The 115,343-nt window shown below is 36.4% G+C and carries 110 protein-coding genes, 3 tRNA genes, 5 rRNA genes, 2 pseudogenes, 1 riboswitch and 1 other annotated feature (2 of these 122 running past the window's edge); of the genes and pseudogenes, 36 read left to right on the top strand and 84 right to left on the bottom strand.

Going from position 1 to position 115,343, the window contains the following annotated elements; genetic code table 11:
* The 7 genes from MHB61_RS10020 to rpsB form a co-directional block, all read right to left on the bottom strand.
* Positions 1 to 356 (bottom strand): 23S ribosomal RNA (locus tag MHB61_RS10020) (it extends 2,545 nt beyond the left edge of the window).
* A 138-nt stretch (positions 357 to 494) separates the two neighbouring features.
* Positions 495 to 567: transfer RNA gene (locus MHB61_RS10015), tRNA-Ala, on the bottom strand.
* Positions 568 to 660: 93 nt separating this feature from the next.
* Positions 661 to 2,207 (bottom strand): 16S ribosomal RNA (locus MHB61_RS10010).
* Together the 16S and 23S rRNA genes with 1 tRNA gene alongside form the textbook arrangement of a ribosomal RNA operon.
* Before the next feature lie 366 nt (positions 2,208 to 2,573).
* Entirely contained in the window at positions 2,574 to 3,065 is a 492-nt protein-coding gene (locus MHB61_RS10005) for a hypothetical protein (protein WP_014570828.1), read from the bottom strand.
* Between the two features lie 255 nt (positions 3,066 to 3,320).
* Complete coding sequence (ezrA, locus tag MHB61_RS10000) at positions 3,321 to 5,051, bottom strand: septation ring formation regulator EzrA (RefSeq protein ID WP_003132670.1); 1,731 nt, start codon at positions 5,049 to 5,051, stop codon at positions 3,321 to 3,323.
* 204 nt (positions 5,052 to 5,255) lie between these two features.
* Complete coding sequence (tsf, locus tag MHB61_RS09995; RefSeq protein WP_003132668.1) at positions 5,256 to 6,284, bottom strand: translation elongation factor Ts; 1,029 nt, start codon at positions 6,282 to 6,284, stop codon at positions 5,256 to 5,258.
* Positions 6,285 to 6,404: 120 nt separating this feature from the next.
* Positions 6,405 to 7,172, bottom strand: coding sequence for a 30S ribosomal protein S2 (rpsB, locus tag MHB61_RS09990; protein ID WP_011836067.1), 768 nt, complete (start codon positions 7,170 to 7,172; stop codon positions 6,405 to 6,407).
* Positions 7,173 to 7,530: 358 nt separating this feature from the next.
* Between rpsB and MHB61_RS09985 the strand changes: the two genes are divergently transcribed.
* Both MHB61_RS09985 and adhE read left to right on the top strand, forming a co-directional pair.
* On the top strand, positions 7,531 to 8,556 hold the full coding sequence (locus tag MHB61_RS09985; RefSeq protein WP_003132665.1) for a lactonase family protein: 1,026 nt from the start codon (positions 7,531 to 7,533) through the stop codon (positions 8,554 to 8,556).
* 231 nt (positions 8,557 to 8,787) lie between these two features.
* On the top strand, positions 8,788 to 11,499 hold the full coding sequence (gene adhE / locus MHB61_RS09980; protein ID WP_003132664.1) for a bifunctional acetaldehyde-CoA/alcohol dehydrogenase: 2,712 nt from the start codon (positions 8,788 to 8,790) through the stop codon (positions 11,497 to 11,499).
* Between the two features lie 337 nt (positions 11,500 to 11,836).
* Here the strand turns inward: adhE and MHB61_RS09975 are convergent, their stop codons facing one another.
* From MHB61_RS09975 to lmrP, 10 genes and pseudogenes are all read right to left on the bottom strand, one after another.
* Positions 11,837 to 12,334, bottom strand: a complete 498-nt coding sequence (locus tag MHB61_RS09975) for a nitroreductase family protein (RefSeq protein WP_003132662.1) — start codon at positions 12,332 to 12,334, stop codon at positions 11,837 to 11,839.
* Positions 12,321 to 12,530 (bottom strand): hypothetical protein, encoded by a 210-nt coding sequence (locus MHB61_RS09970; RefSeq protein ID WP_003132661.1) that lies wholly within the window; start codon positions 12,528 to 12,530, stop codon positions 12,321 to 12,323. Before MHB61_RS09970 ends, MHB61_RS09975 begins: the two co-directional genes overlap by 14 nt.
* Positions 12,527 to 13,354, bottom strand: coding sequence for a radical SAM protein (locus MHB61_RS09965; protein WP_137016648.1), 828 nt, complete (start codon positions 13,352 to 13,354; stop codon positions 12,527 to 12,529). Before MHB61_RS09965 ends, MHB61_RS09970 begins: the two co-directional genes overlap by 4 nt.
* Positions 13,347 to 15,431, bottom strand: a complete 2,085-nt coding sequence (locus MHB61_RS09960) for a radical SAM protein (protein ID WP_310916008.1) — start codon at positions 15,429 to 15,431, stop codon at positions 13,347 to 13,349. Before MHB61_RS09960 ends, MHB61_RS09965 begins: the two co-directional genes overlap by 8 nt.
* 141 nt (positions 15,432 to 15,572) lie before the next feature.
* Positions 15,573 to 16,430 carry an Rgg/GadR/MutR family transcriptional regulator gene (locus MHB61_RS09955; protein ID WP_003132658.1) on the bottom strand — a complete coding sequence of 286 codons (858 nt, stop codon included), beginning with the start codon at positions 16,428 to 16,430 and terminating at the stop codon, positions 15,573 to 15,575.
* Positions 16,431 to 16,550: 120 nt separating this feature from the next.
* Positions 16,551 to 17,579: a SepM family pheromone-processing serine protease gene (locus tag MHB61_RS09950; RefSeq protein ID WP_003132657.1), complete on the bottom strand. Its 1,029-nt coding sequence runs from the start codon at positions 17,577 to 17,579 to the stop codon at positions 16,551 to 16,553.
* A complete protein-coding gene (gene coaD / locus MHB61_RS09945; protein WP_010906348.1) occupies positions 17,566 to 18,063 on the bottom strand; it encodes a pantetheine-phosphate adenylyltransferase in 498 nt (165 codons plus the stop codon). Before coaD ends, MHB61_RS09950 begins: the two co-directional genes overlap by 14 nt.
* A 47-nt stretch (positions 18,064 to 18,110) precedes the next feature.
* Positions 18,111 to 18,650 carry a 16S rRNA (guanine(966)-N(2))-methyltransferase RsmD gene (rsmD, locus tag MHB61_RS09940; RefSeq protein ID WP_003132655.1) on the bottom strand — a complete coding sequence of 180 codons (540 nt, stop codon included), beginning with the start codon at positions 18,648 to 18,650 and terminating at the stop codon, positions 18,111 to 18,113.
* 170 nt (positions 18,651 to 18,820) lie between these two features.
* A complete protein-coding gene (locus tag MHB61_RS09935) occupies positions 18,821 to 20,041 on the bottom strand; it encodes an MDR family MFS transporter (RefSeq protein WP_003132654.1) in 1,221 nt (406 codons plus the stop codon).
* An 83-nt stretch (positions 20,042 to 20,124) separates the two neighbouring features.
* Positions 20,125 to 21,348: pseudogene (gene lmrP, locus MHB61_RS09930) on the bottom strand (multidrug efflux MFS transporter LmrP).
* Positions 21,349 to 21,535: 187 nt separating this feature from the next.
* On the opposite strand from lmrP, the gene MHB61_RS09925 reads away from it, so the two are divergent.
* Positions 21,536 to 22,030 (top strand): RNA polymerase sigma factor, encoded by a 495-nt coding sequence (locus MHB61_RS09925; RefSeq protein WP_012898649.1) that lies wholly within the window; start codon positions 21,536 to 21,538, stop codon positions 22,028 to 22,030.
* Between the two features lie 23 nt (positions 22,031 to 22,053).
* Entirely contained in the window at positions 22,054 to 23,160 is a 1,107-nt protein-coding gene (locus tag MHB61_RS09920; RefSeq protein WP_003132648.1) for an anti-sigma factor, read from the top strand.
* Between the two features lie 95 nt (positions 23,161 to 23,255).
* Here the strand turns inward: MHB61_RS09920 and MHB61_RS09915 are convergent, their stop codons facing one another.
* Entirely contained in the window at positions 23,256 to 24,602 is a 1,347-nt protein-coding gene (locus tag MHB61_RS09915) for a glucose-6-phosphate isomerase (RefSeq protein WP_010906353.1), read from the bottom strand.
* A gap of 343 nt (positions 24,603 to 24,945) precedes the next feature.
* On the opposite strand from MHB61_RS09915, the gene MHB61_RS09910 reads away from it, so the two are divergent.
* Positions 24,946 to 25,452: a YkgJ family cysteine cluster protein gene (locus tag MHB61_RS09910; RefSeq protein ID WP_003132645.1), complete on the top strand. Its 507-nt coding sequence runs from the start codon at positions 24,946 to 24,948 to the stop codon at positions 25,450 to 25,452.
* A 33-nt stretch (positions 25,453 to 25,485) separates the two neighbouring features.
* Here the strand turns inward: MHB61_RS09910 and MHB61_RS09905 are convergent, their stop codons facing one another.
* Entirely contained in the window at positions 25,486 to 26,331 is an 846-nt protein-coding gene (locus tag MHB61_RS09905; protein ID WP_003132644.1) for an NAD(P)H-binding protein, read from the bottom strand.
* A 172-nt stretch (positions 26,332 to 26,503) separates the two neighbouring features.
* Here MHB61_RS09905 and MHB61_RS09900 point away from each other — a divergent pair, with 172 nt between their 5' ends.
* Together MHB61_RS09900 and MHB61_RS09895 are read left to right on the top strand one after the other, a co-directional pair.
* Positions 26,504 to 26,836, top strand: a complete 333-nt coding sequence (locus tag MHB61_RS09900; protein WP_003132643.1) for a winged helix-turn-helix transcriptional regulator — start codon at positions 26,504 to 26,506, stop codon at positions 26,834 to 26,836.
* Between the two features lie 45 nt (positions 26,837 to 26,881).
* Complete coding sequence (locus MHB61_RS09895) at positions 26,882 to 27,196, top strand: hypothetical protein (RefSeq protein ID WP_032398518.1); 315 nt, start codon at positions 26,882 to 26,884, stop codon at positions 27,194 to 27,196.
* Between the two features lie 43 nt (positions 27,197 to 27,239).
* Here the strand turns inward: MHB61_RS09895 and MHB61_RS09890 are convergent, their stop codons facing one another.
* The 8 genes and pseudogenes from MHB61_RS09890 to ywfG all read right to left on the bottom strand — a co-directional run bounded on the left by MHB61_RS09890 (position 27,240) and on the right by ywfG (position 37,973).
* Positions 27,240 to 29,882, bottom strand: a complete 2,643-nt coding sequence (locus MHB61_RS09890; protein WP_003132641.1) for a valine--tRNA ligase — start codon at positions 29,880 to 29,882, stop codon at positions 27,240 to 27,242.
* 41 nt (positions 29,883 to 29,923) lie between these two features.
* Positions 29,924 to 30,090: a binding site (T-box leader), on the bottom strand.
* 47 nt (positions 30,091 to 30,137) lie between these two features.
* Complete coding sequence (locus MHB61_RS09885) at positions 30,138 to 30,794, bottom strand: FusB/FusC family EF-G-binding protein (RefSeq protein ID WP_003132640.1); 657 nt, start codon at positions 30,792 to 30,794, stop codon at positions 30,138 to 30,140.
* Positions 30,795 to 31,070: 276 nt separating this feature from the next.
* Complete coding sequence (locus MHB61_RS09880) at positions 31,071 to 31,319, bottom strand: DUF1912 family protein (RefSeq protein ID WP_003132639.1); 249 nt, start codon at positions 31,317 to 31,319, stop codon at positions 31,071 to 31,073.
* Between the two features lie 38 nt (positions 31,320 to 31,357).
* Entirely contained in the window at positions 31,358 to 31,702 is a 345-nt protein-coding gene (locus MHB61_RS09875; RefSeq protein ID WP_003132638.1) for an MmcQ/YjbR family DNA-binding protein, read from the bottom strand.
* Entirely contained in the window at positions 31,703 to 32,212 is a 510-nt protein-coding gene (locus tag MHB61_RS09870; protein WP_003132637.1) for a GNAT family N-acetyltransferase, read from the bottom strand. It lies immediately after the preceding gene.
* A gap of 154 nt (positions 32,213 to 32,366) precedes the next feature.
* Positions 32,367 to 33,074, bottom strand: coding sequence for a B3/B4 domain-containing protein (locus MHB61_RS09865; protein ID WP_058221360.1), 708 nt, complete (start codon positions 33,072 to 33,074; stop codon positions 32,367 to 32,369).
* A gap of 331 nt (positions 33,075 to 33,405) precedes the next feature.
* The gene (rlmD, locus tag MHB61_RS09860; protein WP_137016652.1) at positions 33,406 to 34,947 is read right to left on the bottom strand and encodes a 23S rRNA (uracil(1939)-C(5))-methyltransferase RlmD; all 1,542 of its coding nucleotides are present in this window, start codon (positions 34,945 to 34,947) and stop codon (positions 33,406 to 33,408) included.
* A gap of 225 nt (positions 34,948 to 35,172) precedes the next feature.
* Positions 35,173 to 37,973 (bottom strand): annotated as a pseudogene (ywfG, locus tag MHB61_RS13835) (LPXTG-anchored alpha-1,2-linked mannose-binding protein YwfG).
* A gap of 285 nt (positions 37,974 to 38,258) precedes the next feature.
* Between ywfG and recX the strand changes: the two are divergent.
* Positions 38,259 to 39,071, top strand: a complete 813-nt coding sequence (gene recX / locus MHB61_RS09845) for a recombination regulator RecX (RefSeq protein ID WP_014570832.1) — start codon at positions 38,259 to 38,261, stop codon at positions 39,069 to 39,071.
* Positions 39,072 to 39,174: 103 nt separating this feature from the next.
* On the opposite strand, the gene rrf is transcribed toward recX, so the two are convergent.
* The 7 genes from rrf to gnd all read right to left on the bottom strand — a co-directional run bounded on the left by rrf (position 39,175) and on the right by gnd (position 48,528).
* A 5S ribosomal RNA gene (rrf, locus tag MHB61_RS09840) occupies positions 39,175 to 39,290 on the bottom strand.
* An 83-nt stretch (positions 39,291 to 39,373) separates the two neighbouring features.
* A 23S ribosomal RNA gene (locus MHB61_RS09835) occupies positions 39,374 to 42,274 on the bottom strand.
* 138 nt (positions 42,275 to 42,412) lie between these two features.
* A tRNA-Ala gene (locus MHB61_RS09830) sits at positions 42,413 to 42,485 on the bottom strand.
* A gap of 93 nt (positions 42,486 to 42,578) precedes the next feature.
* A 16S ribosomal RNA gene (locus MHB61_RS09825) occupies positions 42,579 to 44,125 on the bottom strand.
* A 316-nt stretch (positions 44,126 to 44,441) separates the two neighbouring features.
* Entirely contained in the window at positions 44,442 to 45,857 is a 1,416-nt protein-coding gene (locus MHB61_RS09820) for a gluconate:H+ symporter (RefSeq protein WP_003131773.1), read from the bottom strand.
* A gap of 133 nt (positions 45,858 to 45,990) precedes the next feature.
* Positions 45,991 to 47,502, bottom strand: coding sequence for a gluconokinase (gene gntK, locus MHB61_RS09815; RefSeq protein ID WP_003131772.1), 1,512 nt, complete (start codon positions 47,500 to 47,502; stop codon positions 45,991 to 45,993).
* 120 nt (positions 47,503 to 47,622) lie between these two features.
* The gene (gnd, locus tag MHB61_RS09810) at positions 47,623 to 48,528 is read right to left on the bottom strand and encodes a phosphogluconate dehydrogenase (NAD(+)-dependent, decarboxylating) (RefSeq protein ID WP_032398514.1); all 906 of its coding nucleotides are present in this window, start codon (positions 48,526 to 48,528) and stop codon (positions 47,623 to 47,625) included.
* Between the two features lie 363 nt (positions 48,529 to 48,891).
* Here gnd and MHB61_RS09805 point away from each other — a divergent pair, with 363 nt between their 5' ends.
* Both MHB61_RS09805 and MHB61_RS09800 read left to right on the top strand, forming a co-directional pair.
* Entirely contained in the window at positions 48,892 to 49,740 is an 849-nt protein-coding gene (locus MHB61_RS09805; protein ID WP_003131770.1) for a MurR/RpiR family transcriptional regulator, read from the top strand.
* Positions 49,741 to 49,777: 37 nt separating this feature from the next.
* Entirely contained in the window at positions 49,778 to 50,086 is a 309-nt protein-coding gene (locus tag MHB61_RS09800; protein WP_014570833.1) for a DUF960 domain-containing protein, read from the top strand.
* 81 nt (positions 50,087 to 50,167) lie between these two features.
* On the opposite strand, the gene MHB61_RS09795 is transcribed toward MHB61_RS09800, so the two are convergent.
* From MHB61_RS09795 to MHB61_RS09775, 5 genes are all read right to left on the bottom strand, one after another.
* Positions 50,168 to 50,941 carry a metallophosphoesterase gene (locus MHB61_RS09795; protein ID WP_003131951.1) on the bottom strand — a complete coding sequence of 258 codons (774 nt, stop codon included), beginning with the start codon at positions 50,939 to 50,941 and terminating at the stop codon, positions 50,168 to 50,170.
* 199 nt (positions 50,942 to 51,140) lie between these two features.
* Positions 51,141 to 51,386 (bottom strand): 30S ribosomal protein S18, encoded by a 246-nt coding sequence (rpsR, locus tag MHB61_RS09790; RefSeq protein ID WP_003131952.1) that lies wholly within the window; start codon positions 51,384 to 51,386, stop codon positions 51,141 to 51,143.
* A gap of 172 nt (positions 51,387 to 51,558) precedes the next feature.
* Positions 51,559 to 52,059 (bottom strand): single-stranded DNA-binding protein, encoded by a 501-nt coding sequence (locus MHB61_RS09785; RefSeq protein ID WP_003131953.1) that lies wholly within the window; start codon positions 52,057 to 52,059, stop codon positions 51,559 to 51,561.
* Between the two features lie 29 nt (positions 52,060 to 52,088).
* On the bottom strand, positions 52,089 to 52,382 hold the full coding sequence (gene rpsF / locus MHB61_RS09780) for a 30S ribosomal protein S6 (protein ID WP_003131954.1): 294 nt from the start codon (positions 52,380 to 52,382) through the stop codon (positions 52,089 to 52,091).
* Positions 52,383 to 52,573: 191 nt separating this feature from the next.
* Complete coding sequence (locus MHB61_RS09775; protein WP_058221735.1) at positions 52,574 to 53,428, bottom strand: undecaprenyl-diphosphate phosphatase; 855 nt, start codon at positions 53,426 to 53,428, stop codon at positions 52,574 to 52,576.
* Between the two features lie 182 nt (positions 53,429 to 53,610).
* A riboswitch (Lysine riboswitch) is annotated at positions 53,611 to 53,793 on the top strand.
* Positions 53,794 to 53,950: 157 nt separating this feature from the next.
* Between MHB61_RS09775 and MHB61_RS09770 the strand changes: the two genes are divergently transcribed.
* A complete protein-coding gene (locus MHB61_RS09770) occupies positions 53,951 to 55,417 on the top strand; it encodes an amino acid permease (RefSeq protein ID WP_003131956.1) in 1,467 nt (488 codons plus the stop codon).
* 34 nt (positions 55,418 to 55,451) lie between these two features.
* Here the strand turns inward: MHB61_RS09770 and dnaX are convergent, their stop codons facing one another.
* From dnaX to MHB61_RS09755, 3 genes are read right to left on the bottom strand one after another with little or no spacing between them, the layout of a single operon-like run.
* Positions 55,452 to 57,110: a DNA polymerase III subunit gamma/tau gene (gene dnaX, locus MHB61_RS09765; RefSeq protein WP_137016462.1), complete on the bottom strand. Its 1,659-nt coding sequence runs from the start codon at positions 57,108 to 57,110 to the stop codon at positions 55,452 to 55,454.
* A 48-nt stretch (positions 57,111 to 57,158) separates the two neighbouring features.
* Positions 57,159 to 57,800, bottom strand: coding sequence for a phosphotransferase (locus MHB61_RS09760; protein WP_003131958.1), 642 nt, complete (start codon positions 57,798 to 57,800; stop codon positions 57,159 to 57,161).
* 30 nt (positions 57,801 to 57,830) lie between these two features.
* The gene (locus tag MHB61_RS09755; RefSeq protein ID WP_003131959.1) at positions 57,831 to 58,319 is read right to left on the bottom strand and encodes a GAF domain-containing protein; all 489 of its coding nucleotides are present in this window, start codon (positions 58,317 to 58,319) and stop codon (positions 57,831 to 57,833) included.
* Positions 58,320 to 58,402: 83 nt separating this feature from the next.
* Between MHB61_RS09755 and MHB61_RS09750 the strand changes: the two genes are divergently transcribed.
* Entirely contained in the window at positions 58,403 to 58,675 is a 273-nt protein-coding gene (locus MHB61_RS09750; RefSeq protein ID WP_003131960.1) for a chorismate mutase, read from the top strand.
* Between the two features lie 87 nt (positions 58,676 to 58,762).
* Here MHB61_RS09750 and MHB61_RS09745 read toward each other — a convergent pair whose 3' ends face one another.
* The 6 genes from MHB61_RS09745 to MHB61_RS09720 form a co-directional block, all read right to left on the bottom strand.
* A complete protein-coding gene (locus MHB61_RS09745) occupies positions 58,763 to 59,209 on the bottom strand; it encodes a hypothetical protein (protein WP_137016464.1) in 447 nt (148 codons plus the stop codon).
* 289 nt (positions 59,210 to 59,498) lie between these two features.
* A complete protein-coding gene (locus tag MHB61_RS09740; RefSeq protein ID WP_046125099.1) occupies positions 59,499 to 60,683 on the bottom strand; it encodes a tyrosine-type recombinase/integrase in 1,185 nt (394 codons plus the stop codon).
* A 537-nt stretch (positions 60,684 to 61,220) separates the two neighbouring features.
* Complete coding sequence (locus tag MHB61_RS09735) at positions 61,221 to 61,415, bottom strand: hypothetical protein (RefSeq protein WP_003131963.1); 195 nt, start codon at positions 61,413 to 61,415, stop codon at positions 61,221 to 61,223.
* Positions 61,416 to 63,350: 1,935 nt separating this feature from the next.
* A complete protein-coding gene (locus MHB61_RS09730) occupies positions 63,351 to 63,608 on the bottom strand; it encodes a hypothetical protein (RefSeq protein WP_137016466.1) in 258 nt (85 codons plus the stop codon).
* Positions 63,609 to 63,895: 287 nt separating this feature from the next.
* Positions 63,896 to 64,090: a hypothetical protein gene (locus tag MHB61_RS09725; protein ID WP_137016468.1), complete on the bottom strand. Its 195-nt coding sequence runs from the start codon at positions 64,088 to 64,090 to the stop codon at positions 63,896 to 63,898.
* Positions 64,091 to 64,204: 114 nt separating this feature from the next.
* Positions 64,205 to 64,801 carry a helix-turn-helix domain-containing protein gene (locus tag MHB61_RS09720; RefSeq protein WP_021212117.1) on the bottom strand — a complete coding sequence of 199 codons (597 nt, stop codon included), beginning with the start codon at positions 64,799 to 64,801 and terminating at the stop codon, positions 64,205 to 64,207.
* A 525-nt stretch (positions 64,802 to 65,326) separates the two neighbouring features.
* Between MHB61_RS09720 and MHB61_RS09715 the strand changes: the two genes are divergently transcribed.
* The 19 genes from MHB61_RS09715 to MHB61_RS09625 all read left to right on the top strand — a co-directional run bounded on the left by MHB61_RS09715 (position 65,327) and on the right by MHB61_RS09625 (position 75,152).
* Positions 65,327 to 66,046: a Rha family transcriptional regulator gene (locus MHB61_RS09715; protein WP_170959160.1), complete on the top strand. Its 720-nt coding sequence runs from the start codon at positions 65,327 to 65,329 to the stop codon at positions 66,044 to 66,046.
* A gap of 273 nt (positions 66,047 to 66,319) precedes the next feature.
* Positions 66,320 to 66,496: a CopG family transcriptional regulator gene (locus tag MHB61_RS09710; protein WP_098404898.1), complete on the top strand. Its 177-nt coding sequence runs from the start codon at positions 66,320 to 66,322 to the stop codon at positions 66,494 to 66,496.
* A gap of 212 nt (positions 66,497 to 66,708) precedes the next feature.
* Positions 66,709 to 66,930: a hypothetical protein gene (locus MHB61_RS09705; RefSeq protein WP_137016470.1), complete on the top strand. Its 222-nt coding sequence runs from the start codon at positions 66,709 to 66,711 to the stop codon at positions 66,928 to 66,930.
* Between the two features lie 14 nt (positions 66,931 to 66,944).
* Positions 66,945 to 67,139, top strand: a complete 195-nt coding sequence (locus MHB61_RS09700) for a DUF1655 domain-containing protein (protein WP_137016472.1) — start codon at positions 66,945 to 66,947, stop codon at positions 67,137 to 67,139.
* Between the two features lie 3 nt (positions 67,140 to 67,142).
* A complete protein-coding gene (locus MHB61_RS09695; RefSeq protein WP_137016474.1) occupies positions 67,143 to 67,661 on the top strand; it encodes a hypothetical protein in 519 nt (172 codons plus the stop codon).
* Positions 67,658 to 67,882, top strand: coding sequence for a hypothetical protein (locus MHB61_RS09690; RefSeq protein WP_137016476.1), 225 nt, complete (start codon positions 67,658 to 67,660; stop codon positions 67,880 to 67,882). Before MHB61_RS09695 ends, MHB61_RS09690 begins: the two co-directional genes overlap by 4 nt.
* Positions 67,875 to 68,156, top strand: a complete 282-nt coding sequence (locus MHB61_RS09685; RefSeq protein WP_011836149.1) for a hypothetical protein — start codon at positions 67,875 to 67,877, stop codon at positions 68,154 to 68,156. Before MHB61_RS09690 ends, MHB61_RS09685 begins: the two co-directional genes overlap by 8 nt.
* A gap of 42 nt (positions 68,157 to 68,198) precedes the next feature.
* Entirely contained in the window at positions 68,199 to 68,438 is a 240-nt protein-coding gene (locus MHB61_RS09680; protein WP_137016478.1) for a hypothetical protein, read from the top strand.
* Positions 68,435 to 68,689: a hypothetical protein gene (locus tag MHB61_RS09675; protein ID WP_137016480.1), complete on the top strand. Its 255-nt coding sequence runs from the start codon at positions 68,435 to 68,437 to the stop codon at positions 68,687 to 68,689. The genes MHB61_RS09680 and MHB61_RS09675 overlap by 4 nt, the downstream gene beginning before the upstream one ends.
* The gene (locus MHB61_RS09670) at positions 68,686 to 68,880 is read left to right on the top strand and encodes a hypothetical protein (RefSeq protein ID WP_025017252.1); all 195 of its coding nucleotides are present in this window, start codon (positions 68,686 to 68,688) and stop codon (positions 68,878 to 68,880) included. The genes MHB61_RS09675 and MHB61_RS09670 overlap by 4 nt, the downstream gene beginning before the upstream one ends.
* The gene (locus MHB61_RS09665; protein WP_032951164.1) at positions 68,867 to 69,202 is read left to right on the top strand and encodes a hypothetical protein; all 336 of its coding nucleotides are present in this window, start codon (positions 68,867 to 68,869) and stop codon (positions 69,200 to 69,202) included. Before MHB61_RS09670 ends, MHB61_RS09665 begins: the two co-directional genes overlap by 14 nt.
* A complete protein-coding gene (locus MHB61_RS09660; protein WP_262652043.1) occupies positions 69,199 to 69,993 on the top strand; it encodes a bifunctional DNA primase/polymerase in 795 nt (264 codons plus the stop codon). The genes MHB61_RS09665 and MHB61_RS09660 overlap by 4 nt, the downstream gene beginning before the upstream one ends.
* A gap of 10 nt (positions 69,994 to 70,003) precedes the next feature.
* The gene (locus tag MHB61_RS09655) at positions 70,004 to 71,638 is read left to right on the top strand and encodes a DNA primase family protein (RefSeq protein WP_137016482.1); all 1,635 of its coding nucleotides are present in this window, start codon (positions 70,004 to 70,006) and stop codon (positions 71,636 to 71,638) included.
* 212 nt (positions 71,639 to 71,850) lie between these two features.
* On the top strand, positions 71,851 to 72,033 hold the full coding sequence (locus tag MHB61_RS09650; protein ID WP_003131978.1) for a hypothetical protein: 183 nt from the start codon (positions 71,851 to 71,853) through the stop codon (positions 72,031 to 72,033).
* A gap of 26 nt (positions 72,034 to 72,059) precedes the next feature.
* Positions 72,060 to 72,668 (top strand): hypothetical protein, encoded by a 609-nt coding sequence (locus MHB61_RS09645; RefSeq protein WP_137016484.1) that lies wholly within the window; start codon positions 72,060 to 72,062, stop codon positions 72,666 to 72,668.
* An 8-nt stretch (positions 72,669 to 72,676) separates the two neighbouring features.
* Positions 72,677 to 73,267 (top strand): HK97 family phage prohead protease, encoded by a 591-nt coding sequence (locus MHB61_RS09640; protein ID WP_137016486.1) that lies wholly within the window; start codon positions 72,677 to 72,679, stop codon positions 73,265 to 73,267.
* Between the two features lie 213 nt (positions 73,268 to 73,480).
* Complete coding sequence (locus MHB61_RS09635; protein WP_003131981.1) at positions 73,481 to 73,810, top strand: hypothetical protein; 330 nt, start codon at positions 73,481 to 73,483, stop codon at positions 73,808 to 73,810.
* Positions 73,811 to 73,912: 102 nt separating this feature from the next.
* Positions 73,913 to 74,233 (top strand): sigma factor-like helix-turn-helix DNA-binding protein, encoded by a 321-nt coding sequence (locus tag MHB61_RS09630; protein WP_262652046.1) that lies wholly within the window; start codon positions 73,913 to 73,915, stop codon positions 74,231 to 74,233.
* Between the two features lie 718 nt (positions 74,234 to 74,951).
* Positions 74,952 to 75,152 carry a hypothetical protein gene (locus MHB61_RS09625; protein ID WP_003131983.1) on the top strand — a complete coding sequence of 67 codons (201 nt, stop codon included), beginning with the start codon at positions 74,952 to 74,954 and terminating at the stop codon, positions 75,150 to 75,152.
* Positions 75,153 to 75,210: 58 nt separating this feature from the next.
* Here MHB61_RS09625 and glnA read toward each other — a convergent pair whose 3' ends face one another.
* The 19 genes from glnA to MHB61_RS09530 form a co-directional block, all read right to left on the bottom strand.
* Positions 75,211 to 76,551, bottom strand: a complete 1,341-nt coding sequence (gene glnA / locus MHB61_RS09620) for a type I glutamate--ammonia ligase (protein ID WP_137015732.1) — start codon at positions 76,549 to 76,551, stop codon at positions 75,211 to 75,213.
* 61 nt (positions 76,552 to 76,612) lie between these two features.
* A complete protein-coding gene (locus tag MHB61_RS09615; RefSeq protein WP_003131985.1) occupies positions 76,613 to 76,978 on the bottom strand; it encodes a MerR family transcriptional regulator in 366 nt (121 codons plus the stop codon).
* A gap of 100 nt (positions 76,979 to 77,078) precedes the next feature.
* Positions 77,079 to 77,516, bottom strand: coding sequence for a low molecular weight protein-tyrosine-phosphatase (locus tag MHB61_RS09610; protein ID WP_003131986.1), 438 nt, complete (start codon positions 77,514 to 77,516; stop codon positions 77,079 to 77,081).
* A 143-nt stretch (positions 77,517 to 77,659) separates the two neighbouring features.
* Positions 77,660 to 77,824, bottom strand: coding sequence for a hypothetical protein (locus MHB61_RS09605; protein ID WP_003131988.1), 165 nt, complete (start codon positions 77,822 to 77,824; stop codon positions 77,660 to 77,662).
* Positions 77,825 to 77,928: 104 nt separating this feature from the next.
* Positions 77,929 to 78,546 (bottom strand): AAA family ATPase, encoded by a 618-nt coding sequence (locus MHB61_RS09600; RefSeq protein ID WP_003131990.1) that lies wholly within the window; start codon positions 78,544 to 78,546, stop codon positions 77,929 to 77,931.
* Positions 78,543 to 79,727 (bottom strand): ABC transporter permease, encoded by a 1,185-nt coding sequence (locus MHB61_RS09595; RefSeq protein WP_014570851.1) that lies wholly within the window; start codon positions 79,725 to 79,727, stop codon positions 78,543 to 78,545. The genes MHB61_RS09600 and MHB61_RS09595 overlap by 4 nt, the downstream gene beginning before the upstream one ends.
* Positions 79,728 to 79,793: 66 nt before the next feature.
* Positions 79,794 to 80,084 carry a hypothetical protein gene (locus MHB61_RS09590; RefSeq protein ID WP_003131992.1) on the bottom strand — a complete coding sequence of 97 codons (291 nt, stop codon included), beginning with the start codon at positions 80,082 to 80,084 and terminating at the stop codon, positions 79,794 to 79,796.
* Between the two features lie 219 nt (positions 80,085 to 80,303).
* Positions 80,304 to 81,188 carry an XRE/MutR family transcriptional regulator gene (locus tag MHB61_RS09585; protein ID WP_003131993.1) on the bottom strand — a complete coding sequence of 295 codons (885 nt, stop codon included), beginning with the start codon at positions 81,186 to 81,188 and terminating at the stop codon, positions 80,304 to 80,306.
* Between the two features lie 137 nt (positions 81,189 to 81,325).
* The gene (gene ruvB, locus MHB61_RS09580) at positions 81,326 to 82,327 is read right to left on the bottom strand and encodes a Holliday junction branch migration DNA helicase RuvB (protein WP_003131994.1); all 1,002 of its coding nucleotides are present in this window, start codon (positions 82,325 to 82,327) and stop codon (positions 81,326 to 81,328) included.
* Positions 82,328 to 82,453: 126 nt separating this feature from the next.
* Positions 82,454 to 83,047, bottom strand: coding sequence for a Holliday junction branch migration protein RuvA (gene ruvA / locus MHB61_RS09575; protein ID WP_003131995.1), 594 nt, complete (start codon positions 83,045 to 83,047; stop codon positions 82,454 to 82,456).
* Positions 83,048 to 83,159: 112 nt separating this feature from the next.
* Positions 83,160 to 85,130, bottom strand: a complete 1,971-nt coding sequence (gene mutL / locus MHB61_RS09570; protein ID WP_014570854.1) for a DNA mismatch repair endonuclease MutL — start codon at positions 85,128 to 85,130, stop codon at positions 83,160 to 83,162.
* Positions 85,131 to 85,258: 128 nt separating this feature from the next.
* Positions 85,259 to 85,954, bottom strand: coding sequence for a hypothetical protein (locus MHB61_RS09565; protein WP_003131997.1), 696 nt, complete (start codon positions 85,952 to 85,954; stop codon positions 85,259 to 85,261).
* Between the two features lie 114 nt (positions 85,955 to 86,068).
* On the bottom strand, positions 86,069 to 88,591 hold the full coding sequence (gene mutS, locus MHB61_RS09560; protein WP_003131999.1) for a DNA mismatch repair protein MutS: 2,523 nt from the start codon (positions 88,589 to 88,591) through the stop codon (positions 86,069 to 86,071).
* A gap of 193 nt (positions 88,592 to 88,784) precedes the next feature.
* Positions 88,785 to 89,132, bottom strand: a complete 348-nt coding sequence (locus MHB61_RS09555) for a RicAFT regulatory complex protein RicA family protein (RefSeq protein WP_012898702.1) — start codon at positions 89,130 to 89,132, stop codon at positions 88,785 to 88,787.
* A 215-nt stretch (positions 89,133 to 89,347) separates the two neighbouring features.
* Entirely contained in the window at positions 89,348 to 90,229 is an 882-nt protein-coding gene (locus MHB61_RS09550) for an NAD(P)-dependent oxidoreductase (protein WP_003132001.1), read from the bottom strand.
* Positions 90,230 to 90,270: 41 nt separating this feature from the next.
* Complete coding sequence (locus tag MHB61_RS09545; protein ID WP_003132002.1) at positions 90,271 to 90,477, bottom strand: hypothetical protein; 207 nt, start codon at positions 90,475 to 90,477, stop codon at positions 90,271 to 90,273.
* 71 nt (positions 90,478 to 90,548) lie between these two features.
* A tRNA-Leu gene (locus tag MHB61_RS09540) sits at positions 90,549 to 90,631 on the bottom strand.
* A 140-nt stretch (positions 90,632 to 90,771) separates the two neighbouring features.
* Positions 90,772 to 91,149 carry a DUF1634 domain-containing protein gene (locus MHB61_RS09535; RefSeq protein WP_003132003.1) on the bottom strand — a complete coding sequence of 126 codons (378 nt, stop codon included), beginning with the start codon at positions 91,147 to 91,149 and terminating at the stop codon, positions 90,772 to 90,774.
* Complete coding sequence (locus MHB61_RS09530) at positions 91,149 to 92,000, bottom strand: sulfite exporter TauE/SafE family protein (RefSeq protein ID WP_010906392.1); 852 nt, start codon at positions 91,998 to 92,000, stop codon at positions 91,149 to 91,151. The genes MHB61_RS09535 and MHB61_RS09530 overlap by 1 nt, the downstream gene beginning before the upstream one ends.
* A gap of 185 nt (positions 92,001 to 92,185) precedes the next feature.
* On the opposite strand from MHB61_RS09530, the gene MHB61_RS09525 reads away from it, so the two are divergent.
* Together MHB61_RS09525 and zwf are read left to right on the top strand one after the other, a co-directional pair.
* Positions 92,186 to 92,365, top strand: coding sequence for a hypothetical protein (locus MHB61_RS09525; protein WP_003132007.1), 180 nt, complete (start codon positions 92,186 to 92,188; stop codon positions 92,363 to 92,365).
* 70 nt (positions 92,366 to 92,435) lie between these two features.
* Positions 92,436 to 93,947 carry a glucose-6-phosphate dehydrogenase gene (zwf, locus tag MHB61_RS09520; RefSeq protein WP_012898704.1) on the top strand — a complete coding sequence of 504 codons (1,512 nt, stop codon included), beginning with the start codon at positions 92,436 to 92,438 and terminating at the stop codon, positions 93,945 to 93,947.
* Between the two features lie 191 nt (positions 93,948 to 94,138).
* On the opposite strand, the gene MHB61_RS09515 is transcribed toward zwf, so the two are convergent.
* The 9 genes from MHB61_RS09515 to mreC all read right to left on the bottom strand — a co-directional run bounded on the left by MHB61_RS09515 (position 94,139) and on the right by mreC (position 103,731).
* A complete protein-coding gene (locus MHB61_RS09515; protein WP_003132009.1) occupies positions 94,139 to 94,666 on the bottom strand; it encodes a YqeG family HAD IIIA-type phosphatase in 528 nt (175 codons plus the stop codon).
* Between the two features lie 138 nt (positions 94,667 to 94,804).
* On the bottom strand, positions 94,805 to 95,944 hold the full coding sequence (gene dnaJ, locus MHB61_RS09510) for a molecular chaperone DnaJ (protein WP_014570855.1): 1,140 nt from the start codon (positions 95,942 to 95,944) through the stop codon (positions 94,805 to 94,807).
* Positions 95,945 to 96,057: 113 nt separating this feature from the next.
* Positions 96,058 to 96,801 carry a C39 family peptidase gene (locus MHB61_RS09505; protein WP_003132011.1) on the bottom strand — a complete coding sequence of 248 codons (744 nt, stop codon included), beginning with the start codon at positions 96,799 to 96,801 and terminating at the stop codon, positions 96,058 to 96,060.
* Positions 96,791 to 97,513: an aspartate/glutamate racemase family protein gene (locus MHB61_RS09500; RefSeq protein ID WP_003132012.1), complete on the bottom strand. Its 723-nt coding sequence runs from the start codon at positions 97,511 to 97,513 to the stop codon at positions 96,791 to 96,793. The genes MHB61_RS09505 and MHB61_RS09500 overlap by 11 nt, the downstream gene beginning before the upstream one ends.
* Positions 97,514 to 97,544: 31 nt before the next feature.
* Positions 97,545 to 98,771, bottom strand: a complete 1,227-nt coding sequence (locus MHB61_RS09495) for a carboxylate--amine ligase (protein ID WP_003132013.1) — start codon at positions 98,769 to 98,771, stop codon at positions 97,545 to 97,547.
* A gap of 11 nt (positions 98,772 to 98,782) precedes the next feature.
* Entirely contained in the window at positions 98,783 to 100,660 is a 1,878-nt protein-coding gene (gene asnB, locus MHB61_RS09490) for an asparagine synthase (glutamine-hydrolyzing) (protein ID WP_003132014.1), read from the bottom strand.
* 122 nt (positions 100,661 to 100,782) lie between these two features.
* Positions 100,783 to 102,135, bottom strand: coding sequence for a CHAP domain-containing protein (locus tag MHB61_RS09485; protein WP_003132015.1), 1,353 nt, complete (start codon positions 102,133 to 102,135; stop codon positions 100,783 to 100,785).
* A gap of 103 nt (positions 102,136 to 102,238) precedes the next feature.
* Positions 102,239 to 102,766, bottom strand: coding sequence for a rod shape-determining protein MreD (gene mreD / locus MHB61_RS09480; RefSeq protein WP_014570856.1), 528 nt, complete (start codon positions 102,764 to 102,766; stop codon positions 102,239 to 102,241).
* An 89-nt stretch (positions 102,767 to 102,855) separates the two neighbouring features.
* On the bottom strand, positions 102,856 to 103,731 hold the full coding sequence (gene mreC, locus MHB61_RS09475; protein WP_003132018.1) for a rod shape-determining protein MreC: 876 nt from the start codon (positions 103,729 to 103,731) through the stop codon (positions 102,856 to 102,858).
* Positions 103,732 to 104,023: 292 nt separating this feature from the next.
* On the opposite strand from mreC, the gene MHB61_RS09470 reads away from it, so the two are divergent.
* Positions 104,024 to 104,464, top strand: coding sequence for an NUDIX hydrolase (locus MHB61_RS09470; protein ID WP_003132021.1), 441 nt, complete (start codon positions 104,024 to 104,026; stop codon positions 104,462 to 104,464).
* Between the two features lie 27 nt (positions 104,465 to 104,491).
* Here MHB61_RS09470 and rpiA read toward each other — a convergent pair whose 3' ends face one another.
* From rpiA to MHB61_RS09440, 6 genes are all read right to left on the bottom strand, one after another.
* On the bottom strand, positions 104,492 to 105,166 hold the full coding sequence (rpiA, locus tag MHB61_RS09465) for a ribose-5-phosphate isomerase RpiA (protein WP_003132023.1): 675 nt from the start codon (positions 105,164 to 105,166) through the stop codon (positions 104,492 to 104,494).
* A gap of 83 nt (positions 105,167 to 105,249) precedes the next feature.
* On the bottom strand, positions 105,250 to 105,936 hold the full coding sequence (locus tag MHB61_RS09460) for a Crp/Fnr family transcriptional regulator (protein WP_012898712.1): 687 nt from the start codon (positions 105,934 to 105,936) through the stop codon (positions 105,250 to 105,252).
* Between the two features lie 82 nt (positions 105,937 to 106,018).
* Positions 106,019 to 107,239 (bottom strand): MFS transporter, encoded by a 1,221-nt coding sequence (locus MHB61_RS09455; RefSeq protein WP_010906404.1) that lies wholly within the window; start codon positions 107,237 to 107,239, stop codon positions 106,019 to 106,021.
* Positions 107,240 to 107,301: 62 nt separating this feature from the next.
* Complete coding sequence (locus tag MHB61_RS09450) at positions 107,302 to 107,739, bottom strand: universal stress protein (RefSeq protein ID WP_003132028.1); 438 nt, start codon at positions 107,737 to 107,739, stop codon at positions 107,302 to 107,304.
* 19 nt (positions 107,740 to 107,758) lie between these two features.
* Positions 107,759 to 107,962 (bottom strand): hypothetical protein, encoded by a 204-nt coding sequence (locus tag MHB61_RS09445; RefSeq protein ID WP_003132029.1) that lies wholly within the window; start codon positions 107,960 to 107,962, stop codon positions 107,759 to 107,761.
* A 246-nt stretch (positions 107,963 to 108,208) separates the two neighbouring features.
* Positions 108,209 to 112,510, bottom strand: a complete 4,302-nt coding sequence (locus MHB61_RS09440; protein ID WP_170959127.1) for a 2-hydroxyacyl-CoA dehydratase — start codon at positions 112,508 to 112,510, stop codon at positions 108,209 to 108,211.
* Between the two features lie 417 nt (positions 112,511 to 112,927).
* On the opposite strand from MHB61_RS09440, the gene MHB61_RS09435 reads away from it, so the two are divergent.
* Positions 112,928 to 113,542 carry a TetR/AcrR family transcriptional regulator gene (locus tag MHB61_RS09435; RefSeq protein ID WP_003132032.1) on the top strand — a complete coding sequence of 205 codons (615 nt, stop codon included), beginning with the start codon at positions 112,928 to 112,930 and terminating at the stop codon, positions 113,540 to 113,542.
* A gap of 78 nt (positions 113,543 to 113,620) precedes the next feature.
* Here the strand turns inward: MHB61_RS09435 and MHB61_RS09430 are convergent, their stop codons facing one another.
* Both MHB61_RS09430 and MHB61_RS09425 read right to left on the bottom strand, forming a co-directional pair.
* Positions 113,621 to 114,349: a pseudouridine synthase gene (locus MHB61_RS09430; RefSeq protein WP_032398516.1), complete on the bottom strand. Its 729-nt coding sequence runs from the start codon at positions 114,347 to 114,349 to the stop codon at positions 113,621 to 113,623.
* A 95-nt stretch (positions 114,350 to 114,444) separates the two neighbouring features.
* On the bottom strand, positions 114,445 to 115,080 hold the full coding sequence (locus tag MHB61_RS09425; RefSeq protein ID WP_003132036.1) for a hypothetical protein: 636 nt from the start codon (positions 115,078 to 115,080) through the stop codon (positions 114,445 to 114,447).
* A 259-nt stretch (positions 115,081 to 115,339) separates the two neighbouring features.
* Here MHB61_RS09425 and MHB61_RS09420 point away from each other — a divergent pair, with 259 nt between their 5' ends.
* Positions 115,340 to 115,343 carry the 5' portion of an IS30 family transposase gene (locus tag MHB61_RS09420; RefSeq protein ID WP_262651913.1) on the top strand. It continues 932 nt past the right edge of the window, so 4 of the gene's 936 nt are visible here — the first part of the coding sequence; its start codon is at positions 115,340 to 115,342; its stop codon lies beyond the right edge, outside the window.

Here is a 115,343-nt window from a genome sequence, read left to right as displayed (position 1 = left end):
TCTTTGATTAACCTTCCCAGGTTATTCGACTATAATGCTTAAGTCCACGTTGCAGTCCTACAACCCCAAGAAGCAAGCTTCTTGGTTTGCCCTTCTTCGCGTTCGCTCGCCGCTACTTACGAAATCGTTTTTACTTTCTCTTCCTGCAGGTACTTAGATGTTTCAGTTCTCTGCGTTACCTTTACATGAGCTATGTATTCACTCATGAATAACTGCTAGTAGCAGCTGGGTTTCCCCATTCGGAGACCTAGGGATCAATGCGTACTTACTGCTCCCCCTAGAATATCGTCGTTAGTCACGTCCTTCATCGGCTCTTAGTGCCAAGGCATCCACCGTGCGCCCTTATTAACTTTGCCATGATGATTTATAATCATCGTTTTTCAAGTATAAGTTTGTAAATTCTTTAAAATTCACAGCTTTTGGTTTATTTATCGTTATTAGATATTGTTATTTAGTTTTCAATGTTCAAGTGATTTTAACGTCTTGTCTGACAATGGAGCCTAGCGGGATCGAACCGCTGACCTCCTGCGTGCAAAGCAGGCGCTCTCCCAGCTGAGCTAAGGCCCCACAATCAAGAATTTGATTCTTGCTTAGGTTTATCACTAAACCCCTCAAAACTGAATAAAGTTGAATGCTCATGTCTTTGTATATATTCCTTAGAAAGGAGGTGATCCAGCCGCACCTTCCGATACGGCTACCTTGTTACGACTTCACCCCAGTCATCGGTCTTACCTTAGGAAGCGCCCTCCTTGCGGTTAGGCAACCTACTTCGGGTACTCCCAACTCCCGTGGTGTGACGGGCGGTGTGTACAAGGCCCGGGAACGTATTCACCGCGGCGTGCTGATCCGCGATTACTAGCGATTCCGACTTCATGTAGGCGAGTTGCAGCCTACAATCCGAACTGAGAATGGTTTTAAGAGATTAGCTAAACATCACTGTCTCGCGACTCGTTGTACCATCCATTGTAGCACGTGTGTAGCCCAGGTCATAAGGGGCATGATGATTTGACGTCATCCCCACCTTCCTCCGGTTTATCACCGGCAGTCTCGTTAGAGTGCCCAACTTAATGATGGCAACTAACAATAGGGGTTGCGCTCGTTGCGGGACTTAACCCAACATCTCACGACACGAGCTGACGACAACCATGCACCACCTGTATCCCGTGTCCCGAAGGAACTTCCTATCTCTAGGAATAGCACGAGTATGTCAAGACCTGGTAAGGTTCTTCGCGTTGCTTCGAATTAAACCACATGCTCCACCGCTTGTGCGGGCCCCCGTCAATTCCTTTGAGTTTCAACCTTGCGGTCGTACTCCCCAGGCGGAGTGCTTATTGCGTTAGCTGCGATACAGAGAACTTATAGCTCCCTACATCTAGCACTCATCGTTTACGGCGTGGACTACCAGGGTATCTAATCCTGTTTGCTCCCCACGCTTTCGAGCCTCAGTGTCAGTTACAGGCCAGAGAGCCGCTTTCGCCACCGGTGTTCCTCCATATATCTACGCATTTCACCGCTACACATGGAATTCCACTCTCCTCTCCTGCACTCAAGTCTACCAGTTTCCAATGCATACAATGGTTGAGCCACTGCCTTTTACACCAGACTTAATAAACCACCTGCGCTCGCTTTACGCCCAATAAATCCGGACAACGCTCGGGACCTACGTATTACCGCGGCTGCTGGCACGTAGTTAGCCGTCCCTTTCTGGGTAGTTACCGTCACTTGATGAGCTTTCCACTCTCACCAACGTTCTTCTCTACCAACAGAGTTTTACGATCCGAAAACCTTCTTCACTCACGCGGCGTTGCTCGGTCAGACTTTCGTCCATTGCCGAAGATTCCCTACTGCTGCCTCCCGTAGGAGTTTGGGCCGTGTCTCAGTCCCAATGTGGCCGATCACCCTCTCAGGTCGGCTATGTATCATCGCCTTGGTGAGCCTTTACCTCACCAACTAGCTAATACAACGCGGGATCATCTTTGAGTGATGCAATTGCATCTTTCAAACTTAAAACTTGTGTTTAAAGTTTTTATGCGGTATTAGCATTCGTTTCCAAATGTTGTCCCCCGCTCAAAGGCAGATTCCCCACGCGTTACTCACCCGTTCGCTGCTCATCCAGTTGGTACAAGTACCAACCTTCAGCGCTCAACTTGCATGTATTAGGCACGCCGCCAGCGTTCGTCCTGAGCCAGGATCAAACTCTCAAATAAAGTATTTAAGTCACCTTAGTGACTGGCTTGTCTTTCATTATTGATTGACAGATTTTTGATGTATCTTACTACATCACATGAGTCATTCTTCTTTATTCAGTTTTCAATGGTCTAGCTTATCGCTTCAAGACTCTCGTCTCTTGCGACAACTATTATATTCTATCAAACCTAACTAAACTTGTCAAGAATTAACTGTGACTTTTATACCTTTTTTTATCTTACGTTCGCTTTTTCCCTCTCCTGTATTCGCTTTATTTCATACCACCACTAGCTTTGACAAATTAAAAAAAATAAGTCTTTTTTAACTTGCTTTTTTCTTCTCTTATCAAAAAACTCCCTATTTTTACTAAAATAGGGAATTCCTCTTCACTCTTCGTCTTCTGAAAATAAAATAGCCTTTATTTTTTCACGAAGGCGATACCGTTCCATGCGAGTTAGTTCTTCTCCTCGCATTTGTCGAAGTAGTAAGTCTTGATAATGTGCGCTCAAACCTTCATATACTTCTGCCAGCAAATGATTGAAGACCACTTCATTATCTGGACTAGTATCACCTGAATTTATCCAGTCTGAGCATTCATAAACATCTAAACCTATAAAATGGTCATGGCTTCGTTTCTTTGCATAACTTCGCCTTAATTCATCTATTAATCTTTGATGATACTTTACCTTAAATTTTGTATGCAGCTTTTGACCATCGCTCTGCTCTTCTAATAGAAGATGTAAAATAATCATCCCCTCTTGAAGATAATCCTCTATTTTCCATGTTCTAATGCGAATTTGTTTCATTAATTTCATGACTATAGGTTTCATTTCTGAAAACAGAATTTCAAAACCCTCTTCTTCCAAGTAATATGTCATTGGAAAGTTCTCCTTTTATATTATCTTTATTTGATTTATTAGTAAGAAGATAGGGGTGGAGAATGTATATCTAATAAACAGTCAGGGAGCATCTTATTATAATGAGCTATTTTCATATCTATCCTTCCAAGACATTTTTATGGCTTTTATTACATTATAATAATTTTTACGTGTTTTACCTAACGATATTATGCGAATATTCAGAATTTATAACCCAATAAATAAAAGCAAGGCTATTTACCTTGCTTTTTTATTTTATAAGTAATCAGGAGTAGGTTTATTTTTAAAATAAACTCCTGAAATTCTAGAAGCTGCACCTGGTTCTACAAGTTCTAGCGTTTTTGAAATTTCATCAAATGAACCATCATAGTCACGGCTGTTTTCAAATAATTGAAGCGCTCTTGAGATCCCTTGTGCTACTTGTTCATTTGCAGCTTTATACCGATTAGCATATTGAATCAATTGTTCAGCTAATACCGCATGGTCAGTCAAATTAGTCGTTGCTTCTTTTAAAACGTGCATATCTTCAGTGCTTACGTCAACAAGATGATTAATTGTATCAATGTTGATTCTAACTCGTCCTAATTCTTTGAAAAGATTTTGTACTCGATCTCCTGTTGTGAAGAACAAGTCGAGATAATCTTTAGGAAGACCAGGGAGATTACATTTTTCAACATAACGTTTTATTGTACGGAGTTCAGAATCAAAGCGTTCTGCAATTTCTTGAGCTGCTCTTTCTTCATCTCTGAGTCCTGTAAGGGTATCACTAATCTTAATTTGGTTCTTCTCAATATCTTCAAGCGCATTGACTACTGAATTTACTCTACGAGAAAGAATTGAGTAAGGCATTGTTTTAGCTTGAATATTTCCTAGAATTTCATCAACATCTGAGTCAAGAGATTCTAAATGTTCTTGATAACCTCTAACATATCCTTTTTCGTTTCCAGAAAGGATATAGGCTTGTGTAACATGGTCAATTTCAAGGAGAAGATTTTTATTATTTGCTCTGATATGTTCAATATATTCTTTGAGAACTGATGAACGTTTTTCAACATTTCGACGTGCGCTATATTCTCTTTCAAAAATAGCATAAAGTTCTTCAACTTTTTCTTGAATTAAACCAAGTTCAGCTTCTACTCGATCTAGTTCAAATTGTTCTAATAATGAACTACTTTCAACGAGATGATCATGTAAATCATCCATTCTTTCTTTAATGTTGACATTATCGGGAAGAATGTATTCTTCTGCAACGAATTTATCACTCGCTTCTTGCAATTCTTCAAGTCGTTTAGGAACATCTTTTTCAATTGTTTTAATAAATGATGGAATTTGCTCTGTAATTGCACGTAAAGCAATCGTATGTTCTTCAGCAGTCTCCAAAACTTCAGCCGCTTCAATCGGATCTCCTGTTGAGTTTAGCGTTACAAACTGAGAAAATTCTGTTTCGATATTGGCTAAATGTTTTTCAAGTTCAGTAATAACTGTTCCATACAAATCTGCATTGTCAGCAATATCGCTACGTAAGTTATCATATAAATCAAGGGATTCTTGAATTTTATTTGAATTACGCTTTTCTTGTTCAACAAGTTGAGCAACACCTTGACGAATTCCTTCGACATCACCTTCCATTAATTCAATTTGTGCCTCACTATCCGCTACAGATTCACGAGCACGGAAAAAATGAAATGAATCGTTTAATTGTTCAGCTTCAAAAATATGTTCTTCCAAATCAGCAAAAGAATTTGATGATAAGTCAAGCCATTTTTGGTTCCATTCACGGAAAATTGTTTGCGATTGTCCGACGAGATGCATTTTTTTAACAGAATCAATTTCTTCTTGAACAGGCAAATCGAAAAGCGATTCCTTTCGCTCTTCTAAGGCTAGTATGCGGTCTTCTGTTTTCTTTCGCATTAATATTGCAAAAGCATAAAAGGCTACGAGAATAACTAATAAGACAACAATGAGGATAATGACAGTACTTGACATGCTTTACTCCATAAAATGATTTAATTACTTAAAAATAGTTTAATTACTTAGGTTAGATAGATTTTAAATAGATAGAAAATCTCAAATATAATTATAGCATATTGCTTCAAAGAAATACACTATTTTCTTAGTTTTCTAACCGAAAAGCCGTTTTTTATTTTCAAAATAAAAAAAGCAACCTCTAGAGGCTGCTTTTTAATTAAATTAAAGTCCTGCTTTTGCTGCTTCAACTTCTGCTGCGAAGTCTGTTTCAGCTTTTTCAATTCCTTCACCAACTTCAAAACGTGTGAATGCAATTGCTTTAGCTCCTTTTGATTCAAGGAAAGCTTCGACAGTTTTGCTGTCATCCATGATGTAAAGTTGTGCAAGAAGAGCAAATTGTTGGTCAACTTTTGTATTGTCAACGATGAATTTAGCCATTTTACCTGGAAGAATTTTGTCCCAGATTTTTTCTGGTTTTCCTTCAGCTTTGAGTTCTTCTTCAAATGAAGCTTTCGCTGCTGCAAGAACTTCTTCTGTCAATTGGCTCTTAGAACCAAATTCATGGTGTGGAAGTTCTGGTTTGTTAACAAGTACACGGCTAGCGTTGTCTTCATCAATCTTGTGGTTCATTTGTGCTAATTCAGCTTTAACAAATTCTGAATCAAGTTCATCAGCTGAAAGAACTGTAGGGTTCATTGCAGCGATATGCATTGATACTTGCTTAGCAAGTGTTTCATCTGCACCTTCAACGACAGAAACAACCCCAATTTTACCACCGTTATGTTGGTAAGCTCCAAAGTGTTGAGCATCAGTTTTTTCAATTACTGCAAAACGACGGAAAGTAATTTTTTCTCCGATTGTAGCAGTTGCTTGAACAAGTTCTGCTTCAAGAGTAATACCTGAAGCTGTTTCAAGTGCCAATGCTTCTTCGTTAGTTGCTGGTTTTTTAGACGCAATAAGTTCTGCTGTTTCTTTAACCAAGGCAATAAATTGATCATTTTTAGCTACGAAGTCTGTTTCTGAGTTCAATTCAACAATCGCTGCAACATTTCCGTTTACAGCAATTCCTGTAAGTCCTTCAGCGGCTACACGATCAGCTTTTTTAGCTGCTTTCGCAATCCCTTTTTCACGAAGAAGTTCTGCTGCCGCTTCCATATTTCCGTCAGTTTCAACAAGAGCGCGTTTAGCGTCCATGATTCCTGCACCAGTTTTTTCACGTAATTCTTTTACTTGAGCTGCTGTTACTGCCATTTTGTAAATCTCCTATGTGTTTTTTCTGTCAGTATTGACAGTAGTTTTATTTAAAAAAACAGGCGAGGCGTAAGGCCTCGCCTGTTGTAGTTACTTAATTAGTATAAGTTGAAGTTAAAATTATTTACCTTCAACGATTTCAGCAAGTTCTTCAAGTGATTCTTCTGAAGCTGCTTCTTCTGCTACGAAATCTTCCGCTGCATCTTCACCTTGACGTCCTTCAATGATAGCGTCTGCCATTTTAGCTGTAATCAATTTAACAGCACGGATAGCATCATCATTTGCAGGAATAACTACGTCGATTGGTTCTGGATCTGCGTTTGTGTCAACCATTGCTACAACTGGGATTCCCAAAGTTTTAGCTTCTTTAACTGCGATTTGTTCAGCATGTGGGTCAACGATGTACATAACATCTGGAATACGAGGCATATCAGCGATACCACCGATGAATTTTTCAAGGCGTTCGCGTTCTTTGTTAAGAAGAACTACTTCTTTCTTAGGTAAAACTTCGAAAGTTCCTTCTTCTTCCATTTTGTTGATTTCTTTAAGGCGTGTCACACGTGTTTGGATAGTGTTCCAGTTAGTGAGCATACCACCCAACCAACGGTGGTTTACGTAGTATTGACCAGCGCGGAGAGCTTCTTCTTTAACTGCTTCTGCAGCTTGTTTTTTAGTACCAACAAAAAGAACTACTGCACCTTCTTGTGAAGCGTTTTTTACATAGTTGTAAGCATCGTCAACAAGTTTTACAGTTTTTTGAAGGTCGATAACGTGGATACCATTACGTTCTGTGAAGATGTATGGTTTCATTTTTGGGTTCCAACGACGAGTTTGGTGACCGAAGTGAACACCAGCTTCAAGAAGTTGTTTCATTGAAATAACTGACATGTTAATGTCTCCTTTTAAAATAGTTTTTCCTCTTTCATCTGTCATCCGCAGCCGCAATACTTGCGTACACTACGACTTTGTCGAGACGAAATGCGAGATGGTTGCATAGCAACTCTATCATTATACATTGTTTGACCTATTTTTGCAAGTATCTATTCATGCTTCTATTGTTCAGTAAATCTATTTTTCTAACCACTCCTATTATCTGACAAATTTAATTGTTAATTTAGGCTCTATAATCACTAAAAGAGTAAGTTTTTAAATTTTTTTCTAAGAAAAAAATTAATATTTTTGCTGAAACCGCTTTTTTTGTGATAAAATAATTATAGTAAATAAATTAGTTTGTGAGGAGAGAAATATGAAAGAAAAAATCCTTTTAGGCGGCTATACAAAACGTGTATCTAAAGGCGTATATAGTGTTCTTTTGGACACTAAAGCTGCTGAATTATCATCATTAAATGAAGTCGCTGCGGTTCAAAACCCTACTTATATCACTCTCGATGAAAAGGGACACCTCTATACTTGTGCAGCAGATAGTAATGGTGGAGGAATCGCCGCCTTTGATTTTGATGGCGAAACTGCTACTCATCTCGGAAATGTCACAACCACGGGAGCTCCACTCTGCTATGTTGCCGTGGACGAAGCGCGCCAATTAGTTTACGGAGCGAACTATCATCTTGGAGAAGTTCGTGTTTATAAGATTCAAGCTAATGGCTCACTCCGATTAACGGATACAGTGAAACATACCGGTTCTGGGCCACGTCCTGAGCAATCTAGCTCACACGTTCATTATTCGGATTTGACTCCTGACGGACGACTTGTCACCTGTGATTTGGGAACAGATGAAGTCACTGTTTATGATGTCATTGGTGAAGGTAAACTCAATATTGCTACAATTTATCGGGCAGAAAAAGGAATGGGTGCTCGTCATATTACTTTCCATCCAAATGGTAAAATCGCTTATTTGGTTGGAGAGTTAAATTCAACAATTGAAGTTTTAAGTTACAATGAAGAAAAAGGACGCTTTGCTCGTCTTCAAACAATTGGCACCCTACCTGAAGATTATCATGGAGCAAATGGTGTTGCTGCCATCCGTATTTCATCTGACGGTAAATTCCTCTATACTTCTAATCGTGGACATGATTCTTTGACAACTTACAAAGTAAGTCCTCTTGGTACAAAACTTGAAACTATTGGCTGGACAAATACTGAAGGTCATATCCCTCGCGATTTTAATTTCAACAAAACTGAAGATTATATCATTGTCGCTCATCAAGAATCTGATAATTTATCTCTTTTCTTGCGAGATAAAAAAACCGGTACTTTAACTTTGGAACAAAAAGATTTTTACGCTCCTGAAATCACTTGTGTTTTACCACTATAAAAATTTATTTTTTTACAAAGTTTGACTGATAAACTAAAAAAGATTGCTAATTCCTCTCAAAGAATTAGCAATCTTTTTTTCTTCAGTAAAGCTTGTTATAAACCGCTTTCTAAACTTTTGATGAGTGTTTTTGTAAAAACTATCACAATATTACTTGACATCTATAAAAAACTTTGTTAAACTATTCACGTAAAAGAAAGTGAATGAAATCACAAAGGAGAACCTACAAATATGGCAACTAAAAAAGCCGCTCCAGCTGCAAAGAAAGTTTTAAGCGCTGAAGAAAAAGCCGCAAAATTCCAAGAAGCTGTTGCTTATACTGACAAATTAGTCAAAAAAGCACAAGCTGCTGTTCTTAAATTTGAAGGATATACACAAACTCAAGTCGATACTATTGTCGCTGCAATGGCTCTTGCAGCAAGCAAACATTCTCTAGAACTCGCTCATGAAGCCGTTAACGAAACTGGTCGTGGTGTTGTCGAAGACAAAGATACCAAAAACCACTTTGCTTCTGAATCTGTTTATAACGCAATTAAAAATGACAAAACTGTTGGTGTCATTTCTGAAAACAAGGTTGCTGGATCTGTTGAAATCGCAAGCCCTCTCGGTGTACTTGCTGGTATCGTTCCAACGACTAATCCAACATCAACAGCAATCTTTAAATCTTTATTGACTGCAAAAACACGTAATGCTATTGTTTTCGCTTTCCACCCACAAGCTCAAAAATGTTCAAGCCATGCAGCAAAAATTGTTTACGATGCTGCAATTGAAGCTGGTGCACCGGAAGACTTTATTCAATGGATTGAAGTACCAAGTCTTGACATGACTACCGCCTTGATTCAAAACCGTGGACTTGCAACAATCCTTGCAACTGGTGGCCCAGGAATGGTAAACGCCGCACTCAAATCTGGTAACCCTTCACTCGGTGTTGGAGCTGGTAATGGTGCTGTTTATGTTGATGCAACTGCAAATATTGAACGTGCCGTTGAAGACCTTTTGCTTTCAAAACGTTTTGATAATGGGATGATTTGTGCCACTGAAAATTCAGCTGTTATTGATGCTTCAGTTTATGATGAATTTATTGCTAAAATGCAAGAACAAGGCGCTTATATGGTTCCTAAAAAAGACTACAAAGCTATTGAAAGTTTCGTTTTTGTTGAACGTGCTGGTGAAGGTTTTGGAGTAACTGGTCCTGTTGCCGGTCGTTCTGGTCAATGGATTGCTGAACAAGCTGGTGTCAAAGTTCCTAAAGATAAAGATGTCCTTCTTTTTGAACTTGATAAGAAAAATATTGGTGAAGCACTTTCTTCTGAAAAACTTTCTCCTTTGCTTTCAATCTACAAAGCTGAAACACGTGAAGAAGGAATTGAGATTGTACGTAGCTTACTTGCTTATCAAGGTGCTGGACATAATGCTGCAATTCAAATCGGTGCAATGGATGATCCATTCGTTAAAGAATATGGCGAAAAAGTTGAAGCTTCTCGTATCCTCGTTAACCAACCAGATTCTATTGGTGGGGTCGGAGATATCTATACTGATGCAATGCGTCCATCACTTACACTTGGAACTGGTTCATGGGGGAAAAATTCACTTTCACACAATTTGAGTACATACGATCTATTGAATGTTAAAACAGTGGCTAAACGTCGTAATCGCCCACAATGGGTTCGTTTGCCAAAAGAAATTTACTACGAAAAAAATGCAATTTCTTACTTACAAGAATTGCCACACGTCCACAAAGCTTTCATCGTTGCTGACCCTGGTATGGTTAAATTTGGTTTCGTTGATAAAGTTTTGGAACAACTTGCTATCCGCCCAACTCAAGTTGAAACAAGCATTTATGGCTCTGTTCAACCTGACCCAACTTTGAGCGAAGCAATTGCAATCGCTCGTCAAATGAAACAATTTGAACCTGACACTGTCATCTGTCTTGGTGGTGGTTCTGCTCTCGATGCTGGTAAGATTGGTCGTTTGATTTATGAATATGATGCCCGTGGTGAAGCTGACCTTTCTGATGATGCAAGTTTGAAAGAACTTTTCCAAGAATTAGCTCAAAAATTTGTCGATATTCGTAAACGTATTATTAAATTCTACCATCCACATAAAGCACAAATGGTTGCAATTCCTACTACTTCTGGTACTGGTTCTGAAGTGACTCCATTTGCAGTTATCACTGATGATGAAACTCATGTTAAGTACCCACTTGCTGACTACCAATTAACACCACAAGTTGCCATTGTTGACCCTGAGTTTGTTATGACTGTACCAAAACGTACTGTTTCTTGGTCTGGTATTGATGCGATGTCACACGCGCTTGAATCTTATGTTTCTGTTATGTCTTCTGACTATACAAAACCAATTTCACTTCAAGCGATCAAACTCATCTTTGAAAACTTGACTGAGTCTTATCAATATGACCCGGCTCATCCAACTAAAGAAGGACAAAAAGCCCGCGAAAACATGCACAATGCTGCAACACTCGCTGGTATGGCCTTCGCTAATGCTTTCCTTGGAATTAACCACTCACTTGCTCATAAAATTGGTGGTGAATTTGGACTTCCTCATGGTCTTGCCATCGCCATTGCTATGCCACATGTCATTAAATTTAACGCTGTAACAGGAAACGTTAAACGTACCCCTTACCCACGTTATGAAACATATCGTGCTCAAGAGGACTATGCTGAAATTTCACGCTTTATGGGATTTGCTGGTAAAGATGATTCAGATGAAAAAGCTGTGCAAGCTCTGGTTGCTGAACTTAAGAAATTGACCGATAGCATTGATATTAATATCACCCTTTCAGGAAATGGTGTCGATAAAGCTCACCTTGAACGTGAACTTGATAAATTGGCTGACCTTGTTTATGATGATCAATGTACTCCTGCTAATCCTCGTCAACCAAGAATTGATGAGATTAAACAGTTGTTGTTAGATCAATACTAATAATCTGTTGATAAAAATAATAAAAACGCTCTGATGAATTCGTCAGAGCATTTTTTATTATAGCTTATACAACTATCAAAAGGTATAAATCAATTTCGATATAGGCTCTTTTCACTCCATTGATTTATATTTCTATAAAAATCAATAATTAATTAGCGATAGAAGTCGAGTTCATGCATGCTAATAATGAAATTGTTTTAAATTCTGGTTTTTCTTTATGTTCTTTGCGAACATCTTTCACAGTTTCTTTGTTCATGAAAATTCCTCCTTATTATGGTACTATTTTGAGCCCAAATAGTTATATAAGAATCCTAAACTTCGGATATCTTATCAAAGATTAATTAATAATAAAATAAATTAGGGGTTCTTCTATTCCCAACAGAGCATCATTATCTACGAAGCCTAATGGACAACCGTATATCTCTTTTTCTGAAAGTAGTAGTTGAAAATTTTGCAGAAAAGCACCACATTCGATTGAAGCATACCTTATCCCACAATTACCATATTTACCAAAATATTTATCGTAATCATATGCCACAGCAATAAGAATTGAACTTGAAGAAAAATATTTATCATCATAAAAACAAGTTTTTTTAATTTGATTTATCTCGAATTTCTCTGTACTTATCTCCCCTTTAGAGTTAAATATTTTTTTATTGTTCTTATAAAAAAGTAAAACTTTCAAACCATATATAGCTCCGGCAGAAGGAACGCTATGTTTCTCAAAATTATAGTAGGATTTTTTTACTACTTCTATTACACTTTCAACATTTACACCAATATTATGAAATTTATTTGATTTTCTTAGTTGAATAAGCTCTTCAAGATTCTTCAACGATTTTCTCCTTGATTAACTCTTTCAGAAATTCATCTTCATCATCTGTCCACTCTCTATCACTTTCTTGTTCAAGAACTGCCAATAAAATATCAAAACCTGTATCGTTGAATTGTGTTAATTCCGCCCTTGAGAAATTGAAGACTGCTTTATCTGTTTTTCTGAGCGTAAATAATGGGTTTAATTTATACTTCATTTATTTGTTCTCCATTTTTCTAATATATATTTTTTATATTCTACAGCTGGTTCAGAAGTGGAAATATTTCCAATAACATCTCCTGTTTCTTCAATTGCTAAATCCCCGTTTGCATATATTGTCAGGGAGGGATATTCCGATACATAATTTAATGTTTCTTGAACAGGCGAGTAGCGTACATAAATCCCATCAGTATTATATTGTCTTGCAAAGATTTTTAACTCTTCTTTTTGAATTTCTGTTAATTTATATACTTGATTTTCTCCATCATAAGTTGAAAGTTTCAACAGTTCGGCTCCTGTTTCTTTAGCATAACTCACAATTTTACTAAGCTCTCCAATATTTTTTCGAGTGACACAAGTTGCAAAACCATATAATATCCCCAATTCTTTTAAATATTTCACAGTTTTTTCAACTTTTCTAAGATGCCCGTTTTCTTTGTAATTATCCAATTTTGAATATCGCAAACTATCAATGCCTATCTGTAAATATCGAATTCCTGCTGATTTTAACTGATATAAATACTTATAGGATACGTCAACTGCATTAGTCGCTATAGTTGGATAATTCTTATGTTCTGATAGTAATTGGACAAAATAAATAAGTTTTGGGTGGAGAATTGGATCTCCCCCACAAATAGCAACTAATGGTACTTTATATTTTTCTAAATAATAAGCTATTTTTTCTAAATCTTCTTTTGAGATCTCCTTTGTATTTAACATCTTCATTTCTTTAAGGAAGCAGTAATCACATTCGTAATGACAATGATTAGTTAAATATATATACACCTTAATTGGTAAAAAAAGTTCGTCATCTCTAAACATATTTTTTCCCCTTTCCAAAGATACCTAAAGCCATAATAATTAGGACAAAAATTGCACTAATATATAAATAGGTCATCAAATAGTTATCAACTCCCCCTTGAACAACACCCATCAGGAAGAAAGAAGCAGATAGTAAAAGCTGGGCCATTGTAGAATAAAGAGAAAAAATAGTTGTTTTATCGTCTCTATCCTTAATCGCGGTGTTGATAAAATAAGAGGAGAGTCCTTCTGAAAATAGTCTGATAATCTGCATACTTGAAAATATTATCGCTACAATCAAAAAACGAAAAAGATTTCCTGGTATAAAATGTTCAATTACCAATACTCCTTGAAAAGTAAGAACCGCAAAAGAAACAAGGAGTAATGTTGAAAGTTTGAACAGCGATACTTTCTTTTTCAAAACTCTCAAAAGAACGAATATCGACAGGTTCACTATCATAATAAGTAGGCCATAATAATAAAGAGGAATACCTAATGAAGTCATAACTGGTTGGTATAAAGAAAATGTCCCCCTTGAAATACAAAATAAAAGGGCAAGCGAGAACAAGAGAAATAACAATTTATGATTTAAGGACTTTACTTTCATTTTTATTTTTGTCATTTCTTTATGTATCGCTTCAGAACACATGAAAATAGCAGATAATAATTTGATGATTTTTATCGATAAATCCAATATAAGTGGCAAAATCACTAGATAGGAAAATAGAACCGTGGAAACAAATCCAGAAATTGCTGCTATAATCGCTCCTATGGAAAAATATGAGGCGGATTTCTCCATAAAATCTTTTTCAGTTTTTCCTTCTCTCTTAAACATATTAAATATTAACACTTCATAATTACCACTCGCTAAAGCCAACATGCCTGTTCTTATAATTTCTATAATTAAAACTGGAATAAATAAAGAGCCTTTTATCAAACTAGGAAGAAAAAGTAAAGTTATAAGACACACAATTTCCGCACCATTTCCTAATACTAACATTAATTTCCTATCGAACTTATCGGATAAGTAACCTGTTGGAATCTGAACGAACAACGAAATTAACAAACATAAGCCCATAATACTTGAAAAATCTGAAAAAGAAAGCTTTAAATACACACTGAAAAATATAACCTCTACAACCGTTATAAATGCATCATCAAAAAGTATTCTATTTATGAATAAAATTTTCTGACCATTGAAAAATTGAGTCATTGGTACCCCCCCACATTCCTCAAATAGCGGACATAAGTTACACGAGGTTGATTTTCGATATTTCCCCGCTCTCCATATATTAAAAATCGAACTTGTTCCCCATATGTAATCAAAACTTGAACCATCGTTACCTAATTTTTCGATAGATTTTTGGGTTTGAGATACTACAGGACAGGCTGAAAGTGTCAAGTCACTATTTATAACGCAGGCAGCTGTTCCAGCACCACAACCTAAAGTTTCAGCGGTATTCTCTTCTTTTAGGTAAGTTGTGACAATTAGATTATCTGGTATTTTTAAATCTGAGCATGCTCGAACTAAACCTTCATAATCCATGAATAGGCGTTCTTTTTCTAATAATCCCGTTCCCATGGGCATAAATGGCATTAATCGCAATTCTCTACACCCTAATGTGGCACACATATCAATCATTTGTTGAATGGTAGAATTATTTTCTTTTGTCACGACCATAGCAAGCCGTGTAGGAACATTCTCTTTTACTAATAGTGCTACACTTTTTATTGCACTTTCAAATGTTCCTTTCCCTCTGACTGCGTCATTGATTAACTTTTGGGGAGACTCTAAAGAAATTTGAACCTCTTTTAAATATTTGGATTTAGAAAGTATTCTAATTAACTCTTCATTTCTAAATAGTTTTTGACCATTAGTTGAAAATGAGTATGAAATTCTCAATTTTTCTAGTTGAATAATAATATGTTCAAAGTACTCACATTCTGTCGGTTCACCGCCCAATAGAGAAACATGGGTAAATTCTTTATCTTGTATAATATCTAGGACCTGATTTATTTCATCAAGCTCCAACTCTTTTCCTTGATAATCTTCCAAATAACAAAATTTACACCTTAAATTACATTTGTTGGTAAGCATCCAAGTCAGGAACAGTGGATTTTTTAGGTAATTAATCATCTTACTTCTCCAATCTATAAAAAAATACAGATAATTTTTATTATCTGTATCTTAACATATAAAATTGGGTGGAAATTTTCTTTTGGAATATATGCCAAAGCCCTATAATTTTTCAATTTCTTCAAAAAGGACCTTTGCTTCTAGTGGGAAACCATAATCTGCAAGAGTTTGCGCGTGTTTTTTCATTTCTTCTATCGCTCCGTTTTGTTTTTGCAATACCTTATAATGAGCTTTGTGATATTCAAAGAGAATTTTTTCATAGAAAAAATTGATACTTATTCCTATTTCTTTTAAATGGTTGATATATTTAAAAGCTTGTATTAAGTTTTCTCGACGTAACCAAGTATCAATGAGATTTAAAAATGTTCTTATTACGATCTGTTGATTGAGATGAATTGAATGATAATAATTTGATTTTCCTAAAATTTGCATTCCGTAATACTTTAGTGCATTATCATCAAAATGTCGAAGACAATTGCCAAAAACCCACAGTTCATAGCGTCCCCATTCGCTGACAGATTCAAGGTAGTTCATCAAAAGATCAGTATCTTTTTTGATATCCTCTGCATTTTGAACCATTACAAAGTTGGTTTTAACTACTGTTTCATTAATTTTATAGTATTTATTTTCAGGATTTTGTTGAGATTTTTCTTTCCAAAAATTATGAATTTCTACGATTTTCTCGATGTTTTTTTGCGCATAAGCAACCGCCAACTTGTGACGAAAGTTGTATTCATCTGATTGTTCATAGTCGTTATAAAGATTTTGAAATTCGTCTAAATAGACATTTGAATTTTCTAGGACGGTAAATAGTTTACCCACCGTAATCTCTGTTTCTCCTTTTTCAAATTTTGCGAGCTGAGATTCTGAAAAAGAACCACCAGTCATTTCTTTTAATTTTAGATGCTTCGTTTCTCTGATAAAAGCAATGATTTCTCCGGTTTTTAAATTTTTTTCCATTTCATTTTCCCTTTGTCATATATTCCAAATTTATTAAATTATTTGAAATTATTATACAACTTTGCTTTTAGCTTGTAAACTAGATGAAAAAACTACTGACAGAAAAGCTGTCAGTAGTTTTTATTTTTCTAAATAATCTAAAGCGTCCTGAATAGTTTTGACGGGAACGATTTTCATCTTCGTTTTTAGTTTTTTAGCGGCGGCTTTGGCTCCAAGGTAATTGTTGCTACTTTCTTTTTTGGTGCCTGAGTCAGGCACCAAGAAGACCTTTGCCCCTTCTTTGCTCGCTGTGGCTACTTTTTTATCAACACCGCCGATTTGGCCAATGCTTCCGTCATGTTCAATCGTCCCAGTTCCAGCAATTTCGCGACCGTTTCGCAAATCTTTTCCTGTCAACTGACTGTAAATTTCTAGTGTAAACATCATCCCCGCAGAGGGACCACCGATTGAACCCGCGTTGACAGTAACTTTTGGAGTCGTCACGACTTCAGTATGGTCAACTAGGCTGATCCCAATTCCTGTTTTTCCATTAGCAATTTTGATGTATTTGCCAGTTGACTTGTGCTTTGTGCCGTCAATTCTCGTGTATTCAATCGTTACTGAATCACCGACTTTTTGTTTGGAAACATAAGCAATCATGTCGGCACTTGATGTAAACTGTTGACCATTGACTGCTGTAATCGTATCTGCAAGTTCTAGCTTATTTTTAAAGGTCGAATTTTTGGCAATATCAAGGACATAAACGCCTTCATATTTAAGTTCATAAGGTTTATTAGCTAATTTAAAAGCTTGATAAATCGCTGTATTCTGTGCCGTTTCCATGTAAAACTGGTTGACACGGTTGAACTGTGCGTCGTTAAGTCCACCAGTCATTTCTTGCTCACTGTAAATGCTTGTAAAACTATTAAAATGGCTGTAAATCATTGTAGCAAGATTTGCTCGTGCAATTTGGACAGTCGTCAGGAAAAAATCACCTTTATGTTCATCTTTTTTGCCTTCAACTTTGACCATTTTTCCTAAAGGCTCGGTTGTTCCGGGCATTTCCACATAGTAACTTGTTGGATAAAATAAAGCTAAAAGGGCAACAACAATTAGACCAATCGAGATTCCCCATTTTAATTTGGGATTAATTTTTTTATTTTTTTTCATCTAATTTCCTTAATTCACGACTCACATTTTCTGGAACCCAAGCACTGACATCTTGACCAAAGGCATGTAATTCTCGCATCCGTGTTGAATTTAATGGTTCAAGTTCTGGTTTTGCTAAGAAAAAGATGGTTTCAATGCCTGTCATCTCCATATTAAAATAGAACATATTTTTTTCATATTCTAAATCTTGGCTATTACGTAAAGAACGAACCAGAGCTGTCACGCCAAGTTTTTTAGCAATATTCACTGTCAAATCACGTTCATGTTTGATGACTTTGACTTTATGAGTTACTGACAGACTTGTCAGTGCTTCTTCTAGCATTTCCACTCGTTTATCAGTTGGAAAAAGTGGATTTTTTTGGTCATTTTTAAAAATTCCAACATAAAGTTGATCAAAATGTTGACTGGCACGTTTGATAACGTCTAAATGACCATTTGTCAGTGGGTCAAAAGTTCCTGTAAAGAGTCCAATTTTTTCTGTCATTACTTTTTTCTTTCTTAATTTACTGACAGAATTTCTGTCAGTAAAAGTCAAAATTCATAAATTGAAATTTTAGAAATTCCGTAAGTTTTTTGTCTGGTCAGCTCTAATTTCCCAATTAGGTCAGGGAGTTCAACTTCCTTGTCTGTTTCACAGACGACAATTACATTTTCTGTCAGTCGTTTTTTCTCTTGCAAAAGTTCTAAGTTTTCAACAATTTGTTCTTTAGCATAAGGTGGGTCTAAGAGGACTAAATCAAAAGTCTCTGACAAGTTTGATAAGACTCGTTCTGCTGACATTTTTAATAATTGAAATTTTTCAGGCTCTTTGGTCATCTTGATATTTTCCAAAATGACTTGTTGAGCTGCTCTGTCTTTTTCGACAAGAATGGCGTGATCCATTCCTCTTGAAATGGCTTCAATTGCCAAACTACCTGAGCCTGCAAATAAATCAAGAACACGTCCCCCTTCAAAATAAGGGCCAATCATATTAAAAATGGCTCCTTTAACTTTATCGGTGGTTGGTCTTGTTGTTTTTCCTGCCAATGTTTTCAGCGGTCTTCCGCCATAATTTCCTGATACTACTCTCATGAAAATAATTATATCACAAAATTTCAAATGGAGAGCCGAATCTCCCTGTAAGCCTTGGTCTAAAGGTTCTGTCAGTAAAAATTTTCTTATTATTTTACTGACAAAAAAATAAGTTTATCAAATCAGAATTTCATTCTAACTTTTGAAACTTATTTTTACCTATATTTAACTCATGAATGACTTTCATGCATCCGAATTGCTCGTAGTGAGGGCAGCACACCTAATACAATAATGAAAAACATGAAGATGGTCATTCCAATATTTCCATAAAGACTTGAGAGAGACACAAGGATTCCTGACAAGACCGAAGCGATAGGCTGAGTCACTGAAAAAGCTCCTGTATAAGTTCCCACTTGGTCTCCATCCATTAAATCGGCTCGCAGAGCCTGTGAAAATGGAACCAAAATCATTTCACCGATTGTTGCTACCAATGCTGCAATCAGTTCCCAAGTTAAATCACGACCAAGAAATGCAATCATGAAGCCCAAACCTTGCAAAATAATTCCAATGGATATTCCACTACTTCGTGACCAGTTTTTGGTTAGTTTGTTGACTCTCCCCATAAATAATACGATGACTAAGGTATTGACCATTAGGAAAATTGTCAGCATCCGTTGTCCATAAACTTCAATTCCAAAAATCCTTGCTGTTCTAAAACTATCACTCAAATGGACTGGAAGATAATAATCAATTTGATTAAAAATCATCGCAATAAAGACCGAAGCAAATAAATAATACATGAAAATACGGTCTTTAGCAACTGTGAAATAGGCTTTAATAATGTTTGATTCTTGCTTATGCTGCTGAGTATCTGGATTGAAGGATTCATCAATCCAAAAAATTACAACCAAACAACTAACGATTTCTTCAATTGTGATAGCTAAAAGTAACCAAACCAAATAATCTCGGAAAAACCAACCTGAAAGTCCCGAACCAATCATGATTGCAAAGTTAATAATCCAATATTGAATACTATAAACAACTCGCCGATTTTCACTTGTTGTCAAATCTACAATCATCGCTTGACTTGCGGTGTTAAAAAAGCCAAAACCAAAATTAATAATAAGAAATCCTAAAAAAGTAACCCAAGGATTGAAGTAAAAAGATGAGTTTGCAAATGTTGCTAAAGCTCCACCAAAACCAGTAATGGCAGTTGAGAAAATCATCACAGGTCTTCGTCCCTGAACGTCGGACAAATGACCAGCATAAAGACCAACCAAGAAAACCATGACTGAACTAATGACTAAAAGTAATCCCGTGATTCCCGCTCCCATATATTTATTGTAGTAAATTGTCATTGAGCCACCCACTGTACTAAAGCAAAGCGTCCCAAAAAAATTCATAATTAAACGAATTTTAAGTGTAGGATGTAATCCAAAAAAATCTTTCATTTTATTTCTTTCTGTTTTTTTTCAATAAAAAATCTATCTTGACTCCTTTTCAAGATAAATTCCTGTTTTTAGAAGTCATTTTTTTAATTAATTTTTGTTTTCTGATGTCTATTTACAGCAATAAGCACTAAAATAATCGCTAGAACTTCAGTCAATGCTAAGACTAAAGAAACTCCTGTTGCTTTAATCATTGGTGAAATCGAAACAAGTAAACCGGCAAGAATGGAGGCAATCGGCATCTTAATTGCGGCAACGCCATTGTAAGAACCAATTTTTTCTGGATTCATCAAATCTGCACCTAAAGTTTGAACACTTGGTGTATAAACAATTTCACCTAAAGTATAAACAATTCCGGCAATGAAAATAGGCGTAAACGTCGTTGTCAAAAATGAAAAAATCATCCCAATTGCCATAAATAAACTTCCCTAAATAAATCCTTTTTGGTGTGACCAGTCCTTGGTCAATCGATTTAGGGTGGTCATTAATAGGACGACTAATACACAAGCTAAAATCAAATAAATCGTAAGCATCCGTTGTCCATAGATTTCAAAACCAAAAAAAGTGATTGTTTTAAAACTATTTGATAAATGAACAGGCAAAAAATTATCAAATTGCATGATAATAAAAGTGGTCGCAATATTAGCACCCATAAAAATCATGTAAGTTTCATCTTGTAGCACTGTCTTATAGGCCTGAAAAATATTTTCTGCTTCTTCTTTGGCCTTTACAATCGGTCTAAAAGTCTCAGTCATTACAAAAGTGGTTAAGAAAAATGAGACTAAGACAGTTAAAAGTAATATCACTAAAAGTGCTTCAAATGCTGGTCTAAAAAGCCAAGCACCTAATGCTGCTCCTAAAATAACTGACAAGTTTTGCGCCCAATAATCCAACATAAAAACAACTTTACGATTTTCAGCATTTGATGCATCAATAATCATGGCATTTCCTGCAGTAATCACAAGATTATAACCAAAACTAATCAGCAAAAAAGCAATAAAAGTTGACCAAGGATTCACGTGACCTGGTAAGTTTGAGGCAATGGCTAAAAGAGCTCCCAAAAGTTGAATCACTGTCCCAAAACCATCACTGGTTTTCGACCATTTCGGTCAGCAAAAAACCTGCAAGAATTCCTGCGACAAAAGTGGCTACTGCAGATAAGGCAAGCAAAATCCCTGTAATTGCACTTCCCAAATGTTGATTATAATAAATGGTCATTGAAGAAAAAACGGTGCCATATGAAAAGGCACCTAAAAAAAAATTCCTAAACGGAGTTGCAAATTTTTGTCTAAATTCCAAAACTCTTTCATATTATTCCTTAAATTCTTTTAAATTTTCTAAATTTATTAATTTATCTATAATTGTAGCATATTTATACTTCTAAAACTAGATGAATTACATCTTTATCAAAATAATTCTTCTACTTATATCAATTTTTGTTAAAATAAACTGTAACCAAACTTAATTTGATTTGTTATATATATGAGAGAGGAGGAAATGGTGAATTTAAAAGAATATGAAAATGACGTCAATGATTATGCGATAGAAATCACTAAATACCTTATCTCTCGTGGAAGTCAGTTGGTCGATGCCGAAGATGCCGTACAGGATACTCTGGTTAAAATTTTAAGTCTGGATATTTTCATTGAACCTGACAAATTACGGGCTTTTATGTATCGAACATCTATCCGAACTTATATTAATAGTTATAATCGGAGTAAACATTATCAAAAAATTATTAAAAATTTGGAAAAAGAATTGGAAACAGCAGCTTTTTTAGTTGAGTCTAGCCCACTTCCAAAAATCATTGAACAACTTCCACCTTATTATAAAAAGCTTTTAAATGCATACTATTACGAAAATAGTTCGACTAAACAGCTTGCAGAATATTTTGAATGTAGTTTAAGCAAAATCAAAATCGACCTTTATCGAGCTCGAAAAAAGCTTAAAAAACAACTTGAAAAAGCTGGTTATGACCAGTGGCTCCTCTAATCGTCTCATGAAAGGAATTAAAAATGCGTACTCTCTTAATTTTCCCTTACTTTGTCTTAGCTATCACTTTATTTTTCGGACTGATTCGTCTGTTTATTTTTGTGATCAATAAAACACGGCACAAACTTCAAACAACTGAATCTATTTCTAATCTCAACAAAGATTTTCATAATTTTGCCCTAAAAACAAAAATAAAACGTTGGGGGTTAACTACTTGGATTGCTTTGACTGTATTTTCAGCATTTATAGTTATTGGTTGGCGAGTGAACTCTGCTATCATGGAAAAAAATTTCTTTAAAACTTTTGATTACTCTACAGCTATTTTCACCGCTTCCGCCCCAAATGTTGCTTATAATAATCAGATTATCGATAATTATGGCGTGTTTAGTTCTAATCTTCATTCAGATACTTATAAAGATATTGATGGTTATCCTGTGCCCTGGGAATCTTATAATTTTTCCTTTAATGTTTCGAATGTTGGGGGCTTAAATCTTAATACCTTGAGTCCGTCAGTAAATTCAAATGCTTATTTTACCCAAACAACTAATCAAAAAATTGCTAGTTTTTTCTCTACAAATACCAACTACAAATCGAAAGATTATTATGGAATTCTGCCTACCCATGATGCAGACAAAATTTCACAACTTTCAAACCACGTGGCGGAAGTTGCTGTCACCTTTGATAAAGCTTATAGTTACAACGAAATCCAAAAAATGATTCCCAAGAATCTTTTAATTAATTGGTATTGGATTGGTTACAATGATTCAAAATCTCTTGATGCTGCTGGACAAACAAACTGGTTTGGCTTGATGAGTAACAGCAATTATGCTGAAAATGGTAATAATTCACAGCTCACTGGAAAATTAGACAATACTACTTATCAAGATTTTAAAAAGTCAGTAGCTGCTATTGCGAAAAAGAACCAAATCACAATTAACGACTTTAGCCCAAGTAAAGATGCACTTAAACAAGTTAAAAAATATCCTACTCTTAAATCAGCTAAATTTTCGGGGGTCATTTTAACAGGACAAACTAAGAATTTTGCGAATTTTGATAAAAATTCTTGGGTTTTTGCAAGTAATGTTGGCCTCACAGTAGAACTTCGCCCTGATATTAAGCCACTTAAATAATAATTTTACTGACAGGATTTATCAGTAAGAAATGAATACAAAAAATCACTGACAGAAATCTTGTCAGTGATTTTTATGACACTTTTAATCAAAGATTAAAGGCGGTCATTCAATTCTTTGCTGAGTTCTTCAAATCCTGGTTTACCAAGAAGAGCGAACATATTTTTCTTGTAAGCTTCAACACCTGGTTGGTTGAATGGGTTAATTCCGTTCAAGTAACCAGAAACACCGATAGCAAGTTCAAAGAAGTAAATTGCATATCCAAGTGTGAATTCGTCTTGTTCAGGCAATGTCACGATCATGTTTGGAACATTTCCGTCAGTGTGAGCAAGAAGCACGCCGTCAGCTGCTTTTTTGTTAACGAAGTCAACATCTTTACCTTGCAAGTATCCAAGTCCATCAAGGTCAGCGTCAAGTTCTGGAATGTTGATGTTTTTACGTGGTTTTTCAATACGGATTGCTGTTTCAAAAACAGTACGTGTTCCTTCTTGAATCCATTGTCCTAATGAGTGAAGGTCTGTTGAGAAGTTAGCTGAAGTTGGGTAAATTCCTTTTTGGTCTTTCCCTTCTGATTCACCAGCCAATTGTTTCCACCATTCTGAGAAATATTGAAGGCTTGGTTCGTAATTGATCAAGATTTCTGAGAATTTACCTTTACGGTAAAGGATATTGCGAAGTGCAGCATAGGCGTAAGCATCATTTTCATGAACATTTGTAGAAGTGTATTCTTTACGCGCAGCGTTAGCACCTTCCATCAAAGCTGTGATATCAGCACCTGAAGCTGCAATTGGCAAAAGTCCAACAGCTGTCAATACTGAGAAGCGTCCACCAACTGAATCTGGAACAACAAAAGTTTCCCAGTTGTTTGCGTCAGCATTAACTTTTACAGCACCTTTTTCTTTATCAGTTGTTGCGTAAATACGTTTGTTTGCTTCTTCACGACCGTATTTTTTAACTAACATTTCTTCGAAGACACGGAAAGCAATCGCTGGTTCTGTTGTTGTACCTGATTTAGAGATTACATTTACAGAGAAATCTTTGTCAGCAACGTAATCTACAAGGTCAGCCAAGTATGATGAAGAAATTGAGTTACCAGCATAAAGAATACGTGGTGCTTTACGTTCTTCGGCAGTTTGCAAGTTAACAAAGCTGTTGCTCAAAAAGTCAATTGCTGCACGTGCACCGAGGTATGAACCACCGATACCGATAACAATAAGAACTTCTGAATCAGATTGAATTTTTTTAGCTGCTTTTTGAATACGAGCAAATTCTTCTTTGTCGTAATCTTCAGGAAGGTCAAGCCATCCGATATAATCGCTCCCAGCACCTTTTCCTTCGTGGAGCAATTTAGCTGCCCCGTCGATTTGCCATTGGATTTCGTCTAATTCATTTTCAGCTACAAATGGAGTGAGTTTTGAATAGTCAAATTTAATATGAGCCATTTTAATTCCTTTCAATTTCTCGCTTTTTACGAGAATTTAGCTATTGAAAAACGACAACTTTTGCATTGTTTTATCTTCGAATTTTCTAGTTCATTTTATCACTTTTTCGGCTTTTTAACAATACTAAAGGTTATGTAAGCGCTTATTTGTTTAGCTTTCTATCTGTGAAACTTTTCCAGCTTTGGGACAGCTTTTTTTATAAAAATTTAGTTTAAGATTTCAATGAATATTTATTGTTATCAAAAGATTTACTGATAAGCTAACTCCTAACACTTTTAAGGATGTCAAATCTCTTTGACGACTGACAAATCAGTCTTTCATGTAAATTTTTGCTAAAATATTAATGATGAAATATACATTTGAAATTGACCTTGACCGTTATAAAAATCTAGCCCAACAAAAACAAAAGACACATAAGAAATTTTTAGCTGGACTTGCCAAAAAACCACCAAAGCAATTAGATAAAATCGTTAAAGAAGTTCATGAAGAGGTTTTTTTAGAAATTGATTGCACCAAATGTGCTAATTGTTGCAAAACCTTAGGCCCTCTTTGGACAGAGGCCGATATTGAACGCGTCGCCAAACATTTAAAAATGAAAGTGAGTGACTTTGAAGCCGCATATCTCCAAACTGACGAAGATGGTGACAAAGTTTTTCAAACCATGCCTTGTCAGTTTCTTGGTTCTGACAATCTCTGTAGCATTTACGAAGTTCGGCCTAAAGCTTGTCGCGAATTTCCCCATACTGACCGTAAAAAGATTTATCAAATCAATAATTTAACGATAAAAAATACACTTTACTGTCCAGCTGCTTATGAATTTGTTGAGAAATTATCTTATAGACTCAAATAAAAATTACTGACAGGTCTGTCAGTAATTTTTTTATTATGCCAAAAGTTCTTTCAAAGCTTCTTTTGTATCTGTCAGTGAATGTCCCAAGGCTTTTTCAAAATCTTTAGATTCCACATCTAAATCTTTTGCTTCAATATCTTTTTGGAAGCCGAGGAAAAGTTCCGCTACAAAATCTGGAAGTCCAGTTTCAACTAAATGACTGACAAAAGTTTTGTCATCAGCAGCGACTACTTCAAATTCCTTATCAGAAACTGCTTTTAGTGCTTGAGCAAGTTCGGCGTAAGTCAATATTTTTCCTGAAAGCTCCAAAACTTCTGGAAAATCTGCTCCAGCAAGTGCTTTTGCTCCAACTTCTGCATATTCGCGTTTCAAAGCCCAGCCCACTTTACCTGTTGGTGCATTGTATACAAATTTTCCAGTTGAAAGTGCAGCAGCAATAATTGGCATTTCATTTTCAAAGTACCAATTATTACGTAAAAATGTGTGGGCAATTCCTGATTTTTCAATCGCCTTTTCAGTATAGATGTGGTCAGCAGCTAAGTCACTTGTTGCCCTTTCTGCTTGAGGAAAACTTGTATAAGCAATATAAGAAATTCCAGCACTTTTGGCTGCATCAACCACATTTTGATGCTCAGCTTGACGATTTCCCGGCGCTCCTGAAACAAAAAGCAAACGGTCAATTCCTGTAAATGCTTGTTCTAAAGCAGTTAAATCTGAATAATCTGCCAAACGTACATCGAAACCTGCCGCTTTGAGTGGGGCTGCTTTTTCTTCTGTGCGAGCCAAAACCGCAATATCAGAAATTGGAACCAATTCTTTCAAAAATCCGAGTGCATAAGTACCGTATCCACCTGTCGCACCTGTTACTAAATATTTCATGTTAAATCCTCCATTTTTTTATTATTTTTTATATTTTAAAGTAGCTTGCTTTTTTGACTACCTAAGTGTATAATATCATTGTACTACCATTATGTAAAGTAAGCACTTGAAAGTTAGATACACCCCTTTTAGATACTATTGTATAATATCAACGATTTGAGGTAATAAAAAAATGAAAAAAATTTCTGAACTTCCAGCTTGTCCTGTTGAAACAGCACTTGTTTTGATGGGCGACCGTTGGAAAATGCTCATTGTCCGTGATTTATTAGAGCGAACCATGCGCTTTGGCGAACTTCAACGTTCAGTTGGACATATTTCACAAAAAGTTTTGACCCAACATTTACGTGCCCTCGAAGAAAGCGGGCTAGTTCATCGTGAAGTCTATGCAGAAGTACCTCCTCGTGTTGAATATTCACTGACAGAACTTGGAAGAACCCTCAAGCCCATCCATGATACGATGGCAGCTTGGGGAAATCTTTATAAAAAAGAAATCAGCAAAGCTTAAAGATAAAAATTACTGACAGGAAATTCTGTCAGTAATTTTTGTTTAATTATTTATAAATTTCGTCTTATTCTTAGTATCTTCTTAGTGTTTTTAATGTCTGTCAGTACAATTATTTGCTCAATCTTATCTGTAAATTTCGTCAGAATTTCTGCTGCCTTAGAATGCTTTAGCATTGCATTACTACTCTTCTTTTTTCAAAAATATGGCGAACAAACGGTCAGCAAAGAAACTGATTTCTGGATTCCACGAAAATTTGGTTTAGGTATGAGTATCAATCCTCATACAAAGGCAAGTAAAAGAATGACTACTTTTCTTATTTGCTTTCTTGTCTTCGCTGGATTCTTATTAATATTTTTGTAGAAAAAAACCAGTAGCTTTTGAGCTACTGGTTTTTTATTTATGATTAGTTTTCTTTCAATTCTGCAATACGAGCTTTCACAGTATCGAATTTCTCTTGATAATCGGCTAATTTATCTTTTTCTTTTTGAACAACTTCTGCTTTAGCATTCGCAACAAAACGTTCATTACCCAATTTTTTATTCACTAAATCTAACTCTTTTTTCCATTTGGCAAGTTCTTTTTCAAGTCGAGCAATTTCTTCTTCGATGTTAATCAAACCAGCCAATGGTAAGTATAATTCTGCTCCAGTAATGACCGCTGACATCGCTTGTTCTGGAACCGCCAAGTCTTTAGTAATTGTTAATTCTGAAGGATTAGTGAAACGGCTGATGTAAGGAGAAACAGCATTCAAGAAATCTGCATGTTCAGATTTAATCAACATTGGGACAGCTTTAGACAATGGAGTATTAACCTCAGCACGAATATTACGAACGGCTGTAATTAATTCGATTAACATCGCCACACCTTCGCTTGCCTTGTCGTCATTAAATTCTGGACGTACTTTTGGATATTCGGCAACAACAATTGAACCAGAAGTATTTGGTAATTTTTCAAAGATTTCTTCAGTGAAGAAAGGCATAATTGGGTGTAATAGACGTAAAACTTGATCTAAAACATGGAGCAATACTGCACGTGTAATGTCTTTTTCAGCTTCATCCTCACCAAACATAACTTCTTTTGTTAATTCCAAATACCAGTTTGCAAACTCATCCCAAATGAAATTGTAAAGAATATGACCAGCGACACCAAATTCAAATTTATCCATTTGTTCAGTCACGCGCCGGGCAGTATCATTCAATCGTGTCAAAATCCAACGGTCAGTGACATTACCAGCAGTTTTATTTGCAACTTTTGTCAAAGCCGAAGAAACAGCATCAGCGCTGACATCTTCTGCATTCATCAAAATATAACGTGAAACATTCCAAATTTTATTGATGAAATTCCAAGCGGCATCCATTTTATCATAAGAAAAACGCACATCTTGTCCTGGTGCAGAACCATTTGATAGGAACCAACGGAGTGCATCAGCTCCATACTTTTCAATCACATCCATTGGATCAATTCCGTTACCAAGCGATTTAGACATTTTACGTCCTTCTTCGTCACGAATCAAACCATGAATCAAAACATTGTGAAATGGTGATTTACCAGTGAATTCTAAAGATTGGAAAATCATGCGTGAAACCCAGAAGAAGATAATATCATAACCTGTTACAAGGGTACTTGTTGGGAAATAACGTTTGAAGTCTGCTGAGTTTTCATCTGGCCAACCCATTGTTGAAAATGGCCACAAAGCTGAACTAAACCAAGTATCAAGTACATCGGCATCTTGTGTCCAACCTTCTCCCTCAGGTGCTTCTTCACCAACATACATTTCACCCGCTTCATTATACCAAGCTGGAATTTGATGTCCCCACCAAAGTTGACGTGAAATAACCCAATCATGAACATTTTCCATCCATTGCATGAAAGTATCATTGAAACGTGGCGGATAAAATTCTACTGCATCTTCTGTTGTTTGATTAGCAATTGCATTCTTAGCTAATTCGTCCATTTTGACAAACCATTGTGTTGATAAACGTGGTTCAACAACCACTCCTGTTCGCTCTGAGTGCCCAACTTCATGGCGGACTGGTTTTATATCAACCAACTGCCCCAATTCCTTGAGGTCAGCAACAATTTGTTTGCGGGCTTCAAAACGGTCAAGTCCTTCATATTTTCCACCATTTTCATTGATGGTTCCGTCATTATTCATCATGTTAATCATTGGCAAATCATGACGCATCGCAACTTCAAAGTCATTAGGGTCATGAGCAGGTGTAATTTTTACAACCCCAGTTCCTTTTTCCATATCAGCATGGTCGTCTGTCAAAATCGGAATGACACGATTAATGATTGGGAGGATAACATTTTTGCCCACTAAATGTTTATAGCGTTCATCTTTTTCATTGACGATAACAGCTGTATCACCAAGGAAAGTTTCTGGACGTGTTGTGGCGATTTCAACAAACTCATCACTTCCTTCAATTTGGTAAGTGATGTGGTAAAAAGCCCCATCAATTTCTTTGTGAATGACTTCAATGTCTGACAAAGCAGTCATCGCTTTTGGATCCCAGTTGATGAGTTTTTCACCACGGTAAATCCAACCTTTATTGTAAAGTTGAACAAAAACTTTACGAACCGCTTGTGAAAGGCCTTCATCAAGAGTAAAACGTTCACGAGAATAATCCACTGAAATCCCCATTTTACCCCATTGTTCCTTGATTGTTGTGGCATACTCATCTTTCCACTCCCAAACTTTATCAAGGAATTTTTCACGTCCAAGGTCTTGTGGTAAAATACCATCTTCAGCAAGGCGGGCAGCAACTTTTGCTTGAGTGGCAATCCCCGCATGGTCCATTCCTGGCAACCAAAGCGTATCAAAACCTTGCATCCGTTTTTGACGGATGATGATGTCTTGCAAAGTTGTATCCCAAGCATGACCCAAGTGGAGTTTTCCTGTCACATTTGGTGGTGGAATAACGATGCTATAAGGCTCTGCATCGGGATTTCCAGAAGGTTTGAAAACATCAGCTTCAAGCCATTTTTCGTAGCGTCCTTCTTCAACCTCTGTCGGGTTGAATTTTGGGGTTAGTTCGTTTGTCATATTTTTCTCCTTTGGGTACAAAAAAAGCACCCTGATTTATTCTCCAGGGTGCTTCCGCACGGTACCACCTGATTTTCGTCAATTGACGACACTCATTTTATGCCATAATTTTCTTGAAATGACGCAACCTTCATAAAGTTTGACTGAACACTTTCACCAACCGTGTTCTCTCTATAAGTCTTGCTTTATTACTCCTCGTCAACTTGTTTTTATTTTAGCAGAATTCTTGTTTTTTTACAAGATACTTCTAAATTTTTATTTTTCTTTAATGATTTCTAAAAAATGCTCCAAGCCTTCTTTGGCTTGAATTTGCTGATTACATTGTTCAGAATCTAAGCAAATATAGGTGCCATTTTTAGTATAGGTCCCGTCAGCGCCTCTTTTTGTTGTCGCTAGAAATTGAGTGACAATACTTGTTTTTTGGCAAATGGCACAGATATTTTTCATACTGCCAGAGATACTGCCATAGAAACCACGCCCGTCAGCGGTCAAAAGATATTTTCGGCCGCTTGAAACTTCATTCCAAGCAAAGTAAGTGACATCACGTAAGTCCCATTGACTTGTCGCTGGAATTTTTAACTTTTTAACTTTTTTGAAAGCTTTTTTCATTTGAGATTCACTCGGTAAATGAAAAGCTTCGACTAAAGTTTTAAGTTCTGTCAGTAATTTTTCAGCTTGTTCTCTTGATAATTTAGGATTATCAATGGCTGATAAATATTCTTGGATAGCAACTTTTACTGACAGATTATTTTCACTGACAAGACTGTCAGCATTTTCAGCGATTTGCAAAATTTCTGTGGCGACTTGGGCATAAACTGCCTCAACTGTCGATTTATCATTGACAGAGTGATAGACATTGACGAGGTCAAAGGTCAGGTATTTAATTCGATTATATTCATATGGTTTTAACATTTTCTTATTCCTTAAGATGTGAACCCGACTGCTTTGAAGTTATGAAAATTGAGAAAATGTGGTTCTGTGCAAGGCACAAGTTCCTTTTTGTCCATTCTCATCCACTTCAAGGAGGGTGAACTCAATTTGTTCTTATCCGCAAAGAAATAAGACTTTGCGGTAATCTAAGCGAGAGCTCTTACTCGCACTTGATTACCAACCATCTTCTTAAAATTCATTTGAATCTCCTTTTATCTAATGGTTAGAAGTCACTTCTCTAAAAATAGAAGTCACTCATTAAAATGTTTTTGTTCCAAAATCTGGAACGTCATGGAAATCTTTACCATTTTTGTAGTTTTCAAATTTTCCTTGCAAAAATTGGTAAGCGTCTAAACGACTTTCATAGCGAATAGCAGCTTCTTTCGCTTCTTTTTTACCGTCTTCTGTGGCAATTTTTTCAGCTGCTTTCATGGCAAGTTCAGAAATTTGAACTTGTTGGTCCACCCATTCTTGAAAATCTTTTAAAAAATTTTGTTCGTAAGTCATTTTTTCTCCTATTAAAATTCAGAGCTGTTGGCTCATCATTATCTTTTGGGTTTGATTAAATCATAGCTTTGCTCAACCATTTTGCAAACTTGCTCATCAGCAACATCTCCACCAAGTAAAACATCGTTCCAATGCGTTTTGTTCATGTGAAATGCTGGATTAATATCCACAAAGAAATCTCGCAATTCGATTGCGATTTCTGGCTTCTGCTTGATTGCGATATTGACTCGTCCTTCTCGCTCAGAAATATAAGCAAATGATTTTTTATTCTTTAAATGTCGCATCACTACCGTTGGCTGACCCTTCTCCATTTTGGCAAAGGGAGTATCTGCAAAAGTCGGCCCAAGAGACAAGCAAAAATCAATAAGTTCTTTTTTATTCATCTATTTATTAAGCTCCAATTGATAAGCAAAACGGTCACCTTCAAATTGAACAAGTCCTCGTTTTACAAAGCCTTCACGTTCAAAGACATGTTGCATCAATTTATTGACCGGGTGGGTATCTAGGCGAAAATCAGAGTATCCTTTAGATAACATCAAGGTAAAAATATTTGAAAATAGATATCTTGTCAAAGATTGTCCACGAAATTCGTTAGACAAAGCAATTCGATGAATGGTCACATAATCAAAATTTTGATTTGACCAAGCGCCGTCAGTAATTTGAGTATAAGCTGGTTCTTCACCCGTAATAATTGCACAATAACCGGCTATTTTATCATCAACTAACAAGACATAGGCCTGTTCTTTCACAAAATCCTCTTCAATATCAAAAACTGCTGGATAAGCATTTTGCCATTGGTCACTCCCGGAATCAGCCAAAAAAGTTCTTGCTTCTTCAATAATTTTCATAATTGACAGCAAATCTTTCGGGCCTGCTTTTCTCATATAAATCATATAAAACCTCGGATTTTTTCCATTTTATCATAAAAATAATTAATGACAGAACCGTCAGATTTACTGACGGCTCTTTTTATTGACAGTATCATCAACTTTCCTATCAAATCTCTTATCTGTCAGTAAATCTAATTTTTTTAGATGTCACAAAACGCTAGTCTAAAGAAATTTCTGGATTTTCTTTAGTGACTAGGAGTACCTGTGCTGTTCCCCCTAAATATTTTTCACTCAATTCAGCTAATTTTTGAGTTGCAGCATCTAGAACTTCACCGCGTTCAGGGTCAACAGATTCAATAATCAAAAAAGCATTTTTGGTTTGTTCTGTCAGCATCGTTCTTTGACCATCACGCCAATTCCATGAGCGACAAACTGCCCCTTCATCATCAAGATAGCAGATTTCACCAGGCAAAGCATTATCAGCTTCATCATCACCCAAAGCCAAGAAATATTCGCCACCAACAGCTTTTGTCAAACGTAGATTTCCTGCAAAAGTATCAATATCCTCACCACCAGCAGGTAGCCCATAGTTCAAGCTAATACTATTGTAAATATCAACCAAAGGATTAATCGAACCCACAGCTTTACCTTTATCTACTCGTTTAAGCAGATTTTCAATCGAACTTCTAGCCCCTTTTTTTGTTTTAAATTTTTGATAAGCCTTGCGCCAAACAGAGACTACAGGATTTTCACTAAAAACAGCCGCTTCTAAAAATTGCTCTGCATTTTCATTCGCCTCATCAAGATTTTTTTTGATTTCAGCACTTGATTCCATACTATTATCAATATTTTTAGCTAAAACAATTCCGATTTTTGTCTCAGGAAAAAGTTCCCAAAATTCAGGTTCAACAATAAATTTTTTCATAATTTTTTCTTACTTTTCTAATTTTAACTATAAAATTTACTGACGAAAATCTTGTCAGTAAAATACGACTGAATAAGGAGTATTTTATCTGTGGATAAAGAATGAACAGCGGAGCTGGTCATTCTATCATTCGTCAGCGAGTGAATTGAGCATTTTAGTTGTGGATAAAAGAATGAACAGAAAAGCTGAGCATTCTATCCATCATCAGCGATTGAACAACGGGCAGGTAAATCGTAATTAAAAGAATGAACAACTAAAATATCCATTCTGTCAGTAAATTTTCACTTAAACTTTAGCTGCTAGCAACTAATAATTCTGTCAGCAAAATTTCTCAATATTTACCATATTTTTGCGGACGGCGTCCACGTTTTTTACCTTTAGCAAAAGCTTCAGCTTTACGTTCTTCTTCCAAATGTTCAAATTTAACAATTTTCAAAGGTTCATCACGTTTTGTCAATTTAACAACTGCTTCAGTTCTTGCTGTATGTGGGAACATATCCACTGATTGGATGTATTCTACTTTATAATAATTGGCCAAAACGACTAAATCTTTTGCCAAAGTTGAAACGTTACAGCTGACATAAACCATTTTTTCCGGTGGGAATTTAGTAATTGTTTCAAGCAATGCATCATCAAGCCCCGTACGTGGTGGGTCAACAATCATTGCAGTTGCTCTATGACCAGATTTGTTCCAATTTGGAATAATTCGCTCAGCTTTACCAATTTCATAGTGGCAATTTTTAAGCCCCAAACGTTTGGCATTTTCACGCGCATCAAAAATTGATTCTGGTGTAATATCCATTCCATGAACCGATTTTACTTTTTTAGCCACCGCAAAACCAATCGTACCTACACCACAATATGCATCAATGACACGGTCATCTTTTTTAGGATTCAAAGCCTTAACTGCTTCACCATAAAGTACATTGGCTTGCTCAGAGTTCAATTGGTAGAAAGCACGAGGACTTAATTCAAATTCATAATCCAAAACGCCTTCGGTAATTGTTTCTTTTTCATTGAATAAAATTTGTGTGCGTTCGCCATAGATTTCACTGGTTTTTCTTGGGTGGAAATTGACCGCAACCGTCACAATTTCTTCAAATTCTTCTGTCAGTGCTGACAACATTTTATCAAATTTAACAAAAGAATTTTTTTGACGTTTTGAAGGTTCTTCACGTAATTCAGGCCAAACTTGTCCGTCCAAAATAATTGGTGTTGAAGTCACAAAAATAATTTGTACTTCACCTGTTTTTTGTGAGCGACGAACCATGACCGTACGAATTCCGCCGATTTTACGTTCATCATATACAGGTAAATCAAATTTTTCAATCAAACGGCAAATGTGATTGATAATTTCTTGGGTTTTGGGATCTTGAACCAAACAGTTATCTAGGTTAACCAAATGATGTGTTCCTTCTTGATAAAGTCCCGCAATCACTGTTCCGTCATTCAAACGACGCACTTGGAACTGCAATTTGTTACGATAACCAAGTGTATTTTCCATTCCCAAAGTTGCACGCAATTCATAATTACGCCAACCTGCTGGCTTATATTTTTCTAAGGCCTGACGCATAACATCACGCTTAAATTCCAATTGCATTGGATAAGAAAGATGCATGATGTGAGATTGACTCATTTCATGATAAGCTCTATCCTGTGGTTTCACACGGTTTGGTGATTTTTCAATAATCTTAACCAATTTTGCACGACTAAAATTTCTAGCATTTTCAGTAATTTCAACTAAAACTTCTTCACCTGGAAGTGCATAAGGAATAAAAACAAGTCGTCCTGAAATGACGCCAATTCCTTCCCCATTTATTCCCATTGGCTCGATTTCGAGTTGAAGTTCCTGTCCTATTTTTAAATTTATCATTTGTTAATTATTTTCCCTCTAGTTCGTCAATTAAATGACCATTTTCAATCCATTATAAAAAATCACTAATAAAGGATTGTGTGATACACTATTATAACATTTCACAATTTCTTTTTGTAGTCTTTTTCTACTTGAATCCTAAAAGATTTGAACTTATTTTTTCATCTATGAATATTACTCTCCAATAAAAAGCCTGACACTGTCAGACCTTTTATTTTTCTTTAATTATTGTTTTTTACGTCTAAGTAAAAGAGCAAGTGGCGAAATAATCACTGCCATAATTCCCAGCAGAGTCAAAACAATTTGTGATTTTTGACTATCACCAGTACTTGGAAGAACATCTGTTGGCTTACTATCTTTTACAGCCTTAGCCGTAGGTGTTTTTGATTGATTATTAGATGGTTGACTTGGTTTATCTGGGTGAACTGGAGGAACGATAATTCCTGCAGGCACCTTATGATAAACGACAATTCTTTCAATGTCCGCTGTATCTACCGTAATTCCTGTCATTTCATCAATCTTAAGTTGACTTGCGATGTAATCTTTAATGATTGGCGAAAGAACTGCAGCAAATCTTCCACCATTATCAGCTGTCCAGTCACTATAAGTTTTGTCACCCGTCACTTTGTCGGTAGTGATTGTCCGACTAAAGACAATTGTTGCCTTATAGTTGTCAGCAGCCTTATCCCCATTATCATAAACATAATGAATGACTTCATTAACTGATTTATTTTCCGTCTCAACTACTGTGCCATGTTTTAGTCTCACAATATAATGTTGAGGGTCATCAGCAAATTTAGTTCCATCTTTTGGATAATCATCAGAAATTAATTCGTAGCCTTTATCTGTATAAGATTTAATCGTGTCAGCCGTTGTATAACCTGAATCATCTCCAGTTCCACCAGACAAATCTTTTGTAGTCAAAATTTTTCCAGTCGTTTCATCAATATAAGTAACATCAATGGTTCCTTGATTTCGAGTGTAAGTTACTGTCACAGAAATATCTTCTGTATCAGCAGTAATTCCTGTCATTTCAGAAACTTTAAGTTGATCAGCTGTATAACCGTCAATTACTGGAGAAGTTACTGACGCAAAACTATCACCGTTATCAGCAGTCCAATCACCGTATGTCTTATCATTCGTTACTCTGTCAGTAGTAATAGTACGACTAAAGTCAACCGTAGCATTGTGGTCAGTAGCTGCTTCACCTCCACCTTCATAAACATAATGAATCACTTGATTGACAGCTTTTTTATCAGTTGATTCTGTTAAGCCGTGTTTTAATTTTACTACATAGTGTTGTGGCTCATCCGTAAAGACTGTCCCCCACTTGGGTAATCATCAGAAACTAATTCATAGCCTTTAGCTGTATATGACTTGATATCATCAGCAGTTGTATAATTTGACGGATCATCCGTTCCACCAGATAAATCTTTTTTAGTCAAAACTTGACCAGTTGTTTCATCAATGTAAGTAACATCAATGGTTCCTTGGTTACGTTTATAAACGACCTTTTTCTGAATATCTGCTGAATTAGCTGTGATTCCGCTTATTGCATCAATTTTTAATTGGTCAGCTGTTTCTCCTTTAATTGTTGGCGAAACTACTTCTCCGAAACTATCCCCATTTTGTGCTTGCCAATCCCCATAAGTCTTTTCACCAGTTACTTGATTGGTTGTCACACTTCTTGTAAAATTCAATGGAGGAGCATTATAATCATCTGCTGCCTTGCTTCCATCTTCATAAACATATTGAATAGTTTCATTGACTTGTTTTTGCTCAGAACTTACAACTAATTTTTGTTTCAAATTAACAACATAGTGTTGAGCTGTATCCGTAAAGACTGTCCCACCACTTGGATAATTATCCGAAACCAATTCATAACCTGCATCTGTATAAGATTTAATGGTGTCAGTTGTGGTGTAATTAGAAGAATCACCTGTTCCACCAGATAAATCTTTTTTACTTAAAGTCTGTCCCGTTGTTTGGTCAATATAAGTAACATCGATGCTTCCTTGATTTCGAGTATAAACATAGTTTTCAGTTTGGTCATTGACAGCATAATTTCCCGAAGTTGTTGCTCCATTTGAAGCCTTAAAGGTATAGCCTGGAATAGTTTTTTGACTTGTCGTATACGGAGTGTTAATATCACCACTTGTTGTTTCTGAAGGAGCAATTGTCTTTCCTTGTTCATCCACATAATTAGAAATAACAGTACCTTGAGCTACCGTATAAGTAAAATTAACATTACGCAGTTGTTGCAAATTCATTTGGGCACCAGTTGAGGCCGCAATTGAGAAAGACATCGCCTGATTTGTTCCAACAAAAGAAGAAACATCCTGTGTCCAAGTTAGACCACCATAAGTGATTGACATTACTTTCGTCGCACCATTATAGCTCATTGTAAAGTCCACAAAATTATTATTTGACGGATCAGAAATAGTCTTAGCAGTGGCAGCAATTGTTTTGGCTTGTCCATTCAGACCATCAACAAAAGCACCAAAAGATTTACCAGAAAAACCTGTTGGGTCAGGTAGAAAGCTTGCTTCACTACCAGTATTGAAGTAAGTATCAAGCTTAAAGCCAAAGGCCCCCGGAACCCCACCAATACCTGCTGCACCACCAGGCGCACCTACAACGTTCGTATCACCTGGGTGAAAAAGGAAACCAACACCGTCAGCACCACCCATTCCCTGTGATTTATCTCCTAAATTAATTTTCCCAGTGAAAGTAAAGTTTTGTGACATATCAACTTTAGTCATCAAGGTTACATTACCCGCTTTACTTCCCTCATTAGGAGTCAAAGTTTGCGTAAAAGTATTTGTATCATAAGGAAAATTAGCGGCCGATCCATTTCTTTGGAAATAATTTAAGAAGTTGGTTGGTAAAACTGTAACCTCTCTGGGACTGGCAGCATACACCCGTTGTATTTTAAAAGAGTCGGGGAGGTTTGTTAAAACAATCCCGCCGCCTGCCAGAAGCGTTAAAGTTCCCATAGTTAAAAGAGCACTTGATTTTTTATTCATTTCTTCATCTCCGTCATATTTGTAGATTGTTTGTTATAATTTTACTACAAAAAGAGAGGGAAAGGGGATATTTTGTACTTTTTTTATTACGCTTTTTTGAAGTTACACTTCTCAAATTGAAAATAAGTAGATGAAACCGCTCTATAAAAGGATGATGTTTGTAACCTTGAAGAAATAAGCATCTTTTACAAACATGTACATAAGCTACATTTCCGTTTCGTGTAGTAATTTTATTACGCGGTTTATCCGTAACAATTTTTAATTGTTTTCGTATATAATATAGGTATGGGAAAAATCACAGCAATAAAAAAATTAAAACGACTTTACCGTGTGGATTTATCTGGATTTGATGATGAAGATAAAATATATCTTTCTGAGGATACAATTGTTCACTTTTTTCTAAATGTCGATAAAAAGCTCGATGATGCAGATTTAGAAGAGATCCAATCTTATGACCAATTTGCTCAAGGAAAATCGCTAGCACTCTACTACATTTCCTTTAAAATGAGGACAAGTTCGGAAGTAAGAAAATATCTTAGTGAACACGAAATTGACAATACTGACCAAATTGACGAGGTCATAAATGTTCTTACAAAAAACAATCTAATTAATGATAAAGCCTACGCTGAAAATTTTATTGAAGGAAAAATTTCAATGGGAAGCGCTGGCCCCTATCAAATTAAACAGAAATTAATAACAAAGGGTATTGATCCCCTGATCATTGACCAAGCGCTTTCTAACATTTATGATGAGGAAAAACAAATAGATGTTGCCTACAAACTTGCCGAAAAAACAAACAGAACTTCTGGGCATAGATTGACCCTAAAACAGCTGAAAGATAAAATTATTCAAAACCTAATGAATAAAGGTTTTACGTATTCTATCTCTTCAATTGCTTTAGAATCACTTGAATTAGAAACAGATGAAGAAAATGAGACCCAACTTCTCTACACAGCACTAGAAAAAGTTTCCAAACGCTACAGTAAAAACTATGAGGGGTACGAGCGAAAGCAAAAAGTAACACAGGCTTTGGCTAGAAAAGGCTTTTCATATGATGATATTAGTAGTGCATTACGTGATTATACATTTCCAGAATAAATAAAAAAAAGGCCCGAGAGGTCTTTTTTTATTTATTCATACATCATATCTCTTGAATCTCGTTAGCGAGATAAAAAAAGAGGAGCCATAGCTCCTCCAGTTCACTTGGCCACTCGCCTATCTCCCAGGGGGCAACCCCCAAGTACTTCCGCCGTAGATGGACTTAACTTCTGTGTTCGACATGGGAACAGGTGTATCTCCATCGCAATGATGACCAAATCATTAAATGTTACCTTGAACATTCAAAACTAAATAACAATTCTTCTAACTTTTAAACCATAAGCATATTATATTTGACTCTTTTGGTAAAGTCCTCGAGCGATTAGTACTGGTCCGCTCCAAGTCTCGCAACTCTTCCACTTCCAGCCTATCTACCAGATCATCTCTCTGGGCTCTTAATTCTTACGAATGGGTAATCTCATCTTGAGGTGGGCTTCGCACTTAGATGCTTTCAGCGCTTATCCCTTCCCTACATAGCTATCCAGCCGTGCTCCTGGCGGAACAACTGGTACACCAGCGGTAAGTCCATCCCGGTCCTCTCGTACTAAGGACAGATCCTCTCAAATTACCTACGCCCGCGACGGATAGGGACCGAACTGTCTCACGACGTTCTGAACCCAGCTCGCGTGCCGCTTTAATGGGCGAACAGCCCAACCCTTGGGACCGACTACAGCCCCAGGATGCGACGAGCCGACATCGAGGTGCCAAACCTCCCCGTCGATGTGAACTCTTGGGGGAGATAAGCCTGTTATCCCCAGGGTAGCTTTTATCCGTTGAGCGATGGCCCTTCCATGCGGTACCACCGGATCACTAAGTCCTAGTTTCCTACCTGCTCGAGTTGTAGCTCTCGCAGTCAAGCTGGCTTTTACCTTTACACTCTACGATTGATTTCCAACCAATCTGAGCCAACCTTTGAGCGCCTCCGTTACTCTTTAGGAGGCGACCGCCCCAGTCAAACTGTCCGTCAGACACTGTCTCCCTGGCCGATTATGCCAGCGGGTTAGAGTAACCATAAGTCAAGGGTAGTATCCCAACAACGCCTCAATAGAAACTAGCGTCCCTATTTCAATGGCTCCTACCTATCCTGTACATGACTTACAGGTACTCAATATCAAACTACAGTAAAGCTCCATGGGGTCTTTCCGTCCTGTCGCGGGTAACCTGCATCTTCACAGGTACTAAAATTTCACCGAGTCTCTCGTTGAGACAGTGCCCAAATCATTACGCCTTTCGTGCGGGTCGGAACTTACCCGACAAGGAATTTCGCTACCTTAGGACCGTTATAGTTACGGCCGCCGTTTACTGGGGCTTCAATTCATACCTTCGACTTACGTCTAAGCACTCCTCTTAACCTTCCAGCACCGGGCAGGCGTCACCCCCTATACATCACCTTGCGGTTTAGCAGAGAGCTGTGTTTTTGATAAACAGTTGCTTGGGCCTATTCACTGCGGCTGGCTTTTACACCAGCACCCCTTCTCCCGAAGTTACGGGGCTATTTTGCCGAGTTCCTTAACGAGAGTTCTCTCGATCACCTGAGGCTACTCGCCTCGACTACCTGTGTCGGTTTGCGGTACGGGTAGATATGACTTTACGCTAGAAGCTTTTCTTGGCAGTGTGACATCAGAGAGTTCGCAACCGTAGTTGCTTCCCCATCACAGCTCAATGTTAAAGAGAAATGCATTTGACACATCTCACACCTCACTGCTTAGACCAGAATCCATTAACTGGCATCTCTTAGCCTACTGCGTCCCTCCATCACGATCATATCTAGTACTGGAATATCAACCAGTTGTCCATCGACTACGCCTTTCGGCCTCGCCTTAGGTCCCGACTAACCCAGGGCGGACGAGCCTTCCCCTGGAAACCTTAGTCTTACGGTGGATAAGATTCTCACTTATCTTGCGCTACTCATACCGGCATTCTCACTTCTTAACGCTCCAGCACTCCTCACGGTATACCTTCATCGCGGTTAAGAACGCTCTCCTACCATTGATAAAATATCAATCCAAAGCTTCGGTAATATGTTTAGCCCCGGTACATTTTCGGCGCAGGGTCACTCGACTAGTGAGCTATTACGCACTCTTTGAATGATAGCTGCTTCTGAGCTAACATCCTAGTTGTCTGTGCAACCCCACATCCTTTTCCACTTAACATATATTTTGGGACCTTAGCTGTTGGTCTGGGCTGTTTCCCTTTCGACTACGGATCTTAGCACTCGCAGTCTGACTGCCGAACATGTGTATTAGCATTCGGAGTTTATCTGAGATTGGTAATCCTAGACGGACCCCTCACCCAAACAGTGCTCTACCTCCAATACACTTACATTTCGACGCTAGCCCTAAAGCTATTTCGGAGAGAACCAGCTATCTCCCAGTTCGTTTGGAATTTCTCCGCTATCCACAAGTCATCCAAACACTTTTCAACGTGTCCTGGTTCGGGCCTCCAGTGCGTCTTACCACACCTTCACCCTGCTCATGGATAGGTCACTAGGTTTCGGGTCTACATCATGATACTAAGTCGCCCTATTCAGACTCGGTTTCCCTACGGCTCCGTCTCTTCAACTTAACCTCGCATCATAACGTAACTCGCCGGTTCATTCTACAAAAGGCACGCTCTCACCCATTAACGGGCTCGAACTTCTTGTAGGCACACGGTTTCAGGTGCTATTTCACTCCCCTCTCGGGGTTCTTTTCACCTTTCCCTCACGGTACTGGTTCACTATCGGTCACTAAGGAGTATTTAGGGTTGGGAGATGGTCCTCCCGGATTCAAACTGGATTTCGCGTGTCCAGCCCTACTCAGGATACTGCTAGGTATAAGCGCTATTTCGTCTACGGGATTATTACCCTCTTTGATTAACCTTCCCAGGTTATTCGACTATAATGCTTAAGTCCACGTTGCAGTCCTACAACCCCAAGAAGCAAGCTTCTTGGTTTGCCCTTCTTCGCGTTCGCTCGCCGCTACTTACGAAATCGTTTTTACTTTCTCTTCCTGCAGGTACTTAGATGTTTCAGTTCTCTGCGTTACCTTTACATGAGCTATGTATTCACTCATGAATAACTGCTAGTAGCAGCTGGGTTTCCCCATTCGGAGACCTAGGGATCAATGCGTACTTACTGCTCCCCCTAGAATATCGTCGTTAGTCACGTCCTTCATCGGCTCTTAGTGCCAAGGCATCCACCGTGCGCCCTTATTAACTTTGCCATGATGATTTATAATCATCGTTTTTCAAGTATAAGTTTGTAAATTCTTTAAAATTCACAGCTTTTGGTTTATTTATCGTTATTAGATATTGTTATTTAGTTTTCAATGTTCAAGTGATTTTAACGTCTTGTCTGACAATGGAGCCTAGCGGGATCGAACCGCTGACCTCCTGCGTGCAAAGCAGGCGCTCTCCCAGCTGAGCTAAGGCCCCACAATCAAGAATTTGATTCTTGCTTAGGTTTATCACTAAACCCCTCAAAACTGAATAAAGTTGAATGCTCATGTCTTTGTATATATTCCTTAGAAAGGAGGTGATCCAGCCGCACCTTCCGATACGGCTACCTTGTTACGACTTCACCCCAGTCATCGGTCTTACCTTAGGAAGCGCCCTCCTTGCGGTTAGGCAACCTACTTCGGGTACTCCCAACTCCCGTGGTGTGACGGGCGGTGTGTACAAGGCCCGGGAACGTATTCACCGCGGCGTGCTGATCCGCGATTACTAGCGATTCCGACTTCATGTAGGCGAGTTGCAGCCTACAATCCGAACTGAGAATGGTTTTAAGAGATTAGCTAAACATCACTGTCTCGCGACTCGTTGTACCATCCATTGTAGCACGTGTGTAGCCCAGGTCATAAGGGGCATGATGATTTGACGTCATCCCCACCTTCCTCCGGTTTATCACCGGCAGTCTCGTTAGAGTGCCCAACTTAATGATGGCAACTAACAATAGGGGTTGCGCTCGTTGCGGGACTTAACCCAACATCTCACGACACGAGCTGACGACAACCATGCACCACCTGTATCCCGTGTCCCGAAGGAACTTCCTATCTCTAGGAATAGCACGAGTATGTCAAGACCTGGTAAGGTTCTTCGCGTTGCTTCGAATTAAACCACATGCTCCACCGCTTGTGCGGGCCCCCGTCAATTCCTTTGAGTTTCAACCTTGCGGTCGTACTCCCCAGGCGGAGTGCTTATTGCGTTAGCTGCGATACAGAGAACTTATAGCTCCCTACATCTAGCACTCATCGTTTACGGCGTGGACTACCAGGGTATCTAATCCTGTTTGCTCCCCACGCTTTCGAGCCTCAGTGTCAGTTACAGGCCAGAGAGCCGCTTTCGCCACCGGTGTTCCTCCATATATCTACGCATTTCACCGCTACACATGGAATTCCACTCTCCTCTCCTGCACTCAAGTCTACCAGTTTCCAATGCATACAATGGTTGAGCCACTGCCTTTTACACCAGACTTAATAAACCACCTGCGCTCGCTTTACGCCCAATAAATCCGGACAACGCTCGGGACCTACGTATTACCGCGGCTGCTGGCACGTAGTTAGCCGTCCCTTTCTGGGTAGTTACCGTCACTTGATGAGCTTTCCACTCTCACCAACGTTCTTCTCTACCAACAGAGTTTTACGATCCGAAAACCTTCTTCACTCACGCGGCGTTGCTCGGTCAGACTTTCGTCCATTGCCGAAGATTCCCTACTGCTGCCTCCCGTAGGAGTTTGGGCCGTGTCTCAGTCCCAATGTGGCCGATCACCCTCTCAGGTCGGCTATGTATCATCGCCTTGGTGAGCCTTTACCTCACCAACTAGCTAATACAACGCGGGATCATCTTTGAGTGATGCAATTGCATCTTTCAAACTTAAAACTTGTGTTTAAAGTTTTTATGCGGTATTAGCATTCGTTTCCAAATGTTGTCCCCCGCTCAAAGGCAGATTCCCCACGCGTTACTCACCCGTTCGCTGCTCATCCAGTTGGTACAAGTACCAACCTTCAGCGCTCAACTTGCATGTATTAGGCACGCCGCCAGCGTTCGTCCTGAGCCAGGATCAAACTCTCAAATAAAGTATTTAAGTCACCTTAGTGACTGGCTTGTCTTTCATTATTGATTGACAGATTTTTGATGTATCTTACTACATCACATGAGTCATTCTTCTTTATTCAGTTTTCAATGGTCTAGCTTATCGCTTCAAGACTCTCGTCTCTTGCGACAACTATTATATTCTATCAAACCTAACTAAACTTGTCAAGAATTAACTGTGACTTTTATACCTTTTTTTATCTTACGTTCGCTTTTTCCCTCTCCTGTATTCGCTTTATTTCATACCACCACTAGCTTTGACAAATAAAAAAAATAAGTCAAAATTGACTTATTTTTTTATTAATGTACCCAGATACTCATTAACATGACCATTCCTAAACCTACAACTGCGATAATCGTTTCTAGTACTGTCCAAGTTTTTAATGTTTGTTTGACATCTAAATCAAAGTATTCTTTAAACATCCAGAATCCTGCATCGTTAACATGAGATGCGGCAATTGAACCTGCCCCTATTGCCAAGACCATTAGTGCGGCTGTATTTGGAGAAGCTGATGCAAGCATTGGTTGAACTAAACCTGCTGCTGTTAAAGCGGCCACGGTTGCAGAACCTAAGGCTACACGTAAAATTACTGTGATGATCCAAGCAAGTAACAATGGCGAAAGTGGTGAATCTTTAAACATATTGGCGATTTGGACTGAAATCCCTCCATCAATAAGAATTTGTTTAAGAGCTGCTCCACCACCGATAACTAACAATAGCATCGCAATTGATTTAACTGAATCTGCAATCGATACTGCAATTTCAGAATTTTTCTTACGTTGCATCCAACCCATAGTAACTAAGGCAAAGAGTAGTGAAATAATCATTGCCGATACGGGATTACCAATAAACATCATCACATTTTCAACAAAACTTGATGGGTAAGTGGTGGTCGTTACTACCTTTCCTGCTTTCATTGCACTTGTTGTTACTGCGGCAAAGGGTTTCCCATCATTAGTCGCGATAGAATAAATGGTGCTGATTGCCATTAAGATTACTGGCATTAATGCTGTCAAGATGGAAATCCCAAATCCTGGAGTTTCTTCTAATTTCCATTCTTTGATTTCACCAAAGGCGGATAGTTTATTTTTTACAACAAAGGCTTCTGGAACCCATTTTTTAGCAATTTTTGTGAAAACTGGACCTGCGATAATGACTGTTGGAATTGCTGCAATAATTCCGTAAAGGAGAACAGTTCCAGGATTTGCGCCTAGTACACCGGCAATTGCAATTGGTGCTGGATGGGGAGGTAAGAATCCGTGAGTTACTGAAAGTCCGGCTGCCATTGGAATTCCGAGGTAAATCAAGGGAACACTTGCTTCTAAGGCGACGGCAAAGACAATCGGAATCAAGAGAACCATCCCAACTTCAAAGAAGAGGGCAATCCCAATAATGAAACTGGCAACCATAATTGCCCATTGAATTCTTTTTTTACCAAAACTGTTAATAAGCGTTTTTGAGATACGATAGGCTCCACCAGCATCAGCAATTAGTCTTCCAAGCATTGCTCCAAAACCAAAAACGATTGCTAACTCTCCTAATGAGCCTCCGATTCCGTTTTGGATTGAAACAGGGATTTGACCGAGTGGCATTCCAAGTCCTAACCCAACTAAAACCGCTACGACAATCAAGGACACAAAAGTGTTAATTTTAAATTTGATAATCATCAGGAGGAGGATTAAGACCACAATTAAAAGTACAAGTAAATCAATCATATATTTTTTCCTTTCAAAAAATATTGAATATACTGTGTAAGGACGATTGCTGGCGCTTACAATTTGCTTTTAAAAATTAACTCAATACTTTTTTGTGATATATGGAAGTATTGAGTCTTTAAAGAATACAAGTTTATTTTTCTTCTTCAAATTTTCTTTGGAAATTGGCAATATTTTCATATTCTGCCAAGAGAGAGCGAGAAAGTCGGATAAATATTGGACTAATTTCTCGGTAAATTTCGAAATTTTTTGGATTGGGTTGGTAGGTTTCATTTGTTCCTACCATCGTTTCGATTTCGCTGATATCTTCAATTAAGCCAAGGGCTTTTTCAGCCATGATAATGGCGGCTAAACAGCCAGCTTCTCGGCTCTCTGGCACATTGATTGGTTGTTCAAAAATATCTGCTAGGATTTGTGTCCAGAGTTCAGAGCTTGTAAATCCTCCTGTCGCTTGAATCATATTTAGGTCACCTACTACTTCAACAAGGCTAAGCGCAACCATATAAATATTGAAGATAACACCTTCAAGAACAGATCTTGCCATATGACTACGATTATGTCCGTAGTTTAGGCCAAAAAATGAACCTCTGGCATTGGCATCCCAAATCGGTGCTCGCTCGCCTCCAAGATAGGGGTGGAAAAGCAATCCATCAGCGCCCGGGGAAATGTTTGCTGCAAGTTCCGTGACTTCATCAAAAGAAATTTTTCCATCAAAAATTTGGTCACGAGCCCAACGGAAAACATCTCCACCAGAGTTTACGGGACCACCGACTACCCAATGTTCTTTGTCTAATGCATAGGTAAATGTGCGTCCTTTTTCATCTGTTTTAGGTTTGTCAGTAACTACTCGAATCGCACCAGATGTTCCAATTGTGATGGCTGCAACACCCGGTTTAATCGCATTTACTCCCAAATTTGACAACGGACCATCGGCTGCACCCCAAATAAATTTGGTGCTGCTTTGAATTCCCATTTTCTTGGCATATTCGTGAGGAAGGTTTTCTTCTATCTCATAGGGTTCAACTACTTTAGGCAATTGACTTTCTTTGATTCCAGTCATCTCTAGCGCTTCTTTATCCCAATGAAGTTCAAATATATTGAAGATACCTGTACCTGTTGCGGTTGATAAATCCATTTTATTTGTTCCAAAAAGTCTTTGGAAAATGTATCCTTTAAGTTCCAAATAGTGGGCTGCTTTTTGATAAATATCTGGATGTTCAGCTTCTAACCAGATAAATTTAGATAAAGGAGCCATTGGATGAAGAGGCGTTCCGGTTCTTCGATAAATATCAAAACCATTTTTAGAGGCCTTAATTTGTTCGGTGTATTTTACTGCTCTTGTATCAGCCCAAGTGATTAATCTTGTAAGCGGCTGCCAATTTTCGTCAAAAGCAATTAGCGAGTGCATTTGTGTACTAAATGAAACGGCTAAAAGTTCATCTTCATCTTCTAAATTAATTGAAACTTCCCTGATTGTCACTAAAACTGCTTCAAAAATTTCTTCAAGAGATTCTTCTGCCATCCCACTAGCATCACGATAGAGGGGATAGGCTTGGCTACTACTTGCAACTATTTTTCCATTTTTCTCAAAAAGCACTGCCTTAGTTGCTGTGGTTCCTAAATCGACGCCTATTAAATATTGCATTTAGGCTCCTTTTCTTCTATATATTTACTGACAGACTTTTAAATTCTTTCATCATCAGTAGTTTTTTACTGACAGAAGTTTTTTGTCCTAGTTAGCTCACACTTCTCATCTGTCAGTAAATTATTTTTGTTCTACGTCATGCCCGCCAAAGCCATTGCGCAGAGCGGCAACTACTTTTCCAGTCATGGTATCTTCTTGTAATGAGCGTTGACGCATCATTAGTGACAAGGCAATGACCGGGGCAGGAACGCCCAAGTCCAAGCTTTCTTCAACGGTCCATTTTCCTTCTCCTGAAGATTGAACATGACCGATAATTTGGTCTAGTTTAGGGTCTTTTGAAAATTGTTCTTGAGCAAGCTCCATCAACCAGCTTCGGATTACTGAACCATGATTCCATAATTTTGCAACGGCTTCATAGTCATAATCAAATGGTGACTCTTCTAAAATTTCAAATCCTTCAGCAATCGCTTGCATCATCCCATATTCAATTCCATTATGAATCATTTTCAAGTAATGACCACTGCCAAGTTTCCCTGTATAGAGGTAGCCATCTTCCATTGAGATTGCTTTGAAGATTGGTTCTATGATTGTCCAAGATTTTTCATCATCTCCACCAATCATAAAATTCCCGCCTTGACGAGCTCCAGCCATTCCACCAGAGGTTCCAACATCAAAAAATTTAATTCCTTTTTCTGTCAGTAATTTATTTTGTTCTAAATTATCTTTGTAATTAGAATTTCCACCGTCTATCAGAATATCTCCAGCTGACAACTTTTCAGAGAGCATTTCAATCGTTGAATTTGTAGGAGTTCCTGCTGGAAGCATCAACCAAACAATTTTGCTTGCTGGCAATTCTGTCAGTAAATTTTCAATTGTGCTGACAGCGGTAATATTGTCTGAGTAATCCTTAGCTTCCTCTACCGCTTTTGTATTTAGATCGTAAGCAACAACTTCAATCTCATGGTCAACGGCATTTTTCACAAGATTCATTCCCATTTTCCCTAAACCAATCATACCAAATTTCATCATTTTTTCCTCCGTGGCATCGCTTTCATTTTATAACTTTAGTATAAGTAATTTTTTTCATTTGTCAACAATATTTTTTGTAAAATATTTTCTGATTTGTCAAAAAAATTTCAAGTTAGGAGTTTGGAATTTTTGAGAAATCGAGAAATCTTGAGTATCACTACTTATAACACGCTATAGCGAACTCCCTAGATACCTTATTACTCCGCTCTAGGTGTAACAACTAGCATATCTGTAAGTCAGTAAACTGACAACAGCTATCCTACGCATCGTTCGGCCCCAATAAAATGATAGTCAGTACATGAAACATTGTTTCGTGTTACTGGCTATGATATAATGTAGTCAATTAGAAGGAGGCTTGATATGTCGCGTACTTTAATCAGCCGAATCCGAAGTTATTATGATAACCTCAGTAAATCAGATCAGGCAATTTCTGACTATTTAATTGCGAATATTGATAGTGCAGCGAGGCTTTCAATTCAGGAATTTGCTCAAAAAACTCATGTCTCTACGGCTACAATTTCCAGATTTTCTAAAAAAATTGGCTTTAATTCCTTCCAAGAATTAAAACTCGCCATTCATGCCACTGACTCGACACGAAACGATGAATTTTTTAGCGAACTTTCACCAACTGACGATTACAAAGAAATACTGACAAAAAACTTCAACGGCAATATTTCATCATTAAATTCTACATTAAACCTTATCACTAACAGAGAACTTGACCAAACCATGGAAATTTTGCTCAATGCCAGCACTTGCGGTTTTTTTGGTTTGGGTGGTTCAAACGCTGTTGCATTAATTGCTTTTCATAAATTTTTGAGAATGCCTTTGCACTGCGTTTATCATCAGGATTTTCATTTTCAACAAATGCAGGCTGCAAAATTAACGAGCGACGATTGTGCTTTTGTTATTTCACATACAGGAAAAAACAGAGATACAATGCACTTGGTTGAAATTTTGAAGAGTCGCGGGGTTCCAATTATTGCATTGACTTCTTTTGCGAGTTCACCTTTAGCTAAAGCGGCCGATGTTGCGCTAATTTCAATTTCTGAAGAAATTTCATTTCGACCTGAAGCCGTTGCTTCCACAGTTTCTCAAATTAGTTTGCTTGATGCCTTGTTTATGATGTACGGAATGAAAATGAAAAATGTTTCTGAAGGGACTTTATCTGAAATCCGAAAAGTCATTCGAGATTCCCGTATTTCCTAGAATTTATCCATTTATCTTATAGAAAGGATGTGATTTTATGTCATTTTCTAACACTAGACGACGCTACGCAAGTTTTGATACCGTTGCGTCAATTCCTGGAGAAGTCATTGATGCCTTTTGGTTTATTATTGACCATCACCTCAAGGGCGTTTTTCCACTAGAAACAATTATCAATTTTGACTTGGTTAATTCGGATAATTTACTTTCTATTCGTTTTTCTCAAGACAATAGTCCAACAACCATCCTCGTTGATTTTGGCTACCCTTTTAATCCTGAATGGCCTCTACACTACCGAGCCGTTGATAATATGGGACGCGAAACGATCATGACTGCAAGAGAAATGTAATGACAGAATTTTTAACAAAGCTGTCAGTAAATTTTTAAATAAAAAAATAAAAAAATCTGTCAAAATTACTGACAGATTTTTTTAGATGTAGTAATACACAATTTCTGGAGGCACCCCAAAACGAATAGGTAAGAAAGTCAAACCAATTCCACGATTAACATACAATTTTGTTCGGTCATTGAGCTGATACAAACCAGCATCAGCACTACTTGACCCCTTATTGCGTAAACGCCAATTTCCTATCCGAATTTGCCCTCCGTGACTATGACCAGAAAGAATTAAATCAAATTCCTTAATTGTTTCCATGTCTAAAATAGTATCCGGTTCGTGAAGGGCTAAAAGCGAAAATGTTGCATCAATAGGCTCAAGTTCAAAATCAGGCCGTCCCTCACGCCAGTCATCAACCCCAGAAATAGATAAATTATCTTTGACAACTGATGAATTTTTCAACAGAACAAAACCAGCTTTTTCTAGAAACTCTTCAACAAACCTTGACGATTTTTCATCATCAAAATCATGATTACCAAGTATCGCAAATTTCCCAAGAGGAGCTTTAAGTTCTGACAATATCGTCAGTAAATCAGTCCAATCTCGATTTTTTGCCCAAGCAACCTTGTCAAATAAATCTCCAGAAAAAATAATTAAATCTGGCTGTTCATTAGCAATATTTCGAGCAAATTTTTTAAAACGACGACTAGTCGTGTGCCAAGCAAAGTGGGTATCGGTAAAATGAGCAATTTTTAAATTTTGTTTTTGAGCGATTTTTACATGTCTCACTTTCATCAAATGAGGCTCTATAAAAATTCCATAAATTAACAAACTTAAGAGCACTGCTCCTATTATCAATTCAATCATTTGTCCATTTTATCATAAATTCACTGACAAAAACATAGTATTAATCAAAAATACTTGATGAAGTTATCAATCTATTCTCTTTTTCTAACAAATTTCTGGTCAGTAAATTCGGACAGAACCGAGCTTTCTGTCAGTAAATATCAACTCTAATTATCAAATTTTTATACAAAAAAAGACTACCGAAGCAGCCTTTCATTTATTAGTTTTGGTCTTCAGCTACGAATGGAAGCAAAGCCATTACGCGCGCGCGTTTGATTGCGTTAACCACTTTACGTTGGTTTTTAGCAGATGTACCAGTCACGCGACGTGGCAAGATTTTACCACGTTCTGAGATGAAACGTTTCAAAAGTTCAGTGTCTTTGTAGTCAACGACTTCGATTTTGTTTGCAGCGATGAAGTCAACTTTTTTACGGCGTTTGAAGCCGCCACGACGTTGTTGTGCCATTTTATTTCTCCTTATATTATTTTTAGATGTCTGTTTAAAGTTTCCTTAGGATTACTAGTTATTATGAAAAGCCGATTCTGCTTTTCATAATAACTAGTAAGAGGGTTAGGAAATCCGCCATAGCGGTTTCCGTGAAATAATTAGGCGCTTTAGCGTCAATTATTTCACCCTATTAGAATGGAAGGTCATCATCCGAAATTTCCATCGGTGAGCTACCAAACGGATCAGCATCACGACCGAAATTCGGTGTTGCATTATTGTTATTCGTTTGTGGACGTGGAGTATTATTTGTAGATTGGCTAGGTGCAGAATATGAACCAGCAGAAGTTCCGCCTCCCATACCTTCACGAGCAGATCTACTTTCCAACATTTGGAAACTGTCAGCCACAACCTCAGTCACATAAACGCGTTGACCTTGTTGATTTTCATAGTTACGTGTTTGAATTCGACCAGTTACCCCAATCAAAGCTCCTTTTTTAGCCCAATTCGCCAAATTCTCAGCTTGTTGGCGCCAAATAACGCAGTTAATGAAATCAGCCTCACGTTCGCCATTCGCATTTTTAAATTGACGGTTTACAGCCAATGAAAATGTTGCGACAGCTTGATTTTGAGGGGTGTATCGAAGTTCAGGATCGCGAGTAATGCGTCCTACTAATACAACATTGTTAATCATGATGAACTTCTCCTTAGAAATGAAAGCTCTTAAGCTTCAACTTTAACGATCATATGACGAAGAATGTCAAGGTTGATCTTAGCAAGACGGTCAAATTCGCTCAAAGCTTCTGAAGTTGTTTCAGCTTCAAAAGTTGCGATGTGGTAGATACCTTCGCGGAAATCATTGATTTCGTAAGCAAGTTTACGTTTTTCCCAGTCTTTAGACTCAAGATTTGCAGCACCGTTGTCAGTCAAGATTCCATCGAAACGTTCAACGAGGGCAGCTTTTGCTTCTTCATCAATGTTTGGGCGAATAATATAAAGAATTTCGTATTTAGTCATTGATTTTTCCTCCTTTTGGACTAATGACGCAGGTTGAGTCCTGCGTAAGTTGTGAGTTTTTCCCACAGAGTTATATTCTATCACTTTTTTCTATTTTTAGCAAGAATACATTTAAACTTTCCCTCAGCAAAGAGAACTATTTTAAAATAAAAAATACCAACTAAAGAGAGTTGGCATAATTTATCTCATTCTCAGCCCAAAAAGGCTTTAAACATTGCATAAATAAGAAGGATAATCCCTAACACAATCCGATATTTCCCAAAGAAAGTAAAATCATGTTTTTTCACATAATCGGTCAAGAACTTGATGGCAACCATTGATACCCCAAAGGCAACTATACAAGCTACTAACAAGACCCCAAATTGTTCAAAACTTAAAGAATTCCCATTTTTGAAAAAGTGAAGTATTTTGATGAAACTAGCCCCAAACATAACTGGAATACCCAAGAAAAAGGTAAATTCTGCGGCAACTTCACGACTTACACCAATTAATAAAGCACCGACAATTGTCGCACCTGAACGCGATGTCCCTGGAAGTAAAGACAGCACTTGGAATAATCCAATATAAAGAGCGGCACGATAAGGCAAACGGTCAATATTCATTACGGAAAATTCATGGTTTGGTACCCACCGACGCTCAATGACAATAAATGCTACCCCATAAATAATTAACATGAAGGCAACAGGAACAAAATGGTAAAAATGTTTGTCCAACCAGTCATTAAGTGGTAAACCAATAATCGCTGCTGGTAAAGCCGCAATCAAAACTTTCAACCACAAACGCCAAGTTAATTGAATCTCACGTGGTGTTTTTTGTTTATCAGTTGGATTTAACTTATTAAATGGATTCAGTTTATGAAAATAAAGAACAACAACTGACAAAATTGCTCCTAGCTGAATCACAACATCAAACATTTCTTTAAAAGCTGCTGATTGATTAAGACGAATAAATTCATCAGCAATAATCAAATGTCCTGTTGAGGAAATAGGTAACCACTCAGTGATTCCTTCAATAATACCTAAAATAATGGCACGAATAAAATCCATATTTTGCTCCTAGAAAATTTCAGTAAAAAGACTGATTTTTATTGACTGACATAGCAGTCCTATCCTCATAAGTATATCATAAATGACAAATGAATAAACTTACAAAGAAAGTGATTATTTGTAATTAATTTTACATTCTCTTCCTTGACATCATCTTAAAATTGCGCTAGAATTACAAATAACACATCGATAGAGGTCGCAACTGATATGAATCTACGCCGAGTTGGAGCACAACAAAGACGCGTATTTAGAGGAGGAGAGGTTGCCGAAAGAATTTTGTTGCTCAGCAAAGTTCTTGGGCTAGTGAGAAAAACTCACTAGACTGTCGCAAATGGTTAATAACCATGCGGAGGGCTATTCGTTCAAGAAAATTTTTAAAATTTTGTCGGACCTTTAGCAATCTATTCTATCTAGTAGGATTGCTTTTTTTGTTTTTCTCAGACTTTTCTAAACTAAACAGGAGTAAGGTTGAGTCTGAGTCAAACAAGTCGGTGTAGAATAAATTTTATTAGGGAGAGAATTTTGGAAAATTCTTCAAACTCAACTACTGAGACGCAAGTAAAACGCGGCTTAAAATCACGTCATGTTTCCATGATTGCCCTTGGCGGAACAATCGGAACTGGATTGTTTCTGACTTCAGGCGATGTCATTCACACGGCAGGACCATTTGGTGCACTGACTGCCTATGTTCTTATCGGAGCAATGGTTTACTTCCTCATGACATCACTTGGTGAAATGGCCACTTATTTACCCACTTCTGGTTCTTTTTCAGACTATGGAACACGTTATGTTGACCCAGCTTTTGGTTTTGCTCTAGGTTGGAATTATTGGTTAAACTGGGCAATTACCGTAGCGGTTGATTTAACAGCCGTTGCCCTTTGTATCAAATTCTGGTTACCAGATGTTCCAAGTTGGATTTTTTCACTGATTGCCTTAATTATTGTCTTTGCAATCAATGCCTTATCAGTTAAAACTTTTGGCGAAACTGAATATTGGTTGTCAGCCATTAAAATTACTGTTGTTGTTTTATTCTTGATTATTGGTTTCTTATCTATTTTTGGAATTATGGGCGGTCATATTGACGTCGCTAAAAATCTTTCAGTTGGTAATCATGGTTTTGTCGGAGGACTTGGTAGTTTCACTACCGGCGGAGGGATTCTCGGCGTACTCTTAGTCGCTGGTTTCTCTTTCCAAGGAACAGAATTGCTCGGAATTACAGCTGGCGAAGCTGAAAATCCTGAAAAATCAATTCCTAAAGCTATGAACTCTATCTTCTGGCGTATTCTTGTCTTTTATATCTTATCTATCTTCGTGATGGCGGCTATCATTCCATTTACCGACCCCCACTTAGTTGGAGGAGATTCAGCTGCTCAAAGCCCTTTCACAATTGTATTTGAACGTGTTGGTCTCTCTATTGCAGCTTCTATCATGAACGCCGTTGTTTTAACTTCTGTCGTTTCAGCAGCAAACTCTGGAATGTATGCCTCTACTCGGATGCTTTATTCACTAGCTAAAGATGGTGGCGCACCAAAGATTTTCTCAAAAACTTCAAAAAACGGGATTCCTTTCATTGCTTTATTAGCTACAACTGCTGTTGCTTTACTCACATTCTTGACATCAATTTACGGAGTTAACTTCTTTACATTCCTCGTCTCAGCCTCTGGTTTAACAGGATTTATTGCTTGGATTGGGATTGCAATTAGCCACTTCCGCTTCCGCCGCGCCTATGTCGCTCAAGGAAAAGATGTTAAAAAATTACCTTATCATGCAAAACTATTCCCATTTGGTCCAATCTTAGCCTTAATTATGACCGTTTTAGTCACACTCGGCCAAGACCCAATGCTTCTTTTTGGTAAAACTTGGGTGCAAGGTGTCATCATGTATGCCGCAATCCCACTCTTCTTCATCCTTTACTTGGGTTATAAATTTAAAAACAAAACGAAACTTATCCCCCTTAAAGAGGTTGATTTAAGTCGTCATAAAGATTAAAAAAAGTCGCTCAATGAGCGGCTTTTTTATTAGTTTAATCATTAATTTCAACTACTTTTTCACCAAAGAGTTCTTTAGCTAAGTTTACCGTTTCATCCGGCTCTTTTTCATCTTCTTCATCTTCTTGAACATTTTCAGATTTTAAATTAGAAACATATTCTGCTCGAACTTCTTGCCAGTCTTGTTCAGCAAGAGAGATAATTTCTGGCGCAAATCCAACAATTGAACTCAAGAGATTCCCACAAAAAAGTTGCAATTCTTCATTTTCACTGACTCTTTTAGCAAGATTCTCATGAGGAAAAGTCACCACAAGGAAATTTTCTGACGCAGCAACAGGGGCTGTATTATTAAGTAAAGCTCGGTCTGCCGGTTTAGTTACCGAAGCAACAAGTTCTGGCCACGCACTTAGAGCAGCTTTTCTAGCTTCATTTGTCGCCTCAGCCAAAGCTTTATAAATTAAATCTTTGTTAATTTGGCGTTTTTTAGATGCTATTGGTTTCGAACTGCCTTTAACTTTTTCTGTCAGTAAATTATTTTGTGAATCTGAATTTACCTGAATTTGACCAGCTGAAATTTGAGCTTTCAATTGATTAATTTCGGTTTTTAAAGTAGCAATTTCGGCTGTCAGCTGATTAGGGATTTCTCCTTGCGAAGCTGTCAGTAAATTATTTTGTCCAATTTCAGCCAAACGCATGGTCATGACGTCTGCCGCAATTTTTGTTTGAGTCGTTTCCTTTATCGTTTTCAAACTTTCAATTGCAATATCAATCCATGAAAAAATTTGACCACGGTCATACTGAGAATTTTTATCCAAGAGTAAATCCCGAAGGTATGCTAATAAATCTTCCGTAAATCGAAGCATATTTTTTCCTTCAGAAAAAATCTTATCAAGTTCCATCAGCGCTTTTGCTTCATCATGCTCAAAAAGTGCTGCAACATATGTTACTAAAGCATCTGCAGCAATCGACCCTGTGACAAGTAGTGCATCATTTTCTTCTAATTTTCCTGATGAAAACGATAAGGCTTGGTCTAATAAAGAGAGGGCATCACGCATTCCACCTTCAGCTGCTTTAGCAATAACATCGAGTGCTTTACCGTCGAATTCAAGTCCTTCATCAGCCATTATTTTTGCTAAATAAGTCCGAATGTCTCCTGTTGTGATTGATTTAAAAGCAAAACGTTGAACACGCGAGATAATGGTTGCTGGAATTTTTTGTAATTCAGTAGTAGCCAGGACGAAAACAACATTTTCTGTAGGTTCTTCTAGTGTTTTCAAAAGTGCATTAAAAGCCCCTGTTGAAAGCATATGCACTTCATCAATAATATAAACCTTGTAAGTAGCTTGACTAGCTGCGTAAGTTGATTTATCTCGAATTTCTCGAATTTCGTCAACCCCATTATTTGATGCCGCATCAAGTTCAATGACATCATCTAAGCTTCCTTTGGTGATTGAGTCACAAATAAAGCAATTATTGCAGGGCTCTCCATCCACTTGATTAGGACAATTTATTGCCTTAGCAAAAATTTTAGCTGCTGAGGTTTTCCCTGTCCCTCTTGGACCAGAAAAAAGATAAGCATGTGAAATTTGATGATTGACAATCGCATTTTTTAATGTTGTTGCTACAACTTCTTGCCCCACCATTTCATCAAATCTTTGACTTCGATATTTTCTATATAATGCTTGATATGCCATTTTTCTCTTCCAATTTTTTACTTAGTATTCTTTTCATATCCGCTTGTTTCAATAGAAATCTTGCCCAAGACTATAGTTTAAGTCTTTTAAAATTTCAGTTGAAGCATCACGTGATTGAATCAATTCATCAATATCTTGTGATTGATAATTTCTGAGGGCCTGTCTGAGGGCGAACATTCTTGCTCGATTAATCGTTGCCTCATCTGCTTCGGTTGCCGCAAAAAATATTTTACGTGCTTTTTCATCAAAAATCGTCCAAGCAATTGCTAAATCAAAAGCTGGATCACCAATAACAGCTTTGTCAGTAATTTTGACGTTAACTAACTTTCCGTCAGTAACTTTTAAATTTTGCGTAAGCAATTCTCCCAAAACCCAAACAGGTTTCTTGGACCATTTTGTTTTTGCTGCAAAATCAAATTTTTCTTGCAAAAGGTCAGCAGGAACAACTTTTTGATAGACTTTCAAAAGTTCTATCATCTCAGCTTCAAAGAAAATCAAATCAGAACCAGCAAAAGCATTTTCAAAACTAGGTGACTTTGCATCTGTTGTTGGTAGCCGATGTAATTGATAGAGAAAACTTCCTAATTCTTGCGCAAATTCACGAACATCTCCAATATTACCTGGATTTACAGATGTTCCTTCTTTTTCCCCAAAACGGTCAGCAATAAATTTTTTTACTATTTCACTCATTTTTTCTCCGATACCCTTTAAAATTTTGATTTAACCTACTTCAAAAAATTTAAAATCAGTCATTTCACATAAAATGTTAGCAAATTCTTCAAGATATTTTTGGTCGATTTCATCATAAAAACCAATTTCTGAACTATCTAAGTCAAGAACCCCAACTAATTTACCATCTTTAACCATTGGAACAACAATTTCAGACATTGCTCGACCGTCACAAGAAATATAATTTTTGTGTTTCTTTACATTTTCAACAATAATGGTTTGACGATTTTGAGCTGATTCCCCACAAACCCCTTTGCCCATTATAATTTCAACGCAAGACACAGACCCTTGAAATGGCCCTAAAATTAATTTTTCACCATTGTAGAGGTAGAAACCTGTATAAACTTGCTCAGGCAAAAAGCTCCAAAGTAAACTACTTGCATTGGCTAAGTTTGAAAGTGTATAATTTTGTTCACTAAGAAGCGCTTTTAGTTGCAAATTAAGCAACTCATAACCTTCGATTTTTTCTTCTTTATTCATCTTGTTGCTCCTCAAAAATAATATAATCCATTATATCATTTTTTAAAGGCAAATTTTAGATTAGTTTTGATATAATAAAAACCATGAATAAACTAGAAGAACTTCGGAACAACATTGACCAAGTGGACCAAGAAATCGTTCAGCTTCTTGAGAAACGTATGACAATTGTTCAAGAAATTAGCCAAGAAAAACAAGCACAAAAAATTACTATTTTAGATAACTCTCGCGAACAAGCCGTATTAGATTTGGCTCGCCAAAATATTAAAAATTCTGCTTATCAAGAAACAATCATTAATACTTTTAAAGATATTATGAAAAATTCTCGCCTTTATCAAAGAGAAAACCGTGAACAATAAGAAAAAGTTACTGACAAAAATTCTATCACTCCTATCTGCTTGCTTACGCAACTTACAGATTGAGCGATAATTTTGTCAGTAACTTTTTTATAATTTAAATTGTCCAGCTAAACTGTCTCGCAACATCATGTATTCTAATTGCGGCAAATCAAGCAGAACCAATTTACTATTTTCTAAAAGATTATTTTCTTTCAAGCTGTTAAGAAAACCTTTAATTTCTGTTGTTCCCAAATAGAGACACTCAACAAAAATAATATGTTTTTCCTTGGTCATCTGACCGATAAATCGCGAAAAATCTTCTGGAGTCAGTGCCTGATCAATATCTGAACGACCAACTACCACTAAATCCTCGTTTTCATCTTTAACTGTAGCAGCAAGCTCTTTAAAGATTCCAGAATTTATCTTTTGATCTTTACTTTCCGCTTCAATAGACTCTTCAATTTCAGCATGTGCGCCTCGGTCAATCATCGCGACAGTTGCAATTTCACCATATTTTAAAGCAGTCAGTGAATCTTTCAAATCATTGAGTTCCATATTTTCCTATGCAAATCTACTTTTAGTAAAAAGTATTAAGACTCGCTTCCTTTCTCGCATTAAATTCATAAAACCTATCTCAAGTTTACACTGACTTTGTGAATTTTTCAAAAAATATGGCTCTTTTTGTGATTTCAACTTTGATTTAAAGTTTTATCAGTAAAAAATAAGTGCCATTTGCTATAATAAAACTATATAACAAGAGAGAGCTATAAATCCCTTTGTAACAAGCATTCCACTAATTAAAACTATCTTTTTTTACGCTTTTTACTACGTTCGCCCCAAAAAATCATAATGCTTTTAAGATATTGCTGAACTTTTCAGCAGTCTCTTTTTTCTTGTCCTTGGCAAGGTGGCTATATGTATCTAAGGTTGTTGTTATTTTAGAATGTCCCAACCGCTCTTGTATTTCTTTAGGGTTCACATCATTATTCATCAACAAACTAGCGTGAGTGTGTCTGAAACCATGCAATCCGATATTTGGGAGCCTTGCTGATTCCAAGTGAGAAGAAAGACGTACTCTCTCACTCTCATAAATCAATCTTTGACCGTCATAAGAAAATACTACACTATCAGACAAACCTATCACTTTATTATGGTTATTTTGGAATTTACGCCAATTGGCTAAAATTTGTAAAGTGGCATTATCAAGCGAAATAATTCTATTACTTCCTTTAGTTTTGGGGCTATCTTGCACTTCTCTGCTCTGTAAAGTTGTCTTTGTTACATTAACAAGTTTTTCGGAGAAGTCTATATCAGACCAATTCAAAGCCAAAGCCTCACCAATACGTAAACCAGTAGCCAATAATAGACGATATAAGGCATTATGTAGCTGGTTCTCTATACTTGGCTCTAATGATTCAAGATATTCTAAGAACATTTTCAGCTCTTTATCATCAAAATACTTAATCTTTTTAACTGTCCTTGTCTTTAACTTAGGAGGGAAAACTTTAGTAGCTGGATTGTCGTTTATCGCTCCTAATTGCACACCATAATCAAGGATACGTTTGATGATATTGAGCATTATCTTATAGTTTTTACCTTTACCCTTTTCACGTTTACCACTAATAATCTCAGAGGTATTAGCATTCTTAGACCAATCATTAACAATACCTTGTAATAACATAGCCGTTATTTTTGGTAAAACGTATGTCCCAATAGCTGGTAAAATATAAACTTTTAGATAATTTTTTACTGAACGTATGCTATTGGCTTTAACTGTCAGCTTATAACTCTCAAACCAACTCAAAGCCAAAGATTCAAAGTTATCAAAAACCACTTTTTCCCTTGCAATTGTAGACCCATTATTGATAAACTTATTTATAGCTTGGCGTGCTTTAATATCACACATTTTTCTACTATTGGCACTTACACTTGTTCGTACTTGCTTACCAGTCAGACTATCTACGCCTAAATAAACGTTAGTACGGTACACTTTTGTACCGTCTTTTTTTATATATTCTTTAATATTCATATTATTTCTTCCTTTCCATTTTGTACTAATGTCAGGCAAGGCATGTACGAGGATTGAGAAATATTGTTATTAGAGCTTATACGATTAATTAGTTAACTGGTTTATTAGTTTATAGAGTTATTAAATTCTCAACTGATATAGTATTATTTACGGTAACAAGAGTAACAAAGTATTATAAAGGTAGTTATATCAAGGGTTTATACTGTTACCTTTCTCTAAAATAAGAGTAACAGTAAGGTATCAATGGTAACAGATTATAAGAAACAGACTGATAGTTATTTAGAAGTGAAAGAATGCCAAGCAAAACTAAATAATTTTTTAATAGCCCAAAATATAATAAAGCTTTTAATTGTTTCTTTGATTGCTTTAAACATTTATATTTCCTCCTATCAGCTTTTAACGTGGTTCAGTGATTGCACGTATTATGGTTAAGTAAAAAGTAGTAAATAACTAGTTGCAAATGTGAACAATAAGCTTATATTGATTTCTACAAGCCTTACATCACGCGCATTCTATTAACTGACTGGGCGCGTGATATCATTGTCTGCGGTTGATATGCCTTCCTCTAATATCAGATACATCCTTGGCTAGCGTTAGGGTTTCTCTATCAATTACTCTTAGCTCTCCGTCTTCAAGTTTTACGATATAACTATTCTTTAATTCAGACTCATCTCCTCTGATAATCGTAGCTTCCTGCCCGTTTGATAGTTTAATGATGTCATCTCTTTTCATAGCTTGTTCTTCCTTTTATGCCAGTTGATGAACAGCATAAATAATAATTAGTAAAATAAAAACTAATTCAATAATAAATGATTGTTTGTCCTTATTCATATTCTCCTTTCAAAAAAAATAATTTAAACGATTGGATCAAGCACGAAGTAAAAAAGAAATGCTGAAAGAATCCCCCACAATAAATTATTATGAGAGATAGCATGAACTAAAGTTACTATAGCTAAAATGAACCATATCACATCAGTTGGCTTATATTTGGTTGGTAGCTTCATAATAAACCTTTCTATCTTAAATTAACAGGTTGATGAATGCCAAACGCCTGTACCTGCCACAGACGTATAGCAAGGATGATTAACAGTACCATCAATATAAATACGCCTAGAGACATCATAAATGTTATAAGAGGGTCTTTCTTTCGAGCCATATTAAACCTTTCTATAATTTATTTTATACCTGTCATCACAGACTATATGAACTTTCGTAAATTTCCGATAGTTGAGGTAAAGTAAAAAAGTTACTTGCCCTAATTAGATTGTGGCAATAGTCGTAAAATGCGACCTCAGGTAGTTTAACAAAAAAATTGTAATAACTATGTCTCTATTTCTTAATTTGAAACCGAATATAAAAAAGTGTAAGATGAAAGTATAATGATTTTGAGATGTCATTACTTTCAAGTATTAAGCTACTCTTTCGAGTGGCTTTTTAATGTACAAATTATAGAATATGTTGTATAATCTATTTATTCCAAACATAAACTTTTTCTAAAGTTTTGCACAGAGCGTCCTATTTCAAACTAGGGCGCTTTTTTTATTTTCCAAATTAAACCCTTTACGCTAGAAAATACGAGTGATTTGATAGAAAATATCTGATAAACAGCTTTATTAAGCCATTTTTTCGCGTGAAAATACGCTTGTTTTATTTCATGAATTAAATCCAAACTCATCGAAATACGTGAGAGCAACTGTGCGCTGACCTCACGAATATTTGGTATTATGCGGTTTTAAGACTCCTTAAACACTTGCTATTACTATGTTTGTGTTTTTGCTACCGTCATTTTTGACGGTCACAAAATATGATATTTTAGAGTGAACCTATAGAGATTTGTACAAAAATGTTCATATCCTATTATTGGTTTCAGAAAAAAGTGAAACCAAAAACATATAAATAAAATGAGATTATGGCTAGATAAAACTAGCAAGGTTTAGACAAGGTTAATCACAAAAATGTGAGAAAGTATCTTTCATTATCTGAGACCCTAAAAAAGGGGGCTCCGATTCGTTCCTCCCTAGCAAGTCGCGAATCACGACCCCCCTTAATAACAACAACGAAATTTTCGTTTTTGCCACTTGTGGCAGAAAGTTGAGACCAAAAATGGTCGTAGATATCATTCAATTCGCTGGTCGACAATTACGAAATATCTTCGCCAAGAAGTTGGCGAAATGTAAGCAAACTGACAGCGGTTCAGGGTGTAAAGATTTTAACGCCCTCAAAATTGTGGAGGTTATCAACACTAGACAAAGCTATACCGACATCACGTCGGTCAGGGGTAACTTTGAGGTGTACCCATTCAAAACAAAAATGTTATAGCTCCGTAGTTACAAATACACAGCAAATTCTAGCAACATACAAAATTTACATGCTGTTATGACCTAATGCAAGGATTGGTTGCGTCAGCTCCCTTGCTAATTGTTGGCAAATGTTGGCAGAAATTGACTTGGTACGTCATTGTATTTATTGATGTTTTATGATATTAATAACCGTGTCGCCCTCTTGTAAGTTCGCTTCTTAGTCTTAGTATCATTTTTATCAATAAAATTCTCATTTCATCTCCTACCAGTTTTAAGTGACTGGAAACACATAGATTTACAAATATCATGCGCACAAGCGCTTTTTATTTTGCATTCCTAAAATTTAGGACTTGCTATAGTATACTGTTCATCGCAACACTAAAGAAATTATTGAGAGAATCGATAAAACGGCAATGAGACCTATACGTCCTATTTTCATATATTTATTTTCAGGATTTTTCAATACTATTACTACAAAAAGCAATGAAATGAACATTGACGGCATCAAATTAATTTTTAAAAATACCCTTATCATTAGAAGTATTAATAAACCAAATAAGAAAATTATAGTTTTAGCAATTACCTTTTTATTAATTCCTCTTTGTTCGCTATTATTTACTTTCATTTTTATATCCTTTTCTACTTGACAAAAACTAACAAATACAGTTGTTTTATACTATCTCAATATATCCGTCAACCATTGTCATTCCTTGACTTTCGCACATCTTATAACTTTGGTAGTGTCATCTTTTGCGTTACCAGTACTAAATAATACTAAAGGTTTGAGCTTATAGTGAATTGCTATAAGCCTTTTAAAGCAGGCAATTTCCCTTAGTTACTTTTTGAACCTTTAGAGCTATGTTGAGAAATGTTGAGGTTTACAGATATATAGACTTTAGCACTATTAAAGTTCTAATCTATTGCTTTTTTCATTTCATGAATAACTCTTCTTAATTTTGGCAAAGGTAATTCCATCAGGTCAGAAAACTGTTCTTGTGGTAGTCTGTAGTGTTCTCCAAACATTTTCTCATACCCAGCTATAATTACAGCCTTTTCCATTTTTTCATCTAAGTGATCAATACTCTTTAAGTAGTCCGATAGTTTCATGTTTCCTCCTTTTTTAACCCACCAACTCAAACCAGCACAGCTCATACAGCAACGCACGAGCCTCGTCATAAGCGTTGTGATGATAACCGTAGAAGTCAGTAAAGAAGGGTGTTTTTATTGATTCCACGGTAGTTCATCCTCTCTTACAATAGTCTGTGCTTTTAACAAATCTTCTATGTAATCATTTACCTTCCTTTTATAATTGGAAGAAAGCTTATTATACCTAGGCAACATTAAATCGGTTAATTTTTCTCCCTCAGTATCCTTTGGACTTATACCTTTATTTTTATTGATTGACTGAACGGCGTTTAGAGTAGTTTCGAACTTTTTTATCTCTTCAACAGAAGTGACAGGGGTGTTTTCAATAAAATTTATTCCTCTTGAAAAAAGTTCATTCCATTCATCATCGCTGAGTTTAATATCTTTTTCTTTGTCTGTTCCGATAAAAGAAAATATCTCATATACTTGCTCATTATTTTTAAAATTAGAATCTCCTTTCAGATATGGAACATCCACTTGAAATATTTCTGAGAGTGCTATCCAAAAGTCATCCGCAACTTTCGAACGAGGTAACCGAGTACCATTTTCATAATAAGATAATTGGCTATCAGTGAAAGATAAGCCCTTTTCTTTTAGTTTTTCTGAGAGTTGTTTCAAAGTTATTTTAGGGGTTGTAGAATTCCTTAACTCTTTTATCCTATTTTTAGCCATGATTAGATGACCTCCTGACTAATATTATATAGCATTTTGATAACTAAGTAAATAATAAATTCTTTTTTTGAGAATATATCTATTGCATTCTCAAAAAAAGAATGATATTATTAAATTGTCAATTTGAGAATATTTAAGAAAGAGGTAAATTTTGTATCTAACGTCAGAAATCAAAACAGCTCTACGCAAAAAGCGCGGAGTATTGAACTTAACCAAAGGCGAAGCAGCCGACAAGCTTGGCATTAATCGCCTGACGTACGGGCGACTTGAAAGCCCAACACGTAACGAGAAAGTACGCCAAAGCACGTATGAACGTATTGCTGAATGGCTCGCTAAAGACTACTAATAATCATCAAAGAGAACAATCGTCGATAGTTATGAGTAATTTCTATCTAACGAACGTACACAAGGTATTCACGTCCTTGTAAGTATCTTTGCTGATTTCACAGCCTAAGCATGGCTCTAAACTACTGCCCTAACATACATGACCGCGATGTCTTTAAACGAAGTAGAAACGAGGGAAAAATGACCCCATTAGTATTATTTGACAGCCTAGACTTGTCTAAAGCAAGTAATGAAAGTTTTTATACGACTACCGAAATTATTGCTGAACAAACAGGTATTATCTATGATTCAGTTTCTCATTTGGTTCGTAAATATAAAAAGAAACTTGAAGAAATAGCACCGTTGACATGGCACTTTGAAAGTTCCATGAAGAAAGGTTCACGCGGATTTGAAATCCGTGTAAACAACCGAGGAAACGCAAGAAAAGTTTATCATCTCAACGAACAGCAAACTTTATTCTTTATTCCATTATTAGGAAATACACCAGCAGTTGTGCAATTCAAATTTGATTTAGCTGCTGCTTTTATAGCTATGAGAAATGAGTTACAAGCTCGCAAGATTGCAAGAGCAGTCGAGAAGCCGAAGGGCGTTACTCTTCATCAATCTATTTCAGAGTGGGAACACTTTCCACGTCATGGCAATACATGGCACACCATTATTAGAAGTTTGCTTGCTACTACTGTGACAGGACTAACCAAGAAGCAAATTCAAGCTAGAGATACAGACTGGCGAAAAGAAAAAACGCTCCTAGACCTCTTAAATTCAGAGGAAATGGAACGTTACAAAATGCTTGAAAGTATCGCAATAGCAATGATTGAAGCTGGTTCTGATTATGAGCCTATCAAAACAGCTATTAAAGCCACAATGACAACAAAAAAAGCCGGACATCTCCCCAGATAAACGACTTTAAATTATAAGTAAGGCAAGCCTTGCAGGGCTTTGCTTTACTCCATTCTAACAAAAAATATCAGCAAAATCAAAGCTGATTGACCTTTGAAAACTGAATAAGAGTGAACTTCTTGAAAAATGATTTATTTTTAATTTGTGGTGCAATAATTCTTGACATATATAATTAGTGGTGTTATAATTATATATGTAAGGTTAATCAAGGGTTACGGCTTAGGCAAATGAGTACTGATTGACTTACGAATTTTAGTAAGAAAGGTGCAGGATTTGACTGAGGAAGAAAAAAGACGTGTAGGGCGACCTACCAACGACCCAAAAGAAACAAGGATGTCTGTAAGTTTTAATGCTGAACAGGCAAAACTAATCAGAGATTATTCCCAAGAAAAAGGGATAACTAAAGCTGAAGCAGTACGTCATGGCGTAAACAAATTAAAAGTAAAATAAAAAACTACTAAACTTCTCCCCGACCAAAGTTTGAAGTTAAGTAGTCCGCACCGAGAGTTTCACTCGATAGATAAATTATATCAAAGCAGATAAAATATATCAACATATTAAGAAGTGAACTCTTTTTCAACACGCATTTTTTAAAGTGCGAGAAATAGAGTTTTTTTGTACCCTAAAATACAAATTAGCCCTAGAAATTCAAAGGTAAAATCATGTTTGAAGAACTAGAAATTCATATCGAAGAAGTTGAAATGTATATACAAAACATCTACAAAGCTGTTAATGATTATGCAAGCGGAACTTATGAAAGTTTCGAGTTAGATGATAAAGGCAATCTCTTTATTACCAAAGGTAACGCACAGGACTTATCAGATTATGTCAGTGACTACCTTATGACCATTGCTAACATTATCGGTGTATCAATAATTGAATAGAATCGGAGCTAAAAATGAATAATACAGCAAACAAAGAAACTTATATCCTTGATGATTCAATCGCTTTTGAACTTATGGACTTGTTAAAAGCCAAAGCGAGACATTTTATCAAACTTAATGAGTATGTCTACCGCTTGTTTGACGGTCAATCAGTAGTGACTTTCACAACTTTAGAAAATGACATTCAAGTAGAAATGGTTAAGGGGTAAAGCATGAAATTTAAAACATTTGATTTAAATGCCTATCCCAGCAATGACGGCACATTACTTTCTTTTGATATAAAAGGTGAACGGATATCCAGAATACTTTATATCAAAAAGGGAAATCCTTTTAAAATGAAAATTTCTCAAGCTATTGCTGAACGCTATCGCATTAAGCAAGAAATCAAACAAACAGATTATAAGGGATACGTTACAGAAGGCGTTATGCAATTAGCTGACATCATTGAGGAAAAAATTATCTTGATGGACTATCACAACGCAAATAAAGAAAATTGGCAAGACTGGATGCGTGTTTTTGTTTATGAGTATCTGTATGATGTGGCGTTTAATCGTGGTATTCGCCATGAAAGACAACGTAGAAAAACCAAGCACAAGGCAATGACAGCATTTGATATTATCAGTTCCGAAGATGTTTCAGAGCTTTCTAATGAGCTAGGAATTAGTGAAGATAAACTCACTTATGCAGTTATGGAAGTTATTTCTAAACGTAAGAACGGAGGCAAAAAATGATTGAAGATATTAATTTAAAAAATGCTGAGGTTTCAGCAATCCTAACAATGGTTTTTGATGAAGTACAAAGAATTTACGAACTCAAAAAAGGAGTTAGGGAATACGAATTGGATAGATTGAAAGATACTTTAACGACGTCGTTTTATATGATGAGCAAACGAGTGGAAGACATCAATGAAATAGCTAGTTTGATTATGAAAAAAGAAGGCAAAAATGAATGATGACACTTTAATAAACCTTGTTGCCCGTGGCTTAGTGGATAAAATCATTCATTTATTTAATAAGTATCTTGGTACACAGCTCAAAATCAGAAATGAAAAGCGAGTATTACCTTATATCTCTAAAAAGCGTGTTATGGAAGACTTAGATATATCAGACGGCACACTTGATAATTGGGAAAAGCACGGATTGAATCGCTATAAACCAAAATATAAGACTTCACTTATTTACTATTTAATCGATGATATATGCAAGTTCATCATCATAGATACATAGTAACTTGTCAGGCAAGGCAAATTTTATTAAAGGATTGAGAAAATGACAAATATTATTAGAGCTTGCCCTTATGTGGCTGGTATTGATAGCGTAGGAATGCGAAGTTTAAAAGCCTATCATACAGCACTTACAGACAAGCAAATCGAAAAAATAGACCCATTGAAAGCAAATACAGGCACAGTTGACTATAGCTTTAAAGTTCGTAAATATAAGCACGGTGTCCGCTTTGAGGGCGAAAAAGAGGGTGGAGAAATCAGCTTATTTGATGAGGTAGCGAAATGATTGAACACCACCAAGGCTACATGGCTATAACACGGCACGGACGGAATAGTTTTAGACCAGCAGGCAAACACCCATTTAAGATGATTTACAATGCACAAGCGGTTAAATATGACTTAATACAGCAGTTTGAAGCAAGTACAGGCATAATCTTACCCAGCGGAGTAAAAAGCAACTTATGCACGCAATCAGTGCCGATTTTAGGCAAGCAACTGGCTATCATAAAATTACAGATAAAGGAAAATAAACCATGAAAATTACGATTGATGTCCTTGAAAATGAAAGTAATAAGGACAATTTAGAATATCTTATCAGCGATACAAGCAACGAAGCTATTACTGTTTTAATGTTTGCCTTGATTGGCGAAGCTAGACAGAGAGCAAGCTATGAGCAATTTTTAGAAACCATTACTAGAATTTGGGGGTATTTCAATGAAGATAACTGACTTACAGAAATTAGACCAAAACATTATTAAATTTCTTGCTGAACATCGAGGAATTGACCGAGCTGTCAAAGGTAGAAATTTAGCACAAAACCTTAACATTGATTTTCGTACCTTACAAGGTCGCATTGAGTACCTCCATAAGCAAGGTTGCGCCATTGGTTCAATTGATAACGGCTATTTTATTCCAACTAACGAAGACGAGCGCAGAGCTGGAATCATAAAAAAACAACGCACAGGCATAGCGATTAATAATGCAGTCAACGGCTACACCCTTGCAGAACTTGATTGGATTGACCAACTCTTTGAGGAGGTTGACCATTGACACCCAAAGAACAAGCCCTAAACTGTATTAATCGCGGTTTTTCTGTTATCGCTGGTTATCCCGCTGGAAAAAGTGAGAGGGCTGTTATCCGCGGGACTTCAAGCGGAACACTTGACGAAATCACAGTAAGCGAATGGTTTGATGAAATACCGAACCGCAATATTATGATTAATCTTAGAAATAGCGGTTTGATTTGTATTGACTTAGACCAGCACCAAAACGGACAGAATGGTCGGAGTGTTTTCAGTCGATTGTGGAATGAACACAGCGAGGGCGAAATACTAAGTACTTATGTCGAGAAAACACCCACAGGCAACGGCTTGCATGTTTTCTTTAAAGTTCCCAAAGAGCTATTCAGTCAGCCGATTGTCAGTGAACTAGCGGACGGCGTGGAGATAAAAACACACTTCACACCAATCTACCCAAGCAAACGCACAGACGGCGATTATATCCCTTTGAATGATACAGAAACTAACGAGCCACTCACTTTTGATAACCTTTCTGATTGTCCTGACTGGTTACTTGAAATGATACAGCGACCACAAAAAAGACAGAACCCAACGCTAGGCAGTCGTACTTATGGCGCTGAAATGTGGGAGTTATTCAACCAAGGCGCACGAAAAGGGAATCGAAACAATGACACGAACCGCATTCTCCACTACTGGAGAAAAATTGGTATTGATAATAATAGCTGTATGGACTTATTGCGAACCTTTAACAATCGAACCAGTCCGCCCTTACCTGATGACGAGCTGGCGACCATTTGGAAAAGCGTATTCAAGATGAAATAGAAAGGAAGTCATGACAGACCAATTAGAAAAACTTGTGGCAGAAACACCACAGGGAAACGTAAGAAGTCCCAAACCTCAAATAGAGGACTTCACAGATTATGGCGAAGACGGCAAAAAAGTCGTCAATATCGCAGGTTATCAAGACAGTTTGACAGACTGGTTAGAACAAGAAAAAGAAATCATTAATCAGCCTGATTATGTCAAAGCAAACACTCAAACGCTTAGAGCTGTTAGAAAACTATTCTTTGAACACCGTAACTTATTTTTAAGCACACCTAAAGAGGACGGAAAGCCACCGAAATCATTAAGCCCTTTAGAAACAGCAAGAATTATCTATAAGACGCTCAAAGTCATCAAACTAGACCACCAAAGCGGACTGTTAGGCGTTTATAATCCTGAACTAGGGATATATGAAACAAATGAGAACTTCTTTCATCGGCTCATTTATTGGTTAGAACCGTCATACAGTCAGGCACGGTCTAAAGAGGTTCTCTTTAAACTTGAAACCTTAGCAGAGGTTAAGCAACAAACCGCAGAAGCTCATTTAATCCCAGTAGCGAACGGTATTTTCAATAAGAAAACACAGCAATTAGAGCCATTTAGTCCTAAGTACGTCTTTACCTCAACGATTGCGACCAAGTACAACGCTAAGGCAAAAGTACCCAATATTAACGGCTGGAACGTAGACGACTGGTTACTTGATTTAATGAGTGGAGATAAAGAACTCGTTAGCCTTTTATGGCAGATTATTTCCGCAAGTACCAACGGAAACTATTCTTATCGCAAAGGCGTTTGGCTAGTCGGTAAAGGAAATGACGGAAAAGGGACTTTTCAGAGCCTTATCATGAACCTTATCGGACGCGAGAACGTGGCAAGTGTCAAAGCTGAACAATTTGCGGAACGGTTCGCCCTTTCCCAAGTCGTTGGCAAAACTTGCGTTATTGGAGATGATAGCCAAGTCAGTTACTTAGACAATGCAGGGAACTATTTCAGCGTAGTTACTGGCGACCCTGTACCTATTGAAGCGAAAGGAAAACAACCAACTTTGGCAGTATTTAACAAGCTGGTTATTCAATCGACTAATTTCTTGCCTAAGTTTAGAAACAAGTCAAATGGAACTTATAGGCGTTTGCTTATCGTGCCTTTTGAAAAGTCTTTTACCGCAGATAATGACGACTGGAAAATCAAAGATGATTATATCAAACGCAAAGACGTTTTAGAGTACGTTCTTAAAATCGCCTTATCACTTAATTTTGATAAATTTGACGAACCCAAAGCCACACAAGGGCTGTTAGATGATTTTAAAATCTCTAATGATAACGTGCTGGCGTTTGTAAATGATATGTTTGAGGAGTTCGTCAGTGATTTTCTACCGACCACCTTTATAAGCGCCTTATATCGTGCATGGTGTGAAGATGAGGGAGTGAAGCCCTTTACTAAGCGAGAGTTTGAGCTTAAATTACCCGACCACATTAAAAAGGAATGGGAGAAGACAAGTAAAAGACCTCATACGGCAGGCTTTAACAGAGCGATTGATTTACACCGAGCCGAGGAATATGAGCTTTTTAGACGGCTATTTCATTGGGACGAAGATAAACAAAAAAAGGTCACTAAGGGTTATTTACGCAAGAAAAAGCGAAAATGATACCGTACTTCGGTAACATGTTACCGTTAGCGGTAACAACTTAAACCGCGTTGTTAAGCTATTTGTAGAGTGTTGTTACCGTGGTACCGTACTTTTCCTACTTCGCTAGGAATTTATAAGAGGAAATAAAAAAACATGAAAAAAGCACGCTGTCCGACAAAATGAATTTACTGACAAAACCTGACTTAAAAATATAAATCGGAGAAAATAAAATGAGCAACGAAACAAAAAACTTAGAAATCCCAGTCGCTGAAAACGAGAGGAATAAAGCAGTTGAAAATCTTCTCTCATTAAAAGAATACTTTGATAACCAACTTCAATCAGACCAAGAAACTTATCAAGCAATCGCGACATTAGGCGATAAGTTGGGCGTTCTGTGGAATGCCGATAAGTAATAAATAACGAAAAATGGAGAAATAACATGCAAGTAAAATATATTGAAGAAGCAAAAAACAAACTCGAAAAACAAGCTAAACCACTCACTCAAAAAGTGGACAAAACGAATCAATTAATTTCTGAATTAAAAAACAAAATTGAAAAAATGGAAAATCAATCTCAAAATGATGATATTGATGAATCACTCAAAGCCTTATCGGAATTGAATAACGCTAAGCAATTACTAGAAACATTAGAAAAACGACGGGCGGAGGAACAGAAAGAACTAGATGTTTTTTGGAGTTCTCAAGAAGTTGATGATACTATCGGAGAAGCATTAAGCCGAGCAGATAATTTAAGTAACATTCAACAAGATTTATTAAAAAGTACCTTATCTAAAGATACGAAGAAAAAACTAAAGGAATATAACAAGGAAGTTGATGACCAACGTTATCGCCTTCAGGAATCAGGAAATTACTTACTAGAAAAATCAAATGTTTATTCTCGAGGCCCATTATATAAGTTAATTGCTCAAAAAAACGGAAGTCACAAAAATAACTGGTTCTTTGGAATTGTTAGATTAATGGCAAGCCAATATGAAAAAGAATTAATGGCATTCCTAAAATCTGAAAAAATCATGACTGATTTAGATTAGGGGATTAAATGAATAAAAAAACAGAAATTAATTTCGGGATTAATAGCAAACTAGAAATTAGAGATGCAAATAAAAAAGAAGGATTCATTGGTCAAATTGCAGGGTATGCTATTGTATTTAATAAGCCAAGTGTGCCTAATGCTCCATTTATTGAGTATATCGCTCCGACAGCACTCAATAATGTCGATTTAAGCGATGTATTAGCTTTATATAACCATGATTACGCCAATGTGCTAGGCAGAGTTGATGCAGGAACTTTAAAGTTAAGCATTGATAACGTCGGCTTACATTTTGTTTTGGATATGCCAGATACAACAGTAGGCCATGATGTCTATAACAACATAAAGGCTGGAAACCTTAAAGGTATGAGTTTCGGTTTTGTCGTGGCAGACCGTGGCGATTCATGGCAACAAGGAGCAAGTAAACCTATCAGAACAATCAACCAACTTCAAACATTAGGCGAAATAAGCGTAGTAAGTAAACCAGCTTATGATGATACTTCTATCAATGTCACTCGTTCTATCAAACAATTTGAAGACGAGCGTACACGAAAGTATAAAGAAAAAGTAAGAGCTTATCTTGACGGATTAAGTGATTAGATTATAATAAAAAAACCTAGTCTTTATTGGCTAGGTATTTATTGTTAATGTCAGAAAAAGCGAAAATGATACCGTACTTCGGTAACATGTTACCGTTAGCGGTAACAACTTAAACCGCGTTGTTAAGCTATTTGTAGAGTGTTGTTACCGTGGTACCGTACTTTTCCTACTTCGCTAGGAATTTATAATATAGCATGAAAGGATATAAAATAGATGGTTAGATATTATTGGGGGAGACCTCAAGATGTTGTAAGGTGGTATCTTAGAGGAACACTATACCTAAGCGCTCAAAGCAGAAAGTCATATATTGAAAAGACTGGCGCTGATCTAGGCAACTTACCAAGACTTCTAAAACTATTAGATAATCTTGATGAGTTATTTGATTCAGTCGATACTGATAGCATAGCTGTATTATGCTTGAGGTATGTAGAGCTATTAAGTATCGCAGAGACTACAAAACGCACAGGACTATTAGCTTATCAGATTACAGCTAAGACAGGTAAAGTCATGAAGAAAGCTAAGGAAATTATATCTAAAGCATGATATAATAGAACTATCATAAGTCCCAGAGATGGGCAGTGGTATAATAAGTTCAGGAAAGTATCTCTAATTGTGGGGGTGCTTTTTTGTTTGGAGGATTATATTATGAATGAACTAGAGTTTAATATCAGATTATATCTCACGGGTACAATGAAGTCATGGACGGATAGGATAGACAGCACAGACCAACTCACACCACAACGCTTTATATTCAAAGCAATGACAGAGGTGTTTGATTCATTGAGTGATGATGACCTAGAGTTAATCAGACTTAGATACATGGAACGCATGACACTATCAGAAGTTGCAAGTCGTTATCTGTTACACGAACATACTATTAGAAACTACACGAACCCAACTATTAAGCAAGTGAAAAAGATTATAAAACAAGGTAATGAACTTTCAATAAAACAAAAAAGCCCGTGAATTTTCACGGACAAATATAAAGAAAAGTAGTAATAATTTACCTAACTCTATTATATCATTTTTTCTCTATAATTTTTAGATACCCCCCCCGCCATTGCTTCAAGGAATACCGTATACCAATAGTTCCTCCCTGATCAAAAAAGTGATTTTTCAAAACTTTTTTTCTGAAACGAAATCGCTCAACCGCAAAGATAACTAGGATAATTGACCCCGAAAAGTTATGTAGTAGAAAGGAGGAAATAGGCTAAAAACTCTAAAAAAAGGCTAAAAAGGGGAAACTATTCATAGAAAACAACCAAAAAATCCCTTAACCATGCCATTTTCCGATTGTACCCCCCCTATGCAAAAAGTTTTCAAAAATCACTTTTTTTGAAAGGGAGCCACCATTGGTATACGGTATTCCTAAAACAAATAGGGGCGGGGGTATTCATCTTTTAATAATTTTTTTACGTTTTTATAAAAAAAGTCAGCAAAATTAAAAGCCGTATATCATGGATATACAGCCCCTTGCCTGACAAAAATTTGTTCATTTTTTTAACGCTTTTTACTACGTTCGTGTTTTTTTACGTCTTTTACTACGTTTAAAAAGCTGTATATTAAGGTCTAATGGGTCGTGTTTTTAGTGCATAATTGCATAAAATAGCCTTTATATCTTCTATTTGGTTCTAATGGGTTGCCGTGGTATACTAAAACTATAACAAAGAAAGGACTTTTTATTATGAAATTTAAATTTAAAGGAATCAATTATTACGAGGACTCAGAAAACAATTATGTCGGTGCCACAAACACTTGCTCAATCGTCAAAGAATTCGCTGATTTCCAAGCAGCTATTGACTATGTTGCTGAACACAAAGGATTCTTGATTGCCGAAGACGGAAAAACTGCCTTCAACGTTTTGACAATTACTGAAAACAACTAAAATATTTAAATGGTCCAAAAAATCACTGACAGGCTTTGTCAGTGGTTTTTTATATCAATTAATAAAGTTCTAAATAGTTATCAATTTCCCATTGCGATACGAATTGTGCATAGCTTGCCCATTCAATGCGTTTCGCTTCAACAAAGTTAACCAAAACGTGTTCTCCAAGCGCTTCAGTCACAATTGTATCTTCACGCAATGCTTTAACGGCATTGTGCAAAGTAGATGGCAAATCTGTAATACCATGTGCTTTACGTTCTTCTTCTGTCATTACGTAAATATTTGATTCGATTGCTTCTGGCGCTTCCAATTTATGTTCAACACCGTCAAGACCAGCTGCCAATAGAACAGCCAATGCAAGATATGGATTTGCTGTTGGGTCAACCGCACGAAGTTCAACACGAGTTGACAAACCACGTGAAGCAGGTACGCGAATCAAAGGTGATCTGTTACGTCCAGCCCAAGCGACATAAACGGGTGCTTCATAACCAGGAACCAAACGTTTATATGAGTTAACAGTTGGGTTTGTAATTGCTGTAAAGTTATAAGCATGTTTCAAAAGTCCAGCAATAAAGCTATGTGCAACATCTGAAAGTCCCATATCTCCTGTTGGATCAGCAAAGGCATTGGCACCATCTTCTGTAAATAAAGACATGTTACAATGCATCCCAGAACCGTTGATTCCGTGAACTGGTTTTGCCATAAACGTTGCATGTAAACCATGTTTACGCGCAATTGTTTTAACAACAAGCTTAAAGATTTGAATATTATCACAAGCTTTCAAAGCATTGGCATATTTAAAGTCAATTTCGTTTTGACCGATTGCTACTTCGTGGTGAGAAGCTTCAACTTCAAAACCAAGGTCTGTCAATACATTTACGATTTCACGTCTTGTGTTTCCAGCGAGGTCAGTTGGTGCAAGGTCAAAATAACCACCTTTATCATTCACTTCAAGTGTTGGTTCATCATTTTCATTAAGTTTGAAAAGGAAGAACTCTGGTTCAGGTCCAAGGTTAAAGCTCTTGAAGCCCAATTTTTCCATTGATTTAAGGTTACGTTTCAAGACACCGCGTGGGTCTCCAGCGAAAGGTTCACCTTCTGGAGTGTAAACATCACAAATTACACCTGCCACTTTACCATACTCATCTCCCCAAGGAAAAACAATCCAAGTGTCAAGGTCTGGATAAAGATACATGTCTGATTCATTGATACGAACGAATCCTTCGATTGATGAACCGTCAAACATCATTTTGTTTTCAAACAATTTGTCCAATTGTTCATCTGTAGCTGGAACTTCAACGTTTTTAAGTGTTCCAAGAATGTCTGTAAACATCAAACGCAAGAATTTAATATCCTTTTCTTTGACGTCGCGACGAATGTCTGCTGCTGTGATTGTCATGCTTTACTCTCCTAGTTAAATTTTCGCTGTAAACTTAGTTGACAAATAAAGTAAACTAAACTTACATCCGCGGTTGGGTAAAATGAGTGGGATCAGGAGTTCCGAATCTACCTTGTTGGGCAAATTCGCGTTCAAGTGCATGGTGGACTTCTCCGATAGATAAAGTTTGAGCCTTCTTAGCATCCCTTTTGGCATAAATTTCTTTGATATCTGCAATATTATTACCTTCTTGCAATAAGTCAGCAATATCAAATAGAGCATCTATGTCATTGAGCGAATACATGCGACGATTACCGTCACTTCGCTCCGGGAAAATAAGCTCTTGCTCTTCGTAATAACGAATCTGCCTTGCGCTTAGGTCAGTGAGTTTCATGACAGTTCCTATTGGAAGTACCGCCATAGAGCGTCTTAATTCACGTTCTTTCACCAAATCTCGCCTCCATGCTTTTCATTATAGACCTTGTTATTAGCAAAGTCAAGTTTTAATGTGAGATTTTCTCACATCGGTTTATTTTATTTGAAATATTTTATACAATTTCATCCAATAATCTTTGACAACCCGTCTTAACAAGTTGATAAGTTTCTTGGAAATCGCCCGTGAACCATGGATCTGGAACACCTTGTTCTAAAAGCATCGCGATTTTTTGACTCGTTCCTTCTGGTGCCATTTTTCTAAGATTTTCTAAATTGGATTCATCCATTGCGATAATTTTATCAAATTCATAAAAATCTTCACTACTGATTTTTTGACTTCCTTTGTGAAGGTCAAAAGCAATCTTTTGTTCTTTTAGTTTTGTTTGGGTTCCAGAATGAATTGGATTTCCATGCTCCCAAGAAGAAGTTGCTCGACTTTCAATCAAAAACTTTGATTCATTCCCTGCCTTTTCAACTAAATCTTTCATGACAAATTCTGCCATTGGGCTACGACAAATATTTCCTAAACAGACAAAAACAATCTTTTCCATGACTTCCTTACTTTATATCATTTATAAATTAACTAATTTTGAGCATTTATTCTATTATACCCTATTTCACAAGATATTACTGACAGAATTCTAAAATGAAAAAGTCTGCCAAAATTTGACAAACTTTTTTACTGACAGACGAACTAATCTTTCTGCTTAATTTTTTTCTTTTTTTCCTTCAATTTTTTATAAATTTTATTGTTATCTACCAAAACTTTACTTTCATTATTTTTAAAAGAATTTTGGAGTTGTTCAACCTCCCGAAAAATATCACTTTTAGGTTGAGGGGCAGGTGTAATTACTGACATAAGTTCTCCTTATCTTTCATTCGACTTATCTCTTAATCGGAAACAATTATTAGAAAATATATAAACCAAATAATATAGTATTCTTTCGCATTAATTCCCTTTCACTAAAAAAATACATCCATATAACCGATTTCTTTTGCCGCTTCATCAAAATTTGTCACCAAAGTCAGTCCTTTTTCGGACAATAGATAAGCTTGGTCACAGAAATGTTCAATTTCCTTGAGATTGTGTGAGGTTAATAAAACAATTTTTTCTTGAGCGATTTTTTTCACTTCTTCATAAACTAGGGCTTTTTTGGAAACGTCAAGCCCACTGAATAGCTCGTCAATGATTAAAATATCACAGTCGATAGAAAATGATAAAATTGTCGCAAAAAGCTCTTTCATTCCTAAAGAAAATTGGCCAATTCTCTTTTTCGCAAATTTATCTGCACCAAAAGTAAGACTTAACTCTCTTGCTCTATCCTGTTCACTATTTTTCAAAATTTTAAAATAATCATGCATTTTTAAACTTTCTTCAAAAGATTCTACATTGGGAAGATAAGCGACACGCCCATTTTCTATTTCTCCTTGAGAAAATCCAATTTCTCCTGAAAGAATGCCGAAAAGTGTACTTTTCCCAATCCCATTTCGTCCAATCAGACCGTACAAACCATTTTCAGAAATCTCAAAATTAAGCGGAGCAATGTCTGGTATCTTTAAATTTTTTATTTTTAATATCATGAGATTCTCCTTGTTTTTTGATTTTTAATAATGAAGACAGAAATGAGCAAAAATAATACACTTAAAGAAAGTAGATAGCCAGCCCCGATTAATATAGAATATTTTCCAAAAAGAGCACTAGGATTTCCAAAAAGTTTTAGAGGTTCAAGATAAGAAAGTGGCACAAAACGTCTAATTGAAATTATCCAAGAAACATTTCCTATCATCGAATATCCCATGACAAATAGAGCTATAACCCCAACAACAACCATACTCCGTTTTACAAAAACAGAAATCAAGGCACCTAATGAAGCCAAGAAAAAGATGACAAAAAACAGATAGAGGATACTTCCTAAATCCAAAATTCCATTTGGAATTGTGAGATTAGTCAAAGTAAATCCTGTTTTCAAATCCGAATCACCAAGATAGGCGGGATAATTCCATGCTCCAAAACCATTCACCACCCCAATTACCAGAAAATAAATGATACTAGAAATAATAATCCAAGCAAAGGTCGCTAAAGTTCCAGATAAAACTTTTATAATTAAATTTTTCTGCAAATCAATTCCCGCAAATCGATAAAATCTGTTTTCTTTTGATTCATAACTAGTGGCGACAAGGATTGAAACCATGGAAGCAAATAAGACAATGAATAGACTACTCGTTAAAATTGGAATGAACTGCTGATGAAAATTTCCAAAAGCATGAGATTGCATGGTAGGCATTGCTTCAAAATCTAACTTTCTCTCTTGAACTGTCTTGATATACTTAATTTCTGCTTTCAGGAATTTATCTTGACCAGATGATGATTGGTTACCATTTTGTTTAAAATACAACTGGTCAATTTCTTTTTGTAAATGATAATATTCATTAATGTCATTGACGCCTATAGCTGCGATTTGTTTTTGATAGATGTTATCTTTTTGCTTTAAGTCACTCAATGTATTATTTAGATTATCATCTTCTGCCTTCACTTTTGTGGTTTTTAGGCTTTCTTCAGTAGTTTCAATGTTATCCTGAACTGATTTTTCATTAGTCTGTACCTCTTGAACAAGGCTAGTGATGTTATTTTTAAAAATATTAGTAAAAGAAATTGTATTATATACACTATAAACTATGATTAAGGAAGAAATCAAAGCTAATAAGTATCTGTTTCTTTTGTTTAGAATAAACTTTTTTAATTCAAATTTGAAGTATTTCATTTAATCACCTCTCAATCAAAAATAATCATTAAATAGGAGTAAGTGAGGTAGCTTACTCCTATTCCATCAATAATGATAATAAGTAGTTACTTGTTTTGCCGGTTGACTTTGTCCGACAGAATTTACTACCGTGTAGTAAATTGTACTTGTGGTGGTTGTATAAGAACCTCCATGAAGGATATTCACATAATCATAATAATCCGTTGTTCCTGTAGAAACATTATTTAGATAGTAAGTAACTGAACTTGTTTTTACATAGGCGACTTGAGTCGCAGATACAGAAGTTATCCCTATCGCACCTGTCGTAACAAGTAAAGTTGATAAGACAAAGATTTGTTTTTTCAAATTCATTTTCATAATTTACCTCTTTCTGCCCAAATTCAGAAAGAAATTATCTTTTCTGAATCAAGCTGATGATATTTTTCTCATGTTGAGAGCTTCCTTTCATTTTTTACTTTGTTTTCTTGGCTGCGCTCAGTAGCTTGCGAATTTGTCCATTGGTTTTTCCTCGTTTGTTTTTATTTTTGTCTCCTTAACTTTATTGTAGCACCGATTTCGAAAGCACAAAAAAAAGATTCAAATTGAATCTTTTCCTAGAATATCACTTAACCATTGAGGAAAATTATAGTTTTTCACATATTTATCATAGAGTTTTTGGTAGGTTTTTGCTAAATTTATACTTCCTTCCCAATCAAAAATTTCGATGACCTTTTTCATGCTTTCAATTCCCAGAAGTCGTTCTTCGCCTTGACCATAAAAAATACAATAATAACCTTTAGTAAAGCGATAAATCAATCTAGAATATGCGTCTTTTTCATGACAATATGCTTTGACCAGAGCCAGACATTCTTGCGCTTCCTTTTCTTTCCCTTCTTGGATACAAGTCACTGCTCCGCGACAGGCGATTTGACAAATAATTTTGCGATAACGTGTACGATTGGCTAACCTTTGATGATGATGGCTCAAATCTTGAATAATTGCTTTTATCATTTCTGACGAAAATTGCTCAATGGTATCTGACAAAATGAGAAGTTCATAAAAACTAAATATTTCAATTCCTAAAATAAAAGAACTTAACTCAACCACTTCGTTTTCTGGCAACTTTTCTAAGCGTGCTTTGGCACAAAGAGCAATCAAATGTTCGCCAATTTGCTCACATTGCCAGGCAATGTCTTTTAGTTCTTCAATATTATTATTCGTTGCCGCTTGGTCGATTTTACTAAATAATTCTTCGTAAAAACTATGTTTAAAATTATTGAGATAATAATCATATTCAGAAAGTTCCAAGTGAAGAAATTCAAGCAAAGCATCAATTTGATCAAGATTTAAATAACCTTCTCCACTAAAAAAACGAGAGAGACTACTTTTAGGAATTCCTGTTTTTTTGATAATTTCATTTTTCGTGATTTCTTTAGCTTCACAGAGTTCTTGAAGTTTTAAACCATAGTATTGTTTAACCATTTGTCTTGTCTCTCCAGTCGTAACTTTATGGTCATATTATATACTTTTTTTCATTATTGTTACAACGGCAGGAATTTATGTAATATAAAAAAGCCCGTCAAGCTTTGACAAACTTTTTTACTGACAGATACTAACTGTCAATCTTCTTCATTATAAACGTAACCTAAGTGTTCATAGGCTCTTTGGGTCACCTTACGTCCCTGTTTAGTTCTCATCAAAAATCCTTTTTGAATCAAATAAGGTTCATACATATCCTCGACCGTTTCACGGTCTTCGGCAATATTTACCGCCAAAGTTCCAATCCCAACAGGACCACCGTGGTACATTTCAATCATTGTGCGGAGAATTTTTTGGTCAATATAGTCCAAACCAGCGGCATCAACATCAAGAATAGACAAGGCCTTATCGGTAATTGCTTTATCCACTCGGCCATCCCCCATTATTTGAGCAAAATCACGCACTCGTTTAAGTAAACGATTGGCAATCCGTGGAGTCCCTCGACTACGTAAAGCAATCTCTAAAGCGGCATTATCAATAACTTCGACTTCAAAAATATCAGCTGTTCTTTTAACAATTTCTTCTAAATCACGCTCTTGATAATACTCCATATGACTTGAAATTCCAAAACGGGCACGCAATGGATTCGAAAGCATTCCAGCTCTTGTTGTTGCCCCAACTAGAGTAAATGGCGGCAAATCTAAATGAACCGAGCGTGAACCATCACCAGAACCAAGCATAATATCAATGTAGAAATCTTCCATAGCGCTATAAAGAACTTCTTCAACTTGCATTGGCATCCGATGAATTTCATCAATAAATAGCACATCGCCAGGTTCCAATTCATTCAAAATCGCAACTAAATCTCCTGGCTTTTCAATGGCAGGACCCGCTGTTTGTTTAATATTAACTCCCAACTCATTGGCAATGACAAATGCCATTGTTGTCTTACCAAGTCCCGGAGGGCCAAAAAGTAACACGTGGTCCAAAACTTCTTCACGCATTTTTGCTGCTTTAATAAAGATTTCTAATTGTTCTTTGACTTTATCTTGACCAATATATTGATTAAAAAATTGCGGACGTAGAGATTTTTCAATACCGTAATCTTCTTCCATTGGCTCTTTGTTTAATATATCGTTCATCTTATCTTGTAATTCTCCTTTTAGAGATGATTTTTGATGACTTATGAGAAGCTGTCAGTAAATTTTACTGACAGAAAGACTTGAATGACTATTTTTGATGTCTGTCAGTTCTTTCTTCAAACTTTTTTATTTCATCATAAGTTTTAAGGCTGATTTGATATATTCTTCGCTGGTCAGACCTGTTTCTTGAGCTAATTTTTTCTCAATTTTCTTCAATTCTGTTGCTTTATAACCCAAAGCTTGCAGCGCTTCAATCGCTTCTTCCAAAGCAAGATTGCCAGCAGGTCCAGCATCAAGAAGAGAAATACCTACAGTTCCTGTCGCATCAAATTTCCCAGCCAAATCAAGCACCATCTGCATGGCTGTTTTTTTACCAACTCCTGGAAATTTAGTTAAATACTTGATATCACTATTGTCAATAGCAGTGATTAAACCTTCGTTATCAGCCGCTGCAATGATGGCCAGAGCTGATTTTGGCCCAATCCCAGAAACGCTGATCAGACGTAAGAATAAAGCTTTTTCGGCCTCGTTAACAAAACCATAGAGGCTGTGGGCATCTTCGCGAATGACTTGATGAACATAAATTTTTACTTCTGTGTTCATCAAAGCAGACCAAGCGTAAGGGTTAGCTACACTGATAAGATAACCAATTCCTGCTACATCAATTACAATATTTGTTGGGGAAATTTTTACTAATTTTCCATTAAGATATTCAAACATTTTTTTACTTTTCTAATTTTTTTGATTGACAAACTCCCTTATTCAAGTCTGTCAGTAGTTTTTATCTATTTTTTTACTGACCAACTTCATCATTAATCTGTTTAGTCACTTTTTACTCAAAATCTTTCCACGAAGCTGCTTTTGAACGATGCGTTTCTTGGATTCTCCGGAACATTTTTTGAATGTCATCCCCTGAAAAATGAACAATCGTTGGCCGTCCATGCGCACAACTATAAGGATTTTTACAAGTTGCTAATTCTGCAAGCAATGCTCTAGCTGACTCGGCATCAAGGGGATGATTAGCTTTAATTGAACTTTTACAAGCAACCATTGCAGCTAAATCATGACGATATTTTTTGAGTGAAAATTCTTTTGATGCGAGAATAATATCAATCATTGCATTAATTGATTTCTCTATCTCGGTTTCTTTTAACCAGATTGGATGTTCTCTTAAAATGAATTGATTTTCTCCGTATTCTTCTAAGAAAACACCGGCTTCATGCAACAAATCTTTCTTCTCGGCTAAAACAATAAAATCATTTTTGGCTAAAGTGAACAAATATGGTGCAAGTAAAATTTGTTGCTCCATACTGACCTCACCAATTTTATCTTTCCAATACTCATATTTTATTCGCTCTTGAGCCGCATGTTGGTCAACCAAATAAAGTCCTTCTTTGGACTGACAAAGTAAATAAGTCGCATGCAATTGTGCCAAGTATTCAAGCTGCGGAAAAGTTGATGACTGACTTATCTTTGCTTCATTATCAAAATCAATTTCAAAGTTGCTGACAGTATTTTCTAGACTGTTGTCAGTAATTTCAGTTGTACTTTCAACAGTTCTATCAGTAATTTTTTCATTGACAGCATCTGTATTAAGTTGATTTTCTGTAAAATTATCAAAAGTTTGTTCAGACGAATCATTTGAAGGCTGATTTTTATTGATTTTAAAAGTTGCCTCTTCTCTGACATAAAAATCTTGGCGAACATTATCATAATATAAAGGATTATTTTGCAAAGGAAGTTCCGTTTGAACAGAAAGAGTTTCCTTTTCTTTAGCTCTTCCTTGCAAATTTTCCAAAGCTTCTGGAATCAAAACACCTTCTGATAAAGCCTCATCAATTGCTTTAGAAATTAAAGCCATCAATTCACGCTCTTTAGACAAACGCACCTCTTGTTTTGTCGGATGAACATTAACATCAGCAAGTGTTGGGTCAATTTTAATCGATAAAATAGCAAAAGGGAACCGTCCCACCATCAATCGATTGCCATATCCTTCTAAAATTGCCCGATTCAATAAAAAGTTTTTGATAAATCGACCATTTATTAAAATCGTAATATAATTACGATTAGCCCTTGTCAGCTCTGGTATGCTGACATAACCTGTTAGTTCAAAATCTAAGTCTGAACCCTTGATTTGACGCATTTTTTTCGCTGTCCCTATGCCATAAATTGCAGCAATAACCTGACGTAAATCACCATTTCCAGCCGTTTTCAAAAATTCTTTACCCTCATTAACTAAAGTAAAGGAAATCTCTGGATGAGCCAGACTCAATCGGTTGATGATGTCTGTGATATGAGAAAGTTCAGCCTGCAAGGACTTGATATACTTGAGTCTTGCTGGTGTATTATAAAAAAGATTAGCAACAGAAATTTTCGTCCCCACGCGCTTAGCAAGTGGTTCTAAAGTTTCGATATTTCCACCTTTAGCAATTAGTTTTGTTCCTGATTCTTCCTCAGCCGTACTTGTTTCAATGGTCATCTGGCTGACAGAAGCGATTGATGGCAGAGCCTCCCCCCGAAAACCGAGTGTTCTAATCCGAAACAAATCTGCCGAATCCTTGATTTTACTTGTTGCATGACGACGTAAAGCCAAAGCCACATCTTCTTTTTCCAAACCCAAACCATTATCAATGACTTCAATTAATCGCAAACCAGCTTCTTCAACATTGATAATAATTTTACTGCTTCCAGCATCAATTGAGTTTTCGACTAATTCTTTGACAACACTAGCAGGCCGCTCAACCACCTCTCCAGCAGCAATTTGATTGGCGAGCGCTTCATTTAGTTCAATAATTTTTCCCACAATAATCTCGCTCTCTTGTTTTTTAAAATTAATTCTAATTATAACACAAAAAGCAAGGGCTCGCTTTTCATTTTTTACTGACAAAAAATGATAGACAAGATGAAAATTGTCTATCATTTTTACATAAATTAGTAGTTTCCAAAATCGCGGTATCCATTATCAAAATTATTATAGCTGTTAAAAGCAAAGACTAATACGAAAATAAGAATCAAAATTGCAATCACAAATAATACAATTCCAATGATGAATGCAACGAAACCTGCTCGATTCCAACCGTCCATGACCTTACGGAACTCTTCCTCATCACGATATTTATTATCTCGATTTTCAAGTGCCCATTTTTCGCCATTAAAACCAAAAACGATCATCCATACAATCCCAAAAATCCAACCTATCCATGGGATTAATCCAATCAAAATCAAGAGTCCCAAATAAGCACGGTTGGCAATCCCAAACCACATTGGAAAAGAGAAAGCTCCCCAGTTCCATTTAGTTTTAATTTCATCTTGATTTTCTAGTGAGCGATTCTGAGGAATATCTGCATAAGCTGATTGTTCGCTCGTTTTCTCTTCGACTTTTGAATCAAGTGGTTCACTAGCAGCAATTACTGGTTCTGCAATCACTGGTTCACTTACAAAACCTTCTGAAACTTCAGCCTTGGCAACTACTGGCTCATCAAGTACAGGCTCTGAGGCATCCCATTCACTAATATCACTCTTAGTTGTTTCTTCTTGAGAAGCAAGATTCTCAGAAGTTAATTCTTCAGTTGGCTCCACTTGAGTCTCTGGAATTTCTTGCCCTTTAAGTTCTTTTTCATTTTCCATGTTTAGCTCCTTTTTATGTTAGCTTCTACTCAATTCATCTTTCAATGAATCTCTTTTTAAGTAATTATAGCCTTTTTTCTTAGCTTATTTACAGAATAAGCCTCGCTACCAAGTTCAAAGTGAATCTTTAAGTTCCCACAAGAAATTCAATGCCTCTCTTGCAGTCATATTATCAACATTTTGCCTTTTTATCTTTTCAATAATTTCTGAAGAATTTTCGGTAAAATCAAATAAACTAAGTTGTTCTTGTTCATCAGCAACTTTTTTAGCAGGCAAAGGTTTATTTTCTAACTTCTGCAAAATCAAATCTGCTCGCTCTAACAAAGGCTGTGGTAAACCTGCAATTTTCGCCACATGAATCCCATAGGATTTATCAGCTGGTCCCTCTGTTATTTTATGCAAAAAAGTCACATTCCCATTTTGTTCCAAAGTAGCAACATGGACATTATCAAGATGAACGAGCGCTTCATCTAAGTCTGTCAATTCATGATAATGCGTAGCAAACAAGGTTTTTGCCCCAATATGGTCATGAACATATTCAATAATTGCTTGAGCTAGAGCCATCCCATCATAAGTTGCCGTTCCTCGCCCTAATTCATCAAAAATAATCAGGCTGCGACTGCTTGCCTTTTGAATGGCATGATTGGCCTCAGACATTTCAACCATAAAGGTCGATTCCCCTGAAATCAAGTTATCACTGGCACCAATCCGTGTAAAGATGGCATCAAAAATTGGTAAATTGGCTGTTTCGGCTGGAACAAAAGATCCAATTTGAGCCATAATCACCGTCAAAGCAAATTGACGCATGTAGGTTGATTTACCTGACATATTCGGTCCTGTGATGAGTTGAATATCTGTTTGTTCAGGCAGTTCAATATCATTTGGCACATATTCTTGAGCACCCATGACCGCTTCAACGACCGCATGACGACCGCCTTTAATTTCAACAATTCTTGAACCGTCTGTAAGCGTCGGACGGATATATCCTTGTTTTTCGGCAACGACAGATAGACTTTGTAAACAATCAATTTCAGCAATTGTTTTGGCTAGAGCTTGTAGTCTGCCAATATATTGCTCCGTTTCAGTCCGAAGGTCCATGAATAAATCATATTCTAGAGATGATGATTTTTCACGCGCTTCCAACATAATTTCTTCAATTTCAGTTAATTCCTGAGAACCAAAACGCTCAGAATTTTTCAAAGTTGCCTTACGATAAAAATGTTCAGGAACACTATTCAGCTGACTTTGAGTAATATGAAAATAATAACCATCCTTACGATTATAATCAATTCGCAGTGTGGAAATTCCTGTCTTGGCTTTTTCATCTGCTTCCAATTTAGCAATCCAAGAAGTCCCATTTTCAAGCGCCTCCCGATATTTATCTAATTGAGCATTGTAGCCTTTTTTAATAATGCCCCCTTCAGTAATCGTTCTTGAGGCATTCTCACTAATAGCTGAATTAATTAAACCAGATAATTCTGGAATTTCGTCTAATTGGCTTTTTAACTCTTCTAATGGAGCTTCATTAAGCATTCCCAAAATATTTTTGATAGCAGGGACATTTGATAAAGAATTAGCCAGCTGCAAAAAATCAACCGGAACAGCCTTACCAAAAGAAACACGTGAAGCCAAACGTTCTAAATCATAGACCCCTTTTAAGGCTTCTATCAAATCGGAACGCTCAAAGAAATGGTCTAAGAAAATTTGAACAATTTCCATTCGTTTTTGAATGGCTGAATTTGAAACCAAAGGGCGGTCAATCCACGACCGTAACATTCTGGTTCCCATCGCTGTTTTCGTCTCATCAAGCAACCAATAAAGTGTGCCATGTTTTTTATTTTCTCTTTTATTTGCCGTCAGCTCTAAAGATGATTTTGTCGCAAAGTCCATTTGCAAAAAGTCTTTAATTTCATAATGTTCAACTTCTTGTAAGTGACTCAAATCACGCATTTGTGTTTCTTTAACATAAGCCAACAATTTTGAAGCGACTTGATTTTCTAGGGCGGTCAATCCTGACAAATCTATCAGTAAATTTTCCGGAATTTCAATTTGTTCTGAAATCAAAAGATTCATTTGTCTTTCAAAAACTTTTAACTGACTTTCATCTAAAGTAAAACCAGCTACAATTTCTCGCGCCTTGAGTGAAGCAATTTCTCCCACCACCGCTGAAAATTCGCTGAGCTCTGTCACCTTGAATTCCCCAGTTGATAAGTCCATATAGGAAAGAGCATAATGTTTATCTTTGAAGTCAATTGCCACCAAGAAATTATTATCAACCGAATTTGCAGTGTCAATCGTTGTCCCTGGGGTAATCACCTGTGTTACTGCCCGTTTAACAATTCCGACCGCTTTTTTCGGGTCTTCCATTTGTTCAGCAACAGCCACTTTGTAGCCTAAATCAACCAATTTATCAATGTATTCAGCTGCTGCATGGTGGGGAACACCAGCCATTGGAATTGGATTTTCTGAATTTTTATTTCTTGAAGTCAGGGTTAATTCTAATATTTGGGCAGCATTCACTGCATCATCATAGAAAAGCTCATAAAAATCGCCCATCCGAAAGAGCAAGAAAGCATCGGGATAATCTTGTTTGATGTCTAAATATTGTTGCATTCCTGGTGAAATTCTTTCAGCCATTTTTTCTTCCTATCCCATCTAAATTTTACTGACGAAATTCTTAGCATATCCGTAAGAAAATTTAACACTAAATATCCTAAAACAGAAATTCTGTCAGTATTTTTGTATTATATTTTTACTGACAAAAATTCTAGCATCTCCATAAGCAAGCTTACATGGCCTATCCTATGCCAGAATTTCTTGTCAGTACTTTTTATTCACCAGTTTCCAACAAAAGATTTACTTTCTCTTCTAATTCACCAGTGATATATTGAACTAAATCATTGACATCCTCTAATTTTGTAGCATAATCTTCTACCAAAGGATGATGCTTAATCCGTTTTTCAATGACTTGAGCCGACTGTGAAGTCTTTTTGTAAGCTTGTATTTTATCAATTTTTTGATATAAAACAGCCTCTTTTTGTAAAGCTTTCATTTCTTCTTGAGCTTTAAAAAGTTCTTGATTAGCCATTAGTGCTGTTTCAGCTTGTTGAAAATCTTTAACATAATCAAGACTTTTTATTTTTTCAACAAGCAAATCAACTAAGTCATCATAGTGCATCTCAAGCCTCCTTAAAATTTCATTAATTACTAATTATTTCTTTCATTAAAACTCTTAGACTTTATAAAATAATTATAACATATTTGGTAAAGTGACGATACTTCGCTTTATAAATTAGGGTTAAATCTATAAAATATATTTAGTTTTTCAATCACTTCAACTTTTTTATCTATAAAAACAGCCTGAAATGTTCAGGCTGTTTTGCGCTATTTCTCTTATTCTGGACGATGTCCATTTGGCCACCAAAGTTTAATCAAAGCTTGAGTCCCATCATTTTCAAAGCCTTTATCAGCTAATTGCTCATAGAGTTCTTTTGCCCCTTTAGTTGCAGGAAGCTCAAGATTCATTTTTTCTGCCTCAGAAAGTGCAATCCCTAAGTCTTTGATGAAATGCTTAACAAAAAATCCTGCACTATAATCTTCACGGAGAATCCGAGGCCCGTAATTAGCCAAAGACCAAGTAGCACCAGAACCTCCCCCAACAGTATTTAAAACTTTATCCAAATCCAAACCAGCCTTTTGGGCATAAGCTAGAAGCTCAGTCATTCCAGTCATTGTACCCGCAATACAAATTTGGTTAGCCATTTTGGTGTGTTGTCCACTTCCAGCTGCCCCTTGATGAGTAATAGTTTTTCCCATTTTTTCAAATAAAGGCAAAGCTTTCTCATAAGTTTCTGAATCACCACCAACCATAATAGTCAGTGTCGCATTTTTTGCACCCAAATCTCCTCCAGAAACAGGGGCATCAAGTGCGAAAGCTCCAACTTTTTTAGCTTCTTGATAAATTTCTTGTGCTAAAGTTGGCTCGGTCGTCGTCATATCAATAAGAACTTTTCCTGAACAATCATTTTTGAAAATTCCTTCTGCACCAAAATAAACTTCGCGGACGTCCTTAGGATAACCAACAATTGTAATCACAAACTCAGCTTGAGCCGCAGCCTTTTGTGGATTTTCAGCATAAGTTGCACCACGTGCCACAAGACCGTCCGTTTTTGATTTTGTACGATTATAAACAATTAAATCATGACCAGCGTCCATAAGATGACCAGCCATTGCGGCTCCCATCACACCCGTACCAATAAATGCTATTTTTGCCATTTCTTCTCCTTTATTTAGCAGATTTATAAAATCTGTTTCGTCTAATTTTGGTAATCACGACGTTTACGGGCTTTATCCCCCCGCAACCGTTTGATTTTTCGGTTACGATATTCATCCAATTGATAAGTTTTCAACCATTTTTCAATAGCCACTCGTGAATTTCCTGTTTCTTCGCCAATGCTTGATAAAGAGCGTAAAGGATTTTCATCAATGATTTTCTCTAGTTCTTCTCTTGTTAATCTAGTCATATTTCTCCATCTCTTAAAAAGCTCAAAAGAGCAAAAAACGGCCAGCTTCCAGCCAACCGTCCACTTAATCATGGGGAAGAAGGGATTTGAACCCTCACGCGATTTCTCGCACATGCACCTGAAGCATGCGTGTCTGCCATTCCACCACTTCCCCTACGGATCATAACCTTGTCCTTTTACGTAAGTCGCTAAAGCGACTACTACAAAGGCACTTCCCCTACGGGTCATAACACTTTTCTATAATATCAGTTTAATAGAAAAAATGCAAGTTGAAAATCCGCTATGACGCCCTATTTAAGCACCTCCGTGCCCTACAAACATTGCAACAATTAATATAATCAAAACCAAAGTTGTAATTGCCACATAGAGTTTATCTCCTTCTTTTGCAAAAGCCACAATTGAAGCAACTACTCGCAAAACAGGAGTCAAAATTAAGAGGAATAATCCAGTCATCAACCAAGCCAATGCTTTAAATTCAACTAAACCACTTAAAATTTCATTAAATTTATCTGGCCAAACCCCTTCAGCATAACCAGAATGGCCACTTAGGAGAAACATCAAAATTCCAATAATAATGACTGTAGTACTAACAAATACACCAATCCTAAGAATCTTTCCGATATTTCGCTCTATTTTGAGTAACTCTTCTTTTGTTAATTCTTTATTTACCATTAGAACGATACCCCCAATCCTTTAAGCAACATTTGCAGTGCCATAATCAAAATAACTGGAATGAAAATCAATCGAATTGTTTTTGCTGGTAACTTAGGCATAATTTTTGAGCCCAAAGCTGCACCGGCAACAATCCCAATAGCAAGCGGACCTGCTAAACTTGGATTAACATAGCCATTGAAAAAATAAACCGTTGCAGAAGCCGCTGCTGTTACCCCAATCATCAAATTTGAAGTCGCTGTTGAAGCTTTTAAAGGCATTTTCATCATTGAATCCATTGCCATGACCTTAAAGACCCCAGAACCAATTCCCAAAAGACCTGACGCAACACCAGCACCAAGCATTACAGCAGCACCACCTGGAACCTTTTCTACTTGATAAGGAATTTCTTTGCCAAGTTGTTTATCGTAATAGCTTGAGTTTAATTTTAACTTCTCAGCTATCTTATCTGACTCAACCTTTTGAACAACTTCCTCACCTTTATGCATTTTCCGCCACATATTGTAGCCTTGGAAAATCAAAAGACAACCAAATAAAATATTTAAAATCGTAGCATCAAAAAATCCTGCTAAAATTGCACCAACTAAACCACCAATTGTGGTAAATATCTCCAAAAACATAGCGGTACGAACATTAATCATATCATCTTTCAGATAAGAAATGGCCGCACCAGAACTTGTTGCAATAACGGCAACAATACTTGCCCCAATGGCATATTTAATATCAACACCAAAAAATGTCGTAATAATAGGCGTGATAATAATTCCACCCCCAAGACCCAAAATTGAGCCAAATACCCCTGCGACGAAACCAAGAAGTAACATCAACAGAGTAAATACTAATAAAGACATGTGTTTCTCCAATCTAATAACCCTATTTTACCAAAAACTTTTTAAAGCTGCTTGTTCCTTTGATTAAGATACTTTATCAAGAACATTTAAATCCTATTCTATTTTTTACAACCCCAATTTATGATATAATTCTTATAAGATTAATGCTTCACAAGAGTTTTTGAGGCAACTTATTGGAGGTTAAAATGAATAGACAAGAACTTGAGACACGACTTCGTCAAGAGCTAGCAATTCCCTTTTATAATGCTAAAATAGCCGAGCGCGATTATAGCGAGTCCGAATTTCAAGAAATGAAAGCTGAACTCAAAGCCGATATTGAACAGTACGCTCATGATTACGTCAATGAAACTAATACAAATGGTTAAATTTTACTGACAGAAATTCTAAATCAGTCTGTCAGTAAATTAATTATTGTTTTTTAAAAAAGGAAAAAATATGACCGAACAAAAACAAGCACTTTTCACCATCTTCGGAGCAACTGGTGACCTCGCTAAAAGAAAGCTCTACCCTTCACTCTTTCGCCTTTTCAAAAAAGGTGAGCTAGCTGACAATTTTGCAGTCATTGGTACCGCTCGCCGTCCATGGACAAACGAATATTATCGTGAAGTTGTTTTAGAGTCTATCAAAGATTTAATGAACTCAAAAACGGAAGCCGAAAATTTCGCCAGTCATTTTTATTATCAAAGTCACGATGTTAGCGACAGCTCACATTACGTTAACCTAAAAGATTTGGGTGAAAAATTGCGTAAACAGTATAAAACTGCTGGCAATCAAGTCTTCTTTTTAGCAATGGCTCCTCAATTTTTTGGCACTATCGCTGAACACCTTAAATCAGAAAATATTTTGACAGGTGAGGGTTTTGAGAGAATCGTCATTGAAAAACCATTTGGAACAAGCTACGATACGGCAAAATCACTTAATGACAGCCTCGCAAAAGTATTTAGTGAAGAACAAATTTTCCGAATCGACCACTACCTTGGAAAAGAAATGATCCAGGCCGTTTCTGCCGTTCGTTTTGCCAATCCAATCTTTGAATCGCTTTGGAATAATCAACACATTGATAACGTTCAGATTACTTTTGCCGAATTTATCGGTGTTGAAGACCGTGGCGGTTACTACGAAACTTCTGGTGCTTTAAAAGATATGATTCAAAACCATGTCTTACAAGTACTCAGCCTCATTGCCATGGAAAAACCTGAAAAATTTGATGAATCTTATATTGTAAAAGAAAAAGTTAAAGCCCTTAATGCAATCCGTCAATATTCTTCTGAGGAAGCTTTAGAAAACTTCGTTCGTGGTCAATATATCGCAGGACGTTTTGACGGTGAAGATTACCTAGGCTATCGCGAAGAAGATTCTGTTGCAACAGACAGTCGAACTGAAACTTTCGCTGCTGGAAAATTTGTCATTGATAATGAGCGTTGGTCAGGCGTCCCTTTCTATGTTCGCTCAGGAAAACGTATGACTGAAAAAGGAACTCGTATTAATATCGTTTTCAAAAAAGATAAAGACAATCTCTTTGCAGAAAATTGCGATGACCAATCCGTTCAAAATGTTTTGACCATTTATATTCAACCAACTGAAGGGTTTTCACTTTCAGTAAATGGAAAAGCGGCTGGTCAAGGCTTCCATTTAGAGCCTTTGCGGTTAAATTTCCGACACGATAGTGAATTTCTTGGAAATTCTCCTGAAGCATATGAAAAACTTTTCCTAGATGTCCTTAATGGAGATGGAACAAATTTCTCACATTGGGAAGAAGCGGCTCGCGCCTGGGAACTTATTGATGTTATTCGAGAAGCTTGGGATAAAGAAACTTCTGAGCTTCCAACTTATGCGGCTCGCACAATGGGACCTAAGGCTGCATTTGACTTACTAGAAAAAAATGGTCACGAATGGGCTTGGCAACCTGATTTATGGTATCAAGAACGTGGTTACTACAATAAATAAAGAAAAAAACCTGTCTTAACGATAGGTTTTTTATCTTTTCCACAAACTTTTACACAGTTTTCCACATATTTGTGGAAAGACTTCACAATTCTGTGGAAAACTTTCTGTTTTTATCCATAAAATAAGATAAAAAAAGGATTTTACTTGTGAATTTATTTTTCCACAGGTAAAATTCTTTTTGAAATCTATTTTTATAAACTTGTTTTCCACACAGGCTCACCATCTCGAGCAATCAATTTTTTCCAAACGCGTCGTTCACGCCAACGATTCACTTGTGTACTCCAAGAGTCTGATGCAACTAAAGGTTTGACTAAAATACTTCTGACGCCGGCACGATGAGCAGCTCTAATATCCGTCATCAATTGATCACCAACCATAATCACATTTTCAGGACGCTCATCAAGCAATCTCAAGGCTTTTTTTATCCCCCAAGCAAAAGGTTTCATTGCCCGCCAAATATATTGAACACCAAACTTTTCCACAGCACGAGCAACTCTTGCTTGTTTATTATTTGATACAACCACCACTTTTAAACCATTTTCTCGCATATCCAAAAGCCAAGCCAAAAGCTCTGGAGTTCCGTCAGGATTATCCCAGGCAATTAAAGTATTGTCCAAATCCACCATTACGGCACGAACATTCAAGGCTTGCAGACGTTTAGGGTCTAGTTGATAGACAGCTTCCACTAAATAATCAGGCTTATAATTATCAATTTTCATGCCCCTATTATATCAAAAACTTACAGAAATTCCTGTTTTCTTCCCTAAAAATACTGACAAACTTGTCAGCAAAAAAATAGAGAACAAAATTACTGATAGAACAAAAAAAGCCGCCAAAAGCGACTTTTACTTTTATTTTTATTTAAACTTATCAAAGAAACCTTTTTTACCTGAACCAGAGACTTCAACACCACTTGCTTTAGCAAAAGCTTGGAGCGCTTCTTTTTGAGCTTGATTCAAATTCTTAGGAGTGACAATATTGATAATAACATATTGGTCACCATTACCAGAACCACGGAGTTTTGGCGCACCTTTACCTTTTAGACGGAAATTAGCCCCTGTTTGTGTTCCAGCAGGAATTTTCAACTTCACATTTCCATGAACAGTCGGAACTTCAATTTCATCACCTAAAGCAGCTTGAACAAAGTCCATTGGCATCTTGTAGTAAATTTCTGCACCATCACGCTCAAATTTGTCTGAAGCTTCCACTTGGAAAACAACATACAAATCACCATAAGGTCCACCATTTACACCAGCATCACCTTGTCCTTGCAAACGCATTTTTTGTCCAGTTTCAACACCAGCAGGTACAGTAACCTTAACAGTATGTGCCACTTTTTCATGACCTGAACCATGACAAGTTTCACATTTCTCTTTGATTTCTTTACCTGTTCCGTTACAAACATCACATGTTACTTGTGTTTGCATCCGTCCAAGCGGTGTATCACGAACAACATTAATTTGTCCACGACCACCACATTTATGACAAGTTTCTGGATGTGTGCCAGCTTTCGCTCCAGAACCTCCACAAGTGTGACAGAGTTCTTCACGATTATATTTGACTTGTTTTTCCACGCCAAAAATAGCTTCTTCAAATTTTAAGTTTATCCGATACTGTAAGTCATCTCCTTGACGGGGTGCATTAGGGTTAACTTGTGCACCACCTCCTCCAAAGAAACTTGAGAATATATCTTCAAAACCACCAAAGCCACCTGAGCTACCGCCGAAACCAGAGAAACCAGAAGCTCCGCCGAAGCCACCGCCACCAAAGCCGCCATTGGCTCCAGCTTCACCATATTGGTCATAAGCAGCACGCTTTTGTTCATCCGAAAGCGTTTCGTATGCTTCTTGAACTTCTTTATATTTTTCTTCAGCACCCTCTTCTTTATTTAAATCGGGGTGATATTTTTTGGACATTTTACGATAAGCTTTTTTTATTTCATCTTGACTGGCATTTTTATCGACACCTAGTCGTTCATAATATTCAGTATTATTCATTTCTAAATTACTCACTTCCTTTACTAAATCAATTTTTCAATAGCACTATTTTACCACGTTTTTTCATTTTTGGCAAAAAAATTAGCACTCTTTTTATAAGAGTGCTAATTACACTATAAAAATTCTATCGCAAATTGATTTGTTCCACTATAAACCGAATCAACTGTAGATTCAGCCAACCAATATTTTCCTTTTATTGGATCAGTAACATGAAACTCATTTTTCTTTTCGTTATACCCATCTAAAATAACAGCATGCGTATTAGCTACAACCTTATAACCGTAATAATCATCGTAAGTGATATTAGGTTCATCAAAATCAATCGTCACCCACATTTCAACTAAATGTTCTGATAAAACAGCATCTTTAATCTCGCTAATACTTTTTCCAGATAAGTCAGCAACTTGGATATTATTTTCTTGAGCAAAACTCATCAAAGCTGTGGGCCAAATCGTTGGAAAACCACCATCCGGGATGTCTTCATCAGACGTCCAAGGATTACCAGCATAACCACTTCCTGGATCACCTCCCCAACCCACATACGGCAAAGATTCAATCCAATCAGTGACCGTCCTACCCTGAGTTTTATCCAAATAGACCAATGCATTGTAAAAAGAAACAATTTCACATCCCTGGTAGGCTCCGATTGTCATTTGATTAACATCACCAGTTTTCATCAAAACATAATCGTACTTACCCTTACGATCAGTTTGGACAAAAGTTTTTGATGCAGGTGTTAATTTTTTATCTTCTTGATTCTTAGGATTTACAATTAAAGTAAAAATAAGTAGACAGGCCACAAGAACAAATAAAATTACGATTCTTTTTTTAAAAAGTTTTTTCTTTTTAATAGTCATCTAATAAATCTTTTTTTCCCATCATAGATATTGTTCGATGTACAGTTTCAGCTTGTGCATCTATTATATTGTACTCTTTTGTCAAATCATAGGCTTCATATAAGACTGACAATTCTGTACAACCTAAAATGGTTACTTCACAATTCATTTCTGACGCGACATCAGACAAAATTTCCTTATAAAGCTCAAAATTAAGATTTCTATTTTCCTTAACTTCTTGATAAATCAAGCGATTTACCTTTTCTTGCAATTGATCATCTGGAATTACCGCTTCATATCCTTGTTCTTCCAAGGCCTTACGATAAACTCCTGTCAAAATTGTTCCTTCAGTCGCTAGCACGGCCACCCTCTTAGCTTTTGGAAAGTGATGGCTAATACTATCAACGGCAATGCGTGGCATATGTAGAATCGGAATTTCTGTTGCTTTTTGCATCTCATCAAAATAATAATGAGCCGTGTTACAAGGAACAACGAAAAATTTTGGTGAAAGTTGACTGTGAATCTTAATATCATCAATCAATTTTTCTTCTGGATTTTCCAATGAAGGATTCTTGATATAATCTGTTCGGTCAGGAATTGTCGCATGATTAACTACGATATAATTCAAATAATCTTGGTCACGATAAGCCTCTGTTCGTTCATTCAGTGTATGAATAAAACTTTCAGTCGCAAGAGTACCCATCCCCCCCAAGATTGTAAAGAAGTTTTCCATTATATCCCCCTGTCCTTCTTATTCTTAATTTTTATTTGTGAAAGTACGTTTTAAATGCCCCAATATAGCGATGGAATGCATATTTCATCAAAAGATAACGTTTTGGTGAGTTATCCTTAGAATAAAATAGAGTTGTCCCATAGTTTCCTGAATTAATAAAACGACGAATTTCTTCTTTAAAACTAGGATTTACATATTTGAGCAATACTTTTTTAGGAACCCCTAACCAAAGTTTTGAACCTTTTCCATAAATTGTCTCAGTAAAAGGTTCATTGTTAATACGGTCAGCAACTAAATAACGTGTCAAATTGTAACCATTTAAAGTAACATAAAAGGAGCTACGTCCTTGACGTAAGTTAATTTCAAAAAGTTTATAAGAGCCATCACGTGGGTCATATTTCATATCAAAATTAGCAAAGCCTGTATATTCAATTTTTTCAAGAAAATCCTGAATTTGTTGATAAACTTGTTGATTATAATCAGGCAAAATCGCCACATAATTCCCAATCGCTTTTGGACTTGGATCCTCAAGTAATGGATGACCCAAACACATCATGCGAACTTTATGATTTTTATCTACATAAGCGTTAAGAACACGCATATTTTCATCCCCTCCAGGAATGAAATCTTGAATAATCATCTCATCAGGATAACCAGCTTCATAACAACGATGCAGCATCAACTTCATTTCTTCGTTAGATGCAATCGTGAACGCTTTTTTCTGCCCTTCAAAGTGCACATCTAAATAAGAAATAGAATTCCCTGGTTTTAAAATCATTGGATAAGGGAAAGTTAACTCATCTACTAAAGTATCTATTTCTGATTTTGGATTAACTAATACCGTTTTTGGATAAGGTAAATTATATTGTTCACAGATATTGTAAAAATCAGGCTTATTTTCTAATTGACGATAAAGCGCGTAGTCAATATAAGGCACTTCAAAAAATTTCGAAAGTTCCTCACGATATTTTGAAGCAAGTAGGGCATAACCGTCCCCACAAGCTACTAAAAGATATTTTTTCTTACTGTCTTTATGTTTACTTGCAAAATCACGAAGCACCTGAATAAAAGTTTCTTCATGGTCAAAATTTTCATGAGTTTGTACTTCAACAATTTTTGAATACTTTGTTGGAGCTAATCCAGAAGCACTTAAAGCCAGAGAAGTAATTCCAAATTCTTCATGAAATGAACGAGCCATTCCATAGACGTTGATATCAGAACCTAACAAGATAGGTTGAAATTCATTTGTTTGTGACACAAAAACCTCCCTTAAAAATTAACCACAGCAGGTTTTTCACCATTATTGATGAAGTAAACATCATACCAAGTCAAGAATGAATAAATTGTCCAGAGTTTACGACGTGCATCATTTTTATCTGCAAAGTTATCATCCAACATCTTCAAGAGTTTTTCTTGATCAAAGAATTCAGCAACAAAATCTTGTTCAAATAATTGACGAACAACTTTATAATATTTTTCTTCTCGCAACCAGTCTTTAATTGGCACTGGGAAGCCTAATTTTTTACGATTTGACCATTCTTCTGGTAAATGACGACGAGCTGCTTGGCGGAAAGCATACTTTGTATTATGCTCATTCAAAAGATATTTTGTAGGAATTTGTTCCGCTGTATGCATCAATTCAATATCAAGGAGTGGAACACGCAATTCAAGTGAGTGTGCCATTGCCATTTTATCAGCTTTAAGTAGGATATCTCCTGGCATCCATTGGTGCATATCAAGATATTGCATTTTACGAAGTTCAGAACCTTCTGGGGCCTTTTTGTAAGTTTTTCCAACAATATCTTTAACAGTTGGAGCTGCTTTAAATTCTTCTTTCAAAAGCTCTACTGATTCAGACTCATCAAATACTTTCGCTTGGCCGATAAAGAAATCTTCAGCAGGCGCAAGTGATTCATAAAGATGTTTTTGACCTTTGAAATGTTTATTTTCAATACCACGAGCAATTGAGAAACGTAAAGATTTTGGTAATTTCTTCAAACCTTCTGCGAAAACACGAACCGCACGAGAATTTGTACTAAATCCATAAGACTCATAACCAGCAAAAAGCTCATCGGCACCTTCACCGCTCATTACAACACGTACATCACGTGCTGCTAATTCTGCGAGGAAAAAGAGTGGCACACAAGAAGGATTTGAATCTGGTTCATCCAAATAATATTGAATTTGTGGGAAATACTTGAACGCTTCATCTCCATGGATTTCACGAGAAGTATTGTTCAAACCAATCATATCAGTCAATTGTTTGGCTTGTTTAGATTCATTGAAAGTTCCTTGACCAAAACCAATAGAATAAGTATGTTCAGGACGAAGCGTTGAAGCAACATAACTAGAATCGACACCGCTTGATACAAAAGCTCCAACTTCTACGTCAGCAAATTTATGAGCGTCAACAGAACCCAAAACGGTCTTGTCAATCAAATCAATTGATTCTTCCAAGCTCATATCTTTTTCATCAACTTTCATATCCCAATAAGGTTTGATATCCAAGACCCCATCTTTGTAAGTAAAGTAATGACCTTCTTTGATACGAAAAACATTTTTAAAGAAAGTTTCATCAAGAGCAGAGTATTGGAAAGTCATGTAAGGTTTTAAAGCTTCTTTATTTAATTCTTTTTTGAAGTTTGGATGTTTCAAAAAACTTTTAATTTCTGAACCATACATGAAAGTTCCACCCATTTGAGTATAGTAAAGTGGTTTGATACCAAAATGATCACGAGCACCAAACAATTCTTGTTTTTCTCTATCCCAAATAACAAAAGCGAACATTCCACGAAGCTTTTGAAGAAGTTCTACACCATATTCTTCATAACCATGCAAAAGAACTTCTGTATCAGCATGAGTTGTAAAATCATGACCTTTAGCGATAAGGTCCTCACGTAATTCGCGGAAGTTATAAATTTCACCGTTAAAAGTAATCAATTTACTTTTATCTTCATTGAAAATGGGTTGGTCTCCACCTTCAAGGTCAATAATACTCAAACGACGAAAGCCAATTGCGGCACCTTCATCAATAAATTCACCTGAACTACTTGGACCACGGTGAACAATAGTATTCATCATTTCTTCTAAAGTTTTTGATTTATCATTTTGATTCATCCGGTCAATAAAGCCGACAATTCCACACATTTGTATCTATCCCCTTATCATTTTTCCTTATTATTATACCACAATAATAAAAAATGATTTGACAGAAGGAAAATTATTCCCCACTATCAAATCACTATTTTTTTATTTATTAAAAATTTGAACTAGTTTGGCATCAAGAATGTTACACCAGACGCACTTACAGTGCGTTCATGTCCCCACCAAGTTGTACCATATCCACCTTCTTTAATGGTAATTGTACCATTTGAGTTAACTGATTTTACAATAGCAACATGACCGTAAGGTGAATTTGCATATCCAACAAAATCAGCTGAGAAGCTTGATGCGATAACACCAGGTGCAGCTCCTACAACATGGAGTACACCTTGGGCAGGACCATTAGTTGCCCATTGCCCACCATTACCTGGCATGATATTTCTGATATAGATTCCTTGTGCAGCAAAGTATTGCCATACATAGTCAGTACATCCACCACCAGCATAAGGATTAGCAATTGGTGTGCTATTAATACCTGATGAACTTGAACCACCAGTATTACCAGTACCAGCAGCATTATTGTTACCAGTATTTGTACTTCCACCACCATTAGAGCTATTAGAGCTTGATGAATTGCTACTTGAGCTGCTTGAATTTGATGATGTATTATTGCTACTTGTGTTTGAACTTGATGAACTTGATTGTGAAGCTTGACTAGATGAAACAGTTGAAGTTGCTTCTTCTACCGCTTTAGTTGTTGCTGCTGTAGAAGCTGCCTGAGCTTTAGCGGCCTCTTTTTGTTGTGCTTCATAAGCTGCTTGTTTTTTAGCTGCTTCTTGAGCTGCTTTTTCTGCGGCTGCTTTTTCATCTAATAAAGATTGTTTTTTATCTTGCGCAGTAGCAATTGTTGCTTGATAATTCAAAGTAGCAACTTTAAGTTCAGCTTGTTGTGAAGTCAACTCTTGAGCTTGAGAATCTAAACTTTGTGAAAGAGAAACGAACTGGTTATAGTTCTTTTTAACAGTTTCTGATTTTTGACTAAGTTCTTTTTGCTCTTTTTCTTGTTGTTCCAACATTTGTTTGTTGGCACTAGAAACTGTAGCAATTGCTGTTACTTTTTGAATAACATCTGTCAAAGATTTTGAATTAACAACAGCATCCATATAGTTTGTTGCTGAGCTGTTAACTTGAGCACTACGTGCTTGAGCTTCCAATGTCTTTGTACGTTCTGCGATACTTTCATTCAATGTTGCAATTTGTGCATTAAGCGCTTTTGCTTCACTTTCGATTTTAGCAATTTGAGCTTTTGTGCTTGCTTGTTTTTGTTGTAAGCTATCAACTTTTGATTGTAAGCTATCAACTTGTGCTTGGGCTTGAGCCTTTGCAGACTGCGCACTTGAAATTGTCGCATCTTGTTTAGCAATATCTGAATTTGTGTCAGCGTAGACCCCTGACAACGGTGCTGCAGCAGAGAGTACCACTGTAGACATTAAAATAGCTGAGATAATCTTTTTTTTCATAACTGTAATTTTTTAATTTTTCCTCCCATTAAGTTCGGTTGAATAAACATATTATACTATTCCTACCCGCCCAAAATATTTCTTTATGGTTACAAAACGCTTTCTAATTGTATCTTCCGTGACTTTTCTTTAATCTGTAAAAGATTTCTAAAGGAAATTGCAAGGCTACAGCCAAGATAATATTAAGCAAAAGTGTAGGCGCTAGCTGGTAAACAACAAAATTAATAAAGTTTAAATGTGCAAATCCAAAAGCTACCATAATGATTGCACTAAAAACTTCAAAAGCCGTCACAATAATAATTGTTGTAAATAACCGTGTCCAGCGATTAGTAAATATGGTTATCTGTATATTATATATAAAAAGAGCAATAAGTGGGAACAATAAGGTCGCAATTCCATAAATCCCTAGATAATAACTATCATATATTGCCCCCAAAACTGCCGCTAAGATGATAATATAGCTTGGTCTGTGCTGAGTGACACTGTACATCAGAAATATCAAAAATAAATGACTCACTGGTACCCACGTCCCGCTGCTAACCCCCGTTAATATATGGGTAATTTGACCGTCCAAAATCATTAGTAAAAAAAGAATAATTGGACTAAAAAATTGAAATGTAAATCGACTCACTACTTAATTCCTTATATTCTAGTTGGTTTTAACAAATTAATGCTTTATTTCCATAAGCAAAATAATAATTAATACTTATCTAGCAAAAACTACTGACCGTCAATTTTGCTTTTGACCACAAAGACGAATCTAATATCATAGAGATTTGTTTCTGGTTTGATATAAACCATTTTACCAAGGCCATCACTATCTTGCTTTTCACCGATAACCTTTCCTATAAGTAAACCACTTGGTGTTCCACCTTGACTACCAGAATTCGTTCCAAGACCACTAGTAAAAACGGAATCTCCATTTTTAAATTTCCCTTGTGAGTCGATATTTTTAACTACATAAGCCTCTTGTTGGGAATCATAGCTGCTCAAAATGCCATAAATAGGTGAGCCGTCACTTTCAATTCTTACAGGAATTTTATTATCAATTCCTTTAGAAGAACTTAAAAGTGCAACTTTTGAACTATTTTTATTCACTTGAGTTACTCGACCAACAACGCCACCATTTGCCATAACAATCATACCTGTTGTCAAGCCATCCTTACTACCGCTATCAATCACTAGTGTATCATTCCATGAAGAAGGCTCACGAGTAATCACATTTGCAGCAACCGTTTGATAATCAGTTAAAGTTTCTTGGAGTTTCAAAGCTTTTTTCAACTCTTTATTTTCTGACTCAAGGCCGCTTAATTTATTATCATCATCTTTTGACTTTGCCAATTGTGTTTTTAAACTTTGGTTTTGTTGGTAGGTATCCATCAGATTCGACAATTCATTAGCCTTGTCTTGAACAAAGTGGATAGGTGCCACAAGTACTCTGTCAACAAAACTTGTCCCATCATTAATGGTTTGAGTCATTGCTGACGGATTACGGTTAGACTTAAAATTTTTGGCAGAGATAAAAATTGCTGACATCGCTGCAATAATGATAATGAGTGCAATAATAATAAGCTTACTTAAGTTAATTTTTTTCACTATTCTATGTTCCCTTCGGTAATATGTTTCAAACTCTCTAAATTAAATTTGAAAGCTCTGTGATTTCACATAGCCCTTTGCATAAGCAAAAGCAATTCTTATATCGTTTATCTCTTTGAACTAATCTTCACTTTCAATCCGATAGTCGTATAAGTTCTTCTTACTCGTACCTTATTTTATCAAATTTGACAGAATTTTGATAGAATAGTAGTAATAAATTTCTGTAAGCGGTTTTTAACTATTTTAAAATAGTTATGTTTATCATAATAATCAGTATTGGGGAGAATTTTTTATGAATCATATTCCAGTTTTCGGTGAAAAAAATGAAGAGAAAAATTATCAGGCAAGATATGGTGTCTATTCGATTGTCGCAAGAGAGAATAAAGAAATTTGTCTCGTTCAGGCACCCAATGGAGCTTATTTTCTTCCTGGAGGGGAAATTGAAGCGGGTGAAGATCAAGAAAAAGCACTTCATCGTGAACTCATGGAAGAGTTAGGAGCTACCGCTGAAATTGGAGAATTTTTAGGGCAAGCAGATGAATATTTTTATAGTTCGCATCGTGATAAATATTATTATAATCCCGCCTATATTTATAATACTAAGAATGTCCGCTTTGATTCCAAACCTCTCGAAGATTTTAACCATATTAGCTGGTTTGACCCAGAAACAGCTATTAGTAAACTCAAACGTGGCTCTCATAAATGGGGAGTTCAAGAGTGGTTAAAGAAATAAAAAATCGTCTGATTGACGATTTTTTATTTACTTATTTATTATTCTTACGCCTTCGTTGCCAGCAACAATCACTTTTTTAACCATGTTATTAAAGAGGCCGTGTTCAACAACTCCAACCATTAAATCAAGCTCTTCAGCAAGTTTTTCTGGTTCTTTAATTTGAGAGATATGAAGGTCAATAATAAAGTGATGCATATCCGTTATCAATCTCTCGTTTTCCTCATTTAGACGCCAAGTTGGAGCATAGCCAGCCGCTTCGAATTTTTTAAAAACTTGTTGTGAGCCATAAGGAATAACTTCTACAGGAATTTTAAAGGATCCTAGATTTTCTGATAATTTACTTTCATCAACAATCCAAATATAGTCTTTTGAGTAGGTTGCAACAATTTTTTCCATTAGAAGTGCTGCTCCACCACCTTTAATACCATTTAGTGAAGAATCAATTTCATCTGCGCCATCAACTGTTAAATCAACATAATCTACTTCGTCAATAGAGGCTAAAGGAATTCCAAGAGCTCTGGCTTGGCTACTTGTTACATTGGACGTTGTTACACCCGTAATTTCCAATTGTTCTTCGGCAATTCTTCGACCCAATTCTTCGACAAAATAGGCTGCTGTTGACCCAGTTCCTAAACCAACGACCATTCCCGATTTAACAAATTCAGCAGCTTTTATGCCGACTTGTTTTTTTAAATTATCCATTTTACCTCCTTGAATACTTTGATATCATGCTGACCTAATTATAACAAAAAAGCTACCTAAAGTAGCTTTTTTATCTGTTTATATTAACTAATATATTCTTCCAAATATTGAGGATTATAAATCATGATCTTATTATCAATCACATCAATTACTTTCTCATCCTTTAAATCGTGGAGAATACGATTGACACTGTTTCTTGTAGAAATACCACAGAATCCTGCAATATCCTCATTAGTAACTGTGAAATCAATCAAAATTCCATCTTTCTTACGAATGCCAAAATCATCAATTAAACTATGGAGACAAGCACAAACTGCTCCTTTTTTACCATTAATTGTCATTTTTTGAAGAATTTCTAAATTAAGTGCCAATCTTCTTTTATAAAAATCATCAACAACTCTAAATAAATTTAAATCTTCGCGCACCCAATCCCAAAAATCACTCCGCGAAATTTTATAAAAATTAGCCGTTGGAGATTCCACTCTGACATTAAATAATGCTGAGATTCCATCATTTTGTTTTTCTTCCAATAAAGAAACAAAATCTGGCTGCGCAACATACGCGATATTAAATTCACGACCATCTCTTAAAATATTGCTAATCTTCGCTACACCATCTTTAAGGACATAGATATATTCTGACTCAATTCCTTGATACATAATATAGCTATGCTTTTTACGTGTTACGACACTGACTTTTTTTTGCTCTAGTGTATTGATTAGATATTCAATGTTTACGTTTGCCATTTCTTCCATCTTATTAAAACTCATCTACTCGCTAATTTGTTCATTTATTCGCCTATATAAGGCTGTAGCCATTTCATTATATCATTTTTTATGTAAATCATTAAAATCAAACTTTAGAACTTGATTTTTGATGTTTACCATGAATGAGATAGTATATAATCCAAACAATTACAACTGCGGGAGCACTGTAAAGATACAAATTTCTGAAACCAAGCATACCATTTCCAAGCATTGGAATAATTGCTCCAAGAACAATAGGTCCTCCACCAACACCTAAATCTAAAAATCCAAAGAAGGTAGAAGTTGCAACACCGATACGGTCTTTACTTGAATCACGAATAGCAATTGCTTGACCAAATGGTGCAACACCACCGTAACCAAGACCGAAGGCTCCACCAGCAATTAATAAGACAACAAAGCCAATAGCTGGGCTGAAGAAACCGGCTAAGCCAACAAGAAGCATTGCCACTGCAAAGAAAATAAATGTTGGATTGAAAATCCAGTTATCCCCTTTAGTATCGAATAAACGACCTGTGAATGGACGTGAAACAAAGATTAACACGGCATACATCGTGAAGAATAATGATCCCGCAAGTGGAATTTTAAGATCTGTTGAAAATGAACCCATTCCTGTTAAAATAGCTGAGTCAATAAATCCGGCTAAAAAGGCAATAATTGAAATAGGAAGAGCTGATTTTTCAATATATCGTTCAACACCTTTAGGTTCATGCGCCAGGGCATAGGCACGCTCTTCTGCAGAAAATTCTTTGACACGAACAAAGAAAATTAATATGAAGGTAATAACCAACAAACCAAGAGCAATTCCAAGTAAAGAACCAAAACCAAGTGAAGAGTAAATCATGATTGAAAGGGCTGGACCAACTGCAGCTGCCAAGGTAACAGATAAAGCGTAGTAGCCAATTCCTTCACCACGACGTGAAGCAGGGACAACGTGACCTGCAATTGTTCCTGAGGCTGTTGCACCAATCCCAAAACCTGCGCCTTGAATCACTCGAATCAAAAAGAGTAAGGGAATATTAGTTGTCAAATAATAACCAAAAGTTAAAACAAGAAAAATAAGTCCACCAATATAGAGCAATCGCTTCATTCCGATACGTGTGATATTAATACCTGTCCAAACCCGACCAATCAGGGCTCCAATAACAAAAACGCTTGATAAAGAAAGACTAACAACTGTTGATTGATGAAGTTGTTGAAGCGCATAAGTCCCTATTGAGGAGGTTAAGACGTAAAAAACAATATAAAATAAAAAACTAATAAGCGTGTTAATAACGAAAGTAGGAGTAAAAATACTTTCTTTTTTCATGATTTTTTCCATTTCTAAGTAAAAGAGACTCTGCTCTTTTTATGAGTGACTAAGTAAGACTATTATTTTCTAACGATGAGTGTATTGCAAGTGGCATGATTAACAATATAAGATGCAACTGAACCAACAACTACACGCTCTATATAACTAATCCCTGTGGCGCCAATTACAATCAAATCAACATTTTCTTGCTTAGGAATTTTTGTTGCCATTGCTACTTTAGGTGAACCATATTCCAAAAGTGTTCTAACATTTGTTAGTCCTTCATCCAATGCTTCCTTAGCAAATTGTTGCAATAAAAGTTTTGTTCCATTTTCATGCTGTTCTTCGGCAATTGTGTCGTAAGTATTCACGGCAAGAAATGAACGTTTTTCAATAACGTTGGCTAAGATGAGCTCAGCGTCATTGCGTTTAGCAACTCTGACTGCTTCATCAAATGCTTTAAGTGATTCTGCTGAACCATCCATACCAACTAAAATTCTTGAATATTTTTGTTCCATGCTAACTGTCCTTATCTAATTAACCGATAGCTGAGATATTTCTTACTTCAAAAGCAAATTTTCCATCTTCAGTTTTTATAAAACCGTGGTGATTTGAAACAAATTCAATTGCTTCATCCATGTTAACGAAGTCTTGAATGACACTACGTACTTTAGTATCGCCTACATAGTTTGGTGTTGAATTTTCTTCATATGAAGAAAGTCCTTTAAATTCAAATTTCATTTCGAAATTCCTTTCTTAAATAACAATAATTTCTATTTTTGAGAAACGGGAATCTTGTTGTTCTCAAATGTTTTTAAGTTACTCAATTATTTTAAACAAAAGCGATACGAAGCGCGACCACAATTTTTGATACCAAGCATTGACATCCAGTATTGATATTAAGCATTGATACCCATCATTGATAACATTTGTTACTCTTTATATAAAAAAATACTGACAGATTTGTCAGTATTTAATCTTTATTTTTTAATAAGCTTGAGCAGTTTCCATTTCTGACTCTCTTTCTGATTCTTCGACTGAATTGGAAGTAGTGTTCATTCTCTTTTTAGCCGTGGTCATCATTAAGCGGATCCGATTCAATTGATAGACCGCAGAAACTCCTGGGTCATAATCAATGGGAGCGAGATTGGCTCCTGGGTACTGACGACGAAGTTCTTTCATCATTCCTTTACCAACGATATGGTTAGGAAGACAACCAAATGGTTGAAGACAAATGATATTGTTCACCCCTTTTTGCAAGAGTTCAATCATTTCGCCAGTGAGGAACCAACCCTCACCAGTATGATTCCCAATTGAAATCACTTCTTCAGTTGATGCTGCAATATCATAAATTGATTCAATAGAATCAAAGCGTTTTGAGGCTTTCAAGGCTTTATTCATTGGCTTTTCTAACATATTAATAATACCAATGAAAGTTTTAGCCATGAGTTTATTTTTCTTACTAAAGCCAATCTCATCTGCTTTCCAGATTTGATTGTACAAGCTATAGTTCATGAATCCAATTAAATCAAGAACAACTGCTTCGCCGCCCTCTTCTTCAATTATTGACACAATATCATCATTTGCTGTTTTACTATATTTAACCAAAATTTCACCGACAATACCCACTCGTGGTTTTTGAATATCCAAAAGTTCAATTTGGTCAAATTCGGCAACAATTTTTTTCATGTTACGATTAAATTCAAAAATTGATCCAGATTCTACATTTTTCCGAGCTTTTTCTAACCATTTCGCATGTAATTCATTGACAGAACCTTCAGTGGCTTCATATGGTCGAGTACGATAAACGACTCTTTCAAATAAATCTCCATAAAGAACTGCAATCATAAAGCGTGTTAAAAGTGGAACTGTGAATTTAAATCCTTTTTCTGTTCCTTGATTCCCCATTGATAGGGAAACGACAGGTACTTGTGGGAAACCTGCATCAATTAGAGCTTTACGCAATAAAGGAATATAGTTTGTTGCGCGACATCCCCCACCTGTTTGAGTCATCATGACCGAAGTATTATCAAGGTCATACTCTCCTGACTGGAGAGCTTCAATGAGCTGACCTATTGTAATAATCGCTGGATAACATGAGTCATTATTAACAAATTTCAACCCATTATTGACAGAAGTATTGCTTTCTGGTAGAGAAACGACATTATATCCCGCAGCGGTAAAAGCTGTATCTAATAGCCCTTCTTGGTGAATTGGTGACAACATTGGTAAAAGAAGAGTGTGTTTTTTTGCCATTTCTTTTGTGAAAGCTGGTGTTTCTTGTACTAATTCGTGAACTTCGGTGCTTGCTTCAATATTATGACGCACGCGCTCTGAAACTGCTGCTTTCAGACTACGTAAACGAATCCGAACAGCTCCCATGTTTGATCCTTCGTCAATTTTCAAGACGGTATAAAGCTTATTGTGTCCACGCATGATTTCTTCTACTTGGTCTGTCGTTACGGCATCAAGACCACAACCAAAGGAATTAAGTTGAACAAGTTCTAGATTTTTATTTTTACAAACAACATTTGCAGCTGCATAAAGGCGGCTATGGTAAACCCATTGATTAACCACACGCAGACCAGAAACTTCAGCTAAATGACTAATAGAATCCTCAGTCAAAACGTGTAAACCTTCTTGAGTGATGATGTCAGCAATTCCATGATTGATTTCTGGGTCCAAATGATAAGGACGTCCAGCGAGAACAATGGCTTTTTCATTATTTAAATTGATTTGCATGAGCAGCTCTTCTGCTTTAAGGCGCAAATCTTCTTTAAATTTATCCATTTCTTCAAAGCCATGTTGGACAGCAGCTTGTACTTCCGTAAGATTGACAGAAATCCCTTGGGCGGTTAAAGCCTTATGAACATTAACAGCTACTCCTTCCGGATTGGCTAGATTAATGAAAGGATGAAGATAATTAACTTGCCCTTCACGAATTTCATCGATATTATTTTTAAGAACTTCAGGGTAAGATTGCACAATCGGACAGTTGAAATGGTTTTGAGCATTTTTTTGTTCTTCTTGTTCAAAAAGGACAGATGGATAGAAGATATTTGGAACGCCTTGTTTAATCAAAGCCATAATATGTCCATGACTCATTTTGGCTGGATAGCATACCGTATCTGAAGGAATGGTTTCAATTCCCTCTTCAAAGAGTTCTTTATCAGAGCGAGGGCTTAAAACAACACGGAATCCAAGGTCTGTCAGCATCGTGTGCCAAAGCGGATAGTTTTCATACATATTGAGTACACGTGGTATCCCAATTTCTCCTCTGGTTTGTTTTTTCTTGCTTAAGCTATGGTAACGGAAAAGTTTTTTATACTTGTAATCAACTAAGTTAACTTTTTTATCTTTTTTAGCGACTTTAACTTTTGTAGCTTTTTCTGCACCACGTTCGCAACGGTTCCCAGTTACAAACTTATTCCCATCATTGAATACCGTTAGGGTCATTTTACAGTTATTTTCGCAAAGACCACAGACCATAAATTCTTTATGAGTTGTGAATTTTTCTAATTCATCAAGTTTTAGAATTTCTGATTCTTTATTTGCTTCTTGGTTATCTAAGGAAATCAAAGCACAACCGTAAGCTCCCATTAATCCCGCGATACTTGGACGAACCACTTCGCGCTCAGAAATTTTTTCAAAAGCACGTAGAACGGCTTCATTGTAAAAAGTTCCCCCTTGAACAACGATTTTCTTACCAAGTTCTTCTGGACGTTTTACTTTTATAACTTTATAGAGGGCATTTTTAATGACACTGTATGAAAGACCTGCGGAAATATCTCCAACAGTCGCTCCTTCTTTTTGAACTTGTTTTACTTTTGAGTTCATGAAGACGGTACAACGAGAACCCAAGTTAACTGGATGCTCAGCCAAAAGTGCTTTTTGTGAAAATTCACGAACATCATGTTTTAGTGAATGGGCAAAGGTTTCAATGAATGAACCACAACCTGATGAACAAGCTTCATTAAGTTGAATACTTGATAGAGCACCATCACGAATTCGCATAGCTTTCATATCTTGTCCACCAATATCAAGAATGAAATCTACTCCTGGATTGAAATAATCAGCGGCCTTATAATGAGCCATTGTTTCAACTTCACCATAATCAGCATGAAGTCCTGCCTTAATCAGGTGTTCTCCATAACCAGTTACTGTTGATTTTGCAATATAGACGTCTGCTGGAAGTTTAGCATAGACATCTTTTAAAATATTAATGACAGATTCAAGCGGTTCTCCATTGTTGGAACCATAATGGTCATAAAGAATATTTCCTTCATCATCAATAAGAACAACTTTTGTTGTGGTTGAGCCGGCATCAATTCCTAAGAAGGCAGCTCCATGATGTTCAGACAGGTTCTTATAGTTAGCTGTTGCTTTGGCATGACGTGTCCGAAATTCATCAAGTTCTGCTTGATTTTCAAAAAGTTTATCCATTGTATCTTGTGGAATTAAGCTGTCTGAATCATCATTTTCTAAACTATGAATTAAATCAGTTGCTGTTTTCTGACTTGTTTCTTCATAGAGCGCAGCTCCCATTGCCACAAAAAGTTGTGGATTTTCTGGGAAGATAATATTTTCTTCTTTTAAATCCAAGGTTTCGATGAAACGTTTGCGTAATTCACTCATAAAGAAAAGCGGACCGCCTAGAAAGGCTACATTTCCTTTGATTTTTCGTCCACTTGCTAAACCAGCAATGGTTTGATTGACAACGGCTTGAAAAATACTAGCAGCAATATCTTCACGACGCACTCCTTCATTTAACAGCGGTTGAACGTCGGTCTTGGCAAAAACGCCACAGCGTGATGCTATCGGATAGAGTTTTTCGTAGTTTTTAGCTAACTCATTGACACCATTGGCATCAACTTTCAAAAGGGCTGCCATTTGGTCAATGAAAGCACCTGTCCCACCGGCACATGTTCCGTTCATACGTAATTCTTGAGTTCCGTTATCAAAAAATGTCATCTTGGCATCTTCACCACCAAGCTCAATCATCACGTCTGTTTGGGGAATGAATTTTTCAATGGTAATTGATGAAGCGATAACTTCTTGAACAAAAGGAACATCAATGACTTCCGCAAGTCCCATTCCTCCTGAGCCGGTAATGGCTAGTTCTAGATTTAAATCTCCATATTCTTCTATAAAATCTTTGAATACTTTGATGGTTGCTGCTTTCACATCTGAAAAATGGCGCTCATAGCGTGAGAAAATGAGCTTAAAATTTTCGTCAAAAACGACGAGTTTTACTGTGGTTGATCCAACGTCAATCCCTGTTTTATAAATTTGTGTCAAGATGGTCTCCTAGTTATGTGAGAAATATCACTTGAACAAGTCCGCTAAGTTCTTAATATTTTTTTCGGCAAGTTAAATTTGAAATCTAACTTATCTTTTGGAGGCAGAATTTTGATAAAAAGTAATTTAGACGGTCTGTTGCTTATCTTATTATATGTTCATTTTATCATTTGTCATAAGAAAAGCAACCAGCAAAAAGGGCGTGGTTGTCACATAAACGACAATTCAAAACAAGCTGTTGATTATGTTAAAAGACTTTGACATCGAATGACAAAATGTTTTGACTAAATTCTTTAATGACTTTAATCTATTTTTTGATTATAATGGAGTTAAATAGTACAATGTGAAAAATTAGACAAAGCAGTCTATCGGGACTGGGTCTTTTTGAAACTGGAAAGATGGTTTTTTATGGTTAAATCAGATGATTTACGTGTGAAACGAACGAGAAAATTGATTAGTCAGGCTTTTTTTGGTTTGTTACGCAAGAAAAAATTTGAAAAGATTTCAATTCAAGAAATTGCCGATTCAGCCATGATTAATCGGGCAACTTTTTATGCTCATTATGCTGACAAACAAGATTTATATGATAGTTTGATTGACCAATTTTTAGCTAGCTTCACTGGCATTTTAGATGAACAAAATTTGGTTGATGGTAACAATGTTCATGTCAAAGAAATTGAAACTGTCTTGAGTCGTTTCTATGAATTTGTTCGCGATAATCCTGAAATTGCACAAATGATTACTGACAGAGCGCATGATCAACGATTAAAAAATCGATTTCTGGAGATTTTATCTGAACGCTATACCGAGTTATTTGAAAAACTGGAAGTTAGAGAAAAAGATGTTGTGGTTCCCAATGATTTTGTAATTTCTTACATCAGCTCGATTTTGGTGGGAACTTTAGACTGGTGGGTCAGCACTTCTACACAAATGTCTGCTCAAGATTTTGCTCATTTGATTATCAAATTAATTTCTAATGGCCATTTGACCGTCCTTGGGGTCAATATTAATCGCGAAAATTAAAAAAGTTACTGATGAAACTTCTAGGATAGCCGTTGTTTTTTAACTTACGGATACCTTCGAATTTTCATCAGTAACTTTTTATTTTTTCAAATTTTCTATTTCTTCGGTTGTTAAAGGACGATAGGCTCCTAGCGCTAAATCTGAATCCAATGCTAAATTGCCCATCCGAATGCGTTTGAGATAGAGAACGTACATTTCAACAGCTTCAAACATCCGTTTGACTTGATGAAATTTTCCTTCATGAATAATCACACGAATTTCACTAATCCAGCCAGATTGACTCTCCCCTTTGTAAATATTTTCAATGAATAATTCTCCTGGTCGTGCTTTTTCTCCATTTTTTAGAGTCAAGCCCTCAGCAAATTTATTGACAATTTCGTCAGTAACTTTTCCATCAATTCGCGCAAAGTATTCTTTTTCAACATGCCTTTTGGGTTGAGTTAAATCATGTCCCAATGCTCCGTCATTCGTTAAAATTAAAAGTCCCTCAGTATTTTTATCTAAACGTCCGACTGGAAAAATATCCTCACGAAAATCTTTTTCCGATAATAATTGAACAACTGTCTTAAAAAGATTATCTTTTGTTGCAGAAACAAGACCTTGCGGTTTATTTAATAAGTAATAATAATATTCTTGGTAATCTAAAATCTCACCATCAAAGGCGACTTGTCTAGAATTCTTATCTACTTGAAACCTGCCGTCTCGCTGAACTTCCCCAGCAACTGTCACGCGCCCTTTTTTCAATAGAATTTTGACTTCACTACGGCTTCCGAGGCCACTTTCTGCTAAAAATTTATCTAGTCTCATGTCTTTTATTATATCAGATTTTGCTGACAGGTCTGTCAGTAAAATAATGGAAAAAAAGTTACTGACAGAATTTCTGTCAGTAATTTTTCTCATTCTTATTCTCCATAAATATCTGCATCTGTCAGCTTAAAAATAATCATTGTTTCTGGTGGATATGCTGCCAATTGATTGGCAAAACTGTCATCATCATCTTTTTTGACTTTTGCTTTGATATTAATGGTCACTTTTTGATGTTCTTCAACAAGTGCGTCATAAAGTGTTTTTAAATCGGCAATATCTTGGCTGCTGGCTTTGGGTAAAATCGTATATTTGGTGTAATCTTTATCAAACCAAGAACCTTCTTTTTCAAAATCAACTGATGAATTTTCACGAATTTGCAATTTAGCTGAGATATCATAATCATAATCTTGCTGTTCAATCATTTTAGCAATTTTTACCATTGATTCATAATCACCACTTGCTTTTAATTTCAAAGTAGCTTTATAAGGAATCCCAGCAAGCTCTAAGCGACCCGCAATCATAAACGGGTCTGGCTCAGTTCCCTTGTCATCAAGTTGAGGTGGAGCAAAATTGACTGAGATTGAATAACCTTTTGTCAGTAATTGCTCATATTGCGTGATGACTTCTTCTAATTCGAGTCCATCAATAAACTCATTAAATGTACGCTCAGTGAGTTTGTTATTTTCAGCGGCTTCTTCTTTTGGATAGATAATTTTTACTTGATAGGTCATATCTACTATTATATCAAGATGTGAGCATAAATTGGGGAAATGCGAAGAAAAAATAGAAAATTTTTTGTTTCTATTTTTAGTCAGCATCAAAATTTATTTTTTTATCACTTTTTATTGGTGCAAACTCAATTATTATAGATTTTTATTTTTTATAAAAAACGCAAATTGTAAAATGAAGTTAGCCACCTTGAGTCAAGCAAAAAACATCTGAATCTCTTATACTAGAAGTTCGACCAAATAGTATAAAAAGGAAATTCAGATGC

This window comes from Lactococcus sp. FSL K6-0773 (assembly GCF_038006485.1).
GTDB lineage: Bacteria > Bacillota > Bacilli > Lactobacillales > Streptococcaceae > Lactococcus > Lactococcus lactis.
The sequence above is the reverse complement of the archived record's forward strand: the minus strand, read 5'-3'. Positions and strand labels throughout refer to the sequence as shown.

Excerpts from the sequence above, each read along its gene's own strand:
- MHB61_RS09685 (WP_011836149.1), top strand. The coding sequence starts at position 67,875 with ATGAATGATGACACTTTAATAAACCTTGTTGCCCGTGGCTTAGTGGAT.
- MHB61_RS09700 (WP_137016472.1), top strand. The coding sequence starts at position 66,945 with ATGAATAATACAGCAAACAAAGAAACTTATATCCTTGATGATTCAATC.
- adhE (WP_003132664.1), top strand. The coding sequence starts at position 8,788 with ATGGCAACTAAAAAAGCCGCTCCAGCTGCAAAGAAAGTTTTAAGCGCT.
- mutS (WP_003131999.1), bottom strand. The coding sequence starts at position 88,591 with ATGGCTGAAAGAATTTCACCAGGAATGCAACAATATTTAGACATCAAA.
- MHB61_RS09720 (WP_021212117.1), bottom strand. The coding sequence starts at position 64,801 with ATGGCTAAAAATAGGATAAAAGAGTTAAGGAATTCTACAACCCCTAAA.
- MHB61_RS09665 (WP_032951164.1), top strand. The coding sequence starts at position 68,867 with ATGAAGATAACTGACTTACAGAAATTAGACCAAAACATTATTAAATTT.
- MHB61_RS09955 (WP_003132658.1), bottom strand. The coding sequence starts at position 16,430 with ATGGAAAAAAATTTAAAAACCGGAGAAATCATTGCTTTTATCAGAGAA.
- zwf (WP_012898704.1), top strand. The coding sequence starts at position 92,436 with ATGACCGAACAAAAACAAGCACTTTTCACCATCTTCGGAGCAACTGGT.
- MHB61_RS09960 (WP_310916008.1), bottom strand. The coding sequence starts at position 15,431 with ATGCTTACCAACAAATGTAATTTAAGGTGTAAATTTTGTTATTTGGAA.
- MHB61_RS09590 (WP_003131992.1), bottom strand. The coding sequence starts at position 80,084 with ATGAAAATGAATTTGAAAAAACAAATCTTTGTCTTATCAACTTTACTT.
- MHB61_RS09745 (WP_137016464.1), bottom strand. The coding sequence starts at position 59,209 with ATGGAACTCAATGATTTGAAAGATTCACTGACTGCTTTAAAATATGGT.
- MHB61_RS09535 (WP_003132003.1), bottom strand. The coding sequence starts at position 91,149 with ATGGTAAATAAAGAATTAACAAAAGAAGAGTTACTCAAAATAGAGCGA.
- MHB61_RS09630 (WP_262652046.1), top strand. The coding sequence starts at position 73,913 with ATGAATGAACTAGAGTTTAATATCAGATTATATCTCACGGGTACAATG.
- MHB61_RS09965 (WP_137016648.1), bottom strand. The coding sequence starts at position 13,354 with ATGTTTAGAGATGACGAACTTTTTTTACCAATTAAGGTGTATATATAT.
- MHB61_RS09530 (WP_010906392.1), bottom strand. The coding sequence starts at position 92,000 with ATGTCTTTATTAGTATTTACTCTGTTGATGTTACTTCTTGGTTTCGTC.
- MHB61_RS09970 (WP_003132661.1), bottom strand. The coding sequence starts at position 12,530 with ATGAAGTATAAATTAAACCCATTATTTACGCTCAGAAAAACAGATAAA.
- MHB61_RS10005 (WP_014570828.1), bottom strand. The coding sequence starts at position 3,065 with ATGACATATTACTTGGAAGAAGAGGGTTTTGAAATTCTGTTTTCAGAA.
- MHB61_RS09715 (WP_170959160.1), top strand. The coding sequence starts at position 65,327 with ATGACCCCATTAGTATTATTTGACAGCCTAGACTTGTCTAAAGCAAGT.
- MHB61_RS09450 (WP_003132028.1), bottom strand. The coding sequence starts at position 107,739 with ATGGAACAAAAATATTCAAGAATTTTAGTTGGTATGGATGGTTCAGCA.
- MHB61_RS09610 (WP_003131986.1), bottom strand. The coding sequence starts at position 77,516 with ATGGAAAAGATTGTTTTTGTCTGTTTAGGAAATATTTGTCGTAGCCCA.
- recX (WP_014570832.1), top strand. The coding sequence starts at position 38,259 with ATGGGAAAAATCACAGCAATAAAAAAATTAAAACGACTTTACCGTGTG.
- MHB61_RS09905 (WP_003132644.1), bottom strand. The coding sequence starts at position 26,331 with ATGAAATATTTAGTAACAGGTGCGACAGGTGGATACGGTACTTATGCA.
- MHB61_RS09805 (WP_003131770.1), top strand. The coding sequence starts at position 48,892 with ATGTCGCGTACTTTAATCAGCCGAATCCGAAGTTATTATGATAACCTC.
- glnA (WP_137015732.1), bottom strand. The coding sequence starts at position 76,551 with ATGACAATCACAGCAGCAGACATTCGTCGCGACGTCAAAGAAAAGGAT.
- rpsR (WP_003131952.1), bottom strand. The coding sequence starts at position 51,386 with ATGGCACAACAACGTCGTGGCGGCTTCAAACGCCGTAAAAAAGTTGAC.
- MHB61_RS09690 (WP_137016476.1), top strand. The coding sequence starts at position 67,658 with ATGATTGAAGATATTAATTTAAAAAATGCTGAGGTTTCAGCAATCCTA.
- asnB (WP_003132014.1), bottom strand. The coding sequence starts at position 100,660 with ATGTGTGGAATTGTCGGCTTTATTGACCGGATGAATCAAAATGATAAA.
- MHB61_RS09865 (WP_058221360.1), bottom strand. The coding sequence starts at position 33,074 with ATGAAAAAATTTATTGTTGAACCTGAATTTTGGGAACTTTTTCCTGAG.
- MHB61_RS09515 (WP_003132009.1), bottom strand. The coding sequence starts at position 94,666 with ATGAAAATTGATAATTATAAGCCTGATTATTTAGTGGAAGCTGTCTAT.
- MHB61_RS09505 (WP_003132011.1), bottom strand. The coding sequence starts at position 96,801 with ATGACTATTAAAAAGAAAAAACTTTTTAAAAAAAGAATCGTAATTTTA.
- rpiA (WP_003132023.1), bottom strand. The coding sequence starts at position 105,166 with ATGGATAATTTAAAAAAACAAGTCGGCATAAAAGCTGCTGAATTTGTT.
- MHB61_RS09655 (WP_137016482.1), top strand. The coding sequence starts at position 70,004 with ATGACAGACCAATTAGAAAAACTTGTGGCAGAAACACCACAGGGAAAC.
- MHB61_RS09550 (WP_003132001.1), bottom strand. The coding sequence starts at position 90,229 with ATGGCAAAAATAGCATTTATTGGTACGGGTGTGATGGGAGCCGCAATG.
- ezrA (WP_003132670.1), bottom strand. The coding sequence starts at position 5,051 with ATGTCAAGTACTGTCATTATCCTCATTGTTGTCTTATTAGTTATTCTC.
- MHB61_RS09795 (WP_003131951.1), bottom strand. The coding sequence starts at position 50,941 with ATGATTGAATTGATAATAGGAGCAGTGCTCTTAAGTTTGTTAATTTAT.
- MHB61_RS09935 (WP_003132654.1), bottom strand. The coding sequence starts at position 20,041 with ATGAAAGATTTTTTTGGATTACATCCTACACTTAAAATTCGTTTAATT.
- ruvB (WP_003131994.1), bottom strand. The coding sequence starts at position 82,327 with ATGAACGATATATTAAACAAAGAGCCAATGGAAGAAGATTACGGTATT.
- MHB61_RS09725 (WP_137016468.1), bottom strand. The coding sequence starts at position 64,090 with ATGAAACTATCGGACTACTTAAAGAGTATTGATCACTTAGATGAAAAA.
- rsmD (WP_003132655.1), bottom strand. The coding sequence starts at position 18,650 with ATGAGAGTAGTATCAGGAAATTATGGCGGAAGACCGCTGAAAACATTG.
- rpsF (WP_003131954.1), bottom strand. The coding sequence starts at position 52,382 with ATGACTAAATACGAAATTCTTTATATTATTCGCCCAAACATTGATGAA.
- MHB61_RS09760 (WP_003131958.1), bottom strand. The coding sequence starts at position 57,800 with ATGAGTGAAATAGTAAAAAAATTTATTGCTGACCGTTTTGGGGAAAAA.
- MHB61_RS09735 (WP_003131963.1), bottom strand. The coding sequence starts at position 61,415 with ATGAAAAGAGATGACATCATTAAACTATCAAACGGGCAGGAAGCTACG.
- dnaJ (WP_014570855.1), bottom strand. The coding sequence starts at position 95,944 with ATGAATAATACTGAATATTATGAACGACTAGGTGTCGATAAAAATGCC.
- MHB61_RS09435 (WP_003132032.1), top strand. The coding sequence starts at position 112,928 with ATGGTTAAATCAGATGATTTACGTGTGAAACGAACGAGAAAATTGATT.
- MHB61_RS09650 (WP_003131978.1), top strand. The coding sequence starts at position 71,851 with ATGAGCAACGAAACAAAAAACTTAGAAATCCCAGTCGCTGAAAACGAG.
- MHB61_RS09755 (WP_003131959.1), bottom strand. The coding sequence starts at position 58,319 with ATGAATAAAGAAGAAAAAATCGAAGGTTATGAGTTGCTTAATTTGCAA.
- MHB61_RS09600 (WP_003131990.1), bottom strand. The coding sequence starts at position 78,546 with ATGATATTAAAAATAAAAAATTTAAAGATACCAGACATTGCTCCGCTT.
- MHB61_RS09915 (WP_010906353.1), bottom strand. The coding sequence starts at position 24,602 with ATGGCTCATATTAAATTTGACTATTCAAAACTCACTCCATTTGTAGCT.
- MHB61_RS09695 (WP_137016474.1), top strand. The coding sequence starts at position 67,143 with ATGAAATTTAAAACATTTGATTTAAATGCCTATCCCAGCAATGACGGC.
- MHB61_RS09425 (WP_003132036.1), bottom strand. The coding sequence starts at position 115,080 with ATGACCTATCAAGTAAAAATTATCTATCCAAAAGAAGAAGCCGCTGAA.
- MHB61_RS09680 (WP_137016478.1), top strand. The coding sequence starts at position 68,199 with ATGACAAATATTATTAGAGCTTGCCCTTATGTGGCTGGTATTGATAGC.
- MHB61_RS09775 (WP_058221735.1), bottom strand. The coding sequence starts at position 53,428 with ATGGATTTTATTCGTGCCATTATTTTAGGTATTATTGAAGGAATCACT.
- MHB61_RS09985 (WP_003132665.1), top strand. The coding sequence starts at position 7,531 with ATGAAAGAAAAAATCCTTTTAGGCGGCTATACAAAACGTGTATCTAAA.
- MHB61_RS09925 (WP_012898649.1), top strand. The coding sequence starts at position 21,536 with ATGGTGAATTTAAAAGAATATGAAAATGACGTCAATGATTATGCGATA.
- tsf (WP_003132668.1), bottom strand. The coding sequence starts at position 6,284 with ATGGCAGTAACAGCAGCTCAAGTAAAAGAATTACGTGAAAAAACTGGT.
- MHB61_RS09485 (WP_003132015.1), bottom strand. The coding sequence starts at position 102,135 with ATGAAAAAAAAGATTATCTCAGCTATTTTAATGTCTACAGTGGTACTC.
- MHB61_RS09470 (WP_003132021.1), top strand. The coding sequence starts at position 104,024 with ATGAATCATATTCCAGTTTTCGGTGAAAAAAATGAAGAGAAAAATTAT.
- MHB61_RS09885 (WP_003132640.1), bottom strand. The coding sequence starts at position 30,794 with ATGTTAAAACCATATGAATATAATCGAATTAAATACCTGACCTTTGAC.
- MHB61_RS09705 (WP_137016470.1), top strand. The coding sequence starts at position 66,709 with ATGTTTGAAGAACTAGAAATTCATATCGAAGAAGTTGAAATGTATATA.
- MHB61_RS09455 (WP_010906404.1), bottom strand. The coding sequence starts at position 107,239 with ATGAAAAAAGAAAGTATTTTTACTCCTACTTTCGTTATTAACACGCTT.
- MHB61_RS09555 (WP_012898702.1), bottom strand. The coding sequence starts at position 89,132 with ATGCACTATGATGACTTAGTTGATTTGCTTGTTGAAAAAATAAAAAGT.
- MHB61_RS09870 (WP_003132637.1), bottom strand. The coding sequence starts at position 32,212 with ATGATTTATATGAGAAAAGCAGGCCCGAAAGATTTGCTGTCAATTATG.
- rpsB (WP_011836067.1), bottom strand. The coding sequence starts at position 7,172 with ATGTCAGTTATTTCAATGAAACAACTTCTTGAAGCTGGTGTTCACTTC.
- gnd (WP_032398514.1), bottom strand. The coding sequence starts at position 48,528 with ATGAAATTTGGTATGATTGGTTTAGGGAAAATGGGAATGAATCTTGTG.
- MHB61_RS09460 (WP_012898712.1), bottom strand. The coding sequence starts at position 105,936 with ATGAGTTTTAATAAGATGGAAGAAATGGCAAACGTAAACATTGAATAT.
- MHB61_RS09640 (WP_137016486.1), top strand. The coding sequence starts at position 72,677 with ATGAATAAAAAAACAGAAATTAATTTCGGGATTAATAGCAAACTAGAA.
- rlmD (WP_137016652.1), bottom strand. The coding sequence starts at position 34,947 with ATGATAAATTTAAAAATAGGACAGGAACTTCAACTCGAAATCGAGCCA.
- MHB61_RS09750 (WP_003131960.1), top strand. The coding sequence starts at position 58,403 with ATGAATAAACTAGAAGAACTTCGGAACAACATTGACCAAGTGGACCAA.
- MHB61_RS09875 (WP_003132638.1), bottom strand. The coding sequence starts at position 31,702 with ATGAATAAAAAAGAACTTATTGATTTTTGCTTGTCTCTTGGGCCGACT.
- MHB61_RS09565 (WP_003131997.1), bottom strand. The coding sequence starts at position 85,954 with ATGGAAAATGAAAAAGAACTTAAAGGGCAAGAAATTCCAGAGACTCAA.
- gntK (WP_003131772.1), bottom strand. The coding sequence starts at position 47,502 with ATGCAATATTTAATAGGCGTCGATTTAGGAACCACAGCAACTAAGGCA.
- MHB61_RS09645 (WP_137016484.1), top strand. The coding sequence starts at position 72,060 with ATGCAAGTAAAATATATTGAAGAAGCAAAAAACAAACTCGAAAAACAA.
- MHB61_RS09595 (WP_014570851.1), bottom strand. The coding sequence starts at position 79,727 with ATGAAATACTTCAAATTTGAATTAAAAAAGTTTATTCTAAACAAAAGA.
- MHB61_RS09880 (WP_003132639.1), bottom strand. The coding sequence starts at position 31,319 with ATGACTTACGAACAAAATTTTTTAAAAGATTTTCAAGAATGGGTGGAC.
- MHB61_RS09430 (WP_032398516.1), bottom strand. The coding sequence starts at position 114,349 with ATGAGACTAGATAAATTTTTAGCAGAAAGTGGCCTCGGAAGCCGTAGT.
- ruvA (WP_003131995.1), bottom strand. The coding sequence starts at position 83,047 with ATGTTTGAATATCTTAATGGAAAATTAGTAAAAATTTCCCCAACAAAT.
- MHB61_RS09920 (WP_003132648.1), top strand. The coding sequence starts at position 22,054 with ATGCGTACTCTCTTAATTTTCCCTTACTTTGTCTTAGCTATCACTTTA.
- MHB61_RS09625 (WP_003131983.1), top strand. The coding sequence starts at position 74,952 with ATGAAATTTAAATTTAAAGGAATCAATTATTACGAGGACTCAGAAAAC.
- MHB61_RS09820 (WP_003131773.1), bottom strand. The coding sequence starts at position 45,857 with ATGATTGATTTACTTGTACTTTTAATTGTGGTCTTAATCCTCCTCCTG.
- MHB61_RS09785 (WP_003131953.1), bottom strand. The coding sequence starts at position 52,059 with ATGATTAACAATGTTGTATTAGTAGGACGCATTACTCGCGATCCTGAA.
- MHB61_RS09525 (WP_003132007.1), top strand. The coding sequence starts at position 92,186 with ATGAATAGACAAGAACTTGAGACACGACTTCGTCAAGAGCTAGCAATT.
- MHB61_RS09900 (WP_003132643.1), top strand. The coding sequence starts at position 26,504 with ATGAAAAAAATTTCTGAACTTCCAGCTTGTCCTGTTGAAACAGCACTT.
- MHB61_RS09675 (WP_137016480.1), top strand. The coding sequence starts at position 68,435 with ATGATTGAACACCACCAAGGCTACATGGCTATAACACGGCACGGACGG.
- dnaX (WP_137016462.1), bottom strand. The coding sequence starts at position 57,110 with ATGGCATATCAAGCATTATATAGAAAATATCGAAGTCAAAGATTTGAT.
- MHB61_RS09730 (WP_137016466.1), bottom strand. The coding sequence starts at position 63,608 with ATGAAAGTAAATAATAGCGAACAAAGAGGAATTAATAAAAAGGTAATT.
- MHB61_RS09950 (WP_003132657.1), bottom strand. The coding sequence starts at position 17,579 with ATGAAAAAAAATAAAAAAATTAATCCCAAATTAAAATGGGGAATCTCG.
- MHB61_RS09910 (WP_003132645.1), top strand. The coding sequence starts at position 24,946 with ATGATGAAATATACATTTGAAATTGACCTTGACCGTTATAAAAATCTA.
- MHB61_RS09445 (WP_003132029.1), bottom strand. The coding sequence starts at position 107,962 with ATGAAATTTGAATTTAAAGGACTTTCTTCATATGAAGAAAATTCAACA.
- MHB61_RS09605 (WP_003131988.1), bottom strand. The coding sequence starts at position 77,824 with ATGTCAGTAATTACACCTGCCCCTCAACCTAAAAGTGATATTTTTCGG.
- MHB61_RS09890 (WP_003132641.1), bottom strand. The coding sequence starts at position 29,882 with ATGACAAACGAACTAACCCCAAAATTCAACCCGACAGAGGTTGAAGAA.
- coaD (WP_010906348.1), bottom strand. The coding sequence starts at position 18,063 with ATGACAGAAAAAATTGGACTCTTTACAGGAACTTTTGACCCACTGACA.
- MHB61_RS09740 (WP_046125099.1), bottom strand. The coding sequence starts at position 60,683 with ATGAATATTAAAGAATATATAAAAAAAGACGGTACAAAAGTGTACCGT.
- MHB61_RS09500 (WP_003132012.1), bottom strand. The coding sequence starts at position 97,513 with ATGGAAAACTTCTTTACAATCTTGGGGGGGATGGGTACTCTTGCGACT.
- MHB61_RS09635 (WP_003131981.1), top strand. The coding sequence starts at position 73,481 with ATGGTTAGATATTATTGGGGGAGACCTCAAGATGTTGTAAGGTGGTAT.
- MHB61_RS09585 (WP_003131993.1), bottom strand. The coding sequence starts at position 81,188 with ATGGTTAAACAATACTATGGTTTAAAACTTCAAGAACTCTGTGAAGCT.
- MHB61_RS09545 (WP_003132002.1), bottom strand. The coding sequence starts at position 90,477 with ATGACTAGATTAACAAGAGAAGAACTAGAGAAAATCATTGATGAAAAT.
- MHB61_RS09800 (WP_014570833.1), top strand. The coding sequence starts at position 49,778 with ATGTCATTTTCTAACACTAGACGACGCTACGCAAGTTTTGATACCGTT.
- MHB61_RS09670 (WP_025017252.1), top strand. The coding sequence starts at position 68,686 with ATGAAAATTACGATTGATGTCCTTGAAAATGAAAGTAATAAGGACAAT.